This is a genomic window from Acetobacter sicerae, assembly GCF_011516765.1.
In the GTDB taxonomy this organism is placed as follows: domain Bacteria; phylum Pseudomonadota; class Alphaproteobacteria; order Acetobacterales; family Acetobacteraceae; genus Acetobacter; species Acetobacter sicerae.
On sequence record NZ_JAAABN010000006.1, the window covers coordinates 1 to 114,824 of the forward strand.

Annotated in this window: 109 protein-coding genes, 1 tRNA gene, 1 other RNA gene, 1 pseudogene and 1 riboswitch (1 of these 113 running past the window's edge); of the genes and pseudogenes, 62 read left to right on the top strand and 50 right to left on the bottom strand. The window is 57.5% G+C overall.

Annotated elements, in window-relative coordinates; all coding sequences use genetic code 11:
* Positions 1–163 precede the first annotated feature (163 nt).
* From GVI59_RS08095 to hpnK, 4 genes are all read left to right on the top strand, one after another.
* Positions 164–796, top strand: a complete 633-nt coding sequence (locus tag GVI59_RS08095) for an ABC transporter substrate-binding protein (RefSeq protein ID WP_173573785.1) — start codon at positions 164–166, stop codon at positions 794–796.
* A gap of 86 nt (positions 797–882) precedes the next feature.
* The gene (gene hpnI, locus GVI59_RS08100) at positions 883–2,073 is read left to right on the top strand and encodes a bacteriohopanetetrol glucosamine biosynthesis glycosyltransferase HpnI (protein WP_173573786.1); all 1,191 of its coding nucleotides are present in this window, start codon (positions 883–885) and stop codon (positions 2,071–2,073) included.
* A 156-nt stretch (positions 2,074–2,229) separates the two neighbouring features.
* Complete coding sequence (hpnJ, locus tag GVI59_RS08105; RefSeq protein WP_173573787.1) at positions 2,230–3,654, top strand: hopanoid biosynthesis associated radical SAM protein HpnJ; 1,425 nt, start codon at positions 2,230–2,232, stop codon at positions 3,652–3,654.
* 10 nt (positions 3,655–3,664) lie between these two features.
* Positions 3,665–4,513 carry a hopanoid biosynthesis-associated protein HpnK gene (gene hpnK / locus GVI59_RS08110; RefSeq protein WP_173573788.1) on the top strand — a complete coding sequence of 283 codons (849 nt, stop codon included), beginning with the start codon at positions 3,665–3,667 and terminating at the stop codon, positions 4,511–4,513.
* A gap of 23 nt (positions 4,514–4,536) precedes the next feature.
* Here hpnK and GVI59_RS08115 read toward each other — a convergent pair whose 3' ends face one another.
* Positions 4,537–5,634: a cysteine desulfurase family protein gene (locus GVI59_RS08115; RefSeq protein ID WP_173573789.1), complete on the bottom strand. Its 1,098-nt coding sequence runs from the start codon at positions 5,632–5,634 to the stop codon at positions 4,537–4,539.
* Between the two features lie 594 nt (positions 5,635–6,228).
* Between GVI59_RS08115 and GVI59_RS08120 the strand changes: the two genes are divergently transcribed.
* The 3 genes from GVI59_RS08120 (at position 6,229) to GVI59_RS08130 (ending at position 9,035) form a co-directional block, all read left to right on the top strand.
* Positions 6,229–6,894, top strand: coding sequence for an alpha/beta hydrolase (locus tag GVI59_RS08120; protein WP_010666971.1), 666 nt, complete (start codon positions 6,229–6,231; stop codon positions 6,892–6,894).
* 99 nt (positions 6,895–6,993) lie between these two features.
* The gene (tyrS, locus tag GVI59_RS08125) at positions 6,994–8,262 is read left to right on the top strand and encodes a tyrosine--tRNA ligase (protein ID WP_173573790.1); all 1,269 of its coding nucleotides are present in this window, start codon (positions 6,994–6,996) and stop codon (positions 8,260–8,262) included.
* Between the two features lie 452 nt (positions 8,263–8,714).
* Positions 8,715–9,035 carry a helix-turn-helix domain-containing protein gene (locus tag GVI59_RS08130; protein ID WP_173573791.1) on the top strand — a complete coding sequence of 107 codons (321 nt, stop codon included), beginning with the start codon at positions 8,715–8,717 and terminating at the stop codon, positions 9,033–9,035.
* 44 nt (positions 9,036–9,079) lie between these two features.
* On the opposite strand, the gene GVI59_RS08135 is transcribed toward GVI59_RS08130, so the two are convergent.
* From GVI59_RS08135 to ssrA, 4 genes are all read right to left on the bottom strand, one after another.
* Entirely contained in the window at positions 9,080–9,472 is a 393-nt protein-coding gene (locus GVI59_RS08135) for a VOC family protein (protein WP_173573792.1), read from the bottom strand.
* Positions 9,473–9,605: 133 nt separating this feature from the next.
* Positions 9,606–11,297 carry a fumarate hydratase gene (locus GVI59_RS08140; RefSeq protein ID WP_173573793.1) on the bottom strand — a complete coding sequence of 564 codons (1,692 nt, stop codon included), beginning with the start codon at positions 11,295–11,297 and terminating at the stop codon, positions 9,606–9,608.
* Between the two features lie 42 nt (positions 11,298–11,339).
* Positions 11,340–11,876: an SspB family protein gene (locus tag GVI59_RS08145; protein WP_173573794.1), complete on the bottom strand. Its 537-nt coding sequence runs from the start codon at positions 11,874–11,876 to the stop codon at positions 11,340–11,342.
* 175 nt (positions 11,877–12,051) lie between these two features.
* Positions 12,052–12,377: a transfer-messenger RNA gene (ssrA, locus tag GVI59_RS08150) on the bottom strand.
* A 67-nt stretch (positions 12,378–12,444) separates the two neighbouring features.
* Here ssrA and GVI59_RS08155 point away from each other — a divergent pair.
* The 6 genes from GVI59_RS08155 to GVI59_RS08180 all read left to right on the top strand — a co-directional run bounded on the left by GVI59_RS08155 (position 12,445) and on the right by GVI59_RS08180 (position 17,697).
* Entirely contained in the window at positions 12,445–13,374 is a 930-nt protein-coding gene (locus GVI59_RS08155; protein ID WP_173573795.1) for a DUF3592 domain-containing protein, read from the top strand.
* 136 nt (positions 13,375–13,510) lie between these two features.
* Positions 13,511–14,419, top strand: coding sequence for an FAD-dependent thymidylate synthase (thyX, locus tag GVI59_RS08160; protein WP_173573796.1), 909 nt, complete (start codon positions 13,511–13,513; stop codon positions 14,417–14,419).
* Positions 14,412–14,651, top strand: a complete 240-nt coding sequence (locus GVI59_RS08165; protein ID WP_173573797.1) for a hypothetical protein — start codon at positions 14,412–14,414, stop codon at positions 14,649–14,651. Before thyX ends, GVI59_RS08165 begins: the two co-directional genes overlap by 8 nt.
* A 133-nt stretch (positions 14,652–14,784) precedes the next feature.
* Complete coding sequence (locus GVI59_RS08170) at positions 14,785–15,975, top strand: MFS transporter (protein ID WP_173573798.1); 1,191 nt, start codon at positions 14,785–14,787, stop codon at positions 15,973–15,975.
* Positions 15,976–16,148: 173 nt separating this feature from the next.
* Positions 16,149–17,372, top strand: coding sequence for a GTP-binding protein (locus GVI59_RS08175; RefSeq protein WP_173573799.1), 1,224 nt, complete (start codon positions 16,149–16,151; stop codon positions 17,370–17,372).
* The gene (locus GVI59_RS08180; protein WP_173573800.1) at positions 17,365–17,697 is read left to right on the top strand and encodes a DUF6525 family protein; all 333 of its coding nucleotides are present in this window, start codon (positions 17,365–17,367) and stop codon (positions 17,695–17,697) included. Before GVI59_RS08175 ends, GVI59_RS08180 begins: the two co-directional genes overlap by 8 nt.
* A 231-nt stretch (positions 17,698–17,928) precedes the next feature.
* On the opposite strand, the gene GVI59_RS08185 is transcribed toward GVI59_RS08180, so the two are convergent.
* Together GVI59_RS08185 and GVI59_RS08190 are read right to left on the bottom strand one after the other, a co-directional pair.
* The gene (locus tag GVI59_RS08185) at positions 17,929–19,476 is read right to left on the bottom strand and encodes a trypsin-like peptidase domain-containing protein (RefSeq protein ID WP_408736608.1); all 1,548 of its coding nucleotides are present in this window, start codon (positions 19,474–19,476) and stop codon (positions 17,929–17,931) included.
* 292 nt (positions 19,477–19,768) lie between these two features.
* Positions 19,769–20,203: a nucleoside deaminase gene (locus GVI59_RS08190; RefSeq protein WP_173573982.1), complete on the bottom strand. Its 435-nt coding sequence runs from the start codon at positions 20,201–20,203 to the stop codon at positions 19,769–19,771.
* Positions 20,204–20,692: 489 nt separating this feature from the next.
* Here GVI59_RS08190 and GVI59_RS08195 point away from each other — a divergent pair, with 489 nt between their 5' ends.
* Genes GVI59_RS08195 through GVI59_RS08210 form a run of 4 tightly spaced genes read left to right on the top strand, consistent with a single transcriptional unit; the run spans position 20,693 to position 23,369 of the window.
* A complete protein-coding gene (locus GVI59_RS08195) occupies positions 20,693–21,448 on the top strand; it encodes a gamma-glutamyl-gamma-aminobutyrate hydrolase family protein (protein WP_173573802.1) in 756 nt (251 codons plus the stop codon).
* Positions 21,442–22,218, top strand: coding sequence for a pseudouridine synthase (locus GVI59_RS08200; RefSeq protein WP_173573803.1), 777 nt, complete (start codon positions 21,442–21,444; stop codon positions 22,216–22,218). Before GVI59_RS08195 ends, GVI59_RS08200 begins: the two co-directional genes overlap by 7 nt.
* Positions 22,218–22,772, top strand: coding sequence for a 16S rRNA (guanine(966)-N(2))-methyltransferase RsmD (gene rsmD, locus GVI59_RS08205; protein WP_242013021.1), 555 nt, complete (start codon positions 22,218–22,220; stop codon positions 22,770–22,772). Before GVI59_RS08200 ends, rsmD begins: the two co-directional genes overlap by 1 nt.
* 6 nt (positions 22,773–22,778) lie before the next feature.
* Positions 22,779–23,369 carry an IMPACT family protein gene (locus GVI59_RS08210; RefSeq protein ID WP_173573804.1) on the top strand — a complete coding sequence of 197 codons (591 nt, stop codon included), beginning with the start codon at positions 22,779–22,781 and terminating at the stop codon, positions 23,367–23,369.
* Positions 23,370–23,380: 11 nt separating this feature from the next.
* On the opposite strand, the gene GVI59_RS08215 is transcribed toward GVI59_RS08210, so the two are convergent.
* From GVI59_RS08215 to GVI59_RS08225, 3 genes are all read right to left on the bottom strand, one after another.
* Entirely contained in the window at positions 23,381–23,815 is a 435-nt protein-coding gene (locus GVI59_RS08215) for a hypothetical protein (RefSeq protein ID WP_173573805.1), read from the bottom strand.
* 94 nt (positions 23,816–23,909) lie between these two features.
* The gene (locus GVI59_RS08220) at positions 23,910–24,878 is read right to left on the bottom strand and encodes an NAD(P)H-dependent glycerol-3-phosphate dehydrogenase (RefSeq protein ID WP_173573806.1); all 969 of its coding nucleotides are present in this window, start codon (positions 24,876–24,878) and stop codon (positions 23,910–23,912) included.
* Entirely contained in the window at positions 24,875–25,726 is an 852-nt protein-coding gene (locus tag GVI59_RS08225) for a 23S rRNA (adenine(2030)-N(6))-methyltransferase RlmJ (RefSeq protein WP_173573807.1), read from the bottom strand. The genes GVI59_RS08220 and GVI59_RS08225 overlap by 4 nt, the downstream gene beginning before the upstream one ends.
* Positions 25,727–26,157: 431 nt before the next feature.
* Between GVI59_RS08225 and GVI59_RS08230 the strand changes: the two genes are divergently transcribed.
* The gene (locus tag GVI59_RS08230; protein WP_173573808.1) at positions 26,158–28,719 is read left to right on the top strand and encodes a TonB-dependent receptor plug domain-containing protein; all 2,562 of its coding nucleotides are present in this window, start codon (positions 26,158–26,160) and stop codon (positions 28,717–28,719) included.
* Positions 28,720–28,773: 54 nt separating this feature from the next.
* On the opposite strand, the gene GVI59_RS08235 is transcribed toward GVI59_RS08230, so the two are convergent.
* The 12 genes from GVI59_RS08235 to GVI59_RS08290 form a co-directional block, all read right to left on the bottom strand.
* Positions 28,774–30,897 (bottom strand): TonB-dependent receptor plug domain-containing protein, encoded by a 2,124-nt coding sequence (locus tag GVI59_RS08235; protein WP_173573809.1) that lies wholly within the window; start codon positions 30,895–30,897, stop codon positions 28,774–28,776.
* 105 nt (positions 30,898–31,002) lie between these two features.
* Positions 31,003–31,237: riboswitch (cobalamin riboswitch) on the bottom strand.
* A gap of 81 nt (positions 31,238–31,318) precedes the next feature.
* Positions 31,319–32,050, bottom strand: coding sequence for a pyridoxine 5'-phosphate synthase (locus tag GVI59_RS08240; RefSeq protein WP_173573810.1), 732 nt, complete (start codon positions 32,048–32,050; stop codon positions 31,319–31,321).
* On the bottom strand, positions 32,047–33,045 hold the full coding sequence (gene pdxA / locus GVI59_RS08245) for a 4-hydroxythreonine-4-phosphate dehydrogenase PdxA (protein WP_173573811.1): 999 nt from the start codon (positions 33,043–33,045) through the stop codon (positions 32,047–32,049). The genes GVI59_RS08240 and pdxA overlap by 4 nt, the downstream gene beginning before the upstream one ends.
* On the bottom strand, positions 33,042–34,430 hold the full coding sequence (locus GVI59_RS08250) for a dipeptidase (RefSeq protein WP_173573812.1): 1,389 nt from the start codon (positions 34,428–34,430) through the stop codon (positions 33,042–33,044). Before GVI59_RS08250 ends, pdxA begins: the two co-directional genes overlap by 4 nt.
* A gap of 290 nt (positions 34,431–34,720) precedes the next feature.
* Complete coding sequence (locus GVI59_RS08255) at positions 34,721–35,962, bottom strand: tol-pal system YbgF family protein (protein ID WP_173573813.1); 1,242 nt, start codon at positions 35,960–35,962, stop codon at positions 34,721–34,723.
* A 4-nt stretch (positions 35,963–35,966) separates the two neighbouring features.
* The gene (locus tag GVI59_RS08260) at positions 35,967–36,401 is read right to left on the bottom strand and encodes an ExbD/TolR family protein (RefSeq protein ID WP_173573814.1); all 435 of its coding nucleotides are present in this window, start codon (positions 36,399–36,401) and stop codon (positions 35,967–35,969) included.
* Between the two features lie 117 nt (positions 36,402–36,518).
* A complete protein-coding gene (locus GVI59_RS08265) occupies positions 36,519–36,941 on the bottom strand; it encodes an ExbD/TolR family protein (RefSeq protein ID WP_173573815.1) in 423 nt (140 codons plus the stop codon).
* Between the two features lie 2 nt (positions 36,942–36,943).
* Positions 36,944–37,915: a MotA/TolQ/ExbB proton channel family protein gene (locus GVI59_RS08270; protein ID WP_173573816.1), complete on the bottom strand. Its 972-nt coding sequence runs from the start codon at positions 37,913–37,915 to the stop codon at positions 36,944–36,946.
* A 63-nt stretch (positions 37,916–37,978) separates the two neighbouring features.
* Positions 37,979–38,641: an energy transducer TonB gene (locus tag GVI59_RS08275; protein ID WP_173573817.1), complete on the bottom strand. Its 663-nt coding sequence runs from the start codon at positions 38,639–38,641 to the stop codon at positions 37,979–37,981.
* Positions 38,642–39,169: 528 nt separating this feature from the next.
* Positions 39,170–40,301, bottom strand: a protein-coding gene (gene prfB / locus GVI59_RS08280) for a peptide chain release factor 2 (RefSeq protein WP_173573818.1) whose coding sequence is annotated in 2 segments (ribosomal slippage) — positions 39,170–40,231 and positions 40,233–40,301 — 1,131 coding nt in all. Because the reading frame shifts where the segments join, the coding sequence is not laid out codon by codon here.
* Between the two features lie 397 nt (positions 40,302–40,698).
* On the bottom strand, positions 40,699–43,611 hold the full coding sequence (locus GVI59_RS08285; RefSeq protein WP_242013022.1) for a penicillin-binding protein 1A: 2,913 nt from the start codon (positions 43,609–43,611) through the stop codon (positions 40,699–40,701).
* A gap of 137 nt (positions 43,612–43,748) precedes the next feature.
* Complete coding sequence (locus GVI59_RS08290) at positions 43,749–44,231, bottom strand: glutathione peroxidase (protein ID WP_173573820.1); 483 nt, start codon at positions 44,229–44,231, stop codon at positions 43,749–43,751.
* Between the two features lie 404 nt (positions 44,232–44,635).
* Here GVI59_RS08290 and GVI59_RS08295 point away from each other — a divergent pair, with 404 nt between their 5' ends.
* From GVI59_RS08295 to GVI59_RS08305, 3 genes are all read left to right on the top strand, one after another.
* Positions 44,636–45,172: a hypothetical protein gene (locus tag GVI59_RS08295; RefSeq protein WP_173573821.1), complete on the top strand. Its 537-nt coding sequence runs from the start codon at positions 44,636–44,638 to the stop codon at positions 45,170–45,172.
* Positions 45,173–45,195: 23 nt separating this feature from the next.
* Positions 45,196–46,404, top strand: coding sequence for a lipid-A-disaccharide synthase (lpxB, locus tag GVI59_RS08300; RefSeq protein ID WP_173573822.1), 1,209 nt, complete (start codon positions 45,196–45,198; stop codon positions 46,402–46,404).
* A 98-nt stretch (positions 46,405–46,502) separates the two neighbouring features.
* On the top strand, positions 46,503–47,048 hold the full coding sequence (locus GVI59_RS08305; protein WP_173573823.1) for a hypothetical protein: 546 nt from the start codon (positions 46,503–46,505) through the stop codon (positions 47,046–47,048).
* A gap of 41 nt (positions 47,049–47,089) precedes the next feature.
* Here the strand turns inward: GVI59_RS08305 and GVI59_RS08310 are convergent, their stop codons facing one another.
* On the bottom strand, positions 47,090–47,716 hold the full coding sequence (locus tag GVI59_RS08310) for a copper chaperone PCu(A)C (protein ID WP_338422083.1): 627 nt from the start codon (positions 47,714–47,716) through the stop codon (positions 47,090–47,092).
* A gap of 230 nt (positions 47,717–47,946) precedes the next feature.
* Here GVI59_RS08310 and nrdR point away from each other — a divergent pair, with 230 nt between their 5' ends.
* The 3 genes from nrdR to thiL all read left to right on the top strand — a co-directional run bounded on the left by nrdR (position 47,947) and on the right by thiL (position 50,108).
* Complete coding sequence (gene nrdR, locus GVI59_RS08315) at positions 47,947–48,417, top strand: transcriptional regulator NrdR (RefSeq protein ID WP_010665891.1); 471 nt, start codon at positions 47,947–47,949, stop codon at positions 48,415–48,417.
* An 88-nt stretch (positions 48,418–48,505) separates the two neighbouring features.
* Positions 48,506–49,114, top strand: a complete 609-nt coding sequence (gene nusB / locus GVI59_RS08320; RefSeq protein WP_173573824.1) for a transcription antitermination factor NusB — start codon at positions 48,506–48,508, stop codon at positions 49,112–49,114.
* Entirely contained in the window at positions 49,098–50,108 is a 1,011-nt protein-coding gene (gene thiL / locus GVI59_RS08325; protein ID WP_173573825.1) for a thiamine-phosphate kinase, read from the top strand. Before nusB ends, thiL begins: the two co-directional genes overlap by 17 nt.
* A gap of 318 nt (positions 50,109–50,426) precedes the next feature.
* Here thiL and GVI59_RS08330 read toward each other — a convergent pair whose 3' ends face one another.
* On the bottom strand, positions 50,427–50,627 hold the full coding sequence (locus GVI59_RS08330; protein WP_173573826.1) for a hypothetical protein: 201 nt from the start codon (positions 50,625–50,627) through the stop codon (positions 50,427–50,429).
* A 6-nt stretch (positions 50,628–50,633) separates the two neighbouring features.
* Between GVI59_RS08330 and GVI59_RS08335 the strand changes: the two genes are divergently transcribed.
* The 7 genes and pseudogenes from GVI59_RS08335 (at position 50,634) to GVI59_RS08360 (ending at position 55,381) form a co-directional block, all read left to right on the top strand.
* Positions 50,634–51,173: a hypothetical protein gene (locus GVI59_RS08335; protein ID WP_242013023.1), complete on the top strand. Its 540-nt coding sequence runs from the start codon at positions 50,634–50,636 to the stop codon at positions 51,171–51,173.
* A complete protein-coding gene (locus tag GVI59_RS08340) occupies positions 51,173–52,198 on the top strand; it encodes an isopenicillin N synthase family dioxygenase (protein ID WP_173573828.1) in 1,026 nt (341 codons plus the stop codon). The genes GVI59_RS08335 and GVI59_RS08340 overlap by 1 nt, the downstream gene beginning before the upstream one ends.
* Before the next feature lie 58 nt (positions 52,199–52,256).
* A pseudogene (locus GVI59_RS19450) lies at positions 52,257–52,496 on the top strand (LysR family transcriptional regulator); the annotation flags it as partial.
* Positions 52,497–52,547: 51 nt separating this feature from the next.
* Positions 52,548–53,249 (top strand): substrate-binding domain-containing protein, encoded by a 702-nt coding sequence (locus GVI59_RS08345; RefSeq protein WP_242013024.1) that lies wholly within the window; start codon positions 52,548–52,550, stop codon positions 53,247–53,249.
* Between the two features lie 68 nt (positions 53,250–53,317).
* Positions 53,318–54,295, top strand: a complete 978-nt coding sequence (locus GVI59_RS08350) for an ABC transporter substrate-binding protein (RefSeq protein WP_173573830.1) — start codon at positions 53,318–53,320, stop codon at positions 54,293–54,295.
* A gap of 164 nt (positions 54,296–54,459) precedes the next feature.
* Entirely contained in the window at positions 54,460–55,140 is a 681-nt protein-coding gene (locus tag GVI59_RS08355) for a dienelactone hydrolase family protein (protein ID WP_173573831.1), read from the top strand.
* Positions 55,141–55,180: 40 nt separating this feature from the next.
* Positions 55,181–55,381 (top strand): hypothetical protein, encoded by a 201-nt coding sequence (locus tag GVI59_RS08360; RefSeq protein WP_173573832.1) that lies wholly within the window; start codon positions 55,181–55,183, stop codon positions 55,379–55,381.
* 68 nt (positions 55,382–55,449) lie between these two features.
* Here the strand turns inward: GVI59_RS08360 and ppk2 are convergent, their stop codons facing one another.
* The 3 genes from ppk2 to GVI59_RS08375 form a co-directional block, all read right to left on the bottom strand.
* Positions 55,450–56,373: a polyphosphate kinase 2 gene (ppk2, locus tag GVI59_RS08365; protein WP_194299079.1), complete on the bottom strand. Its 924-nt coding sequence runs from the start codon at positions 56,371–56,373 to the stop codon at positions 55,450–55,452.
* A gap of 123 nt (positions 56,374–56,496) precedes the next feature.
* Positions 56,497–57,954 (bottom strand): carbohydrate porin, encoded by a 1,458-nt coding sequence (locus GVI59_RS08370; RefSeq protein ID WP_173573834.1) that lies wholly within the window; start codon positions 57,952–57,954, stop codon positions 56,497–56,499.
* Positions 57,955–57,959: 5 nt separating this feature from the next.
* Positions 57,960–59,573 (bottom strand): inorganic phosphate transporter, encoded by a 1,614-nt coding sequence (locus GVI59_RS08375; RefSeq protein ID WP_173573835.1) that lies wholly within the window; start codon positions 59,571–59,573, stop codon positions 57,960–57,962.
* 120 nt (positions 59,574–59,693) lie between these two features.
* Here GVI59_RS08375 and GVI59_RS08380 point away from each other — a divergent pair, with 120 nt between their 5' ends.
* Positions 59,694–60,530: an MOSC domain-containing protein gene (locus GVI59_RS08380; RefSeq protein ID WP_173573836.1), complete on the top strand. Its 837-nt coding sequence runs from the start codon at positions 59,694–59,696 to the stop codon at positions 60,528–60,530.
* A gap of 157 nt (positions 60,531–60,687) precedes the next feature.
* On the opposite strand, the gene trpE is transcribed toward GVI59_RS08380, so the two are convergent.
* On the bottom strand, positions 60,688–62,211 hold the full coding sequence (gene trpE / locus GVI59_RS08385; RefSeq protein WP_173573985.1) for an anthranilate synthase component I: 1,524 nt from the start codon (positions 62,209–62,211) through the stop codon (positions 60,688–60,690).
* Positions 62,211–64,154, bottom strand: coding sequence for a peptidylprolyl isomerase (locus GVI59_RS08390; RefSeq protein WP_173573837.1), 1,944 nt, complete (start codon positions 64,152–64,154; stop codon positions 62,211–62,213). The genes trpE and GVI59_RS08390 overlap by 1 nt, the downstream gene beginning before the upstream one ends.
* Positions 64,155–64,427: 273 nt before the next feature.
* On the opposite strand from GVI59_RS08390, the gene tpiA reads away from it, so the two are divergent.
* The 4 genes from tpiA to kdsA all read left to right on the top strand — a co-directional run bounded on the left by tpiA (position 64,428) and on the right by kdsA (position 68,345).
* Complete coding sequence (gene tpiA, locus GVI59_RS08395; RefSeq protein ID WP_173573838.1) at positions 64,428–65,177, top strand: triose-phosphate isomerase; 750 nt, start codon at positions 64,428–64,430, stop codon at positions 65,175–65,177.
* 51 nt (positions 65,178–65,228) lie between these two features.
* Entirely contained in the window at positions 65,229–65,594 is a 366-nt protein-coding gene (gene secG, locus GVI59_RS08400; RefSeq protein WP_173573839.1) for a preprotein translocase subunit SecG, read from the top strand.
* A gap of 283 nt (positions 65,595–65,877) precedes the next feature.
* Positions 65,878–67,509 (top strand): CTP synthase, encoded by a 1,632-nt coding sequence (locus GVI59_RS08405; protein WP_173573840.1) that lies wholly within the window; start codon positions 65,878–65,880, stop codon positions 67,507–67,509.
* Positions 67,506–68,345: a 3-deoxy-8-phosphooctulonate synthase gene (gene kdsA, locus GVI59_RS08410; protein ID WP_173573841.1), complete on the top strand. Its 840-nt coding sequence runs from the start codon at positions 67,506–67,508 to the stop codon at positions 68,343–68,345. Before GVI59_RS08405 ends, kdsA begins: the two co-directional genes overlap by 4 nt.
* Before the next feature lie 135 nt (positions 68,346–68,480).
* Here kdsA and GVI59_RS08415 read toward each other — a convergent pair whose 3' ends face one another.
* The 6 genes from GVI59_RS08415 to secA form a co-directional block, all read right to left on the bottom strand.
* Entirely contained in the window at positions 68,481–68,855 is a 375-nt protein-coding gene (locus GVI59_RS08415) for a hypothetical protein (protein WP_173573842.1), read from the bottom strand.
* Between the two features lie 120 nt (positions 68,856–68,975).
* Positions 68,976–70,298 (bottom strand): dihydroorotase, encoded by a 1,323-nt coding sequence (locus GVI59_RS08420; protein ID WP_173573843.1) that lies wholly within the window; start codon positions 70,296–70,298, stop codon positions 68,976–68,978.
* Positions 70,299–70,598: 300 nt separating this feature from the next.
* Entirely contained in the window at positions 70,599–71,354 is a 756-nt protein-coding gene (locus GVI59_RS08425) for a DUF4422 domain-containing protein (protein ID WP_173573844.1), read from the bottom strand.
* Positions 71,355–71,572: 218 nt separating this feature from the next.
* The gene (locus GVI59_RS08430; RefSeq protein WP_173573986.1) at positions 71,573–72,493 is read right to left on the bottom strand and encodes a glycosyltransferase family 9 protein; all 921 of its coding nucleotides are present in this window, start codon (positions 72,491–72,493) and stop codon (positions 71,573–71,575) included.
* A 69-nt stretch (positions 72,494–72,562) separates the two neighbouring features.
* Positions 72,563–73,312, bottom strand: coding sequence for a YebC/PmpR family DNA-binding transcriptional regulator (locus GVI59_RS08435; RefSeq protein ID WP_173573845.1), 750 nt, complete (start codon positions 73,310–73,312; stop codon positions 72,563–72,565).
* Between the two features lie 171 nt (positions 73,313–73,483).
* On the bottom strand, positions 73,484–76,204 hold the full coding sequence (secA, locus tag GVI59_RS08440) for a preprotein translocase subunit SecA (protein WP_173573846.1): 2,721 nt from the start codon (positions 76,202–76,204) through the stop codon (positions 73,484–73,486).
* A 257-nt stretch (positions 76,205–76,461) separates the two neighbouring features.
* Between secA and GVI59_RS08445 the strand changes: the two genes are divergently transcribed.
* From GVI59_RS08445 to GVI59_RS08465, 5 genes are all read left to right on the top strand, one after another.
* Complete coding sequence (locus GVI59_RS08445; protein WP_173573847.1) at positions 76,462–77,439, top strand: peptidylprolyl isomerase; 978 nt, start codon at positions 76,462–76,464, stop codon at positions 77,437–77,439.
* Positions 77,440–77,596: 157 nt separating this feature from the next.
* Positions 77,597–78,832 (top strand): bifunctional glutamate N-acetyltransferase/amino-acid acetyltransferase ArgJ, encoded by a 1,236-nt coding sequence (gene argJ / locus GVI59_RS08450; protein WP_173573848.1) that lies wholly within the window; start codon positions 77,597–77,599, stop codon positions 78,830–78,832.
* Between the two features lie 3 nt (positions 78,833–78,835).
* Entirely contained in the window at positions 78,836–79,444 is a 609-nt protein-coding gene (locus tag GVI59_RS08455; RefSeq protein WP_173573849.1) for an RDD family protein, read from the top strand.
* 90 nt (positions 79,445–79,534) lie between these two features.
* On the top strand, positions 79,535–82,153 hold the full coding sequence (locus GVI59_RS08460; protein WP_173573850.1) for a mechanosensitive ion channel family protein: 2,619 nt from the start codon (positions 79,535–79,537) through the stop codon (positions 82,151–82,153).
* Entirely contained in the window at positions 82,140–82,886 is a 747-nt protein-coding gene (locus GVI59_RS08465) for a 2OG-Fe dioxygenase family protein (RefSeq protein ID WP_173573851.1), read from the top strand. The genes GVI59_RS08460 and GVI59_RS08465 overlap by 14 nt, the downstream gene beginning before the upstream one ends.
* A 99-nt stretch (positions 82,887–82,985) precedes the next feature.
* Here the strand turns inward: GVI59_RS08465 and GVI59_RS08470 are convergent, their stop codons facing one another.
* Complete coding sequence (locus tag GVI59_RS08470) at positions 82,986–83,303, bottom strand: hypothetical protein (RefSeq protein ID WP_173573852.1); 318 nt, start codon at positions 83,301–83,303, stop codon at positions 82,986–82,988.
* A gap of 173 nt (positions 83,304–83,476) precedes the next feature.
* On the opposite strand from GVI59_RS08470, the gene GVI59_RS08475 reads away from it, so the two are divergent.
* Together GVI59_RS08475 and GVI59_RS08480 are read left to right on the top strand one after the other, a co-directional pair.
* Positions 83,477–84,265 (top strand): TonB-dependent receptor plug domain-containing protein, encoded by a 789-nt coding sequence (locus GVI59_RS08475; RefSeq protein ID WP_173573853.1) that lies wholly within the window; start codon positions 83,477–83,479, stop codon positions 84,263–84,265.
* 8 nt (positions 84,266–84,273) lie between these two features.
* Complete coding sequence (locus tag GVI59_RS08480; RefSeq protein WP_338422087.1) at positions 84,274–85,527, top strand: TonB-dependent receptor plug domain-containing protein; 1,254 nt, start codon at positions 84,274–84,276, stop codon at positions 85,525–85,527.
* A 21-nt stretch (positions 85,528–85,548) separates the two neighbouring features.
* Here the strand turns inward: GVI59_RS08480 and GVI59_RS08485 are convergent, their stop codons facing one another.
* On the bottom strand, positions 85,549–86,469 hold the full coding sequence (locus tag GVI59_RS08485) for a LysR family transcriptional regulator (protein ID WP_173573854.1): 921 nt from the start codon (positions 86,467–86,469) through the stop codon (positions 85,549–85,551).
* 127 nt (positions 86,470–86,596) lie between these two features.
* Here GVI59_RS08485 and GVI59_RS08490 point away from each other — a divergent pair, with 127 nt between their 5' ends.
* On the top strand, positions 86,597–88,099 hold the full coding sequence (locus tag GVI59_RS08490) for a purine-cytosine permease family protein (protein ID WP_173573855.1): 1,503 nt from the start codon (positions 86,597–86,599) through the stop codon (positions 88,097–88,099).
* Between the two features lie 30 nt (positions 88,100–88,129).
* On the opposite strand, the gene arfB is transcribed toward GVI59_RS08490, so the two are convergent.
* The 4 genes from arfB to GVI59_RS08505 all read right to left on the bottom strand — a co-directional run bounded on the left by arfB (position 88,130) and on the right by GVI59_RS08505 (position 90,203).
* Positions 88,130–88,552, bottom strand: coding sequence for an alternative ribosome rescue aminoacyl-tRNA hydrolase ArfB (gene arfB, locus GVI59_RS08495; RefSeq protein ID WP_173573856.1), 423 nt, complete (start codon positions 88,550–88,552; stop codon positions 88,130–88,132).
* A 67-nt stretch (positions 88,553–88,619) separates the two neighbouring features.
* The gene (locus tag GVI59_RS08500; protein WP_173573857.1) at positions 88,620–89,006 is read right to left on the bottom strand and encodes a hypothetical protein; all 387 of its coding nucleotides are present in this window, start codon (positions 89,004–89,006) and stop codon (positions 88,620–88,622) included.
* Positions 89,003–89,131, bottom strand: coding sequence for a hypothetical protein (locus GVI59_RS19300; RefSeq protein WP_269150937.1), 129 nt, complete (start codon positions 89,129–89,131; stop codon positions 89,003–89,005). Before GVI59_RS19300 ends, GVI59_RS08500 begins: the two co-directional genes overlap by 4 nt.
* Positions 89,124–90,203: a glycosyltransferase family protein gene (locus GVI59_RS08505; RefSeq protein ID WP_173573858.1), complete on the bottom strand. Its 1,080-nt coding sequence runs from the start codon at positions 90,201–90,203 to the stop codon at positions 89,124–89,126. Before GVI59_RS08505 ends, GVI59_RS19300 begins: the two co-directional genes overlap by 8 nt.
* Before the next feature lie 426 nt (positions 90,204–90,629).
* Between GVI59_RS08505 and GVI59_RS08510 the strand changes: the two genes are divergently transcribed.
* Positions 90,630–90,800, top strand: coding sequence for a hypothetical protein (locus GVI59_RS08510; RefSeq protein ID WP_173573859.1), 171 nt, complete (start codon positions 90,630–90,632; stop codon positions 90,798–90,800).
* Positions 90,801–91,032: 232 nt separating this feature from the next.
* Here GVI59_RS08510 and GVI59_RS08515 read toward each other — a convergent pair whose 3' ends face one another.
* Positions 91,033–91,203: a hypothetical protein gene (locus GVI59_RS08515; RefSeq protein ID WP_173573860.1), complete on the bottom strand. Its 171-nt coding sequence runs from the start codon at positions 91,201–91,203 to the stop codon at positions 91,033–91,035.
* Between the two features lie 136 nt (positions 91,204–91,339).
* Positions 91,340–92,653: a UDP-glucose dehydrogenase family protein gene (locus GVI59_RS08520; RefSeq protein ID WP_173573988.1), complete on the bottom strand. Its 1,314-nt coding sequence runs from the start codon at positions 92,651–92,653 to the stop codon at positions 91,340–91,342.
* A 285-nt stretch (positions 92,654–92,938) separates the two neighbouring features.
* Here GVI59_RS08520 and GVI59_RS08525 point away from each other — a divergent pair, with 285 nt between their 5' ends.
* The 6 genes from GVI59_RS08525 to panC all read left to right on the top strand — a co-directional run bounded on the left by GVI59_RS08525 (position 92,939) and on the right by panC (position 97,690).
* The gene (locus GVI59_RS08525; RefSeq protein ID WP_173573861.1) at positions 92,939–93,724 is read left to right on the top strand and encodes an MlaE family ABC transporter permease; all 786 of its coding nucleotides are present in this window, start codon (positions 92,939–92,941) and stop codon (positions 93,722–93,724) included.
* A complete protein-coding gene (locus GVI59_RS08530; RefSeq protein ID WP_173573862.1) occupies positions 93,721–94,533 on the top strand; it encodes an ABC transporter ATP-binding protein in 813 nt (270 codons plus the stop codon). The genes GVI59_RS08525 and GVI59_RS08530 overlap by 4 nt, the downstream gene beginning before the upstream one ends.
* A 32-nt stretch (positions 94,534–94,565) precedes the next feature.
* Positions 94,566–95,693, top strand: a complete 1,128-nt coding sequence (locus GVI59_RS08535; RefSeq protein WP_173573863.1) for an anhydro-N-acetylmuramic acid kinase — start codon at positions 94,566–94,568, stop codon at positions 95,691–95,693.
* Positions 95,694–95,729: 36 nt separating this feature from the next.
* Positions 95,730–95,804 (top strand) — tRNA-Thr (locus GVI59_RS08540).
* Positions 95,805–96,003: 199 nt separating this feature from the next.
* A complete protein-coding gene (gene panB, locus GVI59_RS08545; RefSeq protein WP_173573864.1) occupies positions 96,004–96,849 on the top strand; it encodes a 3-methyl-2-oxobutanoate hydroxymethyltransferase in 846 nt (281 codons plus the stop codon).
* 1 nt (position 96,850) lies between these two features.
* Positions 96,851–97,690, top strand: coding sequence for a pantoate--beta-alanine ligase (panC, locus tag GVI59_RS08550; protein WP_173573865.1), 840 nt, complete (start codon positions 96,851–96,853; stop codon positions 97,688–97,690).
* Between the two features lie 140 nt (positions 97,691–97,830).
* On the opposite strand, the gene GVI59_RS08555 is transcribed toward panC, so the two are convergent.
* Both GVI59_RS08555 and GVI59_RS08560 read right to left on the bottom strand, forming a co-directional pair.
* Positions 97,831–99,018: an AI-2E family transporter gene (locus GVI59_RS08555; RefSeq protein WP_277876340.1), complete on the bottom strand. Its 1,188-nt coding sequence runs from the start codon at positions 99,016–99,018 to the stop codon at positions 97,831–97,833.
* A gap of 317 nt (positions 99,019–99,335) precedes the next feature.
* The gene (locus GVI59_RS08560) at positions 99,336–100,868 is read right to left on the bottom strand and encodes a 3-demethylubiquinone-9 3-methyltransferase (RefSeq protein ID WP_173573866.1); all 1,533 of its coding nucleotides are present in this window, start codon (positions 100,866–100,868) and stop codon (positions 99,336–99,338) included.
* Between the two features lie 270 nt (positions 100,869–101,138).
* Here GVI59_RS08560 and rplM point away from each other — a divergent pair, with 270 nt between their 5' ends.
* The 5 genes from rplM (at position 101,139) to GVI59_RS08585 (ending at position 104,331) form a co-directional block, all read left to right on the top strand.
* Positions 101,139–101,618, top strand: a complete 480-nt coding sequence (gene rplM, locus GVI59_RS08565; RefSeq protein ID WP_173573867.1) for a 50S ribosomal protein L13 — start codon at positions 101,139–101,141, stop codon at positions 101,616–101,618.
* 5 nt (positions 101,619–101,623) lie between these two features.
* Complete coding sequence (rpsI, locus tag GVI59_RS08570) at positions 101,624–102,115, top strand: 30S ribosomal protein S9 (protein ID WP_010667530.1); 492 nt, start codon at positions 101,624–101,626, stop codon at positions 102,113–102,115.
* A 93-nt stretch (positions 102,116–102,208) separates the two neighbouring features.
* A complete protein-coding gene (locus tag GVI59_RS08575; RefSeq protein WP_173573868.1) occupies positions 102,209–103,405 on the top strand; it encodes an aminoacetone oxidase family FAD-binding enzyme in 1,197 nt (398 codons plus the stop codon).
* A 99-nt stretch (positions 103,406–103,504) separates the two neighbouring features.
* Positions 103,505–103,768, top strand: coding sequence for a hypothetical protein (locus GVI59_RS08580; protein ID WP_173573869.1), 264 nt, complete (start codon positions 103,505–103,507; stop codon positions 103,766–103,768).
* A gap of 155 nt (positions 103,769–103,923) precedes the next feature.
* The gene (locus tag GVI59_RS08585) at positions 103,924–104,331 is read left to right on the top strand and encodes a hypothetical protein (protein ID WP_173573870.1); all 408 of its coding nucleotides are present in this window, start codon (positions 103,924–103,926) and stop codon (positions 104,329–104,331) included.
* A 130-nt stretch (positions 104,332–104,461) separates the two neighbouring features.
* On the opposite strand, the gene GVI59_RS08590 is transcribed toward GVI59_RS08585, so the two are convergent.
* A complete protein-coding gene (locus GVI59_RS08590) occupies positions 104,462–106,399 on the bottom strand; it encodes a zinc ribbon domain-containing protein (RefSeq protein WP_338422084.1) in 1,938 nt (645 codons plus the stop codon).
* A 187-nt stretch (positions 106,400–106,586) separates the two neighbouring features.
* Here GVI59_RS08590 and GVI59_RS08595 point away from each other — a divergent pair, with 187 nt between their 5' ends.
* Genes GVI59_RS08595 through GVI59_RS08605 form a run of 3 tightly spaced genes read left to right on the top strand, consistent with a single transcriptional unit; the run spans position 106,587 to position 108,815 of the window.
* Positions 106,587–107,261: a cell division ATP-binding protein FtsE gene (locus GVI59_RS08595; protein WP_173573871.1), complete on the top strand. Its 675-nt coding sequence runs from the start codon at positions 106,587–106,589 to the stop codon at positions 107,259–107,261.
* Positions 107,254–108,216, top strand: a complete 963-nt coding sequence (locus tag GVI59_RS08600) for a cell division protein FtsX (RefSeq protein ID WP_173573872.1) — start codon at positions 107,254–107,256, stop codon at positions 108,214–108,216. The genes GVI59_RS08595 and GVI59_RS08600 overlap by 8 nt, the downstream gene beginning before the upstream one ends.
* The gene (locus GVI59_RS08605) at positions 108,195–108,815 is read left to right on the top strand and encodes a YdcF family protein (RefSeq protein ID WP_173573873.1); all 621 of its coding nucleotides are present in this window, start codon (positions 108,195–108,197) and stop codon (positions 108,813–108,815) included. Before GVI59_RS08600 ends, GVI59_RS08605 begins: the two co-directional genes overlap by 22 nt.
* A gap of 39 nt (positions 108,816–108,854) precedes the next feature.
* Here GVI59_RS08605 and GVI59_RS08610 read toward each other — a convergent pair whose 3' ends face one another.
* Both GVI59_RS08610 and GVI59_RS08615 read right to left on the bottom strand, forming a co-directional pair.
* A complete protein-coding gene (locus tag GVI59_RS08610) occupies positions 108,855–109,367 on the bottom strand; it encodes a hypothetical protein (RefSeq protein ID WP_173573874.1) in 513 nt (170 codons plus the stop codon).
* On the bottom strand, positions 109,364–110,077 hold the full coding sequence (locus tag GVI59_RS08615) for a methyltransferase domain-containing protein (protein ID WP_242013027.1): 714 nt from the start codon (positions 110,075–110,077) through the stop codon (positions 109,364–109,366). Before GVI59_RS08615 ends, GVI59_RS08610 begins: the two co-directional genes overlap by 4 nt.
* Before the next feature lie 52 nt (positions 110,078–110,129).
* On the opposite strand from GVI59_RS08615, the gene gloB reads away from it, so the two are divergent.
* Positions 110,130–110,855 (top strand): hydroxyacylglutathione hydrolase, encoded by a 726-nt coding sequence (gene gloB / locus GVI59_RS08620; RefSeq protein WP_173573875.1) that lies wholly within the window; start codon positions 110,130–110,132, stop codon positions 110,853–110,855.
* A 386-nt stretch (positions 110,856–111,241) separates the two neighbouring features.
* Positions 111,242–112,360: a lipase gene (locus GVI59_RS08625; RefSeq protein WP_173573876.1), complete on the top strand. Its 1,119-nt coding sequence runs from the start codon at positions 111,242–111,244 to the stop codon at positions 112,358–112,360.
* A 21-nt stretch (positions 112,361–112,381) separates the two neighbouring features.
* On the opposite strand, the gene GVI59_RS08630 is transcribed toward GVI59_RS08625, so the two are convergent.
* Both GVI59_RS08630 and GVI59_RS08635 read right to left on the bottom strand, forming a co-directional pair.
* Positions 112,382–113,437: a DUF2125 domain-containing protein gene (locus tag GVI59_RS08630; protein WP_338422085.1), complete on the bottom strand. Its 1,056-nt coding sequence runs from the start codon at positions 113,435–113,437 to the stop codon at positions 112,382–112,384.
* Between the two features lie 434 nt (positions 113,438–113,871).
* Positions 113,872–114,576, bottom strand: a complete 705-nt coding sequence (locus GVI59_RS08635) for a lysophospholipid acyltransferase family protein (RefSeq protein WP_173573877.1) — start codon at positions 114,574–114,576, stop codon at positions 113,872–113,874.
* Positions 114,577–114,748: 172 nt separating this feature from the next.
* Here GVI59_RS08635 and GVI59_RS08640 point away from each other — a divergent pair, with 172 nt between their 5' ends.
* Positions 114,749–114,824, top strand: partial view of a phosphatidylserine decarboxylase gene (locus GVI59_RS08640; RefSeq protein WP_173573878.1) — the 5' end (the start) only. The gene runs 620 nt beyond the window's last position; 76 of the gene's 696 nt are visible here — the first part of the coding sequence; the start codon lies at positions 114,749–114,751; the stop codon falls past the right edge of the window.

Sequence of the window (114,824 nt, forward strand, 5' to 3'; positions counted from 1 at the left end):
CATGACGCTCCCGGATATGTTCATCGACCATGACAGCCAGTTCGAGCAATACAACGTCGCACACCTCAACGCCCCATACATCGTCCAGACAGCGCTCGCAGCGCTGGGGGTCGTTGAAGAACAGTCCTCATCTGTGAGAATGGCCTCAGGAGTATAAAAGCAAATGACCAGACTACGGTTTCCGGCCCTGTCAGCCCTTGTCCTTGGTGCTTCTCTTTCCTTTCAGTCTTTCGGTGTCCATGCACAGAACGCCACTGCAGTGACGGCGCCGGTTCAGGCTCTCAATCAGGCTCTGGACGCAATCCAGCAGCCGAACTCAGGCAGTTTTGCTGCACGCACCAGTAAACTGGCGCCTGTCGTAGATCAGTCATACGATCTGGAAAGCGTTCTGCGCGCTTCTGTCGGCGCCTCACGCTATGCCCAGCTTTCCGCTGACGACAAACAGAAGCTGATGGTCGCTTTCCGCGAATATACGGTCGCCCGTTATCTTTCGAGCTTCAAGCCGGGTTCCGGTGCGAAATTCAGCCTTTCACCAGAAATCAGCGCCCTGCCGGTCGCGTCCGAACAGAAGGTGACGACACATATCGGGTCGGATGAAAACCCGCAGGGAACAGAAATCGACTATGTCATGCGTCAGGAAAATGGCAGCTGGAAGATTGTCGATGTGTTGCTGCAAGGGCATATCAGTCAGGTCGTTGCTCAGCGCTCCGATTTCGGCTCGACGCTGGCGTCCAGTGATGTGAACGGTCTCATTGCTGTTCTGAACAAAAAAGTGAAGACCTTCTCGGAGGACTGATTCCCTATGCTTCGGAGCCTGCCTGCGACCGGTCCTTCTGCCGTTGCATTTGATACGATGCAGACGACCGTTATCCGGCAGTCCTGATGACCCTTCTGCATGATCTCGCCATTTTCTGCGATGTCCTCGGCGTCGCAGGAGCTGTTCAGGCTGCACTCGGCACATTGCTGGTGATTCGCTTTCGCTCGGACGAGAAGAAAGCGACGCCCGCGCACGATCTCCAGCCACCGGTCACCATCCTGAAGCCTCTTCATGGGGATGAACCGCTGCTAGCAGAGGCTCTGGAGAGTTTCTGCACGCAGGATTACCCCGCTTTCCAGATTGTTTTCGGGGTTCAGCGGGCCAACGATCCAGCCATTGAAATGGTTGAGCATCTCCAGAAACGGCACCCGCACATTGATATGTGCCTTGTCATCAACGGCACGCAGCATGGCGACAACCGCAAGGTCGGCAATCTGATCAACATGCTGCCGAGAGCCCGGCATGATCTGCTGGTCATCTCTGATTCCGACATTCATGTCAGCCCGGACTACCTGCAACAGGTCGTCAAAAAGCTTGTGCTGCCGGACACCGGACTGGTGACCACAATCTATGCCGGACTACCTGCCAGCCGGAATATTCCGCGCCTGTTCGCCGCCTGCCAGATCAACCACAACTTCCTGCCGGGGGTTCTGCTGTCCCGTTATCTGGGACGACAGGACTGTCTCGGCGCGACCATGGCTCTCTCCCGCACGACTCTCGAAGAGGTCGGGGGATTTCAGGCTCTGGTCTCCCATGTCGCCGATGACGCCATTCTCGGACGTCTTGTCCGAGCCAATGGGCAAAATATTGCAATCGCCGAAACCATGACATGGACCACGATTGCTGAAACCACTTTCACGGATCTGCTGATCCACGAGCTACGCTGGGGACGCACCGTGCGCGCCCTTGCTCCGGCGGGTTATATGGCTTCCGCGATCCAGCTGCCGCTGTTCTGGCTTTCATTCGCCGTGCTTCTGCAGCCACATGCAGCGGGTTTTCTGACATTTTTTCTATGGGGATGGGCTTTTCGGGCGCTCTGCGCGTTTGCAATGGACCGGACCGTCGGACAGAGATCCCTGCTTCCTCTCCTCCTGCTGCCTTTCCGTGACTGGCTTTCAGCCGCCGTCATGGTCGGCAGCATGACTGGTTCACGCGTGGACTGGCGGGGGCATACCATGCATGTCACCCCCCATCCTGCCGTCGCCCCTTCCGTTCCGCCTGTCGGCACCCCACTTTCTCCCAATGACGGTCCCTGAAACCCTCGTTGAAACGGAGCAGATGAGAGTGCCACCAGTCGTATTTGACAGTTAGACTACGCTCCTTTCCGCAGCGAACACTTGCCATGCGCTCCCGCTGGCGATACCCGTCTGCAACTTTTTGTTTCGGCGAATGCCAGATTAAGGATTTCGCGCATGTTAAAGACCCTGTTTCTGCAGCCTCCCACTTTCGACGGGTTCGATGGAGGCGCCGGTTCGCGCTATCAGGCCAAGCGCGAGATCAAATCTTTCTGGTATCCGACATGGCTGGCTCAGCCTGCGGCCCTTGTCGAAGGAAGCCGTCTGATTGATGCGCCTCCCGCCGGCATCGGCATGGAGCCGATTCTTGAGGATGTGAAAAACCGCGATCTGGTCATCATCCATACCTCGACGCCTTCCTTCTCGAAGGATGTCGAAGTCGCGCAGATGATCAAGGACGTGAATCCGAACATCAAGATCGGGTTTGTTGGCGCGAAAGTGGCGGTTCAGCCGGAAGAAAGCCTGCTCAAGGCTCCGGTGGTGGACTTCGTCGCCCGCAACGAATTCGACTTCACCATCAAGGAAATCGCCGAAGGTCGCGAATTCAAGGACGTTGACGGCATCAGCTATCGCAACAGCGAAGGCGAGATCATCAACAACCGTGACCGCGCCATGATCGAGAACATGGACAGCCTGCCGTTCGTGACAGAGGTCTACAAGCGCGACCTCAATATCGAAGACTACTTCATCGGCTACCTGATGCACCCGTATATCTCGATCTACACGGGTCGTGGCTGTAAATCCCGCTGCACGTTCTGCCTGTGGCCGCAGACGGTCGGCGGCCATCACTACCGCACGCGCAGCCCGCAGCACGTCGCCGCCGAGATCCGTCTGGCGAAGCAGTATTTCCCGCAGGTGAAGGAGTTCTTCTTCGACGACGACACCTTCACCGACGACCTGCCGCGCGCCGAGGCCATCGCCAGAGAGCTTGGCAAGCTGGGCGTCACATGGTCCTGCAACGCCAAGGCCAATGTTCCCCGCAAGACGCTAGAGATCCTGAAGGACAACGGCCTTCGTCTGCTGCTCGTCGGCTACGAGAGCGGTAACCAGCAGATCCTTCACAACATCAAGAAGGGCATGCGTGTCGAAGTGGCGCGTGAGTTCACCAAGAACTGCCACGAGCTGGGGATCAAGATCCACGGCACCTTCATTCTCGGCCTGCCGGGCGAGACGAAGGAGACCATTCAGGAAACCATCAATTTCGCCAAGGACATCAACCCGCACACGCTGCAGGTGTCCCTCGCCGCGCCATATCCCGGCACGGCCCTGCACAAGCAGGCGATCGAAAACGGCTGGTTCGATGAATCTCATGCCGAGTTGATCGACGAGAACGGCGTGCAGATGGCTCCGCTGCACTACCCTCACCTGTCGCACACGGAAATCTTCAACGGCGTGGAGGAATTCTACAAGAAGTTCTACTTCCGCGCCCCGAAGATCGCCTCCATCGTCAGCGAGATGGTGCGCAGCCCGCAGATGATGAAGCGTCGTCTGCGTGAAGGTGTGGAGTTCTTCCACTTCCTGCGCGACCGTAACGCGGCCTGATCCGACTCTCATGCGACGCGCGATCATTTCCTCCGATGACTTCGGCCTGTCAGTCGAAGTCAACGAAGCCATTGAGATCGCGCACCGCGATGGCGTTCTCTCCACAGCCAGCCTGATGATGGCCGGACCTGCGGTTGAAGACGCCATCGAACGCGCCAGACGCATCCCGACGCTGCATGTCGGGCTGCATCTGGTGGTGATCGAAGGACCATGCGTCCTTCCCCCTTCAGAAATCCCACTGCTGGTTTCACCCGATGGACAGTTTCCGTCCGATCAGCTGAAGCTGGGCATCAACTATTTTTTCCGGCCCGCAGTCCGGAAGCAGCTTGCAGCCGAGATCGAAGCACAGTTCGCGGCCTTTGCGCGGACAGGGCTTACGCTCGATCATGCCAACGCCCACAAGCACATGCATCTGCATCCAACTGTCGGAAAGCTGATGATCGAAAGCGGCAAACGGCGTGGCCTCCGCGCCGTGCGAGTTCCTCTGGAACCGCCAGAGCCATTGATGGCAGCCGGCACCTATGTCGACAGCTTTGGAGCGGCGGCCCTCCGTCACTGGACAAAGCTTTTACGCTGGCAGGCCCGCTCCGCTGGCATGGTGACGAACGACTGGTGTTTCGGCATCGAATGGAGCGGCCACATGACGCCAGACCGTGTTGCTGCTCTGGCTGCTCATCTCCCCGATGGCGTCTCTGAAATCTATTTTCATCCCGCCACGCACAAGAACGCACTGCTTCAGAAGCTTATGCCAACGTATGAGCATGAAGCGGAGCTGGCTGCCCTATGCAGTCCCGGCTTTCGAGCTGGTCTGGCCGACTCACACACAGACCTGATCGGCTGGAGCGACCTTTCCCGCTGACAACTGCGGAAAAATCTCTCTCCTCAACCTGCTTTTCTTCGTGCCGCCATTTTGCCGTAAGCCAGGATGAACTCATCCACATGGCGAGCTTCCACGTTCCATGGCAGTGACACACGCAGAGCATTACTCGCCAGATCGTCCAATCCCATGGCATGCAGCACATGAGACCCACCAACCTTGCCTGAAGAACAGGCTGATCCCGCCGAAACGCAGAATCCCGCGAGATCCAGCGCAATCAACTGCGCCTCACTACGAACACCCGGCAGCAACAGGCAGGATGTGTTCGCCAGTCTGGGAGCGTCCACACCGCAGACCTGCACTCCCTGTTGCAAAGCCGTGGTCTCAAGTCTGTCGCGGAGCGCTCCCGGATCGACAGGGCGCGCCAGAGCAGCGTCCAGAGCCGCCGCCATGGACGCAATGGCGGGAAGCGCCTGTGTTCCCCCGCGCCGCCCCCGTTCCTGTCCGCCTCCCGCCTGCATGGGCGGCACAACAACCGGCCCATTCCCGGCCAGCACCAGAGCTCCAGCCCCCTTCAGTCCACCGAATTTGTGGCCCGAGAGCGCAACGCTGTCCGCTCCCAAATCAGCGAGACTGACCGGCATACGCCCGACAGCCTGAACTGCATCGACATGCAATGTCGCCTGTGCAGCACGACAGAGACGACTGACTTCACGAATGGGATTGATGACGCCGGTCTCGTTATTGGCCAGCATGATGCAGACTAGCGTTTCCTGAGAACGGTCTGCGAGCTTTTGCTCGAGAACAGCGAGGTCTATCCGGCCATCAGACAGAACGGGCAGCACTTCCACCTGATCCGTGTCATCGGACGCCTTGCGGACCGCGTCATGTTCTGTCGCGCCGACAAGGCGACGACGTCCTTTACCAAGCCCCTTCACGGCTAACGTGTTGGCCTCGGTACCCCCTGAAGTGAAAACGCAATTATCCGGGTGCACACCGAGATGGGCCGAGACACTTCGCCGGGCGTGATCCAGCATGGCGCGCGCCTGTCGTCCGGCGCTGTGAGGCGATGAGGGATTGCCGACGATAGCCATGGCGTCCATGGCCGCCTCCCGCGCTTCCGGACGCAACGGCTCTGTCGCGTTGGCATCAAGATAAATCATGGATACCGGACTTTTCATTCAGGATATGATGGCCGGACAGGACTGGTTTTTCAGCCATTTTCAATGACTTTGATCACAAATGTACGATTTATGTGGCAAACTGCGCTCTCAAACCGCTATATGTGGCTCAAGGGACACGATTCGTGGGAAACATTGATCGCGTCCGCCAAGTCCGGCGTATGTTGCAGCAATGCCGCAGCCCGGAGATCATAATGGATGGTCCTACTGCCGAGTCAACCGTGGTTGGCAGGTGTCCGGCCAGACACACCAGAGTGGCTTCTGAACGCCACGAAGGAACAAGGATTGCGGCCGGTGCAAGGCACGGTTTACCCGACTGACGCAGGTTATGCGCACATTTTGACCCGAATAGTGGTAGATTAAGCGTCCCACCATGTCACGCAAGTGAAAACATTATGACGGCTTTCCGGAAGAGGTGAATGTCTCCGGAAGGCTGATTTGCGCCTCTGGTTTCAGGGGCATTTTTGATTTCGAACCCGGCAGGGAATGCGAGGCATCGCTTCTTTCCGGACAGAGTCCTCTAAACAGGTTTCCAGTCATGCCCAGGGACGGAAACCAGAAAATTGCGGAAACATAATGCCTGAGGTTATGTTCGCCGGCCCCGATGGCCGCCTTGAAGGACGTTACCATCACTCGAGCGAGCCGAATGCGCCGCTCGCCCTTGTGCTCCACCCTCACCCGCTGCATGGCGGGACCATGAACAACCGCATTACCTATGCGATGTATCGTTCATTTGAAAAAATGGGCTTTTCCGTCATGCGCTACAACTCGCGTGGCGTTGGTCGCTCACAGGGGCGTTATGACGGTGGTATCGGCGAGATTTCCGATGCCGCAGCAGCCCTCGACTGGATGCAGGCCGTCAACCCGAACGCCGGTGCGCTCTGGATTGCAGGTTATTCCTTCGGCGCATTCGTCGGAATGCAGCTGCTGATGCGCCGTCCGGAAGTAACGGGCTGGATCAGTGTGGCTCCTCCGGCTGCGCACTATGACTTCGGCTTCCTCGCTCCCTGTCCCTGCGGTGGTCTGATGATTGCCGGCGGCAAGGACGATCTCGCGCCGGAACCCGCCATCCACAAGCTGGTGGACAAGCTGAACACGCAGAAGAACGTGCAGGTCGATTACCGCATCTTCCCGGATGCCGACCATATCTTCGCCAAACAGGCCGATCAGGTCGTTGACGCGCTTGAAGACCATGTCAGCACGGTCATGGCCCGTCGCAGTCTGGCTCTCGCCGCAGACTGACAAAACTTTCCGCAGGACAGTCAGTCTCAAGACTGTCCTGCAGTTCCGTCCGCCCGTCCCTCGTGGTAAAGCAACGCCGCGAGACGAACAGGACCGGTGATGACAGAGCAGACCTCTCCCACAGATTTCCGTAGCCCTTTCATGCGCGAAGCTCAGGCTCGCGGCTTCCTCTTCCAGTGTACGGATGCGGAAGCGCTTGATGCGGCCATGCTCGCCGGACCTGTCACGGGCTATATCGGCTTCGATCCGACGGCGGATAGTCTGCATGTCGGCTCCGCCACACAGATCATGCTGCTGCGTCTGCTCCAGAAGCACGGCCATCGTCCCGTCGCGCTTCTCGGCGGCGGCACGGCGAAGATCGGCGATCCGTCTTTCCGCGAGGAAGCACGTTCGTTGATGTCGGACGACACCATCGCAAAAAACATCACGGGTATCGAAGGCAACCTGCGCCAGATGATGACTTTCGGTGACGGTCCGTCTGATGCCGTTCTGGCCAACAACGCCGACTGGCTGGACAAGCTTTCCTACATCGAACTGCTTCGTGAAGTAGGTGTGCATTTCTCCGTCAACCGGATGCTGTCCTTTGACTCTGTCCGCTCCCGCCTTGAACGCGAACAGGGACTGACTTTCCTTGAGTTCAACTACTCGATCCTCCAGTCCTTCGACTTCCGCGAACTGAACCGCCGTTACGGCGTGACGCTTCAGATGGGCGGCTCGGATCAGTGGGGCAACATTGTCTCCGGCATTGACCTCGTCCGACGCACGGACAGCAAGCAGGTGTTCGGTCTTACCGCTCCCCTGCTGACCACTGCTTCCGGCGCCAAAATGGGCAAGAGCGCCAAGGGCGCTGTCTGGCTATCCGCAGAAAAACTGCCAGTGTTCGAATACTGGCAGTTCTGGCGTAATACGGAAGATGCCGACGTCGGTCGCTTTCTCAAGCTGTTCACGGATCTGCCGATTGAAGAGTGCGATCGCCTCGGCTCGCTTGAGGGGGCAAGCATCAACGAGGCGAAGAAGATTCTGGCCACTGAGGCGACCGCTCTGTGTCACGGTCGCGCAGCGGCAGAGGAAGCGGAAGAAACAGCCCGAAAGGTTTTCGAGGCGGGAACCACTGCGACTGCCCTGCCGACCCGCACGTTGCCTCGCGCTGACCTTGAGGCAGGCATGCCGGCATTCCGGATTTTCATGGAAGCCGGTCTCGCCACCAGCAACGGCGAGGCGCGTCGCCTGATCCGTGGCGGTGGAGCGCGCGTGAACGATGTGCAGATCAAGGATGAAGGGCAAACGGTCTCGCTGGCGGACGCCGTAGACGGTTCGATCAAGCTTTCATCGGGCAAGAAACATCATATTCTGGTCTGCCCTGTGTAATTTTTTACACAACACTTGGACTTTAAAATTTTTTCACTCCAGAAATATAAAAAGGCAATATTTCTGGAGTTTTAATTGCAAAAATTACGCAACATCTTGTAATTCCGAAATAACAGAACTGTCAGATAGATAATTTATTACCCGCAGAGCGACATCTGTATTTCCATCATAAGACTGATAAATTGCATTGATACACGCCACTGCAATTTTATGATCGCCTTTTTTGTAGGCCTCATCTGCCAGAATAATCAGGCACCTTGTAAAATAATTCAAGCTAGCAGCCTTCAAAATTCGGTTGAGACAACTAAGCGTCAGCTGCCCGGTAACAGCTCTTTAGCCTCGAAAAGCTATATAACATTTCACACGATTCGACACATAAATCGTTAAAAACCCGTTAATATTCTTGTTTTATTTTAAAGACGAAGTGAAAATGTTTCCAAATACATAGATTTATGAAAGCGATGTTTTTATATATCCATATCAAAAAACATGAGATTTACTTACTTCTTTACGCGCTTCCGAGAGATATCAAACGCATTGGAAAAAATGGGATGCAAAACCAATTAACAATAATTATCGGCACCAACATGAAAAAAAGGCGCCAGGATCGCAGCCTGACGCTTGAGCAGCTCTCCGCGATTTCTGGTATAGATAAAGAGCGCCTGAAACTTTTCGAAGACTGCAAGGCCAGACCTGATGCGGAAGAGCTGCTGGATATTTGCAAGGCTCTGGAAATAAGCATTTCAGACCTGCTGGATGTAAAATCCAACTAGCCCCCCCCCCTTGCAAACAGAACCAGAAACGCAAACGGTCTGACCTATCCCTGATAGGAGGCGATTTCGATCAGGTTCTGGTCGGGGTCATGGCAATAAACTGAGGTCACCGGGCCAAGCGCTCCGAGGCGGGCCACAGGACCTTCAACAACCTCCACACCGCAGCCTTTGAGATGGTCGATCACATCTGCACTGGCGACAGCCGCGATGAAACATAGATCATTGGTGCCGCAGGAAGCGAACTGAGCCGTCTCCCAGCCTTCCATGCCTTCCGGCCGCAGATTGATCTTCTGACCACCGAACTTCAGAGCCGTGCGATTGTGACGGCCATATTCCTCACGTTCCATGCCCAGAACACGCTGATACCAGGACGCCGAGACCTCAATATCACGGACAGTGAGAACAACGTGGTCCAGTCGATCAACGGTGAAGCGCATGAGACAATGCCTTACTCTGAAGCGTATCCGCCTTGCGACGCCGAGGACATGGCGTCGCTTTCGTAATGTCTATTGAACGGCGTTGCCGGAGGAAAGCAAGCCCTCCTCCGGCACAGAGCAGATTATCGGCAGATCAGGTCAGACCGGCGTAGAAGTCGTTGCCCTTGTCATCAATGACGATGAATGCAGGGAAATTCTCGACTTCGATCTTCCAAACCGCTTCCATGCCCAGTTCCGGATATTCCAGCACCTCGACCTTGCGGATGCAGTCCTTGGCCAGACGAGCCGCCGGACCACCGACCGAGCCGAGGTAGAACCCGCCATAGGTCTGGCAGGCGTCCTTCACGGCCTTGGAGCGGTTGCCCTTGGCCAGCATCACATAGGAACCGCCAGCCTTCTGGAGTTCGGCGACATACGAATCCATGCGGCCTGCTGTCGTCGGACCGAAGGAACCGGTCGGCATACCCGCCGGGGTCTTGGCCGGACCGGCGTAATAGACCGGATGGTCCTTGAGATACTGCGGCAGCCCCTCGCCCTTCTCCAGACGCTCCTTGAACTTGGCGTGGGCGATATCACGCGCCACGACCATCGTGCCGGTCAGGGACAGACGCGTCTTGACGGGATATTTCGACAGTTCCTTGCGGATCTCGTCCATCGGACGGTTGAGGTCGATGTTGACCGCCTCGCCTTCGAGATGTTCATCGGTCGTCTCGGGCAGGAAACGGGCAGGATCGTGCTCAAGCTGTTCGAGGAACACGCCTTCCGCCGTGATCTTCGCCTTCGCCTGACGGTCCGCCGAGCAGGACACACCGATGCCCACCGGGAAGGATGCGCCGTGACGCGGCAGACGCACGACCCGCACGTCATGGCAGAAATACTTGCCACCGAACTGCGCGCCGATGCCTAGTTTCTGGGTCAGCTTCAGAACTTCCGCTTCCATTTCCCTGTCACGGAACGCCTGCCCGTTTTCGTTCCCCTTGTCGGGCAGCGAATCGTAATAGTGCGTGGAGGCCATCTTGACGGTCTTGAGCGTCTGCTCGGCGGACATGCCGCCCAGCACGATGGCGAGATGATAAGGCGGACAGGCCGACGTGCCGAGGGTGCGGAGTTTGGTCTCCAGCCACTTGAGCAGCGTCTCCTTATTGAAGATCAGCGCCCGCGTTTCCTGAAACAGGAACGTCTTGTTGGCTGAACCGCCGCCCTTGGCGACGAACAGGAGGTCGTATTCCTCAGGGTGATAATCGCCCGGATTAGCGGCGATATCGACCTGCACGGGTAGGTTGGTGCCGGTGTTCTTCTCGTCGAAGATCGTCAGCGGCGCCATCTGTGAATAGCGCAGAGCCGTGGTCGTGTAGGTCTTGTAAACACCGCGGGCGAAGGCTTCGTCGTCATTGCCTTCGACCCAGATGCGCTGGCCTTTCTTGCCGACGACAATGGCTGTGCCGGTATCCTGACACATCGGCAGCGCGCCACCAGCTGCGATGCAGGCGTTCTTCAGCAGGTCGAGCGCGACAAACCGGTCATTGTCGGACGCTTCCGGGTCCTTGAGGATGTTGGCGAGCGACTGGAGATGCGAGGGCCGCAGCAGATGGGCGATATCGTTGAACGCCTCCGCCGCCAGCGCGGACAGGGTTTCCGGCTCGACATGCAGGATGGTTTTGTCACCGACCTTCGATGTGCTGACCCCACCGAGATCGAGCTTGCGGTAGGGAGTTTCATCCTTGCCCAACTGAAACAGCGGGGCATAGGAAAAATCCTTGATCGCTGGCGTCTTGAACGCAGCCTTCTGCGCCGGAGCTTTTGGCGCGGTGGTGTCAGCAGTCATCGTCTCAGTCTCCGATCGGGCGTCCGGCTGGGCCTTGCGGCGTCAGTTCGGTTTCGGGCCCTTTTTACGAAAAGCATCGAGACTCACGACAGCGGCGTCCCCTTTCGGAGCCAGATCTTCCGGCTCTGTTTCAGGAACAGTCTCCGCCTCCACCACTTCCGCTTCGTGCTGGGCTTTTTCCGTCGGGTTGAAGCGCATTGAAAGCTGGATGTGGGGGTCCGCGAAGCCGGTGATGGCCGCCACCGGGATCGTGAGTATCGAACCGACTCCTCCGAAGGACAGGCCGACCGAAACGCAGCGCTGTTCACGGTCCACTTTCAGATCCCAGAACTGATGCTGCAACACGATCGTCATCTCATGCGGATACTGGGCGCGCAGACGCGATGGAATATCCACGCCCGGCCAGTCGGTCCGGAAAGACAGATAGAAATGATGCTCGCCTGCAAGCCCTTCGCGGCTCACATGTTCGAGCGCACGCAGCATGACTTCGCGATAGGCGTCTTCCATCCAGACGTCATACGGCAGCATGCTCTCCGGCAGATCGCCGCCCGGTCCGCTGCCATCCTGATTGTCGGTCATGGAAAAATCCCCTGTCTTCTGCCCGCTCTATAGTGTGGCGCCTGTATACCACACCTGTCCCGTGAAAGGTTATCTCGGCGGCATGGATGAGGCAAAGACAGAAGGAAGGCAACCCACCTGCAGCACTGTATGGTCACAGAGAGGTGAAGCTGATCGAGTGGATTATTCTCTGAGGTGGGAGGGCTTCTGTTGCCCGGTGCCCTCCCGAACCGCGCTTATCGCTTATGCAGCGACAGCGAGCACCTCTGAGTTATCGTTGGCACTTGTAAGTTAGCCCGATGACGGCGGTACAATGCCGGGCAAAAGGAAAGTCTTTACCACGCGTGTCGAGCCTGTTTCGTCCCCACAATCCCGAACTGGCCGGGAGTTTTCTTGGTGGAGACGCCGGGTACCGCCCCCGGGTCCACAACGCTTATTCCAAATTCCGTTTATCGCCATAGCCAAGGGTCGAACCCTCCTGCACTCATGAAGATAGGGATATGACTTCTTTTCCGCAAGGTCTTTGTAAAAATCCTCAGACCCATAACACTCCCCTGCTCAATATCTCTTTCAAAAATATCAGTGCATCATGCAGACCATCGACCATAGAGAGCGACGTGAAAAGACAGAGCGAGCAGCCGATATGACGTCTAAGTGGGCTATTCCTTCCGCGCTTGACTGCCCGCTTCCGCGCAACGTCATCAGACAGACCCCCATAGACCCCGTCATGCGCTGGGCGCTGTATCTCCTGTTGCTGATGAGTTTCCTCTTGATGGGAGTGCTTTTTCTCGGCGAATATCTAGCGCTTCATCGCTGGGAAACACATGGTCAAGTTACGACTGCCATTATCGAAGACGCCCATACTGTCGTGGAACACCGACGAAACCGGAGCGACTGGCGGTGCGTGATAAACTATTCATACGCTACAACGGACAGAACATATATTCGAGGAAAAGACAGCGGTCCGCTTGAGGATGGTTGTCAGAGCGAAATTGGTAAAACCATCAGCGTTCGCTATCTGCGCGAGCAACCCGAGGAAAGCATTCCGACGTCCACTATTGCCACTTTGAAACGACAAGGAGTCATTCTGATCATCTCTGCAGTCGGCTGTATTGGTTTTCTCATTATTTGCGTCCGATGCGCCCTCTTTCTGTTTTCCCAAAAAGAAAAACGACTTCTCGCATGGGGCACACCAGTAGCTGGCACGATTTACAAATCCTGTATTTTCCGACGTAAAGGCGTACTTTATCTGAGAATCTGGTGCCGATATTCTAGTCAGGATGGGCGTGCCCACACAGTCCGACGCACATTTTCACTATTTGACCAGATTTTACTGTTTAATCAGAGAGATAAGAGTTGCAGTATCCTGAAAAAATTTCAGGACAACACAACAGTTCTTTATGATCCTACGCACCCTTGGCTCGCAGCGCTTTATCCTTTGGAAATTTTCAAAATTAACGAGTCTGCTCCACGACATCAGACACCAATCCCTGCGAAAGAGGATGCTCCCATTTCCTGATCAAAAAAATAAATCAAAACCATTTTCCTGTCCTCACACCTATAATTCAATTCCCGCCGTGTGCTAGGGCCACTCAACCACGACTGCGGGCCACGCAGCCACCCGATTCAGACCCAAGATACAAGGCCGGATGACCATGCCCCTGACCGACGCACAGCGCACAGAAATCGAAGAGCATGGCCAGACAACCGCCACGACCAAACGCCCGACCGTGTCCGCGCTGGAAGACATTCTCTTCAAGGCGCATCCGGTTCTGGACCACGGCTTCGTCCGTGTGATCGACTATATGGGCGACGATGCCGCCATCGTGCAGGCCGCCCGCGTGTCCTATGGACGCGGCACCCGCAAGGTCTCGGAAGATACCGGTCTGATCCGCTATCTGATGCGGCATCGCCACTCGACCCCGTTCGAGATGTGCGAGATCAAATTCCACATCAAACTGCCGATCTTTATCGCCCGTCAGTGGATTCGTCATCGCACGGCCAACGTGAACGAATATTCCGCGCGCTACTCGATCCTCGACCGGGAGTTCTATCTCCCCTCCCCCGAGCATATGGCCGCCCAGAGCGCCAGCAACCGTCAGGGTCGCGGCGATGTGCTGGACGCCGAGACCGCCGCAAAAGTCATGGACCTGCTGCGCGAAGACGCCATCCGTTGCTACGACACTTACGAAAATCTGCTCGACACCGACAACGGACCGGGTCTGGCGCGTGAACTGGCGCGGATGAACCTGACGCTGAACACCTACACCCAGTGGTACTGGAAGGTGGATCTGCACAATCTGATGCACTTCCTGTCCCTGCGCATCGATCCGCACGCTCAGTATGAAATTCGCGTCTACGCTGAAGTCATGCTGTCCATGCTCGAAGCATGGGTGCCCATCGCCGCCTCGGCGTTCAAGGAATATCGTGTCGGCGCGGTAACGTTCTCGGCCACCATGGTCGCTCTTCTTCGCAAGATGCTGGCGGGCGAGACCGTGACGCAGGAAAATTCCGGCCTGTCACGCCGCGAATGGGACGAGTTCCAGAAGGTGCTGCATGGCTGAGGAGGATACGCTTTTCCAGCCTTCTTCCGGGAAGACGCCGGAAAAGCGTCCAGTCCGCAAGTTACCCACCTTTACGCCATTCGTCGTTGCGGCCGCCTTGCTTGTGATTGTCTGGGGCGTCCTGACATTCGCCTTTCCGTCCAGCCCCGACAGTCTTCCCGCGTCGACGATATTAAAGAACACCCTGCACTCTCTGACGCACGACGACGCGAAGTCCGATCAACATCAGTAAAGATACAGTGAAGGCGGTTCTGTAAAAACTGCCCGGCTATCAACATAAAATATAAACATTGTCCCTGATTCTGCGTTATGGCTGAAAGTGGTCCTGTGCCTGCAGGCATGTACGTATTCATTTCAAGGACAACATGCTCTTCAAAACGCTTTCCGGCTCGACAATAGTCGGCCTGTGCGCGCTCTTCGCGTGCACCTTCACTGCCCTGACAAGTGAAGTCGCCCCTGTCGGCCTTCTCGTCGACATGGCGCAGGCCTTTCATATTCAGGAAGGTCAGGCAGGACTGGCGGTCAGCGCCTTCGCCCTCATGGTGGCTTTCGGCGCTGTGCCGCTGACCATCGCCACGGGCAAAATGGACCGCAAGATGCTGGTGCTGGTCTCTCTCGGCGGCTACATCGTCTCCAATCTGGTTGTCGCGCTGGCGCCCAGCTTTCTTGTCCTCTGCATGGGGCGCATGATCGGGGGGCTCGCCCATGCGGTGCTGATGTCCGTCGTCGCGGCCTACGCCGCGCGTCTCGTTCCACCGGAGATGACAGGACGCGCCATTTCCTTTGTCTACGGCGGCACGTCTCTCGGCGCGATCCTTGGAGTGCCAGGGTCAGCCGCGATCGGACATTTCGCCAGTTGGCGCATCGCCATGTTCATCATGACAGGGCTGGCAGTCATCCTTCTGGTCTTCATCGCCATCAAACTGCCGCCCGTCGCGGCCCCATCCTCCTCCGTGCCCGGCGGTGTTCCGACCATCCGTTCCCGCGAGGCCTTTCGGAACTTCGGTCTTGTCGTGCTTGTGAACGTTGTCTTCTTCTTTGCGCACAACCTGCTCTACACCTATGTGACGCCCCTTCTCCTGCAACATGGTGTCGCTGAAAACGATCTCAGCGTTGTTCTGCTCATCACCGGCAGCCTCAGTATCGTCGGACTATGGATGGCGAGTCTGATGGTGGATCGTTGCCCGGCTCTGGGGCTGCTATGTGCTGGCGGCCTGATGCTGGTCGGCATGGGGCTGATGGCCGGACATATTCTGACAGGCTGGGAGTGCGTCGTCGCCATCGCCATCTGGTGTATCGGCTTCTCCGCCATCGTGCCGTTCGTGATGTCGGGCGCCATTCGCGCCAACGCAACACAGGCTGACGTTGCGGGAGCAGCCGTCAACAGCGCCAGCAATGTGGGTATTCTGCTGGGATCAGCAACAGGCGGTCAGATCCTGTCCCTCGCCGGGTTCAGTGTGCTGACGCCTGTATCGCTCTCGATCGTGGTCCTGGGCATCGCAATCGGCCTCGCCAGCACGAAAGCTTTCCCCTGGAAGCTGGCGAACAGTCACTGATCGGGCCAGCCATTTCGCCGGGAACACAAGCGGATGCTGGTTTGTGTTCCCATATTTCTTTCCGAAAAATTGCTCGTTCCTCATTCATCTCAATTCGATATTCGCTACGTATTGTTATGTTATAACATAACATATAATGATCATCAGATCATAAGCGAAGAGATGAGGCCGTCATGGGTGAAAGACTTCCGGTAACCGTGCTTTCCGGCTTTCTGGGAGCGGGCAAAACCACGCTTCTCAACCATGTTCTGAACAACCGGGAAGGCCGGAAGGTCGCCGTGATCGTCAACGACATGAGCGACGTGAACATCGACGCCGATCTGGTGCGCGGCGGCAGCGATCTGTCCCGCACGAACGAAACGCTGGTCGAAATGAGCAATGGCTGCATCTGCTGCACACTGCGTGACGATCTGCTTCAGGAAGTCCGGCGGCTCGCAGAGAAAGGTCGCTTCGACTACCTCCTGATTGAATCGACCGGCATTGCGGAGCCTCTTCCCGTCGCAGCCACCTTCGAATTTCGTGATGAAGCCGGAGAGAGCCTGTCCGACATCGCGCGGCTCGACACAATGGTGACGGTCGTGGACGCCGCGAACCTCCTGAAAGACTACAGTTCTACAGATTTCCTGCACGACCGGGGCGAGACTGCCGGCGACGGCGACGAGCGGGCACTGGTCGATCTGCTGGTCGAACAGATCGAGTTCGCGGATGTCGTGGTGCTGAACAAGGTTTCAAGCGCCACGCCGGAACAATGCGATGCGGCCAGAAAGATCATTCAGGCGCTCAACGCCGATGCGGACATCATCGAAGCGGATCACGGCATCGTCTCCTGCGCTCAGATTCTGGACACCCACCGTTTCGACTATGATAAGGCCCATAAACACCCACTTTGGTACAAGGAACTGTTCGAATTTCAGAGCCACGTTCCAGAAACCGAAGAATATGGCATCCACACCTTTGTCTGGCGGGCGCGACGTCCTTTGGTGCCGGAGCGATTCAAAGCCTTCATCGACAGCATGTGGCCGGGTGTCATCCGGGCAAAAGGCCATTTCTGGCTGGCGACACGCCCCGAATGGGTGGGCGAACTGGGTCAGGCGGGCGCACTGGTCCGCACACAGGCGCTGGGGCGCTGGTGGGTCACCATTCCCAGGGATCACTGGCCGGACAGTGATGAATGGCGCGATCATGTTTTCTCGAAATGGGACCCGGTTTACGGGGATCGACGACAGGAAATCGTCTTTATCGGCACATCAGAGATGGATGAGGTCGCCATCGCAGCAGCGCTGAACGCCTGCCTTGTGCCTGACCTGAAGGCAGACCGGTTCGATCCGCTGCTTTTTGCGCACCTGCCAGATCCTTTCCCTGTCTGGGGGCAGCAGGAGGCGCTGGAAGATGCCTGACATCGCTGCCAACAACGAACGGACATTCCGCCACGAGATGTGGCGTCGTTACGACGGGGATGACTGGGCGGCCTTTGACGCCCTGCCCGCGAGCATCCGCAGGCGCGTGACGGAACATGCTTACGATGCCTGGTCGGTCAACGTGATGATCCTGTGGCGACACTACAAGGGAATTTACGGACGCACGGCAAGGGCCGAGCGCGCGCTGCTACGCTATCTTGATTATTGCGAGCGGCTGGAACGGGAAGCTTTCGCCGCACGCTACGGCGAGACATATGGCATGACCCTGCCTCATGACGCGGCGGATGTAACGGTTCTGCGGTAAAGGTAAAATGACCATAGTCTGAAGATGGTCAGGGCACATTCTTATCCGCGCCGTTCCGCAGCGCGCAGGCGGAAGCGAAGGCTCGGTGCCTGCTCATGTCAATGCAGGGTGACAGTTTTTCAGGGTTTTATCCCTGTTTGTTAAAATAAACGGGCGCACAGAAATGTCCGTGCGCCCGCCAGAACGAAATCGGTCTTCCCACCCTGAACAGGAAGGAAGGCCTGTTACGCCTTACTGCCCGTCGTCGTCTGAAGACGGAGCGTTATTGTCTGAACTTCCATCCAGAGAAATCGCCACAAAGAGCGACTGCCCCTCACGCAGGATACGCAGCATCACCGCATGACGCGCTTTCAGAGCCGCCGTGACAGCCGAAACGGTAGCGGACGGCGTTTCCACGGACTGTTCCCCGACAGCCTGAATCAGATCCCCCGGCCGCAGACCGGCCTGATCCGCCGGAGAACCGGGCTGAACATCAGACACGACCACACCATGCACGGAGTGATCGAGGCCAAGCTGCTGGCGGATGTCCCCAGTCAGCGGCGCCAGCGTGACGCCAATCTTCTCGCCATGCGCGCCGGCTCCGGCGGTGGAGGCGCTGCTGGCGGCGGACTGGTTCACGATGTGCACGGTCAGGTCTTTTGGCGCACCGTTCCGCAGGACCGTGATGGTGGCGTCCGTGCCCGGTGTCACAGCCGCAACCTTCACGGCGAGGGCGTGCGGCGTTTCAACCGTCTTCCCGTTCAGCTTGACGATCACATCACCCGGCTTGATCCCGGCCTTGGCCGCCGGGCTGTCAGGTGTGATGTTGGCGACCAGCGCACCGGCTGGCGGAGCGCCCGGACTGGCAGGCTTCAGGTTCAGCGCACTGGCCATGGACTGCGAAATGACCTGCGCTTCCACGCCCAGATAGCCGCGTGTCACATGACCGGTCTTCTGAAGCTGCGACACCACCGTCTTCACAATATCGGACGGAATGGCGAAGCCGATGCCGATTGATCCACCGGACGGCGAGAAGATGGCGGTGTTCACACCAATCACCTTGCCATCCTGGGTGATGAGCGGACCGCCCGAGTTGCCGCGGTTGATCGGCGCGTCGACCTGGAAGAAGTTGTCGTAAGGACCGTCGCCGATGTCACGCCCCAGCGCGGAGATGATGCCCGCCGTAACGGTGCCGCCCAGCCCGTAGGGATTGCCCACGGCGATGACCCATTCACCGGGCTGCACATCGTCGGATTCACCGAGTTCGATGAACGGCAGTTTTCTGGTGCTGTTCAGCTTGAGCAGGGCGATATCGGTTTTCGGATCACGACCAATGACGCGGGCCTGAAGGGTCGTGCCGTCATCGAGTGTCGCCGTGACCTTGGTTGCGCCCTTGACGACGTGATTGTTGGTCACGACAAAACCGTCAGCCGAGAGAATGAACCCCGATCCGCGCGCTTCCACCGTCTGACGCTGCTGCGGCATCATCTGGAACGGGAACGGAAAGGGGAAAGGCGACTGCTGCATGCCCTGTTCTTCGCCCTCGCCTGCATCCGGACGAATCATGGCGGTGATGGACACAACAGCAGGCTTCACCTGCTTCACCAGAGTCACGAAATCGGGAATGGTCCTGTTCGGACTGGTCGGCTGGATGGGGCCGGGCGCGTCGGCCAGGGCGGATGACATCAGACCGGGGGCGAGAGGTGATGCAAGCGCGATGGTTCCGAGACCCGCCATGACGGCGGCTGTCGTCATGAAACGCTTGCGGGTCTGGCGGATCGACGAATTCTTTACTGGCATGTCTTTTCCGATAAATCCCTTGAACCGGGTCGTCTTGCGACCCGGACCGATGATGGTCGGAGATCGGCGCAAGAGCAATCCGTCTCCCTGATTACAAAAGGGAAATTGCCTGAGCCATCCGAACGCCAGCCCTACGATCGGATGAAACGTCCGTTATTTCTTACCGGACCGCGCCTCCCGAAAAGCGTTACAGAAGCACGGAAACCCCCGCCTGCCGGCCCGGATGGTCTGTTACGAAGCGGTATTAATTTTTGGTCATGCCCGCAGGCGCATACGGGAATTCACACTCGTTTCAGCCACGCAACTGTCTGAAAAAATCTTTCAGGAGCAGGCTGTTCTCTCTCTCCCTCACACCACCGATAATCTCCGGATGACGCAGACACGCCGGGTGGTCGATGACACGCGGCCCGTGATCGACCCCTCCGCCTTTTGGGTCGTACGCGCCAAAGATGACTCGCTTCACACGAAAATGCACCGCCGCCGCCGCGCACATCGGACAGGGTTCCAGCGTAACGACAAGCGTGCAGTCATCCAGCCGCGTCGAACCTGTGATCTGAGTCGCCTTTCGCATGGCGAGCATTTCAGCATGTGCCGACGGATCGCGCCGCGCCTCGACTTCATTTCCGGCAGTGGACAGGGGAGCACCACTCGCTGACAGAACGACAGCACCGACAGGCACCTCGCCACGACCGGCGGCGGAACGCGCTTCAGCCAGCGCCAGATCCATGGCGGAACAGGGCTGAATCCCGCCGGAATATCTGAGGTGAAGGCTGTTCATCACGTTCTGTTTCAATATCAGAGACCCAACCGGGAATTTTTTGTGGCGAAAAAATGTCAGAGGCTGCGTTTTTAGCTTGATTCCTTAACTTTTTCTCTGTCACAGTGTGTATCACGGCCTGTAACAATTCTCCATCGTGATCGCGACGGGATCTGGAGAGGCCGTATTGAATTAATCACTGGCTACCGACGTCTGAGCGACATCGGCAAGCGTGGAAGGGGGAAAGGTCATGCAGAGTCTGACACTGGTTCTTGCCGCCGCCACCATCGGCCTGGCTTTCGCAGCATCAGATCATATTCATTCAAAACAGGAACCTGTGCACGTCAAGGTTGATCGTGTTCATCAACACAGCGGCAAGTCACAATTCTGATTTCAACGACCTGAATATCAGGCCGGTCGCCATATACGTCAGTGGGTGTTTCCTTTAATGGGAGCGATATGGATTCATTCGCTCCCATGCCCCTTATCGGGGTGACACTCGATCAGGAACCGGGCGGCCAAGGGCAGTATTCCGCATTTCCGTGGTACGCCCTCCGTGCAAACTATATGGGCGCCGTTATCAAGGCAGGCGGCCTGCCCGTAGCGCTGCCCTACGCGCCGTGTTTGACCAGCAAAATTCTTGATCGTCTGGATGGACTGATCGTCACGGGCGGCGCATTTGATATCGACCCTGCGCTTTACGGCGCAGAACGAAATGAAGCCACGACCACGCTGAAACCAGGTCGTACCGCAGCGGAAATGGCTCTTTTGGAAGCCGCCATGGAACGAGGCATGCCTGTGCTCGGTATCTGTGGCGGGATGCAGCTTCTCGCCGCCGCGCTGGATGGCTCGCTGATTCAGGACATTGCGAGCGAACAGCCCGACGCCCTCCCACATGAACAGCCGAATCCACGCGATCAGGCAGGACATATCGTCAGCATCGAACCTTATTCGCTGCTCGGGAAAATCGTCGGGCGCGGCACTATGGCGGTGAACTCCTCCCACCATCAGGCGGTCCGTGATCCGGGGCGCGGTCGGGTTTCCGCTCGGGCGGAAGATGGCGTCATCGAAGCAATAGAAGACCCATCGGCACGGTTCTGTGTCGGGGTGCAATGGCATCCGGAATTTCTTATAGATCCGGGAGATCTCGCGTTATTCACGGCCTTTGTCGAGGCTGCGCAGAACGCAACAGTGTCGGGAGACGGTGTATGGTAAACGACAGCAACGAAAACACTACAGACGCACGCGGCGATCGTATCGCAAAATGGCTCGCCCGCAGTGGTGTCGCCAGTCGGCGCGATATCGAGCGCATGATCACGGAACGTCGTATCAAGCTGAACGGCGCTGTGGTGGAACATCCGGCGACGTTTGTGACAGCCACCGATGCCGTCTCCGTTGACGGGAAGCTCGTGCAGGGACCGGAGCACACAAGACTGTGGCGCTATCATAAACCGGACGGGCTGGTGACCACGCATCGCGACCCGGAAGGCCGCAAGACAGTCTTTGAGACTCTGCCTGAAGGCATGCCGCGTGTCGTCAGTGTGGGCCGGCTGGATCTGAACAGTGAAGGTCTGCTGCTTCTGACCAATGACGGCGCCCTGGCCCGTCGTCTGGAACTGCCTTCCAACGGCTGGCTGCGACGCTATCGCGTACGTGTCTTTGGTGTGGTGAACGAGCGCGAACTGGCAGGTCTGTCAAAAGGCTGCGTCATCGAAGGCGTGAAATACGGTCCCATCGAAGCCTCGCTCGACTCCCGCAAAGGCGACAATGCCTGGCTGACGGTCTCCCTGCGTGAAGGCAAGAACCGTGAAATCCGTCGCGTCATGACGGCTCTCAACCTGCATGTCAGCCGTCTGCTTCGCACGTCCTATGGCCCGTTCCCTCTTGGCGAACTCAAGCCGGGCGAACTGGAAGAAGTGCCATCCCGTGTCATGAAGGCGCAGATTCCACGCGATGTGGAGATCGACACCAAGCGGCGCGGCTGATGCGGATTATCGCCGGGATACGGCGTGGACGAACGCTGACAGCTCCAGAAGGCAAGACGACACGCCCCACCGCTGACCGCGTGAGACAGGCCCTGTTCGACATGCTGCTTCACGCCCCTTGGGGGGGGCGGGACTGTGTTGAAGGCGTTCACGTGCTGGATGGTTTCGCCGGAACAGGAGCGCTCGGTCTGGAGGCGCTGTCACGCGGAGCCGCTTTCTGCACATTCTTTGAAGTGGACCGGCCCGCTCTGGCGGCCCTGCGGGCGAACGTGCGAGATTGTCAGATGCAGGACGTCAGTCGTATTCAGGCCTCGTCCGTTCTGAAACCACCGCGCGCCTCGACACCGTGCGGTCTCGTGTTTCTCGATCCACCTTATGGCCAGTCCCTGCCGGCTCAGGCGCACACCGCCCTCACGGCCGCCGGCTGGATCGCACCCGACGCCCTGATTGTCACGGAAACCGGACGTGATGAACCGGCTCCTGTTGAGGGCGCAGAGATTCTGGCCGAACGGGCGCATGGCGCTGCACGCCTGTGGGTGTGGCGACAGGGCTGATCGAGGATGGTTGAGACGCTGGTCGGACGGGCGGATTTCGAGAAGGAAATCAAGAAAAGCCGTTTTCTGGCAATGGCGCTTCCCGTCGAGACCGAAGAGGCCGCGATGGCCTTCATCCGGGAGGTTTCCTATCCCGACGCCACCCATAACTGCTGGGCATGGAAAATCGGTTCCCGTTATCGCAGCGATGACGCAGGCGAACCGGGCGGCACGGCGGGCCGTCCAATTTTACAGGTGATCGAGGCGCAGGGGCTGGACAGGGTTGCCGTGGTCGTTACGCGCTGGTTTGGCGGTGTCAAACTCGGCGCGGGCGGTCTGGTGCGGGCCTATGGCGGGACAGCAGCGGAATGTCTGCGACTGGCGGAACGTGTCGAAGTCATCGAACGCACCCGGCTAACATTTCACTGCCCGTTCAGCGATCTGGCGCTGGTCGGCTCACGCCTTCCCGCTCTGGATGCGGTCGTTGAAAGCGAAGAGTTCGACGCGACAGGGGCCGCCTATGTCGTGGCCGTTCCGGTTCAGCAGGTGGAGGATGTCACGCTCCGACTGGCCGACATGACCAGCGGGCGGATCATGGCGACCGAGAAAGAGGACTGAGCGGCAGGCCGTTACCAGCCCATTCCCGGTCCCCACCAACCCGGACCATACCCATAGCCCGGACCGCCTCCCCAAGGGCCCCACATTCCCCAATCCCACGCGGAATCTTCGTAGGCTTCAGCAGTCATACGATTTTCATCAGCCATATACTGCGCCTGCTGATTGGCGCGGTAAGTCGCATAGGCCTGCTGCGAGCCTACATAGAGGCAGTCGCATACGTTCGGGTCAGCATAGACATAAGTGACAAGGTCGCCCTTGTCCCGCCGCAGAAAACGATGTGGAGGCAGACGGGTCAGCATCGCCGCCCGTTCAGGCGTGTTGGCCGGTTTCAGGATAAACCCTGCTGCAGCCAGATGGTCTTCCTTCTGCGCGATTTCCTGCTGGGCCGACATACAGCCCGAAACAGCGAGGACCGGCAGAAGCAGCCAATAACACGATCGTTTCAAGGGTTCCTCCTTTGCAGGATCAGATTCCTTATGGTGCTAACATCAGGAAGATCAGAAAGCGTTTGTAAAAAATTTTAATGCCGTCACAGAATTGTCAGAAATGCGCCTCCGGCCCCGCCGGCCGCGTCAGCAGACAGTTCATGACCGTTTCCAGATCGGCCCTTCCCTCCACCAGATCGGTCACGGCATCAATGACCGGCACCGAGACACCCTTCCGGCGAGCCAGAGCAGCGAGCGCTCCGGCGGTCGCAATCCCTTCGGCCACACCACCACCGAGCGTCTCGGAGGTCTGTTGCAGAGTGCTTCCCTGCCCCAGCGCCAGCCCGACGCGATAGTTACGGGATGATCCACCAGTGCAGGTCAGCAGCAGGTCACCCACTCCAGCCAACCCCGCCATCGTGACAGCCTGCCCTCCCAGCGCTTCGGCCAGACGGCTGATTTCGGCCAGTCCACGCGTCACGAGCGCCGCACGGGCATTTTCGCCAAGTCCGGCGCCGATGGTGGCTCCCGCCGCAATGGCGATGACATTTTTCGCAGCGCCGCCAAGCTGCACACCGGCGATATCAACGCTGTCATAAAGCCGAAAACGGGGCGTTCCGAGCAGATCGGCCAGAGAGCGGGCCAGCCCCGCCTGTGCGGCGGCGATCACAGCGGCAGCAGGCAGCCCATCCGCCACTTCATGTGCGAAGTTCGGCCCGGAGAGGATCGCACCGTTCAGGTCGGGGCGTGTGTCATGCAGAATATCGAGCGGGAAACGCAGACTGTCCGGCTCCACGCCCTTGCAGCACAGAACGACCGGCGCTGATGTCCGCACATCCTTCAGCACGGAAGCGAAATACTTCATCGGGACAACAGACAGAATCATATCCGCGTCCATCAACAGACTGTCTGTCACGGTAATGGTTTCAGGGAGCGGATGATCCGCAAGACGCGGCATCGCGCCATTTGGCAGCCTTGCCGCCGGATTACGCGCCCACAGTTGCACCATGGCCCCGGCGCGCGCCGCCTGAAGCGCCAGCGCGATGCCCCATGACCCTGCCCCGATGACCGCAATCCGCTTCATTCCGGCACAATCCACTCCACCAGTGATTCCGTGTTTCCGTCGCCGAGATATTTGCACAGCGTGGAGAGAATGGCAGCGCCTTCCTCATCAAATCTGAACGGAGGATTGGCGATCAGCAGACCGCAGCCGTTCAACAGTCCGGGATCGAGCGGTGGGCGGATGGTCAGTTCAAGATTCAGCAGGTTTCTCTGCCCGGCATCCTGCAACGCGTTGAAAAATGCTCTCGGAGGAGACCGGTGCTTGATTGGATACCACACCGCCACAATGCCTGTCGGGAAACGCTGACGCGCTGTCGTTACGGCCTTGACGAGATCAGAGAACTCGGACCGCTCTTCGAAAGGTGGGTCAATCAGCACCAGCCCGCGCCTGGCGGTCCTGGGCGGCAGCAACGCGGTCATGGCCTCATATGCATCGCGGTGATGAACCGACACGAGAGGATTATTGTGGAACAGACGTCTCAGCGCACGCTGGTCCTCAGGGTGCAATTCACAACAGACCAGAGCGTCACCGGGACGCAGTGTACGGGCCACAATTTCCGGTGAACCGGGATAGACCGTCTTCCCGGCATATTCCTTCATCACCTGCCGCACGAGAGCGAGCCATTCTTGCAGCGGCTCGAAATCTGGCGTGTCGGGCGGAAGATCCAGCAGACGACCGATCCCTTCCCGCCACTCACCTGTCGCCTCCGCCTGTGGAGAAGACAGGTCATACAGACCGATCCCCGCATGGGTATCGAGAACGGAAAACGGCGTATTCTTGCGACTGAGAGCACGCAGCAGGGCTGTCAGCAGCGCGTGCTTCATGCAATCGGCAAAGTTGCCTGCGTGGTAGACGTGGCGATAGTTCATCCCGACGCTATAGCAGTCGATGACCTGCGCTCAAACACGCCCGACACAGGCGGTCAAAGCGTCCGGACTCCACTCAAAATCAGCGCGTGAAGCAGTCTGTCGCCCTGAATTTCACAAGACAGATTCCTTGTGAAAGGAATTTTTATAGGTCGTTTTAATAAAAGACATTTTCTGACTGTCATATCCCATCCCATGACAAGTCCGCTTCTCGCAGGATTTCTATGGTTTTTTAGAAATATGCTGTCTTCATAATCATCTATCACACTCAGCAGACAAACGGGCGATGCCCCCTCAGAAGGTTATCACCAGGCATCAGAGTGTTGCAATTACGCAACATTATATTATACATTTTACTGTCGTTAAACGTAGTTCTATTGTTTTTTGATCTATATGCATATCGAATGGAGTAAATTACCTGCGGAATATCTGTCATGATTTTTTATCAGAGCCGGTCCTACGGATTTTTGCGTTTCAATTTCAAGACCGTGGGACTGCTTGCCAGCACGTTCATCCTGACAGACGCAGCCTCAAGCCAGGCAAACGCAACGTCATCGACCCCGACAGTCACAACCAGAACGACCAAACGGAAACCCGCAACCGTTCATCCTGCGGAAACCGGCAGACAGTCCCCTGCCGCCCTCACGGCGACATCGCGGAAAGCGCCTGTCACCGCCATAAGGGCCGCTGACAGCGGAGAAACGGTCATCGTGACCGGCACACGCGAGACGGGCAAAAAAGCCCGCGACAGCGTCTCGCCCATCGATATTGTCTCCGCCCGACAGCTTGCCGAAACCGGCATGCCCGATCTGAGAGACGCTCTCACCCAGCTTCTGCCTTCCCTGACCATGCCGACAGGCGGCTTCGACACAGGCGCTCTGACGGACTCCTTCAGTCTGCGCGGCCTGAGTCCCAATGAAACACTCGTGCTCGTGGATGGAAAACGCCGTCACACCACAGCCAACATCTATGCCGACCCCGGTCCCCAGCAGGGCGCGACACCTGTCGATATCGACATGATTCCGATGGCCGCCATCGATCACGTTGAAATCCTGCGCGATGGCGCATCGGCCCAGTATGGCTCGGATGCCGTCGCGGGCGTGGTCAACATCATCCTGAAGAAAACGGATCACGGTTTTCATGCCCGCTCCATATCAGGCATCACAGCGTCCGGTGACGGGTTTGAGCAGGGCATCTATCTCGATGGCGGCGCGAAGCTCGGCTCACGCGGCTACGTGCATGTCAGTGGCGACTTCATGCATCAGGATCACACCTATCGAGGCGCTGACGATCTGCGCACCCAGTCCAAGATCAACAAACTTCTCGGCCAGCCCGAGCAGACCCGCGAGAGCGTTTCCATCACCGCCGGCTATCACCTGACTGACTCCGTCGAAGCCTATGCCGTCGCCACATACGCGCATCGCCACGCCGAGAGTTATCAGAACTACCGGACAGCTTCTTCCCTCGCCGCATACCCGGCCTATGCAGCCATTTATCCCAACGGATATTCACCGCTCGAAACACTTGATGAAAATGACTGGGAAGTCACAGCGGGACTGAAAGGCGATCTGGACCACTGGCACTGGGATCTCTCGTCCGTCTATGGCCGCGACTACAACAATATCGGTCTGAAAAACTCCGCCAATTATTCTCTTGCCGCCGCCACAGGACAGACACCCACCGCCTTTGCGGTGCAGGGCTTCAACAACGAGATGTGGAGCAACACGTTTGATCTGAGCAAGTCTTTTCATATCGACGGCTGGCCGCACGCCATCAATGTCGCAGGCGGCGCAACCTATCGCTATGAAAGTTACGCCATCGGCACCGGTTCGCTGGCCTCAACCTACGGTTCCGGGTCGGACGCGCTCGCTGGCACCACCTATCAGAACGCAGGCCATTTCAACCGCGATGTCGTCGGCGGCTATATCGACATCGCCACCCATCTGGCAAAAAATCTCCAACTCGATCTGGCCGGGCGTTATGAGCATTATACGGATGTCTCCGACACCGAGACCGGCAAGGCGGCGCTCCGTTACGACCCTCTCCCCTGGCTCGGTTTCAGAGGCACCATTTCGAACGGCTTCCACGCCCCGACGCTTGCTCAGGAATATTACAGCTCCGTCGCGCTCTCCCCGACAGCCGCACGCGGCATCATCGGCGCCAACTCTCCGGGCGCGCTGGCAAATGGAGCCACATCCCTCAAGCCGGAGCGTTCCACCAGCGCCACCGGCGGCATCATCATCGAGCCTGTCAGGAAACTGCACATCACAGCCGACGTCTATCAGATCAACCTGCGCGATCAGATCCTGCCGGGCGGCAATGTCTATGGCGATCAGGCCATTTCCGCGCTCAACGCCAACGGTTTCCAGCTTCCTTCCGAAGCTGCAAGCTGGAGTTCCGCCTCGCTGTCCACCCACTGGTTCGCCAACGTCGCCAGCACGCGCACGCAGGGGCTCGACATCACGGCCACCTACCCCACCAGTCTTGGCGTTTATGGGCATATCGACTGGGATGTCGGCATCAACCTCAACCGCACACGTCTGACCCATCAGGGCACGGATGCTCAGGGCAACAACCTGCTCACGGCACAATCCATCGCCTACATCACGACTGGCTATCCGCGCAGCAAGATGATCTGGGGTGGCCGCTATACCAGCGACGACGGCAAGCTGACTGTCGGGCTTCACGAAATCCGCTGGGGCCAGACGACGTCCGAACTGACCTATTATACAGGCGCCACAAACTCCAGCGCGCTTTCGAGCACGGACTTTCTGCCATTTCGCAATTCACCGAAATTCGTGACGAATCTTGAAGTCACCTACCGCGTCATGCCGAAACTGTCGTTCACGATCGGCGGCAACAATCTCTTTGATAAACGCCCCAGCCGCGTGCCGGATGGCAATCGCTATCTCGGTGTGCCGCAATATTACATGAGCACATCACAACTTGGCATGAATGGGGGTTTTTATTATCTGCGCGCCGATCTGTCGCTCTGAGGATGCGCGCCACACAGGAAAACAGTCCGTGTGGCGTGCCTTTACGAAAACGCCTCAGTAACTCAGCATAAATCCGCCGTAACCGGCGCGTCCCTGCTGGAGATAGCCGACCGGATTTTCAAACTGGCGGTTCAGCAGATTATCGGCCCGCGCAAAGACGCTCAGGAAGCGGTTGATCTGGTAGTTCGCCGCCACATCGATGGTGAAATAGCCATGGCCCTTGGCGCATATTTCGCAATAGCTGCCATTCGCCGCATAAACCGGATAATCGCGCCAGCCGCTGACATAGAGGATATTACCTGACAGGGTCAGATCCTTGACCGGCCTCCAAGTCGTGTTGAAGTTGAACTTGTGCTGCGGACGACGCTGAAGCGGCTGGTTGTCGGTTGCGTCGCGCGCGTGGGTCCAGGTGTAGTTGAGATTGAATTCGAGATTATCCAGAGCTTTCCAGTTCAGGAACGCCTCGACACCGAACATGCGGGCACGATCAACATTGGCGTAGGAATAGATCGTGCTGTTAGCGGAATAGGTCATTGTAGACTGGATCAGGTTGCGCACATGGTTTTCATACCATGTCGCACCGAAATGCACCCGGTCATGCGCCAGCTTCTGCTCGACGGTCACATCGTAGCCGATCAGACGTTCTGCCCGGAGCTTCTGGTTTCCCTGATAGTTGTAGTAACTGCCGTTCAGTGTCCCGAAAAGCTGGTAGAGCGAGGGACCGTGGAAACCGCTGCCCGCGCTGGCCTTGATGATCGTTCCTGTGCCGGGAATATGAATGGCGGGCGCGACACGCCATGTCACATAATGCCCGTAACGGGAGTTTGAATCGTAACGTACGTTGGCTGCACCATAAAGAATCTGATTCCAGTTTCCCTGATACTGACCATAGCCGGCCGTTGTATCCATGCTGGCGCGCGTGCTGTACGGCGCGTCATTCGTGCCGGTGCTGTCACTCTGGTTGCCATAATAGGTATCGTGAAAATGTTCCGCACCCACCAGAAACGAACCGTATTTCTTGAGATCCAGCGTGCCGTGCCAGTCAACTTTCAGACGTGAGGACCGATAGTAGGTCGGATCATACAGGCGCGCCCCTCCGTCCTCACCTGTGCCGGTGTAAGTAAAGTTACGCCAGTTGGTCATGTAACCAAGCCCGACCACCTGATCGAACAATCCTCCCCATGAGCGCAGATGCGCTGTCCCGCGCACGACGGCTTCATTCTGGATCGTTCGCTCTCGTTCCTTCTGGGCGTCGCCATAGCCCTCATCCATCATGTCGTAAGAACCATACGAACGATAATTGCTCTGCATCAGACGCGAGGTGAGACCGAGATCAAAGTTATCCGTCACGTCGTAATCCATGCGGACATTGGCGCTGCGGTTGTCGTAAGTGTTCCCGCGCTCACGCTGCTCTTTCGTCACGTTTGAAAAGGTGCCGATATAGCGCTCTATATAGCGCGGAATAGCGTGAAAACCGACCTGTCTGTAATGGGATAGTTCGAAATTATAGTGGAACCGGTCAAGGCTGCCACGTGCGCCGAACGCCTGATTGAACGTGCCGTAGGAGCCGCCTTCCACGCGGACGAAAGGCTTGATGCGTCCCTGCCCTTTCGCCGTGGTCATGTCGATCACGCCCGCCATGGCGTCCGCGCCGTAAAGGCCGCTTTGCGGACCACGCAGGATCTCGATCCGCCCCAGCCCGTCCGTCATGAACTGCGCCGGATCAAAAGCGCCGGACGAGCTACTGCCATCATTCACATCCATCCCGTCGAGACGAACCTTCACCTCGTTGGAATTGGTGCCGCGCATATAAATGGCCGTCGTGCCGCCCATGCCTCCGGTACGGACCACATTCAGGCCCGGCTGCCTTTCCAGAGCATCTGACAGGGAACGCCGCTGCTGGGTCTGGATCTGCTGCTCAGTGATGATCGTCATGGCTGTGCCGATCTCATCAGCCCTGATCGGCCGACGGGCGGCGCTCACCGTGATGGATTCAGGCCAGGTATCGGTATGCTCGGACAGAATTGCGCGAACTGTCGGGACGTCGGCGTTCCGGACGACCGGACGGACAGTGGTTTTCTTCGTGTCCACAACGGTATCAGCAGCTTGCGCTGTAGCTGTAACCAGAAGAGTGGAAAGAAACGAGGCACCGGTTAACAGGAGGGCGCGAAAGGGCATTGTGGCTGGCTCGTGGTTGTCTGCGTTGCCACGAGCAAAAGGTCGTCCGCGCTTTCACGCAGCCTTACCAACCTGTCAGATCACCCCGTCCGACACGCCTCGTCCGCAACATCCGGTATGATGGCAGGTCTCCTGACTTGCGGCTGTGACAAGAATGCCACTCCCTTCCCGGAGACAAACGCTCCAGTGGGCCGGCATGACGCCGGATGGACATCCTGACCGCTTACAGTTGCGGGGGCAGTCCGGGCATAGGTGGATGAACCACCGCACCCGGTTCCCTTTTCATCCCTTGGACGCAACCTGCACGCACCATATGGGAACCATCATGGAAACGTGGTTTACAGGCCGGTCACAGCGAGTCAATCAGGTCTGTGAGATCAGGACACAGACTGTGGCGCACACGTCACAGTCGCGAACGGCGTCAGGCGCTCAGGTTGGCGCGGGCCGCATCCATGAGCCGACGCATTTCCTGCACCACGGCTGGCAGTCCATCAAAAATTGCCTGTCCGATCAGGAAATGTCCGATATTCAGCTCGACGATTTCCGGAATGGCCGCCACCGGCGCGACATTGCCGAAGCTGAGACCATGTCCTGCATGCACTTCCAGCCCCAGACCCGCCGCCTGCTTCGCCGCTGTTTTCAACCGGGCGAGTTCTCCGTCCTTCCCGTGTGCATAAGCCCCTGTATGCAACTCAACCACAGCAGCGCCCACGGCGGCGGAAGCAGCAATCTGCTCGGGATCAGGATCGACAAACAGGGAAACCCTGATGCCGCTTTCACGAAGTTTCCTGATCATCGGAGCCAGACTTTCCATCTGACCAGCCACATCCAGACCGCCTTCGGTGGTCACTTCTTCACGCCGTTCCGGCACGATGCAGCACGCATGCGGCTTCAGTTTGCAGGCAAGCGTCACCATCTCTTCCGTCGCGGCCATTTCCATGTTCAGCGGCGCACGCAGGGTGGTGCTGAGGCGGATCAGGTCCTCATCACGAATATGCCGTCTGTCCTCCCGCAGATGCGCGGTGATCCCGTCCGCACCCGCCCTGATGGCGAGCAGGGCCGCTTCGACCGGGTCGGGATGCGTTCCTCCGCGCGCATTGCGGATGGTGGCGACGTGATCAATATTCACACCGAGGCGCTGACGCTGGATCATGAGGGCAATCCTTCTTTATAGTTCAGACGATTTTCTGACAGCACACTGGCGAGACGCAGCGCTGCGACAAGACTGGTCGCTTCGGCAATTCCTTTTCCCGCAATATCGAACGCCGTTCCATGATCCGGCGACGTGCGGACAACGGGAAGTCCAAGCGTGACATTCACACCATGCGCCATGTCGAGCGTCTTGATGGGGATCAGCGCCTGATCGTGATACATGCAGAGCGCCGCATCATATTTCTGGCGGGCGCTTTCAGTGAACATGGTGTCGGGAGGCATCGGCCCCATGACATCAACGCCTTTTGCACGCAGACGTTCGATCGCCGGGATAATCATGTCGATCTCTTCCCGACCCATCATCCCGTCTTCCCCCGCATGAGGATTCAGCCCTGCGACTGCAAGACGCGGACGGACAATGCCAAAATCCTGTTTCAGGGCAAGGGCTGTCGTCAGGCCGGTCTCGACAATCATGTCTTCGTTCAGAGTGTCGAGCGCCTCCCGCAGAGAGACATGGATCGTCACCGGCACCACGCGCAACATTGGACTGGCGAGCATCATGACCTCGCGTCCGGGAACATGGCAGAGTTCGGCAAGAAATTCCGTATGGCCGGGATGAGGAAAGCCGGCACGCCGCAGCACAGCCTTGCTGATCGGATTGGTGACAACGCCACCCGCAACACCCGCTTTCGCCAATCCAACAGCACAGGCGATGCTGTCGATCACCGCCTGACCGTTGGTGGAATCAGGCTCACCGGCTCGGACCGGCACCGACAGGCAGAGCGGAAGAACCGGAAGCGCATCGCTGAAAACAGATGCCGCTTCTTCAATGGTTTCGATTTCTTTCACTGGCAGTGAAGATGGCAGACACGTCGGATCACCAAGCCACGCGAAAACTGTCCCTCCTTCCCGTAAAGCGCGCCATGCGCCAGCGGTGATTTCGGGACCGATACCGGCGGGATCACCCATTGTCAGAGCGAGCGGCAGACGTGTCATTGTGCGAGCGCCATCAGAACGCGCACCCACGAGCGGGTGCCCTTGTGAAAGGATGTCAGACTGTATTTCTCATTCGGGGAATGGATGCGGTCATCGTCCAGACCAAAGCCGATCAATAGCGTGTCCAGACCAAGCGCCTCTTTCACCTCACCAACAACGGGGATGGAACCGCCACAGCCGATGACGGTCGCCTGTGTTTCCCACTCTGCGGTGAGCGCAGCCAATGCACTGGCAAGCTGCGGCATGTCGGCAGGCACCACACTGGCGCGGGAACCTCCATGCGGTTTGAACTCGACCTTACAGTCAGACGGCACCCGCGCTCTGACATGCTCACGGAAACTGGCGCGTATGGCTTCAGGGTCCTGTTCGCCCACAAGACGAAAGGAAATCTTGGCCATCGCACGGGCAGGCAGAACGGTCTTGAAACCGTCTTCCTCGTAGCCGCCGGAAATCCCGTTGATTTCACAGCTTGGCCGGCACCATGTCTGTTCCAGCGCGGAATATCCCTGCTCTCCCGCGGGCCAGCGAAGCCCGACTGAACCAAGACTGTCCCCGTCCGTCGGCCCGATCTCGCGCCACTGCTCCCGCACGCTGTCCGGAATCTGCGGCACACCATCATAAAACCCGGCCAGCGTGACACGACCTGTCGCGCCGTCCCGCAAGTCGGAAATGATGTCGCAAAGCACCTGAATCGGGTTGCGGGCGGCATTGCCGAACATACCGGAGTGAAGATCACGATCAGCGCCGATGATAGTGACTTCCTCTCCGACCATACCGCGCAACATCGTGGTGATAGCGGGCGTTTTTGCGTCGAGCATACCCGTATCACAGATCAGGGCCAGATCGGCCTTCAGTTCCTCGCTGTGCGCTTTGAGGAAAGGCAGGAGATTTTCTCCACCTGATTCTTCCTCGCCTTCGATTACAATCGTCACCCCGACGGGCAATGCGCCATTGCTTTCAATCAGGGCACGGCAGGCCTCGACAAAGGTCATTACCTGCCCTTTGTCGTCCGCCGCTCCACGGGCGCGAATTTCTTTTGTGCCGTCGGGATTGGTCACAAGCTGCGGATCGAAAGGATCACTCTTCCAAAGCGAGAGTGGATCGACCGGCTGCACATCATAATGTCCGTAAAACAGAACATGCGGCGCACCTGCCGGCCCCTCGCGTCGCGCCACGACAATCGGATGACCGGGCGTCTCATGGATGGTGGCTGTAAAGCCTAGTGAAGACAGTTCCGTTTTCAGCCACTCGGCTGCGGTACGGCAGTCTTTCGTATGAGATGTCTGTGTGGAGATACTGGGGATACGCAGGAACGCAAAAAGACGTGCAAGCCCTGCCTCCAGATTATCATCGACCTTCTGCAGAGCGTCCATCTGTCCGGGCATTGAGTGCTTCCTGTCTTGATGCGCCCCTTATCGCTGAGGCGGAGACATCATGACACCTGAAACTGCCTTATGGAATGTCTGCGTGGCTATTCCACATGCCGGACGATGTTTTGCTCTGCTGACGCCGCTGCAACATCAACGAGATTGCAACCACATATGATCGGCCAGAGTTTCTGCTCTCGTTACGAGACGGCATGACTTCCGAATGCTTTATCGAAGGCGTCCACGAGACAGCGGCACATCGTATTCACCACATGAGCGGATAAATACGATGTGCCGCTGTGCCGAGTTTATTTACTGGAGACGCTTTTCAGCTTCAGTATCCAGAGCTGGGCGATATCATGCGCCGCGTTGTCGCCTTCAACCGTCTGGAAAGTCGCGATGGCGTTCGCCGTCTGACCGGCGTCCATCTGGGCTTCTCCCAGTCTCAGCCGTGCCATGCCAACGTCAGTCACGCCTTTTTCGATCGCCTGTTTCATAAGGGATAGTCCCTTATCAGCCTGACCGAACGAAACGTAATTATAACCCACGAACAGAAGCTGATCGCCCGTCTTCGCCTTGGCAGCGGAAGCTTCGTCGGTTGCAAGCGATGCCTGCTTCTTGTCCGCTGCCGCACTGATGAAGTTACGCAGCTTCACCTGACGGTCCGCGCCTGCTCCCTGCCCCAGAACGCCAAGCGTGTAGCCCTGCGACATGATGTCCAGCCCCACGCGCGGCAGCCCCATCTGGGTGGCAATTTCAGCAGCATCGATAAAATCAGCGGGCTGTTTCAGGTTACCGGCAGCCAGACGGATACGATACACGTCAAGCTGAAGCGCCGAAGGCAGTTTGTTGTTGGTGACGAGGCTGTGCAGCAGCTGTTCCCAGTAATCCGGCTTCGGATAATACGTGGCCAGCAACGTATAGGTGTGCATCTGCCCGGCCGTATCCTTGAGCTGCGTCTGGCAGGACGCCAGCATGAGCAACTCGTTTTCGGACGGCAGTTTTTTCGCCTTCAGCGTCTCGTCGACCAGCCTTTTCTGCACACGGGCCGCGTTGGCGTAATCCTTCTGGAGGTAATAGGCCTGAATGAGATATTTCTCGATATCCGCATTCGGGCCGATCTCTTTCAGGTACCGCTCGAACCCGGCGGCGGCCGCCGGATAATCCTTGGCTGTATAGGCCACAGTCGCTTCGGCCTGAAGCAGCTGCGCCTTGGTGTCACGGGGTGTCCGCGGAGAGGCGATCAGCTTGTCATAGGATGACTGCATCACCGCCCGGTCACCCGACTGCGCCGCGATGGCGTCCCGCATCTGCTCGATCACATAAGAATCATAGGCACTTTTGCCCGACACGCCGTCAGCAGTGGTCACGTTCTGCATGGCCTGCGTGTAATTATGGGCGGAAAGCGCATTTCCCGCTGCCTCAAGGGATTTTGCGACAGCCGGATTCAGATTGTCCTCGGCGTGACCGGCGGAAACAGCCGTAAGACAGAGAGGCACAAGACAGAGGGCACGAATTGCGAACGGCAGACGAATGAACCGCAATGTCATGACCTTACTGTCCTCCCATGAACTGGTCCTGCCCGACGATGCCGAGCTTCCTGATGCCCAGGCGCTGCGCATCGGCAAGAACATGGGCTACCGTCTTATAATCCGCAAGACGGTTCGGGCTAATATGCATTTCCGGCTGTTCGGGTTCAGCAGCAGCGGACTGGAACAATGAAACGAGATCATTTTCATTGGCGACGGGGATACCGTTCCAGCTGACCGAATTGTCAAAGTCGATGGCGACAGTGACGACCTTGTCATTCTGCTCTGTCGGCGGTGGTGGATCTCCCTGCGGCAGATTCATCGAAACCGACTGTGTCTGAAGCGGAATCGTGATGATCAGCATGATCAGGAGAACCAACATCACGTCAATCAGCGGTGTGGTGTTGATATCGACGATACCCTCGTCTTCGTCGCCTCCGGAACCCAGATTCATACCCATGGAAGAATCACTCTCTCAGCTGAACCCTGCATCGCCCACAATCATACAATGCGATGCAGTTCATTGGTAATAAACGATACTCACACCTGATACGCGCAGATCATCTCAAGGGACGCCTCAGTTATGAGGCGCCTCGATAATGAAATCGACCCGCATCACACCCGCTTCCTGACAGGCGGCGACCAGTTTGCCGACTGCCTCGTAGCGGGCGCTGGCGTCGCCACGGATCATGATCTGCGGCTGCGGCTTCTTTGCCGCAACCTTTTCCAGCCTCGCCATCAGGTCCGCATGATCACGGATGGGAGTCTGGTCCCACCAGGCCTGACCATCCGGCGTGACCGCCAGAGTGATGTTGTCAGGCATGATCTTGCTTGGCTGATTGACGTCTTTAGGCAGGTCAACCTTCACCGAGTGTGTCGCCACAGGAATGGTGATAAGGAAGATGATGAGGAGAACAAGCATGACATCCACAAGAGGTGTCGTGTTGATATCCGAGAGGACGGTGTCCTCTTCATCTCCTCCGCCTACGGACATCCCCATGATCAGGCGCCCTGAGCAGGAGTGGAAGTGCTCTTGCCCGGACGGACAGAGCCATGACGGAAACCACCGATCATGATGGACTGGAGATCGGCTGCGAAGTTGCGGATGCGCTCCATGGCTGTCTTGTTGCGACGGACAAGCAGGTTGTAGCCGAGCACGGCAGGAACAGCTGTGCCAAGACCGATCGCCGTCATGATCAGGGATTCACCCACCGGACCTGCGACCTTGTCGATGGAAGCCTGACCGGCGATGCCGATGGCGGTCAGCGCGTGATAGATACCCCACACCGTTCCGAACAGACCCACGAACGGGGAGGTTGAACCGACCGTTCCAAGGAAAGCCAGACCACTCTGAAGATCGCTCTGCACGGAATCAACCGCACGATGGATCTGGGAAGATGTCCAGTCGGTCAGGTCGATGGACTCCTGCATCGTGCCTTCGTGATGTTCAGCGGCAACAATACCGGTGTCTGCAATGTAGCGGAACGGTGACGTCGCTTTCAGAGCGGACGCGCCATCCTGAAGCGAGGGCTTGGTCCAGAAATGCTTTACCGCATCACGATCAGCCGCAAAAAGCTTCGCCTGCTCCAGGAACTTGGTGATCATGATGTACCATGTGCCAAGCGACATCACCACAAGGATGAGCAGCACGGTGCGCGCCACGATATCCCCGTTCCCCCACAGGGCGCCCAGGCCATATGGATTTTCAACAGCCGTCGTGGCGGCGGCATGCGCGGCGGGCGCCTCGGAAGGAGCAGCAGGCGCTGGCGCATCTGCCGGGGCCGGGGCCGGGGCTGGTGCAGGAGCCTCTGCCGCAGGAGCGGCCGGGGGCGCAGCGTCCGGAGCGGGAGCTGATGCTGCAGGAGCCTCCGCATCCTGAGCAAGCGCCACCACCGGAGCCGCGGTGCTCAGAAGAACAGCCAGCGACGGAATGGCCAGCGCGGAATAAGGCAGACGGCGTAGCAGTCGGATCATCGAGTCAGTGTCCTCATCTGGTAGAACCATAGCATTATTGAAGAGCCACGGTTTCAAATACAGTCAGTTATCACTCAGGCTGAAAGTAATCGTATAGGTGTGATGGAATTCCTTGACCGGAACACCATTGGCTGTAGCTGGCTGGTAACGGGACCTGCGGACATACTGAAGCGCCGCAGCAGCGAAGTCCTGACCGCCTTTCACGCTCGTAACCGTACAGTTGTCGGTCGTGCCCGATGGCTCCACGTCACAGACAAGTGTGACATGCCCTTCCCGCCCTTCATCCTGCGCTTCCTCAGGATAATGCAGTTCGACGCGGTTCAATGGCGTGGAACCAGCCAGATGATCCGGCACCGGCGGTCCGACAGGAGCCTGCACCGGCGTTGTCGGCGTGACCTTTGCCGGCGGCATAGGCTTGGGCGGCGGCGTATGCGTCACATGATGCACCACCGGACGCGGTGGCGGCTGCACCTTGATCTTCGGAGGCGGCACATACGGCGGAGGCGGCGAAGTCATCTGCGGTGGTGGTGGCGGTGGCGGCGGTGGCGGTGGCGGCTTTACCTCCGGAATAACAGTCGCCTTGAGCGGGGGCTGTATGACAGGCACCGACACCTTATCTTTCCAGGTAAAATAGACCACGCCCAGAATCCCACACACCAAAGCAACACCTGAGACGCCAGCAATCTTTAATGTCGGGTCACGTCGCTGTTGCGCGTAGTCCAGCATACTCGAAACTCTCCCTGGTCTGATGTCAGACGGCTCGACCTTGATGCATTCCTGCGACAACAGACAACGACCCGACCTGCCTTCGCCTTTCGGCGAAGATCAACGGGACGCATCTGCGAGGCATCTGCATTACCGTGATTGGGCTATCGACGCGAGCAGATGTCAAGATGCCAAACCTCTCCTTACACAAATCATTTCCCATGCATTTATCCTGCACAATACAGAATCCTAAATGTTTCGATTTCGATATGTTAATCGAAAGAGTTTTCTGGCGGCAATAGGCAACCTTGCCCAAGCCGCCCAAAAATATAACGTCATACATTATATCTATATCGCTTCAGAAAAGCTGGGGCGACAGCCTCTCTACGACGGAAAATTTCTCCGGAAGCAAACGCCTGATCGCCCGATAAAAATTCCGGCATACGACAGAAAACCTTTGTCTCAATCGAGACAAAGGTCGATGTAAATTTAATTTTAAGGTGAAAAAGGCAGGTTTCCGACAGACAGGTCGGAAACCTGCAAGACTTTTTACTGAGCGGAGGCGCTGGCCTCGGAGCGGGTCGCTCCGACACGGGCAGCCAGAGAGGCCGCCATGAAGTCATCCAGATCACCGTCAAGCACAGCGTCCGGATTGCCCTTTTCAACGTTCGTACGCAGATCTTTCACCATCTGATATGGCGCAAGAACATAGGAACGGATCTGGTGACCCCACCCGATATCCGTCTTGGCCGCTTCCGTCTGGGCAGCGGCGGCTTCCCGCCTCTGAAGTTCAGCCTCATACATACGGGCCTTCAGCATCCCCATGGCTGTCGCACGGTTACGATGCTGGGAGCGGTCCGTCTGACACGCCACGATGATACCCGTCGGAACGTGAGTGATACGAATGGCGGACTCTGTCTTGTTAACGTGCTGTCCACCCGCGCCGGACGCACGGAACGTATCGACCTTCAGGTCGGCTTCATTGATCTCGATCTCGATGGTGTCATCGACCACCGGGAACACCCAGACCGAGGCAAAGGACGTCTGACGACGTGCCGCCGCATCGAACGGAGAAATACGCACCAGACGGTGCACGCCCGCTTCCGTCTTCAGCCAGCCATAGGCGTTTGGACCGGAGACCTGAATCGTCGCCGACTTCAGTCCCGCCTGCTCGCCTTCTGAACTTTCGATCATGGTCAGCTTGTAACCATGCGCCTCAGCCCAGCGGCTGTACATCCGCAGCAGCATCTCGGCCCAGTCCTGAGCCTCTGTGCCACCAGCACCTGCGTTCACTTCAAGATAGCAATCATTCGAATCCGCTTCACCCGACAGAAGACTTTCCGTCTCCCTGCGCTTGGCCTCCTCCGCCAGACGATTGAGCGTCTTCATGCCGTCGGCGACCATATCGGCGTCGCCCTCTTCCTCGGCCATACCGATGAGTTCGAGTGTGTCCTCGACCTCATTTTCGAGGTTCTGAACGCCCTCGATCTGGTTGGCCAGAAGCGTACGCTCGCGCATCATCTTCTGCGCGGCCTCGGCATCATTCCAGAGGTCCGGGTCTTCGGCCCGGTTATTCAGTTCGGCAAGTCTGCCCTGTGCGACATCCCAGTCAAAGATGCCTCCTCAGCAGCGCAACCGACTGCTTGATCTGCTCGTTGAGCGCTTCTGTCTCGGCGGACATGCGACCGTGACTCCGTCTTTCGGGGTTAATCTGAATGGGGCTGAATACAGGCAGGCGACGCGGCTGTCATCCCTCGGAAAGAAAACGGAGCCCGTTAAATCCGCTTCAACTCAAGAGACAAAGAATAGCGGCAATTTCATCCGTTCGGCAGAAAAAGGCTGCCTGCAGGAGCCTCTGGGACGAAACCCGCGTAAAAAACCTTAGCCGCCGCACCCTGCTGACCGACCTACCCCACGAAAGGCTCACGGGAAGGAAGCACTGACAATCTTCCTCCGAATATGCGACTGCTTTATCCCGCCGAAGCGGGAGAGTACCGACTACGACAGACAGGAAAAATCGTCAAAGATCCTGACTACATCGCTACGTGGCTACTGAGCGCGACATCTCCCTCTGCGCCTCAGTAAAGACCACCCATACCAATATCTCCGCCGGACGGCTGCTGGGCAGGCGCTTGCGCCGGAGCCGGGCCTGCACCCTCCCCACTACTGACAGCACCTCCACCGGATGGACCGCCCGCAGCTCCCCCAGACGACATATCGCTCTCGGAATCAGGCAGATTTTCCGCACCCGTATCCGCAGCGGTCAGCTCTCCCGTTCCGGGGCTGCCTGCGGCAAAGCTGGAACTGCCGCCGGGCACCTGATCGTTCTTGAACGCATCCACCGTCACCCCACGCCCGGTGTCATAACGCACAAGCGTCACACCTTCCGGCACGGGGAAATCAAGTTTGGGCCGGCCTTCCAGCGCCACCTTCATGATCCGGTTCCAGATTGGCCCTGCAATAGTGCCGCCGGTCTCGTTCTTGCCGAGTGACTGCGGCTGATCGAACCCGATCCAGACGACCGTAACCAGATCGGCAGAATAACCGGCGAACCAGGCGTCATTGAAGTCCTGACTGGTGCCGGTCTTGCCCGCGATCGGATTGTCTATCCCCTTGCCCGCCTGCACACCGGTGCCGCGCTTGATGACGTCCTGCATCATCGTGGTGATCTGGAAGGCGCTGGCCTCGCTGCTCACAGCCGGACGGGTGTCCGTCAGCGCTGGCACATCCGCCTCGCCCACCCCCTGCACAGCCGTCCCTGCTGGTGGCTGTGAGGAATGTGCAGCATCACCGTCCTGTCCTGCATCAGGGAAAACGGCGTTCGGTTCATTTCCGGCCGGAGCCGCGCCCTGCGGCTGAGCGGCAGGGGACAGGGCCAGACCTTCTGGCCGCCACAGAATATGACCGTTGCGATCCTGCACATCGTCAATAAGTGTCGGCGTCACCTTGCGTCCGCCATTGGCGATGGAGGCGTAGGCTCCCGCTTCCCGCAGCACCGTTGTTTCCACAGCGCCCAGAGCCGCTGGCAGCACATGCGGCATGTTCTGCACCAGACCGATATCCTCGGCGATTTTGGCGACGCTCTTGATGCCGATATGCGCGGCGAGACGAATGGTGACGAGGTTGCGGGACTCTCTCAGAGCGTCGTGCAGTGTCGTCGCGCCCCAGAAATCCTTTTCGTAATTGTTCGGATGCCAGCTTCCGTAGGAAACGGCGGAATCATCGAACTTCTGGGATGGGGAAATCCCCTGCTCCATCGCCGTCAGATAGACGAACGGCTTGAAGGACGAACCCGGCTGACGCATCGCCTGCGAGGCCCGGTTGAACTGGGAAGATTCGAACGACCAGCCGCCCGACATCGCCAGCACGCGTCCCGTGTGGACATCCATCGTCACGACCGCACCTTCAACGCGCGGGATCTGTCGGATTGCGACGCGGCCGCCTTCGGCCTGCGGCTCGACCATCAGCAGATCGCCGGGACGCAAAGCCCGATAAACGTGCATCCATCCCAGATCCTTCGCCAGCAACGAAGCGCGATGAGGTGCGCCGCTCTCAAGCCAGCCGACGCTGCCATTCCCTGAATCCAGCACAACCGCCAGACGCCAGCGATCCAGCATGCCACTCGGATGCGGCGCGGCAGCCAGTGCGGCGCTCCATGTCGCTTCATCCTGCGCGGTGCTGCGCGTGACGGCGTCAAGATGCCCCACAGCGCCACGCCAGCCACCGTGGGAGCGGTCATAGGTCATCAGCCCATCCCGCAGCGCCGCCGTGACAGCAGTCTGCAACGCGGGATCGAAACTTGTATGCACATCCAGACCACCCTGCATGGTCTGCTGCACACCATATTTCTCGATCAGCTCACGACGGACTTCTTCACTGAACCACTCCGAGCCGGGAGCCGGGCCGGGCCGCCGGAAGCTTTTCGTAGCGAGCGTCTCCTGTCGGGCCGCCTCGGCTGACTGGGCGTCAAGCCAGCCGAGTTCCTGCATACGATCAAGAATCCAGTTGCGCCGGTTACGCGCCGCGTCGGGGAAACGGTAGGGATTATAGTTTGTCGGAGATTTCGGGAGCACCGCCAGAAATGCGGCTTCGGAATCATCAAGCTGATCGAGCGGCTTGTTGAAATAGGCCTGCGACGCCGCGCCGATACCGTAAGCGCCGTCACCCAGATAAATCTCATTAAGATAGATTTCGAGAATCTTTTCCTTGGGCAGAACCTGCTCCACACGCAGGGCCAGCAGGGCCTCCTTGGCCTTCCGCTCCATGGACAGGGCGTTCGAGCCCAGCAGCATGATTCGGGCGACCTGCTGGGTAATGGTCGAGGCCCCGAGCGGTCGCCGTCCCTTGCCACGAGAAAGATCCGTCAAGCCCGCACGCAGAATGGCGACCGGATCAATACCTTTATGGGACCAGAACTTCTGGTCTTCAGCAGCGAGGAAGGCGTTCTTCACGCGATCCGGGATGGCCGAATACGGCACAAACACCCGTCGTTCCGCCGCAAGCTCGGCGATAAGGCGGTCGTCACCGGAATAAAGGCGGCTCATCACCGGCGGCTGATAGGATCGCAGCCCCTCGACGGTGGGCAAATCTGACACCAGACCGGCATATTTGTACCAGACGACTACACCTGCCGTCGCCGTCCCAAGCAGCAGCACGGCGACGGTCGTTCCCAGCAGATTCCGCCACATGCGAAAACGCGGACGACGCGGCGGACCGCCCCAGAATGGTGGCTTGCCGCCCCCATCGCCGCCGGAACCACCGCCATCAGAGCCGCCACCACCATGGCCGCCTTCCAGTCGGTCATCGGAAGACACACGCAGATCACCGCCATTCCGATCACCGGAAAGACCTGTAGCCTGCACCACCAGAGCGCCCCACGGCCGTGCGATGGAGCCGCCAAGCACACGGCTCCATCCCTCAGAATACTGCGGGAAACCGGCAAGGGCCTGATTTCGGAAGATCGACTGCGAAAAAAGCGGGCGGGATATCATATACGGGTCTCTATCACCGTCACGGGATGCCGTCGCCCCCGGCATAGCTGGAAAACGGCAGGAATTCTGGTTCGAACTTATGGCGGTTTTATGGACAGACTTGACGGAGACGAATGTCTCCCCGTCAGCGCGCGGGATCAGCTTCCCAGCACGACACGATTGACGGCGTCATGCACACGGCCGGAGGTGGGAGGGGTTATACTGGAGAACCAGTTTACAAGCTGCCCTTCCCGGTTGATCAGATACTTGAAGAAATTCCAGCGCGGACGGGCGAAAAAGCCGCCCTTGTCCGCCAGCCAGTGGAACAGCGGAGTGGCTTCCGCTCCCTTGACGTGACAGCGCGTCGTCATTGGAAAGCTCACGCCATAATTGCGGGCGCAGAAGGTGGCGATCTCGGCGGCGCTTCCCGGTTCCTGCTGGCCGAAGTCATTGGATGGGACGCCAACGACGATGAGTTCGTGAGCCATTTCCGACCAGAGCGACTGAAGACCTTCATATTGCGGCGTAAACCCGCATTTCGACGCCGTGTTGACAATCAGGAGTGGTTTTCCACGCCAGGCCCCGAGATCAACGACACCTCCCTCAAGACCGGGAAGGCTGAAATCATAGGCGCAGGACATTTTTCCGGTCTCCGTTGGCTGAGGTGTCTCATTTTCCTGCCCTTGTCTCCGCCACTTGTCGAGAGGAGCACACAACAGAGAGTGCAGAATTTGTGCCTGAGCCCTCCCCGGAAGCCGGGATGCCTGCCGACACTTCCGTCAGAGCAGATTGACGGCAACGCCTGTTCCGGGAGTGGCTTTCAGGGCACGGCAGAGACGCAACACTGCGGAAGGAAATGAACCGGTCAGATGAAATGCTTTCTTCTGGCAACCTCCGGGCTTCACAAACATTCTTGCAGGAGATGAAAAGAGATGAAACAAAGGTATCTCCTGCAAGCGACAGCAGCCTTAACGGCCTGCCCTCTCTGCCAGTCGGTCTGAAAATGCCCGTTGTCTGTGGGAAACGCCGAATAAGGAGTGCGACCTTGACCCGACATTTTCTGGCCGCGACCATGATAATCACCGTGACCGGCTTTGGCATCGTCCCGGCAAAGGCGGCGCAGGCCACGTCGACGCCCGCAGAAAGTGCGGACAAGGTCGCCACGGATACGGTCGCCCCGAACGCCGACAGCACTGACCAGATTGTCTTTCGTATCACGCAGGCCAATCTCGGGCCCGGCTATACGTGGGGCAACGGCGTTCTGCATTTCAAAAACACTGACTACGCCATCCGCGTGGCAGGCGGCGGCGCTCCAGCCATCGGCTACTCCAATGCCTGCGTACAGGGCTCCGTCACCGGACTGGCCAATGTCGAGGATTTCGACAGCACTTTCTGGGCCATCAATACCGAAGCATCTGCCGGCAGTGGAACCGGCAGCATGGCGCTTCAGAACCACCGCGGGACCGAACTGCACCTCAACGTCAAAAGCCACGGCGTGCGTCTGTCCGCCGCAGCTGAGCGTCTTCGGTTTCATGTTCTCGGCCCTGCCCAAAAGAGCTTCGACAGCCAGCGTTGCTCCTGATCAGGTCCGGATAGCCTTCCTCCATGACTGACGCCCCCCTGATCTGGCTTCTCGCAGGAGAAGCCAGTGGAGACGTGCTGGGTACACGTCTGATGGCCGCTCTGCGGAAACAGCGGCCTGATGTCCGCTTTGCGGGAGTGGGCGGCCCGCGCATGACCGAGGCCGGTTTGATCAGTCTTTTTCCCATGAAGGATCTTGCCGTCATGGGGCTGGTGGAGATTCTGCCCCGCATACGGTCGCTTTCCCGCCGCCTTGACGAGGCCGTGGCGCATATCGAGGCATTGCAGCCCGATCTGGTTGTGACCATCGACAGCCCCGGCTTTTCACTCCGGCTGCTACGCCGGATCGCCCCGCTGCGTATTCCGCGCATCCAGTATGTCGCGCCGCAGGTCTGGGCGTGGCGGGAACACCGTGTGAGAAAATTTCCCGGTCTGTGGGAAAAGCTTCTTGTTCTGCTTCCATTTGAGGAAACCTTCTTCCAGAAGCATGGTCTTGATGCGCATTTCGTCGGCCATCCCGTACTTCAGTCGGAAGCCGATAGAGGTGACGCACAGCGGTTCCGAAAACAGCATGGCCTTCAGGACACGGCTCCCGTCCTGATCCTGATGCCCGGCAGCCGACGCTCGGAGGCGCCGCGTCTGCTACCGGTTTTCGGCGCGATGCTGGTTCTGCTTAAAAAGCGGATGCCAGACATTGTGCCGGTCATTCCCGTTTCTTCGGTCGTGGCGGATACTGTCAGAAAAGCGACGGCCCTTTGGCCTGTGCCACCGCTGATCGTGACGGAAACCACCGAAAAGCATGATGCTTTCGCAGCGGCCAGCGCGGCTCTGACAAAGTCCGGTACATCGACGCTGGAGCTGGCTCTTGCGGGCGTGCCCATGGCTGTGACCTATCGCGTCAATCCGCTCACCGCGGCCATCGCCCGTCGCCTCATCCGTGTTCCGTATGTCGCCATGGTCAATCTTCTGGCGAAAAAGGCGCTGGTCCCTGAACTGCTTCAGGAAGACTGCCGGGCGGACAAGCTGGCGCGAACGGTCATTCAACTCATGACCGACCCGCTCCTTCAGGCCCGACAGAAAGAAGGGTTTGCAACCCTGCTCACCGGCCTGCACGCACCGGGGGCCGCAACGCCTGCAGATGCAGCCGCCACTGAAATTCTGACGCTCCTTCAGGAAGACGCCGCCAGCCCGACTTCACTCCATTCTGATGGCTGCCCCCCGGAGCGGGCATAGTGCTTCGCCTCACCTCTTGTTACAGTATGTAATATTCCTGCCTCATTCAGAGAACAGGAAAACTATAAGACCATGACAAGAAACAGTATCAGGGATTTATGATGAAGCGCGTAGCTTTCGCAGGTTTTGCCGTTCTGTCTCTCGCCATTGCGGCGAAAGATGTACACGCCCAGAGCGCTGTCCCGGCGGACCAGCAGTCATTTGGTTCTTCCCTGCTTTCCGGCGTACGCCAGGCAGGTCAGGACGCTGTCAATCAGAGCGTTACAAACACGCGGTCCAATCTGGAAAACCGCGCCAATTCCTACAATCAGAACATTTCCAATCGTGAAAAAGCTCTGAGTGACAAGGTTAACGGCTACCGTGACAGTGTCAGCAACCGTGAGAAAGCGCTGAGTGATCGGGTCGACAATGCCCAGAACAGCGTGAACAACAAGGTTAATGGTTACCGAGACGGTATAACAGAGCGCGAAAAGGCCCTCACCGATCGAGCCACCAATGCCCGAAACAATGTGAACAATAACATCAAAAGCTATCGGGACGATGTAAACAACCGCAGAGAAGACATCGACAACTCCTACAAGGCCAAGAAGTCACAGCTCAAGGCCACCAGAGACGCTGGCAAGTCACTTCTCGGCAACTGGTAAAGCAGCAGGCTGACAGGTCTCCCCTGTCAGCCTCAGCCCATTTACTTCAATTTGCTGTCGGATGATCCAGCTGGTCGGTGCGTTTTAGGAGCACGGACCTCGAAGCTGACGGTTTTTTCAGATCCACCCAGAAAGTGAAACTGAACGGGAACGCTCATTCCCTGATTTATCATCTTTCCTTCAGCCACCTTGCAGACAAGGTGATATCCCCCCGGCGGAAAGACCACCATCTGCTTTGCCGGCAGGGTCAGATGCGTGAATAGCTGCCGCGTCAGCGTGCCAACTTCCAGATCGGAATGATAGCCGAACATCGCCGAACAGGACGATGACGAAATCCGGTCGACCAGATAGGACGTGTCCGAGTCATTTTCCAACTCAAAATAGGCGGCAACATATTGCTGTCCTACCCCGACATGCTGCATCCACGCGCTTTTTATGGACACATCATCAGCAGCATGCTCTTGCCCGGGCACATCTGCGGCGACGAAACGAGGCTTGCCGGTTTCAGTTTCCAGTTCGTCCTCGTGAGGAAGCTGCGTTGAGTCCGCATGCACCGCGGAAGCGAACAAAAGCACGGAAACACCAAGGGCGCTCGCCAGATAACGTCCCAACACCGCACCTTTTCCCGTTGCTCTGATGTTTTTCCACGAAACATACAGATTTCTCACACCCCACTCCTTTCCGCATGCCCGCGTCACTTTTATCCGGTTCGCGTCAGCGCATGTGCGACTCTGCGAAAACTGCCCGGGTTGCGGGTGGGACTCCCGGGTGATTTGGCGGTATACCACTGAATTATGAAAAACAGTTCCTGCGTCCCGGTCGCAGGAGCCATGAAAGCGCCGGACAAGGTCGCCATTATCGCGACGCCCGGTCAGCATGAGGTCAGGAACAGTAGATAATGCGGTGCCCTTTCTGCAGCGAAGCCGAGACTCAGGTGAAGGACAGTCGTCCGGCGGAAGATGGAACGTCCATCCGCCGTCGTCGCGCCTGTGCGACCTGCGGCCAGCGCTTCACAACCGTTGAACGTGTCCAGCTTCGTGAACTGACCGTGGTGAAGGCCGATGGACGCCGGGCCCTGTTCGATCGGGAAAAACTCTCCCGCTCCATCCGGATCGCGCTCCGCAAGCGCCCGGTCTCGGAGGAACAGATCGAACAGATGGTCAGCGGTATCGTCAGACGGCTGGAAGCTTCCGGAGAAAGTGAGATTTCGACCACACGGGTGGGAGAACTGGCCATGGAATCGCTCCACGCGATTGACGCAGTCGGTTATGTCCGTTTTGCCAGCGTGTACCGGGACTTCCGTGAGACAAAAGACTTCTCGGAAATTCTCACCAGCATCGATGACCGACGCAAGCAGACAACTAAATAAGACATCAATGCTCCGAAGGGCTGGACCTTGCGCCTCAAAGGCGTCATTTAGCGCCCCCTTGGATAACCATTTGGCAGGAGGCACGATCATGGCCCATTCAGACGACCGACTGAGTCCGGCCATGCGTCCGCGCACCGCCGCCCGTGTCGCCGCCGTTCAGGCTGTCTTTCAGATCGAACAGGGTAATGACACCGCAGACAGTGTCATCATCCAGTTTGTCCAGCACCGTCTGGGCACGACGCTCGCTGGCGAGACCTTCGACGATGGTTTCATTCCAGAAGCCGATGTGACGCTCTTCACCCGCCTCACCCGTCAGGCGGAAGCCGGTACGGAGCATGTTCATGAGTTGCTGGCGGAAGTGCTGCCGCCGACCTGGCCGGTCAAGCGCCTTGATCCGGTGCTCCGTTCCCTGTTTGCTGTCGCGATTACCGAGATGGAAGAAAAAGGCGCACCGCCGGTCAACGTCATCATCAATGAATATCTTGATGTTGCGCACGGCTTTTTCTCTGGCGATGAACCCAAGCTGGTGAACGGCGTTCTGGATGCAGTCGCCAAGCGCCGGGCAGCCGCGGCACAAGGCGTAGCATCCAGCGAAGAGCCGAAAGTGGAGGCAGAACTGTCGGAGGATGGTCCTGCGGATCATGCCCTGACGGAAGCCGCCGCAGAAACGGACCATTCCCATGACGGACAGGCCTGACCTCACTTTCTCCACGGACAGCCTTCCACAAACGCTTCCGGACGAATTCTCCTTTATCCGCCGTCATTTCCGTCGCCTCGCCGGAAAGGACGCGCTGGATCTCACCGACGACGCTGCGGTGTTCACGCCGCCGTCCGGAAAGGAACTGGTGATCGCCGCCGACGCCATGGTCGAAGGCGTGCATTTTCTTCCCGATGATCCGCCGGACACCATTGGCCGCAAGCTGCTGCGCACCAATCTTTCCGACATAGCGGCGATGGGCGCCAATCCTTTTGCATGGCTGCTGACGCTTGCCTGCCCCAAGACGGACAGTCGATATAACGACGCCTGGTTCGAGGCTTTCTCGGACGGACTTGCCGAAGATCAGGCGCTGTTCGGCGTCTCTCTGCTCGGCGGCGACACGACGTCTACACGCGGCCCTCTGGTTCTCTCTCTTACCATCCTTGGCGACGTCTCACCGGGGCAGGCCCTTCGACGCAATGGCGCGCAGGAAGGTGATGGGCTCTGGGTCACGGGCACGATCGGAGACGGAGCGCTTGGGCTTCTGGCGCTTCAGGACAAGGTTGCTGACCCCACAGGCTGGCTTACGGAGCGTTATCGCCTGCCTCGCCCCCGCCTTGGGCTGGCCCTATCGGGCATCGCTCATGCCGCCATGGATGTGTCAGATGGGCTGGTGCAGGACACCGGGCATCTCGCACGGGAAAGCGGGCTGGGAGCGCGGCTCAATGTCGATAGCGTGCCATTGTCAGACGCCGCACGGAGTGTTGTCACCGATGATGATGGCCTCGCTCTCTGCCTGACCGGTGGCGATGATTACGAACTGCTGCTGGCTGTTCCGGATGATCAGACGTCTGCTCTGCTGGCCCGCTGTCGGGCGCAGAAGATTGCTGTCACCCGGATTGGAGAGTTTGTGAGTGATCAGGCTGGCGTTCAGGTTCTGCGTCATGACGGTTCACTTTTCCCGCTACGTCATCAGGGCTGGAGCCACTTCTGATTTGGCAACAGTTGCTTGAAACCGAGAAATATCCGTCAATACATTACTTAAAAGAAGAAGAAATATATTTAACAATATAGTTTTATACTACAAATACACCTGTTTTTTCATCAGAAAAACCATTTCCAAACCAGAAACTTCAATTTTAAAGAGTTGTCCTCATAGATCATATCTATGAAATCTATTGACCATTTATACGTTACGATTCCATTATGATATATGAGAAAAAGATGACCACAGGCGGTGTTCAGGTAAGAGACCCCAATGGATTGTCGAGAAATCACCAGATCAAAAATCGCTATCCCTAGTCTCGTTGGATTATGGACGCGAAGCCTTATTGAATGGACCGACGGCAGGCGTGACGAGAGCACGAAAGTCTTCTGGCTGCAGGGGAAAAACCATTTTATTGACCTGCGCCAGCCAGCTGCCCTGCCTCGTTTTCCAGACAGAAAATGTCGTGACGATCTGACACGCCAAGACTGCCTCGCCTTGTCCCGACAGGAAGGGTTCGCGGGTCATCTTCAAATGACCGGCGATGCTTATGAATGGGTTCGTGTGATCGACTATCAACCCGCCCAAAGTCTGGCTGACGCAGGGTTTCTTCATTGGCAGAACACGACCCTGATAGAGACTGGTAGGGATTTGCCTTACACCGAACACTGGAACCGTGAAAAAGGCTTCACCTCGTCAATCCCATTACATCTTCAGCTTGAGGATCGGACAAACGGTTGCCGGGCTGCTTTTCTCATGGTCGGACGTGATTTCATGTTCGCCAGAGAGCGAACTGTTTCCATTCCTCCGGGCATGACGCTCCACGAAGCGGTCAGTCAGGCGTCAAATGAAGAGCACGCCCGCCAGTTGGTCGATTGTGAAATCTCTTTTGGCAGCATTGCTGAAGCTGGCGGACCGCTCCTCATCCACAACTCAACGCTCCCCTGGAAAACAGGCACGCTCTTCCAGTTCGACCTGTCAGGCGAAACCATCGTCACAATTCCCGATATCGCGCCCAATGGAAAAAATCTGACACGCAGGTGGCATCGGGTACACACAGAAGGAAACTGCTGATGACCAGTACTTTCACGACGATACCTGTCATCGATATTTCCGGGCTGTCCGGCACTTCTGAACAGAAGCAGACTGTCGTTGAAAATCTCGGTGATGCTGCACGCCATGTCGGTTTCATGTACATCACCGGTCACGGGATGGAACCTTCCCTGTTCTCCAACATGCTGCGTGAGACGAAAGCCTTCTTCGACCTCCCCATCGAAGAAAAAATGGCTCTTTATATTGGAAAATCCTCCAACCATCGTGGATACGTCCCGCAGGGAGAGGAAGTTTTCCCAAGCGGCAGCAAAGATCTCAAGGAAGCCTTCGATCTGTCGCTGGACCTGCCTTCCGACGATCCTGATTATCTTGCAGGCAATCCCCTTCTCGGCCCCAACCAGTGGCCACCCATTCCGCAGTTCCGTGAAATTATAACAGCTTACTACAACAGCGTTTTCAATGTCGGTCGTCGTCTTATATCAGCATTCGCCCTGGCGTTAGGGCTGGATGCTGATGCGTTTGAGAAGAGCCTGACCAGACCTCCCAGTCAGTTACGGCTGATCCATTACCCTTATGATCCGACAGCGCATGATGTCGCTGGCATCGGGGCGCATACCGACTTCGAATGTTTTACATTGCTACGGGCAACCGCTCCCGGACTGGAAGTCATGAATGGTCAGGGAGAATGGATTGATGCGCCTCCGGTCGAAAATGCCTTTATCGTCAATATTGGTGACATGCTGGAACTGCTCAGTGGTGGAGAGTTTATCGCAACGTCACATCGCGTTCGGAAAGTAAAAGAAGAACGCTATTCCTTTCCTCTATTTTTCTCTCTGGACTATGATGTACGGGTGCAGCCGCTTCCCGGGCGGGAAAATCCTGCACTCCCGGCGCAAAGTCTTGTGGCTGGCGAGCATCTTTTTGCCCAGACAGCACAGATATTCACCTATCTGAAGCAGCGCCTTGCGGATGGATCGCTGGTCTTGCCAGACTCATCGCTAGCGCTCTCCTCTTTCGGACAGGAAGCACGCCATCCGAATGCGTAATATCATGATGGTCTTTTCACTGTTTCTGTAGGTGACACTCTTTTCAAATCGGAACGGGATGAAAGTGAAAACACAAAATGTGGTCTCTCCCACAGAACAGACGCTCAAGGCTTTCATCCGTAAAGTTGACTGGAATCTCTGCCGGGATTTTCTGTCTATTGTTGAATATGGAGGTATAGGCGCCGCTGCACGGGCAACTTCACGACAGCAGCCAAGCCTTAGCGCCGCACTCAAGCGATTTGAAAATCACATCGGTTTTACGCTCTGCTCCCGGTCAAGCCGGGGAATAGAACTTACACCATCAGGAAAGGTTGTTTTCGAACTCTGCCGGGAAATGGCTGGTTGCGTCATGGCGATCCCTCAGCATGCGGCGGCGGCTGCAGGGTGCATCGACGGCACTCTGCGGCTCAGCATGGTTGCCGATCTTGGAATTCGCGCTGTCGATGACGCCATCATCATGTTTCATGAAATCTATCCAGCGGTTTCCCTTCACATTGATGTCGCACCATGGCGGGACACCATCGAAGCTGTCGTAAGAGGAGATGCTGATATCGGCATAAGTTGCGACAATGCGCCCCGCGACAGCCTTCGCTATGTTCCCATCGGGCGAGAAGAGCAGCAGCTTTACTGTCATGCCTCTTCCCGCATTTTTCAGGAACTCACATCCTGCTCATCTGATCTCAGGCAGTATAAGCCGCAGGTTTTCTCAAAATATAATTTTGTTCTGACCGGCAATGATGAACCGCAGGAACTGTTCTCCTTCCGAAAACGCCATGGGCTGGGCCGCCATATCGGTGGACAGGCTGACACGCTGAGCGAGGCGCGGCGACTGATCCGTCTGGGAGTGGGGATCGGTTTTCTGCCAACAGATTTTGCGGCGGGAGATGTCCTGAGCGGACAACTGATCCCGCTTCTACCCGAGGATATTCTGCCACGTTACCCGATCTACATGATCACCCGCGCAGAGACTCCCGACGGCACTGCGGCATCCCTGATCGTGAACGTCATCATTTCAAGAACGGCAGGAAAGGAGATGCAGAAAAGCGCCTGAATCACATTCGTCTCTTCTTATCAAAAATTCGTCACGTGCCGTCCTCACCTCCGACAAAAGGAACTCTCATGAAGTTACGATCAGGACTTAAACGTCTCGCTCTGGTCCTCGGCCTGTCCCTTGCCACACTGGGTTCCGCGCAGGCCGCTCCCCTACAGATCGGCTTCAGTGACTGGCCCGGTTTTGTGGCCTGGCAGATTGCCATCGAGAAAAACTGGTTCAAGGAAGCCGGCGTCGATGTCAATTTCCAGTGGTTCGACTATAGCGCCTCACTGGACGCTTACACCGCTGGAAAGCTCGATGCCGTCGGCACAACCAATGGTGATACGCTGGTGACAGGTGCGTCAGGTCGAAAAAGCGTTATCATTCTGGTCAATGATTATTCCGACGGCAATGACATGATTGTCGCTGTTCCCGGCATCACATCCCTCACCGAACTGAAGGGAAAGAAGATTGCCGTGGAAACAGGTCTTGTCGATCACCTCATGCTTCTGACGGCCCTCAAACAGGTCGGGCTTTCAGAAAAAGACGTGACGTTGGTGAATACCAAAACCAATGAAACCCCGCAGGTTCTTGCCTCGGGCTCGGTCGCGGCCATTGCCGCCTGGCAACCCAGTTCGGGACAGGCTCTTCGGGAAGTGCCGGGTTCCAAACCACTCTTCACGTCGCGGGAAGCGCCGGGACTTATCTATGATGTTATGGCTGTCAGCCCGGAAAGTCTGAAAGAACACCGGGAGGAATGGAAACGACTCATCTCGGTGTGGGAACGCGTCGTAGCCTACATCAAAGACCCGAAAACACGTGATGACGCCGTCGCCATCATGTCTGCCCGCGTGGGTCTTCCTCCTGCAAGCTACACAAAGCTTCTCAAGGGCACTCATCTGCTGACCATTGAAGACGATCGCGAGATTTACAAAAGAACCGAAGGTCTTTCCTCTCTTCTGGGATCTACCCGTAACGCCGATGCGTTCAACGTCCGTTACGATGTTTACAAAACCCCGCAGAACGTTCCGTCTTACCTCAATGCAAGCCTGATCCAGCCATAAGACGCCCACTTCAGGTCCGGCCTGCGCCTCAGATGCCTGAGGTCAGCCGGACTGTTTTGTTCAGAGTGCAGATCTCGTGACGTCTCTCTGACGTTGACAGCAGCCCTCATCGGTTCAGGATCAGCCGCAGACGGCAACGCTTTTCTGTCGAGAGGATATACGTCATGAGTTCGACCATTACCCTGACCGCCGCTGATGGCCATGAATTTTCAGCCTGGCAAACCGGAGCGCAGGACGCGCCATATGCCCTGATTGTCGTGCAGGAAATTTTCGGCGTGAACCATAATATCCGGCATGTGGCGGACGAATTCGCCGCAGCCGGTTTCTCGGTGCTCGCTCCAGCTGTTTTCGACCGTGCGCAACGGAACGTCGAGCTGGGCTACAGCCCTGAAGACGTTCAGAAAGGCCTCCGCCTGCGGAGTGAAATCCCGCTCACCGATACGCTCGCCGATCTTGAAGCCTGCGTGAAGCACTTCAGGCATCACGCCCCCCACCGCAAGGTCGGCATCATCGGCTACTGCTGGGGCGGCACACTGGCGTGGGACGCCGCAACCCACACGCATGATCTGGGGGCGGCTGTGAGCTGGTATGGTGGCGGCATCGCAGCCCACAAGGACGCCACGCCTCACTGCCCGGTGCAGCTACATTTCGGCGTCGAAGACACGTCCATTCCACATCAGGACGTAAAAACCATCCGGGAGACGCATCCGGAGGTCGAGCTATACGTTTACGATGACGCAGGACATGGTTTTGGAAACAGGGACCGCTCCAGCTTCAATGCCGAGGCCAATCGTCTGGCGTGGGAACGCAGCGTCGAATTCCTGAAAGCCAACCTGCACACATGAGCGGCCAAAAGGCCGCACAATCCGCATGGAGGACAAGCTCATGCAAGGAATGACACCGGATTTTCAAAAACGACAGATGCCTGCCGCCAGCCTGATCATAGCGGCGAGTGTCGCTGCGACAGGTCTGCTGGTCACACTCGTCAGCAAGGCGATGGGAAACAGGAAGGCCGCTTCCACACCTCCTGCCAACGCGCCTGTGCCTGAAGCGCCTCCGGCTGCAACACCGAAACCGGCAGCCTGATCAGAGGTTGGGAAAAGACCCGTCCTGAGAATGGGGAGAGGTGATACTCGCCTCTCCCCTGCTCATATTCAGTAAACTTCTGGTACGATCAGTGATTCAGGCGTCGGCTGACGCTCATAATCGGGGTGATATGTGCGTGGCGGCAGTTCAACCAGTGGACGTTCCACCGTTTCATACGGAACCTGTGACAGCAGGTGATTGATGCAGTTCAGGCGGGCTTTTTTCTTGTCCACGGCCTGCACCACCCACCAGGGAGCCTCTTCAATGCTTGACCGCTCAAGCATCTCTTCCTTCGCACGAGTATAATTTTCCCACCGGATGCGGCTCTGCAGATCCATCGGGCTGAGTTTCCACTGCTTCAGCGGGTCCTCGATGCGGGCGCGGAAACGGCGTTCCTGCTCATCATCCGTGATGGAGAACCAGTATTTCACAAGCTTGATGCCGCTTCTGACCAGCATGCGCTCAAACTCTGGGACAGAGCGGTAGAACTCTTCATACTGGTCGTCAGTGCAGAAGCCCATGACACGCTCGACGCCCGCCCGGTTATACCAGCTTCGGTCGAACAGAACGATTTCACCGGCGGACGGCAGATGGCTGACATAGCGCTGGAAATACCACTGCGTGCGCTCACGCTCCGTCGGCGCTGACAGGGCGGCCACACGGCAGATGCGAGGATTCAGGCGCTGGGTGATGCGCTTGATGGCTCCACCTTTGCCTGCGGAGTCACGTCCTTCAAACAGCACCACAAGACGGTAGCCGGTTTCCTGCACCCAATCCTGCAATTTGACGAGTTCACCCTGCATACGCAGAAGTTCACGGAAATAGGTCCGACGGAAAGAACCGCCTTCTACAGCCTCTCCCTCAAAACGCCGGTCGTCGAGTTCAAGCTCGAATTCTTCATCAATATCGTCGAGAATTTCCTCGCGTGTGCGAAGCCGTTCTTCCATCGCAGACAAGTCTGTCCGTTCTTCGCTCACCACATTCTCTCCCATCCTGCCATCGGATATCACGACCGTTATCCGAAAAATTTCTTGAGTCCGATGTGGCAGAAATTCTCTTTCCGGTCATGATACATCGAGCGGATATCAGGAGATTTCATATAAAATACATAAAGATCAGAAACTCGTCGTCACGTTGAGACCAAACACCGCCGCATCGCCCACACGCCGACCGGTCGATGTATTGAGTATTCCTCCGCCAACATGGTGGATATATTGAAAATCTGGCTGCACAACGACGCCATTCCAGACAGGCGCCTGCCAGGTCAGTTCGATATGATGCTCCGTACGAAGCGGAAGAACGTCATCCGCGCCGCTCTCCAGACTGTCGCGATTGAAGTTCCAGGCCCGGCTGCCCGCACTGCTCATCCCCCATCCCAGCCCCAGCACGTCATCGGGACGCCAGGGCACGATGCCATGGAATGTAAAACCGACCTGTACGCCGAAAGACAGACTGTTCTGTTTTCCCCCCGTTCCCATGATGCGCGCAAAGACACTGGCGGCCTTCGGATCGTCACCGTCAGGATTCCAGAACGTCTGATCGACAATGCCGTAAATCATCCAGTTGCCGTGATGCATCAGAGGCTGGCCGTTTGAATCGCTCGCCGCCAGAAGATGACCCTGCGTATCATAACGACGATCGGGAAAGGCTCCACTGTCATAGAATCCACCCAGTTTCCACACGCCCGGCAGTGCACCGGACGGCGCATCACTCAACACAGCGGCATCGACAGAAACATCCACCTCCGCCATCGCAAGAACACCGGTCGAGAGACTGAATCGTGTGCCGGTGGGATTCATATCCAACACGGAACGCTCACTGAAGAATGCTCCCCCTGTCGGATTGTCATCCATGACACCGACAAGAATACTGACCGGATAGGTCGGAATGATTCTGGCCCGGACACCCGGAACCGAGAGCGGCCAGGATGGTCCTCCGCCATACAGATTGGCCGACGGCACGCCCGGCCAGCCAAAATCCGCGTTCAGGAAGAGTGACGCGTTATCACTGACAAGGAATTCCGTATCCGGGTCGATGGCCCCCAAACGGATGTCGAGCCTGTTGTTCCAGAAGCCCTGACCATACCAGAGCTCGAACAGACGGGTATTCCGGCCACCGGCGTCATAGCCGCTCAGTGTATTGATTGCCCCGACGCGATCTTCTGTCGCCGAACGTCCTCGCAACTGGATGGCGCTGATATTGAAGAGCCCGTCATGCCAGCCGAACAAGGGCGCTGTATCGATATTGAGGGTGACGATCGTCGCACCGTCGTACGTCGCGCCGCGTGACATCCCACCAGACGCCACGCCCCACAATTCCTCAACGTCCTGAAGATGCAGACGGATGCCATGCGCCTTAAGGCGTGAGCGAAAACCGGCAGGATCCCCCAGCAGAGTGGTGTCCCATCCCTGCGGTGTGCTGTCCGGAGCTGTGCTTGGAAAGGGAAGCGGCACACCGGACGGAAGAACGTCGGTAACCGGAGGATTGTCCGCTGCCTGTGCCGGAGCCGCCATGGGGAGAAAACCTCCCAGCAAGACGGCTCCGATGAGACGGGACAGAATGTCCCGTTTCATACCAATCAGAAAACCTGACGCAGCAGGATGTAGAGCACGCCACTGATCATCATGGCTGCCGGCAGGGTGATGACCCATGCAAGAGCCATTGTTCTGAGAGTGGACCACTGAAGACCTGAACCATTGGCTGCCATTGTTCCGGCAACACCACCGGAAAGAATGTGAGTTGTGGACACCGGCATACCATACCCCTCGGCAAGCCCAATCGTGCCCATGGCCACGATTTCGGCAGCAGCGCCCTGAGCATAGGTCAGATGCGTCTTGCCGATTTTCTCACCAACCGTGATGACAATACGCTTCCAGCCGACCATGGTTCCGAGACCGAGAGCCACGGCGACAGCGATCTTCACCCAGATCGGGATGAAGCGTGTGCCGTCATTCAGCGCCTGCATGAACTTCTTGAGGCGGCCATTCTCATCCGTGGTGAACGTATCGCCGCCCTTCATGGTGCGGATGGCGTCAGAGGTCAGATACATGTCCGTACGGACGTTGGAGACGGAAGCTGATGGCATGCTGCGCAGCGAGCCGTAGCTTTTGACTGCGTTGGAAACGGAGTCGGACAGAACGGCAAGCGCTGACCAGACCTGGGGGCCTGTAACATTGCGGCTGCTCAGAGCGTCACTCACGATATGGCGGGCTTCTTCAACACCCGGAGCCGACGAGCCCGGAGCAGCATGTGCACGGAAGGCCTCGGCGGCATAATCGGCGGACTGCACGAAGCCCGGCGTCATGCTGTCAGGCATCGCACGGTTGAGCGCATAGGCCGTAGGAGCCGCACCGATGAGGATCAGCATGATCAGGCCCATGCCTTTCTGACCATCGTTGCCACCATGGAAGAAGGACACACCTGTGCAGGTGCCGATCAGCAGGCCACGGATCCACCACGGCGGCGGCTGGTCGCCCTTGGGAGCTTCATAAAGCTTGCGGTTGCGGATGACGACTTTCATCAGGATCAGCAGGGCGGCCGACAGTGCGAAGCCGCAGATCGGGCTGAACAGCAGGGACTTGAACACCTTGGTGACCTGCACCCAGTCCACACCCTGCGTGGCGATGCCGTGCGGGGCCATGAGCTGGTTGGCGATGCCGACGCCCATGATGGAACCAATCAGGGCATGGGAGGAGGAATTGGGGATGCCCATCGCCCATGTCGCCAGATTCCAGATGATCGCAGCGAGCAGAAGAGCGAAGATCATGGCGTGACCTGCGCCACTTCCGACCTGAAGGATCAGTTCGACAGGAAGCAGGGAGACGATGCTGTAGGCGACTGCGCCGGAAGAGACGAGAACACCGAGCAGGTTCCACATGCCTGACCAGACAACGGCGACCAGAGGCGGCAGACTGTTGGTGTAAATGACCGTGGCCACGGCGTTGGCCGTATCATGGAATCCGTTGACGAATTCAAACCCGAGCGCGATGAGAAGAGCAAGGCCCAGAAGAACGAAGGCGCCTATGGCCACGCCTTGGCCATCTGCGGCATGAAGGTCTGATAGAACGCTGTATCCCACGAACCCCAAGGCAACGAAAACAATACCCAGAAAGAACATCCGGAAAGCGGGATGTTCTCCTCCCCGCATATCCGGCCGCCCTGTGGGCATGGCATCGGCTGTTGTGTCTGACATGTATTTACCACTCAGTAAGGAAGACTGGAGCCCTTCTAACCAACCCGTCCCCGAAAGCCTGAGTGATAGTTTTGTGACATGCCCGATCGTTGCGCTTCTGAAATCTGCTGAAAGTGTCTCATGCGACTGATTTTGCACACTCTTCACATCTACCCCGTGAAAAGCCTGCACGGTCTTTCAATGAGGGAACTTTTGCTCTGTCCGTGGGGTCCGGAAAACGACCGACGCTGGATGATCGTTGATCATGCTGGACAATTCATCACCCAGCGCAAATATCCGGTAATGGCGACACTGCACGTCTCGGTCACGACGGAGGGGCTGCGCCTTGCCCAAAACGACAGACCTGATCTGGTGGTGAAACGCCCGACTGACCTGACACACTCTGTCATGGTCACGGTATGGAAAGATACAGTTCAGGCGCTTGATGCGGGCGATGAAGCCGCACAATGGACGTCAGATGCAATCGGCCAGCCCTGTCGTCTGGTTTACATGCCCCGGCCAGAAAGCGACCGTCCCCGCCAGCTGGATGAACGCGCCTTTACAAACTCGTTCTCCGACGGTTTCCCGCTTCTGATCACGACGCTTGCTTCGCTGGATGATCTGAACAACCGTCTGGCTGCACCTGTTCCGATGGATCGTTTTCGTCCCAATCTTGTCGTGTCCGGCGCTGAAGCGTGGGAAGAAGACAGTTGGGCGCGGATACGGATTGGCGGCACGGAACTCAGTCTGGTGAAACCCTGCTCACGCTGCGTCATGACAACCGTGGATCAGGACACGGGCATCATTCCTGACCGAAAAGAGCCTTTGGCCACTCTGGCACGTTTCAGAAAACAGGAAGGTGGCGTGATGTTCGGCCAGAATGCGCTGGTCGAACAATCGGGTAGGGTTACGGCGGGTGATGAGGTAGAGATTCTGGAATTTCAGCCATCGGGCGCCGAGTTTTCAGGCTCTTTGTAATGGCGTGCTGAATCGCAGACTGCGACGCTCTTTCACACGACTTCGCCCCGATCCGTCAAAGGGACACGGTCCCTTTGACCCCGGTTAGTTTTATTTCATCTGAATCAAAAAAGAAGCTTTTGGTGAAGCTGTTTTCAAAAAGCTTCAAAAATGCCCCTCAGTTACGTGTCGCCATCCGGACAGCATCTTCCGCCGCACGGAACAGCGCCCTCGCCTTGTGCTTTGTTTCCGCACATTCCAGCGATGGCACGCTGTCAGCCACGACACCACATCCCGCCTGCACGTACATCATGCCATCTTTCACAACCGCCATGCGCAGACCGATGCAGGTGTCCATGTCGCCACCCGCACCAAAGTACCCGATGCATCCGGCATAGGTCGCACGTCGGGTCCGCTCCACCTCGTCGATGATCTCCATGGCGCGTATCTTGGGCGCACCTGTCAGCGTGCCAGCCGGGAAAGCGGCGACAAGAGCGTCGAGCGCATCAAGTTCCGGCTTGAGCATTCCCTCGACGTTCGAGGAAATATGCATGACATGGCTGAAACGTTCGATGATGAACTTCTCCGTCACCTTCACCGAGCCGGTGATGCTGACACGACCGACATCGTTACGACCGAGATCAATCAGCATCAGATGCTCGGCGCGCTCCTTCTCGTCAGCCAGAAGTTCTTCCTCAAGACGCTTGTCCTCTTCCGCATCCGCGCCACGCGGACGGGTTCCGGCCAGCGGACGCACCGTCATCTTGCCGTCACGCAGACGCACAAGGATTTCCGGAGACGACCCGACGAGAGAGAAACCGCCGAGGTTCAGATGGAACAGGAACGGCGCGGGATTGATCCGACGCAGCGAGCGATAGAGCGCAAGTGAGGACAGACCGAATGGCGTCGAGAAACGCTGGCTCGGGACGACCTGAAATGCATCTCCTGCGGCGATATAGTCCTGAATACGCCGGACCACATCTTCGAATTCCGTCTCCGTGTAGGTAGAACGCGGCGGCTCAAGCGCCTCAACCATCGGCTCCTGCGGTACGGTCAGCGGTGCGGCAAGACAGGCCTGCGCCTCGTGGATCAGTTTGCGGGCGCGATCAAAGGCCGCATCCGGATGATCGTCGGCGCGAGGCCGGATGGGCGCAGCAAGGATCAGTTCATCCGTGACCGTATCAAAAATCGCGAACAGGCCCGGACGCATGAGGATGGCTTCGGGCAGGCCGAGATCATCCACCGGCGCATTGGGCAGATGCTCCATCTGGCGCACCATGTCATAGCCGAGATAGCCGAAAACCCCTGCCGTCATCGGAGGCAGACTGTCATCGAGTTGCAGGCGGCTTTCGTTGATCAGCTTGCGCAGACTGTCCAGAGGCGCTTCGGCAACCGGCTCATACGCGTCGGCATCGGTCATCGCATTCCGGTTGATCGACGCCTTGCCATCATGACAGCGCCACAACAGATCCGGCTTCAGGGCGATGACGGAATAACGGCCCCGGCTTGCGCCGCCTTCGACGGATTCCAGCAGCAGCGTATTGCGTCCGTCCGCGCCATACATGGCCGCAAGGCGCATATAAGCGGCGACCGGTGTCAGCAGGTCGGCCGCATCGACAGCGAAAACGACGCTGCTTTCACCACGCGCCCAGGCTGTTTCACAGGCCGAGCGGGAGGGAGAATCAAGAGTGGCGAGCCGCATCACGAACCATCTCCAAAGCCGGCCTCGCTCATCGCGGCGCGTGCACCGGCGGCAATGATCTTCGGCTTGTAACGCTCACCGAGGCTCTGAATGAACGCCGCCGTCATGTCGGACGACAGCGACTCAGTCATACCGTCCCGTACACGACCGATACCGATTGCATCCGACTTCGGATCAGGATGCCTTATGGCTGTCACGGTAGCGACAACGAAGCCCTTGTCGTCCCCGACCATGACACTCCGTCCGGCAGGCATCCGCAGGGCGATGCCCATCAGATCACGCGGCAGGGTTTCGACAGGACGGGCGCGCGAAACCATCACATCCTTCTGCAGATCGCTGCCCGCGGGAGCGACCGCCGACACACCGCCCTGCTTTCCTGCCGCGACATAAAGCGCCGTCGCCGCTTCATTGGCTTCGTGACGACGCGCTTCCTCTTTCCACGCGGCCAGAACCTTGTCCTTCACCGCGTCAAAAGGCTGCGGCTGGCTTGGCGTGATTTCATCAACGGAAACAGCATACCAGCCGAGGGATGCAGGCGGCTGGCCCTGTCGCGGCTGCGCCTTCGCTTCGATCAGTTGGGGCACAGCCCCTTTGGCCTGCTCGAAAACCCGCGCGACAATGGCGTCACGCAGCTCGCCGGACGCTGGCAGCGGCGCGGGCGTTCCGTCTCTGGTCATGCCCTTCGCATCGAGAAAGCCTGCCACGGGAGCTGCGCCGAGGTCGGCTGGAATGGAGTCCATTCCTCCTCCAGCAAGCGCATCCTGAAGTTTCGGCACGCTGGCGCTGACCATCGCCGGCCCCTTCACTTTCGCGATTTCATCACGCAGCGTCGGCTTCGCAACGTCAAAGCTTTCTGCATGCGGCGGCGTCACTTTGGTCACGCGGAAGACGACCCAGCCAGTGTCGGTTTTTTCCGGACCCTGAACGCTACCCTGCTCTGCCCCGAAGACCAGTTTCTGGAGCGTGGCGGAAGGCAGCACACTCGGACGGGCATCATTGAACTCAACGGCGGCGCTGTTTTTGGCGGACGCCTGAAGCTGGTTCCAGTCGGCCCCACCTTTCCACAGTGTCGCCACGGCCTGTGCGGCGGCCTGATCCGACGACGTCACAAGCTGCACACTCCGCAGTTCAGGCTGATTGAAACGCTCCTTCTGCGCATCATAGAGCTGGTGCAATTCTTCATCCGTCGCGGGTGACTGGGTTGCGACGGTCTCCGGTGACAGCACCACGATGCGGGCATGACGGTATTCCGGGCTGCGGAACATCCACGGATGGTTGTCGTAGAAACGCTTCAGGCCCGCCTCGTCTGGCGCGGCGGGCGTGGCCTGGGACGCGAAAGGAACACGCAACACGTCCAGCACATGCGTCTCGGTCTCGAACCCGTAAGTGCGGTTCACCACCAGATCGGACACATGCGCACCGGTCGACAGCGGCTCCATCACGGCGCGGGCGGTCAGATCATCACGCACCAGCCCGATCAGGCGCTGTTCGGTCATGCCGGCATTGGCGAGCATCGCGTTGAATTTCTGGCGATCGAACTGACCGTTCTTGCCCTGAAAATAGGGCATGGCGAAAATCTCGTCCCGCACGGCGACGTCCGGCACCTGAATGCCGTAATCACGCGCCGCTTCCAGAATCTGCGCCTGACCAACCAGCCGTTGAAGAATCTCGTTGGCCATCGGCTGACGGACATTGGCGGGAATGTGCGCCACATCCGCCATTCCCATCTGCTGGGCGATGCGGGGCATTTCCGCCTGCAGGGCCGCCGCGAAGTCGCGGGTGGTGATCTTCTGGGAACCGACTTTGGCGACGATGGCGGGATCGTCGGCCATGTTGGTCAGCACATCGCCCACTCCCCAGCCGACGAAGGCCAGAAAAATGACGATGGCGAGGATACGACCAAGCCAGGATTCAACGACAAAGCGGCGGAGGAAGGAAATCATGCAGTCACTGGTCCGCGAATAAGGCAGATACGGAAATACGGCCGCGTGCCGTATCCGGGCTGGGCACCATATTCATCCCATCCCGTCTTGACCAGAAGCGGGACAGTCTCTCAGGCAGAATGGTCTCCTTCTTGCATGGCCGGACCCCGATGGGGTAGCCATGCTTCCCAACAGGTGGGACCAGTCCCACAATCACCCGGAGAGGCCGGAGCAGCACCGCAAGGCGCCCTGACTGAACCGCACAGGCCAAAGTTTCACAGGAGAGACGTTCCGATGAGCACGCCCATCATTGTCGGCAACTGGAAGATGAACGGCCTGAGCGCCGACTCCGTCGATCGCGTGAAGCAGATCACCGCAGGTCTGGCGGCAGAGCCGGTTTCAGGTGTGGAAGTGGTGGTGTGCCCGCCCTTCACGCATCTGTCCCTCGTCCATCAGACGCTGAACGGCTCGACCGTCGCTCTGGGTGCGCAGGACTGCCACAAGGACGACAAGGGCGCTCATACGGGCGACATCGCGCCGTCCATGCTGAAGGATGTCGGAGCCTCACACGTCATTCTCGGACATTCCGAGCGCCGTCGTGATCATGGCGAAGTCGATGAGACAGTGCGAGAGAAAGCCGTTTCCGCCGCACAGGCTGGTCTGACACCGATCGTCTGCATCGGTGAGACCGAGGACCAGCGTCAGTCGGGCGAAGCGGAAGATACGCTCGGCTGGCAGATCAAGGGCTCTCTCCCGGACGGCTTCACCGGCATTGTCGCCTATGAGCCGGTCTGGGCCATCGGCACCGGCCTTGCTGCGACACCGGAAGACATCAAATCGACTGTCGCCTTCATCCGTGCGGAGCTGGTGCGCCAGTTCGGCGATGCTGGCAAATCCCTGCGGATTCTGTATGGTGGTTCCGTGGATGCGGGGAACGCCGCCTCGATCCTCTCCATCCCGGACGTGGCCGGTGCTCTGGTCGGAGGCGCCAGCCTGAAGCCGGACGCTTTCCTGTCCATCATTCGCGCAGTCCCCACGGCCTGAGACATCCTCGTTTCAGGCTACGGTTTTTCTGACCTCTCGACCGGATAGTCCATGATCACCGCTCTGCTGATCCTTCATCTTCTTGTCACCGTCTCCCTGATTGCTGTTGTGCTGATCCAGCGCAGCGAGGGAGGTGGTCTCGGCATCGGCTCATCGCAGGGCATGGGCTCCTTCATGTCCGGTCGCGGCACGGCGAATCTGCTGACCCGCACCACGGCAGGGCTGGCCACAGCCTTCATGCTGCTGTCCCTCATGCTGGCGGTGCTCAATCGCGGCGCGGTTTCCGGTGGCAGCGGCCACGATATTCTCGCTGCTCCGCCGCCAGCGGCATCGACTGCGCCAGCCACTCCGACAACGACCGCTCCGGTTCAGCAGAACCAGCCTGCGGATGCGTCGGGGACCGCCCAGCACCCGTAAATCCGGCCTTCACGGTTCGGCTCAAGACGAAGCGCAGGAGTTCTCACTTCTGCGCTTTTGTTTTGGCATCTGTTTCGATCCTCGCGCGCCTTCCGGGCATTGCCCGCAACTCCACAAGGAGGCGTTTCCCTTTGATCCCGTTCTGCTCCCGGAAAACTGAATATCCGCCGACAGTCATCGCCAGACTCAAAGAGGGTCTGTTCCGGAGAAAATCATCTTCCGGGGACACGAAGGTAATTCAGCCCTTCCCTCCCCCCACCTGCTCAGTGTAGGGAGACCTTCCATGACGCGGTTCGTATTTATCACCGGTGGTGTGGTCTCTTCTCTCGGCAAGGGAATCGCTTCTGCGGCTCTTGCTGCCCTCCTTCAAGCTCGTGGATACAAGGTCCGGCTGCGCAAGCTTGATCCGTATCTGAACGTCGATCCGGGCACGATGAGCCCGTATCAGCACGGCGAGGTCTTCGTCACCGACGACGGCGCCGAAACTGATCTTGATCTCGGCCATTATGAGCGGTTCACCGGCGTGAACGCCACGCGCGCCGACAACACCACGACAGGCCGTGTGTATTCCGAGGTCATCGCGCGCGAACGGCGTGGCGATTATCTTGGTGGGACCGTGCAGGTCATTCCGCACATCACCGACGCCATCAAGGAGCGCGTGGTCGCGGATACCGAAGGGCTGGATTTCTGCCTTGTGGAAATCGGCGGCACGGTCGGTGATATCGAAAGCCTGCCATTCCTCGAATCCATCCGTCAGCTTCGCAATGACCTCGGTGTCGAGAACACCATGGTCGTGCATCTCACGCTGCTGCCCTGGATTCCGACAGCAGGCGAACTTAAGACCAAGCCGACCCAGCATTCCGTGAAGGAACTCCAGAACGTCGGTCTTCAGCCGCAGATTCTTCTCTGCCGCTGCGACCGTCCGATTCCGGAGAACGAGCGTCGCAAGATCGCGAACTTCTGCAATGTCCGTCCGCAGGCCGTCATCGCCGCACGGGACGTGGATACGATCTACGAATGCCCGCTGTCCTACCACGCAGAAGGTCTGGACACGGAAGTCCTGCACTATTTCGGTCTGCCTCATGATCAGGAACCAGATCTTTCCGGCTGGAAGAAGATTGTCGAGACCATTCGTGAACCCGCTGGCGAAGTGCATATCGCCGTCGTCGGCAAATACACGGCCATGCTCGACAGCTACAAATCGCTGAACGAAGCTCTGCTCCATGGCGGCATCGCCAACAACGTCCGGGTAAAGCTGGACTGGGTGGAAGCCGAAACGTTCGAGAAAGACCCGTCCAGGCTGAGCTGTCTCGACGGAGTGGATGGCATTCTGGTTCCGGGTGGCTTCGGCGAGCGTGGCGCGGGCGGCAAGATCGAAGCCGTGCGTTATGCCCGTGAGAAGAACATCCCGTTCCTTGGTATCTGCTTCGGCATGCAGATGGCCGTCATTGAATGCGCCCGTAATCTGGCGGGCATTCCCGACGCCACCTCCACCGAGTTCGGTCCGGCCAAGGAACCTCTGGTCGGTCTGATGACCGAGTGGGCGCGTGGCAACGAGATGCTGCGCCGTCGTGAAGGCGGTGAACTTGGCGGGACGATGCGTCTCGGCGGCTATCCGGCGAAGCTGACGGAAGGCTCCCGTGCGGCAGCAATTTACGGCACGACGACCATCCGGGAGCGCCATCGCCACCGTTACGAGGTGAATGTGCATTACCGCGACCGGATCGAAGCGGCTGGTCTGAAATTCTCCGGTCTGTCACCGGACGGCATTCTGCCAGAGGTGGTGGAATATCCGGATCATCGCTGGTTTGTCGCCGTGCAGTATCATCCGGAACTGATCTCCCGCCCCTTCGCCCCTCACCCGCTCTTTTCCGGGTTCATCGGCGCGGCGGCTGAAAAGGCGAAAGAAGCGTGAGCCTCCAGCAGACAGTCGTCCTTGGCGATCTGGAAATCGGCAACAGCCTGCCGCTGGTGCTGATTGCCGGTCCCTGCCAGATCGAATCCGCCGCCCACGCCATGGACACGGCGGCGGCGCTGGCGGAAATCTGTGGTGAGGCCGGGATCGGACTGATCTACAAAAGCTCCTACGACAAGGCGAACCGCAGCAGCATCGGTTCGCAACGCGGCATTGGCATGAACAAGGGATTGCAGATCCTGTCCGACATCCGTGAGCAGTTCCGCATACCGGTTCTGACGGACGTCCACAGCCCCGAACAGTGCGCACCGGCGGCTCAGGCCGTGGACGTGCTTCAGATCCCCGCGTTTCTCTGCCGTCAGACGGACCTGCTGTTGGCAGCCGGCAAAACCGGTGCTGCGATCAATGTGAAAAAAGGGCAGTTTCTTGCACCATGGGACATGACCCATGTAGCCAAGAAAATCGCTTCGACCGGCAATGAGCGGATCATGCTCTGCGAGCGTGGCACCAGCTTCGGCTACAATACGCTCGTCAATGACATGCGCTCCCTGACCATCATGGCGGGCACCGGTTATCCGGTGGTGTATGACGCCACGCATTCGGTGCAGCAGCCCGGTGGGCTTGGCACAGCGTCAGGGGGGCAGCGTGAGTTCGCTCCCATTCTGGCGCGCGCGGCGGTGGCGATTGGCGTTGCGGCTGTTTTTCTTGAAACACACGAAAACCCTGACACAGCGCCGAGCGACGGGCCGAACATGATCCCGCTACGGGAAATGCCTGCCGTTATCCGCAGGCTTCAGGCTTTTGACGCGCTGGCCAAGACATCTGCGGGCGAGTGATTTCCGGCTCTGTTGAGTGCGGGACGGTTTCAGTCTGGCTGATCAGAGAAAAATTTTCTGGATGTCGCCTTTTTAAAAAGGCGACATTCTCCAAAGCTTTTTTGAAACAGATTTCACCAAAAAACTTTGTCTGACTCAGTGCGCCTTGCCGAGTTTCGCGCCTGCCGTCTTCAACTGCGTCGTATACTTGGAAAAGTTAGCGGCAATCCGCTTCTGAACGGCGGAACTGCCTTCCTGAATATGCTCCATCTTCGCCTTGGCTTCATTGCTGATGACCGTCTGCTGACGCGTCGCTTCCTTGGCTACACACGCGTTGTAAACACGAGCAGCTTTTTCATAGCTGGCCGCCTTGTCCACGCTGGCATTGTAGCGATCAACACTGGACACATCGAGCGTCGGGGCCGAGGGCTCTGCGCCACAACCGGCAGCCGTCCAAAGACCTTCCGCGTGCGCCGGAGCACCGAGCCATAGCAAGGAAGCAGCAGCACAAATTGCAAACGTCGTTTTCATACGTGTTCCTTCCGGTCTGAGCCGGATTCTGTGGGCATGATCGGCAGGAGACTGGCCTTCTTTTCAGATTCGGACCAGCCCTGCCCAATCATCAGCCTATGCGGCGAAGTCGCGGCTTTTTCAGGGCAGAAAACGCACAAGCTTTCCAAGTGGCTCGCCAAGGATTTCGTCTTCTCGCATCACGATCTTTCCGCGAACGATTGTCGCCATCGGCCAGCCCTTGACCTCCTTGCCGTCGAATGGCGACCAGCCCGCAGGCGTAGCGATCCAGTCATTGGTGATGCGACGCTCGGCTTTCATGTCCACGAGTGTGAAGTCGGCATCATAACCAACTGACAGGCGGCCTTTCGCCATCATGCCATACACCCGGGCCGGACCGGCGGCCATCACGTCCACCAGACGCGCAAGCGACAGACGGCCTGCATTCACATGATCCAGCATCAGCGGCACGAGTGTCTGCACACCGGTCATGCCGGACGGACATTCAGGCCACGGTTTTGCTTTGGCTTCGAGAGAATGCGGTGCGTGATCCGAGGAGACAACGTCCACCATACCATTCTGCAGAGCACGCCATGCGGCCTCGAAGTGTCGCTGCTCACGGATGGGCGGATTCATCACTGCAAAATTGCCGAGTTGATCGTAACATTCCGGCGCGATCTGCGTCAGGTGGTTGGCCAGCACTTCTGTTGTGACGAGATGGCGGTAGTTCTCAAGAAACTTGAATTCCTCCTCAGTGGAGGTGTGCAGGATATGCACCGGACGTCCCGTCTTGACGGAAAGCGCCGTGATGCGACGCGTGCCGAGGAAGGCGCATTCCGGATCGCGCCAGATGCTGTGATTGCAGCACGGCATGCCAGTCTGACCGAACTGGGTTTTCCGTGCACGCAGACGATATTCGTCCTCAGAGTGGAAAGAGACCCGACGATGACCGTGGCGCAACACGGCCTCGATCCCCTCGTCATCCTCGATCATCAGATTGCCGGTGGACGAACCGGCAAACACCTTGATTCCACAGACGCCGTCAAACGTCTCGAACTCGCCGAGATCTTCGGTGTTTTCACGTGTTGCACCGACATAGAATGCAAAATCGGTGTAGGATTCACGCGAAGCATATTCCTGTTTCCACCGCAGCATTTCAGCGTCCGTCACGGCCGGATTGGTGTTCGGCATATCGAACACGGTGGCGATACCACCAAGAGCCGCAGCCTTCGTGCCTGTCGGAATGCTCTCAACAGCCGGATTGCCGGGATCGCGCAGATGCACATGCGCGTCGATCAGACCGGGCAGCACATGCAGTCCCTGTGCATCAATGACTTCGTGCGCTTCGGCGGTCGAAGCCACGTCGATGCTCGCGATCCGTCCTGCCACGACGCCGACATCCGTTTTCACCTCACCCCACGGCAGGATGCAGATGCCATTCCGGATAATCAGGTCATAGTGCATGGACGTCTCTTTCAGTAACACTCTCTACAAGGATAACAGACAGATCTCCTGCGTGTATCCCCACATTCTGGTTGAGAGCGTTCTACCCTGAAATACGAAAAACCGGGAACACAAAAGCAAATCATTTGGCCGGGGAATCAACAATCGAGTTTGCTGAGGCAGAAAAACGTGACTTTCATGAATCTGCCCTCGAACGCCCCAATCCCCTTCACCATTTGTAATAATTAAACAAAAAAAAATCCGGAGAGCCCATCAAGGTGGCCCTCCGGATTTCCCTCTTCGTCAGAGTTCTATTTTCTCTTACAGTTCTCTAACTTGTAAAAATTCTCTTTCTACAATAGCGAAATCGCGTCTGTTTTTAAGAATCCAGACCGACAAGAGACGCTCAGACAGAAATCCCATCACTCTTTTCTGATATTTATCATAATTCGAAAAGAATTTTTTGTCAGCAAGAGGCATAAGAATACTGAACAGCCACTCAGAATAGGCGTCAAATATTTCTTTCTTGGCGATTATCATGTTTGTATGATGGAAATAATCGCAATTATTGAAATAGAAATCGCAGGCATTCACATAAGCAGGCTGAATATCCCGAATTTGCTCACTGACCAGAAGCATGTCTTCCAAAACATGATGTCTGGCATACTGACGCAAAACCGGCTCGCCGTGATGCCTGTGAGGTGCAATCATATCTACATTGGAAAAATTGAAATCATCTCCAGCGGCGATCTCATCACCCTCACAAACGACTTTCATGTCATTCATGTATTTATAATACAGATTGGTTCCGTGATCTTTTTTCGAAAAATATCTTCTGTAATGATTCAAGCCAACGAAGTCTGAGCTGTGGTCATTCTTCCAGATCCAGTACTGAACCGTTAATTCGCAAAAAATATTGTTCAGGTCAGAGATATTGTCTCCGGTATCATCACCGATAAAATCGGCAAGCTCATCTTTGTTTTCACGCGTGCTCATACCGCCTATGATAGGCACATAAGTCGCATCAAAAGGAGGACAGAACTTCTTGTGGCCGGCTACATATATCTTCAAACTCATTACTGAATCCGCCTTTATCTTTTTTCAGACATGTATTTACGCTGCCAGCTTCTGTTTTACAATTGAAATACTGATGAAAATTAAACAGAAACAAGTCGGGAATATTTCCCTCGTCAAGGACAAAAAACATCAATCAGACATTATATGACATAAAAAGAAACGCGTTTTTATCGCTCAAACACTCACTTGGTCTGCCCCTACGTCAGAACAGATCCTGATTACGAAAACGGTAACAGGACGCGCTTTCCATAACGTTGATTCATGGAAACGATACGGTCAACCACCCTGTCGGGCGTGAGACCGCTGATTGGCGCAGCACCTTCCGGCCCCGGAGCCGCAATCCAGTCGGCACAGGGACCAGACGGTGCGTATTCGCTACTGCGAGACGGCCCAAAGAGACCCAAAGTTGGCGTACCGGCTGCTGCGGCCAGATGCATCAGACCGGAATCATTGCCGACAAAGTACGAACAGCGCTGTAACATCGCGGCAGTTTCAGCGAGAGAGAACCGACCACCCGCGTCGATCGCACCGGGAATAGCCAGAACCGGGGCCGCCAGGGCGCGTTCCGTTTCACCGGGACCGTAAAACACCGCCAGCTTTCTCTCGGGAAAAATCTTTTCAAGACGGGACCAGAGTTCCACGAAATACCGCGCAGGCCAGACCTTCCCCTCCCAGTTGGCGGTCGGACCAAATGCGATCACATCCGCGTCGCCCAGGATCGCCTGCGCAACATTCCGGTCTTCCTCACCTGTCCAGACAACAGGCATCGGCGGCGGAGACAGCGACAGCACCTCACCAACATGGGCAATACGCGGTCCGGACCGACGTCCTCCCCGCATGATCCGCCGGGCGCGTGTCCGCAGCAACAGACTGATGGCTGACCCTCGCAGATCGACAATCAGATCCCACCGCGTTCCGACACACTGTTTCCACAGATCGAACCAATGCAGATCGTAAGACCGCTTGCTCACCACGATGACACGGTCCAGCTGCGGCATGCGCTGAAACAGTCCGGCCGCAACAGGACCGCAGGCGATCGTAAATCTTGCGTCAGGATGCGCGTGAATCAGATAGTTGAGCAGCCCCGTTGAAATGACGGCATCCCCGAGGCGTGTCGCGGTGATGAAGAGGATGCGCATCATGGACTGGCTCCCAATTCAGCGGTTCAATCTTCCCAAAGGAAACGACGGAACCGCTGTGCGAGGGGATTACGCAGAGAGAGCTTCCGCCACGTCTTCGGGCAGATCGAAGTTGGCGTAAACATTCTGAACGTCATCGTTATCTTCAAGAACGTCCAGAAGCTTCAGAACCGTGCGGGCCTTTTCCTCATCAAGAGAAACCGAGTTCTCTGGACGCCAGTCCAGTTTCGCCGACAGCGGCTCGCCGAATTTCGGCTCCAGAACGTCACGCACCGCAAAGAAGGATTCAACTTCGCAGGTGATCTCGTGCGTTTCCTCGGTCGAAACCACGTTATCCGCTCCAGCTTCAATCGCAGCTTCCAGCATTTCGTCTTCACTGGCGACGCTGGCCGGATAGGTGATGACACCCAGACGTTTGAACATGAAGGAGACGGAGTTCATTTCTCCAAGCGAACCGCCATATTTGGAAAACGCAGCGCGAACCTCGCTGGCCGTGCGATTACGGTTATCGGTCAGCGCCTCGACGATTACAGCAACACCAGCCGGACCGTAGCCTTCATAACGGATTTCGGCGTAATCATCGCCGCCGCCTGCGCCCGTCGCCTTCTTGATGGCCCGCTCGACAGTGTCCTTCGGCATGTTGACTTCACGCGCTGCGGAAATCGCCGCACGCAGGCGAGGATTGGCGGCGGGGTCCGGCAGACCTGAACGGGCAGCCACGGTGATCTCACGGATCACCTTGGCAAACTGCTTGGCGCGCTTGGCGTCCTGAGCGCCCTTGCGGTGCATGATGTTCTTGAATTGCGAATGGCCTGCCATCTCGCTGTCCTCGTTCTGACTAATGTATCTTGATGAGTATCGGCTTATACGCGGCCGGACCGATGGGGACTGGCGTCCACCAGAAAGCTCCCCGAGCCACTTTCAGTGGTCAGGGAAAAATTCCTGCTATTCCGGCAATATCAGCGTCCCGGAGGATGTCCTGAACGCGCCTCAGACATGGCGTCCGTGACAGTGCTTGTATTTCAGCCCCGAACCGCACGGGCAGAGTGAGTTGCGCGGCGTCTCACCCCATGTGGACGGATCGTCCGGCAGAATGGCGCCGCTTGTCGGTGGTTCCGCAGTCACGGCTGCAGGTGCGCCCGCATACTGCGCTGGCTCCGAGGAATAACCTTCGACGTGAGGATCGGGATGAAATTCCCCAATTCCCTCAAGAGGATGCGGCTCCGGCGGTGGCGCCATCTCCACACGGGCCAGAAGCGTGATCACGCGCTCACGCATCTCATCAAGCATGAAGGTGAAGAGCTGGAAGGCTTCGTGCTTGTATTCGTTCAACGGGTCTTTCTGACCATAGGCCCGCAGACCGATACCCTGACGAAGCTGGTCCAGTGCATGCAGATGCTCTTTCCAGACGGAATCGAATGTCGTCAGCAGAATCTGCTTTTCCAGATATCGCATGATATCCGGACCAAAATTCGTGGTCCGGACAGCCTGCGCCTGCGCCGCTGCATCTTCGATCCGTGCGGCGACCTGCTCCTTGTCCATCCCGTCTTCCGTCGCCCATTCGGCAATCGGAAGATCGAGATTGAAGATGCGCTTCACCTCTTCCGTCAGTTCGGCTGTCTGCCACTGCTCGGCAAAAGCCTTTTCAGGAATGTAGCGGTCAACAAGAGAGAGGATCAGTTCCTCACGCATTTCCACGATGAGCGAGGCGACATCTTCCTGCATCATGAATTCACGGCGCTGGGCGTAAACTTCCTTGCGCTGATCGTTCATGACGTCGTCATACTTGAGCGTGTTTTTGCGCATGTCGAAGTTGCGGGCTTCGACCTTCTTCTGCGCGCGCTCAAGGGCCTTGTTCAGCCACGGATGTACGATCGCCTCGCCGTCCTGCATGCCCATCTTCTGGAGCATGCCGGTCATGCGATCAGATCCGAAGATCCGCATCAGGTCATCCTGAAGCGAGACGAAGAACCGTGAGTTTCCGGGGTCACCCTGACGACCCGCACGACCACGAAGCTGGTTGTCGATACGCCGGCTCTCGTGACGTTCGGTGCCGATCACATACAGACCGCCCGCAGCTTTCACGATGGCCTGATTCTTCGCCACTTCATCACGGATGGCCTGCTCGGCAGCCTCACGCTCGGCGGGGTCGGTGATGTGGTTCAGTTCCTGCTGAATCCGCATCTCGACATTGCCGCCGAGTTTGATGTCCGTACCACGACCCGCCATGTTCGTGGCGATGGTGATCGCACCCGGCGCACCCGCCTGCGCCACGATCGCGGCTTCCATCTCATGGAAACGCGCATTGAGCACATTGTGCGGAATGTTGTTCCGCTTCAGCAGCGCGGAAAGCGCTTCACTTTTCTCGACCGAGGTGGTGCCGACAAGGATGGGCTGTCCGCCTTTATGGACTTCCTCAACCAGCTTGACGACGGCGGCGAACTTCTGCGGCTCATCAAGATAGATCTCGTCGTCGGTGTCCTTGCGGGCGACCGGGAGATTGGTCGGAATCTCCACCACGTCGAGCTTGTAGATTTCAGCGAACTCGTCCGCTTCCGTCATCGCCGTGCCGGTCATGCCGGACAGTTTGGGGTAGAGACGGAAATAGTTCTGGAAGGTGATGGAGGCCAGCGTCTGGTTTTCCTGCTGGACCTCGACATGCTCCTTCGCCTCAAGCGCCTGATGCAGGCCGTCCGAATAACGACGGCCATCCATCATGCGCCCCGTGAACTCATCAATGATGGTCACTTTGCCGTCGCGGACGATGTAATCGACATCCCGCGAGAACAGCGTGTGGGCACGAAGGGACTGCAGCACATGGTGGACAACCGCCACGTTCTGCACGTCATAAAGGCCTCCGTCGCTGAGCACACCGGCTGTGCGCAACAGCTCTTCCACCTTGTCTGAGCCTGCTTCTGTCAGGATTGCCGTACGAAGCTTCTCGTCCTTGTCGAAGGTCGCAGGATCACGGACCAGTTCGGCCATGACCGTATCCACGGCACGGTAAAGCTCGGAACTATCTTCCGCCGGACCGGAGATGATCAGCGGCGTCCGGGCCTCATCAATAAGGATGGAATCGACTTCATCGACGATGGCATGATTGAAAGGCCGCTGGACCATCTCTTCCAGCCGGTATTTCATGTTATCGCGGAGATAGTCGAAGCCGAATTCGTTGTTCGTGCCGTAGGTGATGTCGCAGGCATAGGCTGCGCGACGCGCCTCATCCGGCAGGTTCGGCACAATCGTGCCGGTCGTCAGACCAAGGAAGCTGTACAGCCGGCTCATTTCTTCAGCGTCGCGGCGGGCCAGATAGTCGTTGACCGTGACGACGTGCACGCCCTTGCCGCTCAGCGCATTAAGATAGACAGCGAGCGTTGCGACGAGCGTCTTACCCTCACCGGTCCGCATTTCAGCGATTTTGCCAGCATGAAGCACCATGCCGCCAATAAGCTGCACGTCAAAATGACGCATGCCGAGCACGCGCTTCGAGGCTTCGCGGCACACGGCGAACGCTTCGGGCAGCAGACCGTCCAGCGTTTCACCCTGAGCCAGACGCTCCCGGAACTCTACCGTTTTATGGGCAAGAGCGGCGTCATCCAGCGCAGCGACATCTGGCTCGAGCGCATTGATTTCAGGTACACGGCGCTGGAACGCTTTGAGCGAACGGTCATTGGCAGTGCCGAAGAGGGCGCGAGCAAGCGAGGCGAACATGAAGACCTTTCCGGAACAGCACACCCGGAGCCGACCCCGCGTTCCTGCCCTGCATCTGAAGCACAGACAGGGACCGAAAAGCCGACGGTGTGCGCTCCCTCAGATAAAGCCGCCACTGCTCAGGGTCAACCGATGCCCCCGATACGCCCTCCGGAAAGTGGCTATTTCTTAACAAAACAGACTTACGTCATGCCCTTGCGGGTGTCTTCCGGGTCGGCCATGATGCGCCCATTCTGTTCACACTGGGTTTCTTACTGATGCGTTTTTCCAGCTCGGGCACGTTTTTTGCAGCGACAGCCCTGTTTGCTTCCACCCTCCTTTCCTCCGTCTGTGTTCACGGCGCGCATGCAGCTGATGCTGCCGCCCCCACAGCACCCGCAGCCGGTGGCGCTGCTACCCAGTCTGCTCCGGCCCAGACGCCGATGGATCCGAACAGCGTGATCGCCACGGTCAATGGCGAGAAGATTACGCTCGATGATATTCGCAAGTCGGCAGCCAACATGCCGCCGCAGCTTCGCCAGCTGCCGCAGAACATGATTTTCCCGATGCTGGTCAATCAGGCTGTGGATCAGAAAGCGATCCAGATGGCCGCCCGCAAGGACGGCCTGCAGAACGACGCTGAAGTGAAAACTGCAATGGAGACCGCCGCAAATACGGCTCTCCAGAATGCGTGGCTGTCCCGGCAGGTCGTGCCGCAGCTTACGGATGCGGCGATCCATGACTATTACCTGAAGAACTACGCCAACAAGACTCCCGAGAAAGAGGTGCATGCCCGCCATATTCTCGTGAAGACCGAGGCTGAAGCTCAGGACGTCATCAAGAAGCTCAAGGGCGGCGCCAACTTCGGCACGCTGGCCGAGAGCCTCTCGACCGACAAGGGTAGCGCCAAGAACAATGGCGGCGACCTCGGCTGGTTCAAGAAGGGCGACATGGTTCCGGCGTTCTCTGACGCCGCCTTCAACATGAAGCCGGGAACCTACAGCCAGACACCGGTGAAGAGCCAGTTCGGCTATCACGTGATTCAGGTTCTGGCCGATCGCACGGTGCCTGTGCCGAAGGAAGACGAAGTCAAGGACAAGATCCGTCAGCAGCTGATCCAGCAGGATGTCCGCGCTGCGGTTGAGAAGGCGACTTCCGCTGTGAAGATCCTCCGTTTCGGCCCGGATGGAAAGCCGGTCCCTGAGGGTGCGCAGCCCGCTATCGCTGGCAACCCGACAGCTTCTCCCGCGAAATAATCAGTCGGGAGCCTTATGGCCTCCCCTGACGGCTTGCGGTAAAGACAAAGGAAGAACGTCTCCTCGGCGTTCTTCCTTTTTTGTTTACATATTCTCTTCCCGATTTCAGGAATCCCGTTTCCTGCCGTTCCCATCCCTGCACCAAGGTTCGTCACCGATGGCCAAGCCTCTGCCCGTCTCTCCCCTCGCCTCGCCTTTGCCTGCCCTCGGCACTGTTCCGGGCGTGCGCCTTGGCGCTGTGGCCGCAGGCATCCGATACAAGGGACGTACGGATCTGGTCGTCGCAGAATTCGATGCTGGAACGACAGTCGGTGGTGTGTTCACCAAGTCAAAATGCCCCGGCGCGCCGGTGGACTGGTCACGCACGGCGCTCAAGGGCGGTCTGGCGCGAGCGCTGGTGGTCAATGCCGGTAACGCCAATGTCTTTACCGGCAGGGCTGGCGTTGAAACCTGCCGCGCCACGGCGGAAGCGGAAGCCGGGCTCGCGGGTTGCCCGGCCACGGAAGTCTTCCTTGCCTCCACCGGCGTCATTGGTGAAGTGCTCCCGGCCGAACGGATCACGGCAGCTCTCCCCGCCCTTCACGCTTCCCTGACCGAAGACGGCTGGGAAGCCGCAGCCCGCGGCATCATGACGACCGACACCTTTCCCAAGGCGGCTGTTCGGAAAACCGAGATCGACGGGGTAGCAGTCACCATTCAGGGCATCGCCAAGGGAAGCGGCATGATCGCTCCCGACATGGCGACGATGCTCTCTTTCGTCGCCACAGATGCAGCATTACCCGCTGCTGTCGTGCAGGCCATGCTGTCCTCCGGCACAGCCCACAGCTTCAATGCCATCACGGTCGACTCGGACACCTCGACCTCCGACATGGTGCTGCTTTTCGCAACGGGAAAAGCCGGCAATCAGGCCGTGACCAACGCTGATGACGCCCGCCTTGCCGCCTTCCGCGAAGCCCTCAACGACCTGCTTCTCGAACTGGCGCTGATGGTGGTCCGCGACGGTGAAGGCGCCACGAAGCAGATCCGTGTCCGCGTGACAGGCGCTGTATCCGATCAGTCAGCCCGCGCCGTTGCGAAGGCCATTGCAGACTCCCCGCTGGTCAAGACGGCCATCGCCGGGGAAGACGCCAACTGGGGACGCGTCGTCATGGCTGTCGGTAAATGCGGCGAACCGGCAGACCGTGATCTGCTGGCTGTTGCGATCGGTGGTGTCACCATCGCCAGCAAGGGCACGGTTGTCGAAGGTTATGATGAAACACCGGTCGTTGCCCACATGAAGGGGCAGGATATCGATATCGACGTGGATCTGGGTCTCGGCGATGGCAGATCCACCGTCTGGACCTGCGATCTGACGCATGGCTACATCGATATCAACGGCTCTTACAGGAGCTGAACCATGTCTGACTCTCTTCCTCCCGGCTGGGGTGCGCCTCCTGTCCAAACAGGGATTATCGGGGGTGACGGCAGTCTGACACCTGATGGCCGGATGCTGGCTTATGCCGGTTTCTGGGTTCGCACAGCCGCCGCCGTGCTGGATTACTTTCTGCTGAGTGTCGTCAGTCTTGTCGTCGGCATCTTCACGCTGCCGACCGTTCGACTGGAAGAGTGGCAGGGTGACACCCCGTCCTATCAGGTGGCCTTCCGTGACACTGATTTCTATTCCAGTTTTCACATGCCGTGGCCGCATGTGGAGGTGCATGACACGGGCACGCATTTTCTGCTGTTCCAGCTGATCTACTTTGTCGTGCTCGAAGCCTCACCGCTCCGCGGCACGCTTGGGAAGCTGGTTCTAGGGCTGCGCGTCAGCGATCTGACAGGAAACCGCATCTCGCTGCTGCGATCCCTTGTCCGTAATCTGGTCAAAATGTTCGTGTCTTTTCCCGTCCTGTTCATTGGCGTGATCATGGTCGCCTTTACGCCGCGTAAACAGGGTCTGCACGATATGGTCGCACGCACATTGGTATTGCGTCGGGAACGTGTCGTGCGCTTTGACGGCGCTGGCTGACTCCATTCCTGATCCGGGCTTCTCTTGATCCGGCTCGGGAAGACTCGTACCAAAAAACAAACAATAAAACCCAGATGAGGTGAATACAGGATGCAGGTGAATAACGCGGATCATCGTTCCATCACCCCGGTCATTGAGCGATCATCATCGCGACGAAACCTCTCCCTGAGCACTCTGATCTGCTGGCTCTTTGCCGCTACTCTGCTGATATTTCCCGTCGCGCACAGCGCACTGGCGGCTGACAGCAAGGCTGCCGCTGCACCGGCATCCTCGGGCAATACGGCTGCACTTTCTCCCAAGGAAGCGCAGCAGTTGCTGAATGTGCTGAACGACCCGAAGCAGAGAGACAACTTTACCCAGACGCTTTCGCTCATGGCGAAAGGGGTTTCCGCGACACCGGGGGCTGCGAAAGCGCCGGCTCCGGCAGCGACAGGCGATGATGCCGTGTTATCCCAGAACGCCGTGGTTCTCCACAGCGATCTGATGTCCAGCGTTTCCTCTCTGAAAGGAAGCCTGCGGGGCTATCTTGGCAATTTTCTGGGACTGTTCTCTGACCTGAAAACGGTCGGAAAATGGTTCGACGCGGAAATTTCCAACCCACAGACCCGCGCACTGCTTCTCGGTACATTCTGGCGGGCCGGACTGGTGATTGCTGTCGCCATGCTTGTCGAATGGGGAACATCACTGGCCCTTCGCAAACCCTTGCGGACAGTGACTCTCCGTGCGGAAGAGCGTGAGAAACGGGAAAACGGATCCGTATCGTCGGAGGACAAGCCTGATGCCGACATTGCGAAAGATGAGGCCGATCAGAACGCCGACATAAAAGCAGCGGCTCTGGCCAAGGCGAACGGTGACCAGAAGGAAGAAATCAACACACTCAAAACCCGTGCGGATGATCAGCGTCGCCAGATTGAAACACTGAAATTCCTGTCCCGCGTACCCTATGCGCTAGGACATTTCGGTCTCAAACTGCTGCCCGTCCTTCTGTTTCTGGGTGTGGCCATGGCGGGCTCGGCTCTCGCCACCGACACAGCGCAGGCGGAAACCGTCACGGAAACCGTGGCAGAAGCCTACGCGGTCGCCCGCTTCCTGTTCGTGCTTCTGGAATCGGCACTGGCTCCACGCTCACCGATGATCCGTCTGGCGCCGGTTTCCGACAGCACGGCGCGCATGCTGACCCGCTGGTGGAACTTCCTTGTGGCCGCGCCATCCATCGTCGTCTGCCTTTCCGTGCTGGGGGGAGAGTTCGATCTCTCCAATCGGGGCACGGAAGCGATGATCCGCGCCGTCATTCTGATCGAGCATATTCTGATCGCCGTCTTCATCTGGCGGCTTCGTCCCATCGTGGCGAAAACCATTGCTCCCAAACAGGCCAAGATCAAGAACGGCTTCTGGTCCTTCATGCTCACGCTGGCGCATTTCTGGTGGATTCCGGCGCTCTTTCTGGATGCGGCGCTATGGCTTGTCTGGGCCGCCCACCTCCGCGGTGGTTACGACTGGATCCTGCGCACGACGTTCCTGACGGTTCTCATTGTCGCCGTGACCCGGCTTCTCGCCGTGCTGGCCTATGGCTGGCAGGACCGCCTGTTCCGCATCGATTCGAGCCTCGCCCAGAAGCATCCTGAAATTCAGGAACGTGCGGACAGATATTATCCCTTCGTGCGTGGCGCACTGACGGCAGTGATCGTGTTCATCGGTTTCATTGGTCTCACTGAATCATGGGGCCTTAACAGCGTTCACTTCTTCTTCTCCAGTCCCCTCGGTTCCCGCCTGCTTGGTGCCGTCGTCACGCTTGCAGTCGCCCTTTCGGTAGCGGCAACGATCTGGGAAGTGGTCAACGCCCTCCTTAATCGTCAGCTGGAAAAGTTCAGCAAGACCGGTCAGGGCATGCGTGCGACCCGTCTGAAGACGGTGCTGCCGATCATCCGCACTGTCATGCTGGCGCTCATCATCATCATCGTGCTGGTCACCAGCCTCTCGCAGATCGGCATCAATGTCGCGCCGCTGCTGACCGGTGCGGGCATCATGGGTGCGGCCATCGCTTTCGGTTCACAGAGCCTGGTGAAGGACTTCATCACCGGCTTCTTCATGCTGGTTGAAGACGCCATTCAGGTGGGCGACTGGGTGACCACGGGTGGCGTTTCCGGCACCGTCGAGCATCTCTCCATCCGGACCGTGCGCGTGCGTGCGATCAACGGAGACCTGCACATCATCCCGTTCTCCTCCGTCACATCCATCGCCAACACCGGACGTGACTTCAACCAGATCATCGTCAATCAGACGGTCGATCTGTCCGAGGATATTCCGCGCGTGGTGAAGGTCATGGCCGACACCCTGAAAGAGATGCGCAAGGAAGACGAGTTCAAGACGATCATCTACTCCGATTACAATGATCTCGGTGTGGACAAGTCTGATTCCAACGGCGCGGTAATTGTCGGCTCCATCAGAACCGCCGCCATGATGAAGTGGAAGGTCCAGCGGGAATTCTACAAGCGGATCGCGAACCGTATGGCGGCCGCGAGCATCAAGTTCTACACTCCGACCTCCTACACGGCGTCCGCACCGGGCACATCTCTCGAAATTTCGGGAGAACTTCATGCTCCGGCTGACGAGCATGAAGTGACCGTCAACACACCTTCCTCGCCTGCGGCCGAACCAGAAAAGCCGGCCGAGAACCCTGCGGAAAAACCCTACCATGACAAAACCTGACGAAGACCTGACCAGAGCCGCGCTCAACAGGATCGAGACGACAACGCGGGACAGGTTCTTCGCACATATTCCGGCAGGGCAGATGGAGGCCCTGCTGGTCTCTTACGGCATGACTGACTGGGAGAACTTTGCCGCAAGCTGGCAGCGGCTCGGCATGGATGTCTATATGGCTGACGGGGGGCGCTATCGCAGACGACGCCATGCCACATTCGCTCTGGCGGACAACAGCATCGTCCGGAAAAAGCACCAGCCCCACTACCAGAGCCGCGATTACAACACGCTGAATGGCGGCATCGAGCGCTGGTTTGATCCGATCGAAAAGCGGATCGGCGAGCATCCGGTCATGAAAGCGGTGCTGTCACTGGTCAATCGGCTGGCGACGGACCTGACGCCTGAGGCTGAGCAGCCGGAAACATGGCATGCGGAAGTGCATCAGTTCAGAATCGAGGCCGGACGGGAGATGAACGGCCAGCCCACTCCCGAGGGTCTTCATCGTGACGGCGTCGACTGGGTGCTTGTCATGATGGTGCAGCGCGAGAATGTAGGGAACGGAACGACCAGCATCCATGACCTGCAAGGCAATGAAGTCGGTAGCTTCACTCTCACCGGCCCGATGGATGCTGCTTTTGTGAACGATCACATGGTCTATCACGGCGTGACGCCGATTCAGCCGATAGATCCGGACCAGCCCGCTTTTCGTGATGTGCTGGTGGTCACGCTGCGTCACCAGTGAGCGACTTCAGAATCTTTTCATAGCGGGGCGGGCACATATCCTGCCCCTGTTTCCGGCCCATCGACAAACGGTCGAGGTCTATCAATTCAATAGGGCAATTCAGTAGGGCCACGCCCCGGAATAATGGGCGGCATGCCACCCTGCTGCGGTCAGAAGCCCGACAAACACCATCGCGCCGACCATCTGGGCCAGTTCCTTGAATGCAGGAGCGTCCATCCTGTCCGTATTCGCAGCATCATTCGTTGCAGGCGGGGTCGCTGCGGCAGGAGGCCCCGGCTTTACGACCAGAATAGGATCGTTCTGCGGGGCCGCCGATGGCGCGGTGGTGTCAGTCGTTGAAATACCTGCTGCATCGCGAGCCGCCTCACTCTGTCCAGCTTCTGCGTCCGACGGGGTTTCTGGCGGCTGCGTTTCCATATGATTACCTCTCTGGTGTCTTCATCGCGTCATGACCTGAAACGTAACTGTATTGCATCCGGTTTTCCATTCACATCCCGCAGTCCGTCTTTCCTCTGTTTTTCCGAAAACCATTTTAACCAAGCCGTAATCAGGTGCCTGCATAGTCAGACGATTGTCTGAATGTAGGTTAAATGTTGCTGCCTGCCATCAAGCGTCATACCCGTCCGTGTCTGCGTTTTTCTTCCATCCTGTCTCTCAGCACGACACTGGCTGTCAGTCTCCTGATATTTCCGGGACCCTCTGCACATGCCCAGAACCTCGATTACAGTACGTTCGAGAAACTATTTAATGAACCCATAACCAGTTCCGCCACAGGCAAGCCGCAACGGGCCAGTGAACTCCCGACAGACATCCAGGTCGTCACCGCGGAACAGATCAGAACATCCGGCGCACAATCTCTTCCAGAAGTCCTGCGGATGGTGCCGGGGGTGGATGTCAGGCGCTACTCCATTCTGGGAGCCAATGTCTCGATCCGTGGAAATGACGCGGCCGGCGGTTCCCGCACGCTGGTGCTCATCGACGGACGACAGGTCTATCTCGATGGTTATAACTACACGGACTGGGGCGCTCTTCCCGTTTCAATTCGCGATATCCGGCAGATCGAAGTCATCAGAGGTCCGAACTCGGCTGTTTACGGCTTTAATGCTTCAGGCGGTGTGATCAACATCGTCACACGCGACCCGCAACACGAGAACAAAAGTTACGTGCATGTTGAGGGAGGCAGCCTCAACGGGTTCGGTGGCGAACTGGTCGCGTCTCATAAGTTCTCAGACGCTTTCGCGGCGAAACTGTCACTCAACGGCCTGAGATCAGACGAATATGAGCGTGGCAGTCGCCGGGACGTTCCGCCCCAGACCAGCAACATCAATGCAGCTCTGGAACTGCGTGGACAGATCTCCCCCGCGTCGAATGGGGTCTGACCGGCACGATTGATCAGGAACGCAGTCCTTTCTGGCTTGATATAGGCTCCTATTTTACATCCCGCCCTCTCTCAAAAAGTCTTGAAGGGCGTCTTGCCGCCGATACCGATTGGGGATTGATTGAGTTCAGGGCTTATCAGAACTCATTCACAAACAAGACGACAGACAATATCCCTGCTATGGGAAGCGTTTTTCCAATCGATTTCGGATATGATCTGGAAACAACGGTCGCGCAGCTTTCCGATACAATTTCGATCAACAATCAGAATGATCTGCGTCTTGGCGTAGAATATCGTTATTCCTCTCTTTCTGGTGCTGAGGCTGGCACAAAAGTTGGTAATGAATACGACATGCTGGCAGCAGGGTCCGCCGTGTGGGATTATCGTATCTTACCGAAACTGACTTTGACGAATGCCTTTCGCATGGATTCCCTTCTGGTTCCATCCGTCAAGAGTCCCAGTCTGGCGGAAGCTCCAGCTTCCGCCGCGCGGCACTACATAGAACCAAGCTTTAACAGCCGCATTCGCTATGACGCAGGTGATCTGGGTACATTCGGACTGAATGCAGCCCGAGGGATTCAGCTTCCCGCGCTCTTTGATTTTGCTCCAACGACAATGCTCGGTCCGGTAGCGGTCATCAACAATCCATCCCTTGCTCCATCGACGACCATCAATGTGGGACTCAATTATTCTCACAGCATCAAGCCATTGAACGGCACTTTATCCGTTGCACTTTTCGCCCAGCGCACCAGCGACATGCTTGGAACACCGTTTGCGTCAAACTACAGCTTCACTCCCCCTGCGTCCCTCACAATGTTTCCGAAAAACTATAATCGGGTCGACGATGCAGGCGGTGAAATTCGTCTGGAAGGCAAAACCGATTTCAATCTTCACTGGGATCTGAGTTACGCCATGGCAGCCGTGCGTGATCCTGATAAATCTTCAATGATCAATTTCCAGCGACAGACACCCGTCAACACTGTCATTGGTGGTTTCGAATATATGCTGGGACCGGTGGAATTCAGCGCCCACGCCAGATGGCAGTCGCACTATCAGGATATTGCTGCCGACTTTTCCACGTTCCAGCTCAGGAATGTTAAAATCAAGGATTTCGTGACTCTGAACGCACGTGTCGGCTGGAAAATTGACAAACATTTTGCGCTGTCACTCAGCGGGCAGCAGCTTGGCGATTCCCGGCTCAGAGAAACATCCGGTTTAAGGATTGATCGCCGTATTATTGCCGGCCTGACCGCCGGATTCTGATCAGTTCCATTCTGTCTGACGCTACGACAGTATCTCCGGAACCGCCGAGAGATGAACACTGGCGAGATCCTCCAGAAAAGCTTTCGGTATATCACCCAGATTCTGCCTTTGCCGGGTAACTGCATGGAACGTCACATCGTATCGCAGGGCCTGCATATTCAGAGGGGCCATCAGCCCCTGTTCTTCATACGATTTTGAAAAATGTTGCGGCAGAAAGGCCAGATGATGTCCCGACAGGACAAGCATCGCCAAAGCTTCCATGTTGTCTGCTGTTGCCGTGATGGACTTAGGGCTGGTCGGGAAAATCGACTGTGGAAGCGGGTACGTTCTCCAGCCCCAGTCATACTCCCAGGCTTCGGCCTGAGTGACCTGCCCGGCCCGGGGAAAGAGCGGATGGTCTCTTCCGCAGTAAGCAACCTGCCTTTCGATGAAAAGCGGCGTGAACTGGAGGCTTGGAATCCTGTGCCAGAAATATCCCATCGCTATATCCAGCGTTCTGCTCAGCAGACGCTCTTCCTGTTCGCCGGGTGAACAGACGCGGATATCCAGTCTGACCGCTTCGTCACGCTGCCTGAAGCGTGCAATGGCCTGACTGATGCGGATATTCTCGCTAAACGGCGTATGTCCGATAACACCAATCCGCAGACTGCCGACAAGACGACGATCCATATTACGGGCCTGAACGCTGAAATCTTCAACGGCCCCCACCAGATGACGCGCCAGTTCCGTAAAACGCTCACCTTTTGCAGTCAGCCTAAATCCGCTCCGTCCCCGCTCACACAACCGAAAGCCCAGACGTGTCTCCAGTGTCGCCAACTGGGTGCTGATCGTGGACTGCCCGACATTCAGGATGCTTTGCGCCGTGGAAATCCCTCCCGCATCCACGATCGCCAGAAAAACGCGGATCAGACGCAGGTCCAGATCACTGAGACTACCAAGCATGACACCCAAACATCGATTTTAATCAATGTTTGAATCTTAGATTTGGAATTGGCCCTGTCAATATGCGCGCCATATCATTACGGATACAAATCGTTCTACCCCCAGACATCTCTCAGAGGGGCACTCGATGTCAGCCACAACCACACCTACCCAGGACACGTCCTCCCGTCAGGGAGGGATCGAAACCCGTTCCATCGACTATGTGCCCGAGAACGAGCGCCACGGTCGCGTTGCGGATCAGGGACCATTCTGGTTCCTGGGTAATTTCCAGTTCTTTACAATCGCCATCGGATTTGTCGGCCCCAGCATGGGCCTCTCGCTGGGCTACACGGCGCTGGCCGGAGTCATCGGAATCCTGTTCGGCACGCTGTTCATGGCGTTTCACGCCTCACAAGGCGCGGAACTCGGTCTGCCGCAGATGATCCAGTCCCGGGCGCAGTTCGGCTACCGGGGCGTCTCTCTCGTCCTGATTGGCACGCTGGTCACGTTCATAGGCTTCAATGTTGTTGACACGGTGCTGCTGTCCGCAGGTCTGAACGGGATCTTCGGCTGGAACATCACCGCAGTCACGATCGGCATGGCCATTATCGCCGCCCTGTTCGCCATTTACGGGCATGACTGCCTGCACACGATCTTCAAGCTCTGCTTCTACGTCTCCCTGCCCCTCTATATCATTCTGACGGGAGCCATCCTGACCGGACATGCAGGAGGCAGTGCGCCCACAATCGTCGGGTTCAGCTGGGTCGCCTTCATCGGGCAGATCGCAGCCAGCGCCAGCTACAACATTACTTACGCGCCGTATGTTTCCGACTATTCCCGCTATCTACCTCGCAACACCCGTCCGGCTTCCATCATCATGGCCGTGATGTTCGGCGCATCCTCCTCGGCTATCTGGCTCATTACGCTCGGAGCATGGCTCGCAACCCGCCTCGGCGCTTCAGACGGACTGGTCGCCCTGCATCAGGCCGGCGACTCTGTCTTTCCGGGATTTGGATCGATTGTGTCTCTTGCGTCCGTCGTCGCCCTGATCGCCACGATGGGTCTCAACGCCTATAGCTGCATGCTGACCATCCTGACCGGGATAGACTCCTTTCGTCCGCTCAATCCGACACGCAGCGCCCGTATTCTGACCGTGATTGCAGTCGCGGCAATCTGGACCGGACTGTCGCTGAAATGTCCTTCCGACGCCATCGGGCTGCTTTTCGCGACCCTGACAGTCATGCTGTATCTGCTGGTGCCGTGGACTGCGGTCAATCTGGTCGATTATTTTCTGGTTCGCAAAGGCCGTTACGCCATCACGAACCTCTTCATGCCCGGTGGCGGAATCTACGGCATGTGGCAGTCCCGTGGCCTGCTGGCCTATGCAATCGGGTTCATCGTCACCATCCCGTTTGCCGTGCTGCCTGACATCTATACGGGTCCTATCGCCGAGATGCTGGGCGGTGTGGATATCGGATGGCTCGTTGGACTTATCGTCTCCGGCAGCGTCTACGCGTTGCTGAGCAGATCTCTTGATCTCAAGGCGGAAGAAACAGCCATTGCGAAAAGCGAGGCTGAACTCAAATCCATGCAGGTCGCTATTCCGACAGAAGCCTCGGCTGTCCCCGTCATGGATGACGTGTGGAAATAAGCCCTCCAAGGCTGACGACTGACGTTACGATCAGTCGTCAGCCCTGACCCTCCGGTTCTGCTTGATTCCAGACCGATGGGCCTTGCCATCCAGACGCCGCTGTCGGGCGGCGCGTCCCGGTCTCGTCGCGACACGAAATGCGGGACGATGGGCCGCCTGTCTGATCAACTCGATCAGGCGCTGGATGACATCTTCACGGTTTCTCTGCTGGCTGCGAAAGCGTCTTCCCGTGATGACGATTGCCCCATCACGTGTCGCCCGTGTTCCCGCCAGTTCCAGCGCTTTAAGGCGGATACGTTCCGGTATGCCCTGCGCACTGATCAGATTGAAGCGCAGCTGGGCAGCCGTCGCCACCTTGTTCACGTTCTGACCACCGGGACCCGAAGCCAGAATATAGGTGATTTCAAGATCGTCCTCATCGAGGACCACCCCAGGCAGAATAGTCTGTTTCATATTGCAAACATTTCCAGTTCCACCTGACGGGCCAGTCTCCTGAAACTCACCCGGACGAGATTGCCATCTATTTTACAGCAGAGGCGACGCAGGCCCGTAATACGGGAGCACAGGCCGCGTCTTTCCCCTGCCAGGTTGAAGAAGGGCCGGTATAAGCTACTCGTGCGACTTTGCCATCCCTTACGCTTGCGATGACGTGGCAGGCGCCGTTGGTGTTGATGGTCATGGAAATATCAAGAGGTGCGGAAATGGAAAATGTTCCACTGCCGGACTTCTCAATTTTCCAGACAAGGACTTCCTGATCATCCCTTGTTTCATCCTGGTCCGGCACACCTGCGCACGCCACAAGATCTGAACGGGAGACCCCGATCAGATCATGCTGCGCTTCTGAGGGAATTGTTGTGCATCCCCCACAACCAAGACACAGCACACAGAGTAAAAGGGATGTCTTCACTTCCTTTTATCCCAGTAGGTCTCGTCCTGTTTCTTCTTCATCCAGATAAAACAGGTCACCAGTCCGGCGTTGATGAGTGTTGCACTGATCGCCCCCAGACCACAGAACACGGCCCAGTCAGGCATTCGCCATATCCTGCGTTTCCATGCCGGCCAATCGGGATCCCCCACTGAAACGTCTCCGCCACGTTGCAGAAGAACGGGCGCAATAGACTTCCATGTCCCGCCGTTGTTTCAGAAGTCGCTTCAGACGCTCATGTTCATTTTCATTCCAGATCGAATACAGACCCTGCGCCATATCGGCGGCGTCAGTCGGATTTCGGTGCGCGTAATGACCGATCCAAGGGAGTTCAGACGACACCAGCACCGGAACACTCATGGCCATCGCATCGGCGGCAACAATGTTGAATGTTTCCGTAAAAGAGACCTGCATGAGGATATCGATCTCAGATAGCACCGACAGAAACTCTGCATGAGGCATCCAGCCATGCTCGACCAGTTCGTGATCTGATCGTGCGAAGAGTTCACGCAGGTTTTTCAGGACGGGACTTCCCTGCCCTTCCACACGGGTTGCATTGATGTGGAAGCGCAGAACCGAACCAATGGACTCAGCAAACGCAATGGCGGCGATCGCCTGTGTCATATGATTTTTTAGGGGACGCACAGCCCCGAAACAGCCGATATTGGCGACACCCTGCTGGCGGGCATGAGGAGCGATGTCACATAAACGCGGGACCGGGTAAACATTCGGTCCATAGGTAATGCCGGACGGGTCCAGTCCACACCCCATCGCCACGACCGCCATATCCGACACGGCGCGGGGCGCATTGCACATGACCTCCACGCCACGCTGCAGATAATCGACGGTCCAGCCAAAGGCGATGCCTTCATTGGCAAGAAATGGCGTTTCCGAGTGATCCCTGACGATCCACTGAACCTGCGGATGCAGCTTTTTCAGAATATCGAATTTGTCCGGCACAACCCAGAACGCTTCGATGATCACATGAGTGGGCCGGTAGGCTGTGACTTCACGATCAATCGCGTTGTTATCTGCGACTTCAACGGACTGTGCTTCAATGCCATTGGAATTGAGCATATCCACAACGAACCGGACAGAATTTGAAAGACCTGATTCACGCGAACCGTAGCCCCAGTGACCTTCACGGGACTTCAAAATAAACAGAAGACGATTTTTCATGTATATTATGACTTATTAAAAATTAAACTTACAAAAACACCAACAAAACCACCTATCCAGAGACCGAAAATAAAACTGACCATCAACACTATTCTTTGCATTAAGAAATGAAATAAATTTATCAGGAATGACTTCCAGGCATATAACTGGCGGCTCAATTACCCGTTTTCTATAACTGTCCCTTACGCAGAGACCGAGTCATTCCGGTTTCAAAAACTGACTGAATAATGGCCAGAAGAAACGGATCATCCTTAACGATCAGGATGACGCTTTCCGGCATGGATTGCTTTCTGAGTGTTCCCAAAATTGACGGGGCATCACGGCGCCAGCCAAGGCGGATGCTGCTGCATTTTCAGAAAAAACACATGATAAAATGCAACTTTATGCATCCTGATACGCTCTGCAAAAATCTACAGGAGACTTTCCATGCGTTCTACTCTCTTTGCTCTTCTTGCTCTCTCAGTCGCCTGCGCCGGACTGACAGCCTGCAAGCCGCACGAACGGACTTTTGGTGAAAAAGTGCGCGACACCGTCGATCCACCAAAAGGCCCGCTTGAGAAGGCTGGCCGCGCAGTGGACCGTGCGACTGACAAATAAACAGGAACTCAGGAGGCAGCGATCAAATTCTGCCTCCTGAACAAACATTAGAACGCTGACAGAAAATAATGTCTTATATATTTAAATTGTATTTTTGACGTATCTATAAAATTGAACAGCAATAGATTTAATATTTTACAGGAAATATTTTACTTATATTTCTAATGAGAGACCGCATACCACTCTCATAGACAATTTTATAAATCCGCAGCAAACGACGAAAACGTCTACCTCATCGGGAAACCGTAACTTCTTTCGTCACGATACGCCGAGGCTTAGGACAGCAGGATTGCTCAGCCTGCCAGCGCGCATCCCTGATCACAATGACAAAGCCCAGGATCAGCGGCAGAACGAAAAACATGAAAACAGCGATGAGCATGGAAACCAGACCCTGCCATTCCATCCCGTTCCTCCTCGCGCCTATGCTAGAAACGCTGGAAGATACCGGAGTTTCTCTCTTCTGTCATATCAAGTTTATTTGCCCTCTCCGAAAGAGGCGTCAGGGGAGCGCATGCAGCGTCTCCCCTGACGGTTTCACCTCACGGACGGCCGACTGACTGGTAGTCCAGACCGGCGGCGCGCATCGCCGCCGGATCAAAGATGTTACGCAGGTCGACGATAACCTTGCCGTTCATGGCTTCCGCAAGAGCTTTCGGCGCAAGCGCACGGAAGACATTCCACTCCGTCAGCACGACCAGCGCATCCGCACCCTTGGCGGCGTCAAGAGCATCGGTGCAATACGTCGTGGTCGGCGGCAACATCGGGGCAGCCACCTCCATGCCAACCGGATCAAACGCCCGCAGCTTTGCGCCCGCTTCAGCCAGACGATGCAGGATGGGAATCGACGGAGCTTCACGCATATCGTCGGTCTCCGGCTTGAAGGTCAGACCGAGAACAGCGATCGTCTTGCCTTCCGCCGAGCCACCACAGGCCGCAATGATGCGACCAGCCATGCCGATCTTGCGGGCGTCGTTGACCTGCACGGTCGTCTCGACCAGACGACAGGGGCTTCCTGCTTCCTGACCAATACGCGACAGGGCCAGAGTGTCCTTCGGGAAGCAGGAACCACCGTAACCCGGACCCGGATGCAGGAACTTGCGGCCGATACGGCCATCAAGACCCATGCCCTTGGCCAGATCGTGCACATCCGCGCCCAGCTTCTCACACAGGCTCGCCATCTCGTTGATGAAGGAGATCTTCATCGCAAGGAACGAGTTGGAAGCGTATTTCGTGAGCTCCGATGTCTCCAGCGTCGTGAAGAGCAGCGGCGCTTCAATCAGGGACAGCGGACGATAGACCTTGCGCATGACCGCTTCAGCCCGGGCGCCGCCATCAGGCGCAGCCTTGTCGAGACCGATGATCACACGATCCGGACGCATGAAATCGCCGATTGCGCTGCCTTCACGCAGGAACTCGGGATTGGATGCGACGTCGAAATCGGCGTCAGGACGCGTCGCCCGGATGATTTCGGCGATACGGCGGCTGGTGCCAGCCGGAACCGTCGATTTTGTCACGACAACCGCATAGTTGGTCAGCGAACGAGCGATCTGCTGTGCGGCCGCGTGGACATACTGCATGTCCGCCGCGCCATCGCCATTCCGTGGCGGCGTGCCGACAGCAATAAATACCGCTTCAGCGTCTTTTACCGCAGCCGCAATGTCATCACCGAAAGACAGGCGTCCCGCCTGCATGTTCGATTCGACCAGCTTGTCGAGACCTGGCTCATAAATGGGAATCTGGCCTTTCCGCAGAGCGGCCAGTCGAGCCGGGCTGTTTTCAACCACAGCCACTTCTATTCCGAATTCCGCGAAACACGCAGCCGAAACAAGGCCGACGTAGCCTCCCCCGATCATTGCAATACGCACCGAAGTCTCCTCCCGATTTTCCGGGCCTGTCATCAGACGAACAGGGCGCCCGCCCGAAATCGTTCAGACTTGAACCTGTCCGGTCCCTCGCGGTCAAGGCCGGAACGAAAGAGTTTCATGAAGAAACCTCAGGGCACACACGCAGTCAGGACACACCCGGAATAAAAGCGAATTTTGACGCCATCCGGCTGGCGGGCTACGGCTGTATGGCTCTAAATGGTTTCCCCCAGTGCAAAACCTGCACATTCCAGAACCAAGGACCGACCGCACCGGATGAACACCCTGCTTGATCTTGTCGCCCTGCTGGGCCGAACGGTGTTTGTCGTGACACGAGGGGCCGGTTCCATTGGCCTGTTTGCGCTGGAAGGAATTTCCTGTTTTTTCCGGCCACCTTTTTACTGGCGGGTCTTTCTTCGGTCACTGCTGGATACCGGCTTTCTGTCCCTGCCGGTCGTCGCACTGACCGCCCTGTTCTCAGGCGGCGTGATCGCACTCCAGTCCTACACCGGTTTCGCGCAGTATCACGCACAGAGCGCCATCGCGAATATCGTGGTGCTGGCGGTGACACGTGAACTTGGCCCCGTCATGGCGGGCCTCATGGTAGCCGGTCGCGTGGGCGCGGCCATGGCGGCGCAGATCGGCACCATGCGGGTGACGGACCAGATCGACGCCCTGACGACTCTCCGCACCCATCCGATGAAATATCTCGTGGCGCCACGCCTCGCAGCCGGTGTGATCGCTCTGCCCCTGCTGGTGGTGGTGGCCGATATTCTCGGTGTCGCAGGCGGTTTTACAGTGGCGACAGTCAAGCTCGGTTTCGCGCCGGATAATTATATCGCCGCCACCATGAACGCCCTGAAAACCGAAGATGTCATGGTCGGACTGGTGAAAGCCACCGTGTTCGGCTTTCTCATCACCCTGATGGGCTGTTATTACGGCTACACAAGCCGCGGCGGCGCAGAAGGCGTCGGTAGCGCCACAACCGCCGCCGTGGTCTCCGCGTCGATCCTTGTGCTCGCCTTCGATTACCTCCTGACAGATCTGTTCTTCGCGCAATGACAGAAAATCCTTCATCCGCACCGAAAATCCGTATTCGCGGGCTCCGCAAGGCCTTCGGCTCGAAAGTCGTGCTCGATGGCGTTGACCTCGACGTGCCGACAGGAACCTCTTTCGTGATTATCGGCGGTTCCGGGTCGGGAAAATCCGTTCTGCTCCGCTGCATTCTGGGGCTCATCCAGCCGGATGAAGGGCTGATCGAGATTGACGGCGTGGACGTACTGCGTGCGCCCCGTCGTGAGCGCGAAGAACGGATCGGCGAAATCGGCATGCTGTTCCAGAACGCCGCCCTGTTCGACAGCCTGTCGGTCTGGGAAAACGTTGCCTTCGGCCTGCTGGCTCCCGAAGCCACCAGACATTCGGAAAAGCATCCCCGCCTCTCGCGCACCGAGGCGCGGGCACGGGCAAACGCGGTGCTGGAACAGGTCGGGCTTGATTCTTCTGTCGGCGATCTTTCTCCCTCCGAACTGTCTGGCGGCATGCAGAAGCGCGTCGGACTGGCCCGCGCCATCGCTGATCGGCCTGAGATCCTGTTCTTCGACGAACCAACAACCGGCCTCGACCCCATCATGGGCGCGGTCATTGACGGGTTGATTGTCGATTGCGTGAAAACGATGGGATCGACCGCCATCGCCATCACGCACGACATGGCTTCCGCGCAACGGATCGGCGACGAGGCCGCCATGCTGTATCAGGGCAAGCTGGTGTGGCAGGGGCCGGCCACCTCGCTCATGCATTCAGGCAACGCCATGGTGGATCAGTTCACGCACGGTCGTCGTGAGGGTCCGATCTCCATGGAACTCCGCCGCTAGAACGTGTTCCTTTTCAGCCGAAGTTTGTCGTCATGAGTCGTCCGCTCAACGTGATCGGCCTGATGAGCGGCACCTCGCTGGACGGCGTGGATGCCGCTGTCATCCGCACGGACGGCGTCACGGTTTTTGAGCATCGTCCTTCCCTGTCGCTGTCCTATGACGCCGATCTCCGTCAGTGCGCCCGCGCGCTTCTGGATCGTGCAGCGCATCTCGCTCCAGACGCTCTTGAAGTTCTGGACGTCGAACGACGCCTGACAGAACGTCATGTCGAAGCCGTCGAAGCATTGCGGCTCCAGACGGGACCTGTCGATCTGATCGGCTTTCACGGCCAGACGATCTACCATGCGCCGGCTCTGCGCCAGACCTGGCAGATTGGTGACGCGGCGTTACTGTCACGCAAGACGCAACTGCCGGTGGCGCATGATTTCCGAAGCGCTGACGTTGCTGCCGGTGGTGAAGGTGCGCCTCTTGCGCCCTGGTATCACGCAGCGCTGTTGCAGAACGCTTCCCGGCCGATCGCGATCCTCAACATCGGTGGTGTGGCCAATGTCACTTTCCTCGGACGGAATGGCGAGATCATTGCCTGCGATACCGGACCGGGCAACGCGCTGATGGATGACTGGGCTCTCCGGCATACAGGCGTGGCCTGTGACACGGACGGCGCGCTGGCCCGGAAAGGACAGATCGATCAGGCCATTCTCGACACGCTGCTGGCCGATCCTTATTTCAGCCGTCCCGCGCCGAAATCCCTTGATCGACAGAGCTTCATCGCGGCTCTCGATGCGGTTTCGGGCTGCTCGCCCGCGGATGGCGCTGCCACTCTTTCCGCTTTCACCATCGCTGCCATAGCACGGACAAGATTTCCTGAAGACCCCGCCGTCTGGTACGTCTGCGGCGGTGGACGCCATAACCCTATCCTGATGGAAGGGCTGCAAAAGGCTCTGAACGCCCCCGTCAGATCGGGGGACAGTCTTGGGTGGAATGGAGACGCTCTGGAAGCCGAGTGTTTCGGCTTTCTCGCCGTGCGGGTTTTACGCCAGCTTCCCCTCTCCGCTCCCGGCATCACCGGAGCCCCTGATTTTCTGTCCGGCGGACGACTTACCTGCGCCGGTCTGACCACACTTCCCCGGTGGATTTCCCTGCCTGATGAAGACTCTTGACGCTGTGAGTGGAGACGCTATATACCCCGCCACGTTGCCGGCGTAGCACAGTGGTAGTGCAGCGGTTTTGTAAACCGAAGGCCGGGAGTTCGAATCTCTCCGCCGGCACCATTTTCCCCGAAAATTAGTTAATCAGATTAGCGTTATGTAGCCGGTTTGTGTGCTTTTGCCACACGTAAACCAAGCTATAAATCCTGACGACGGCTTCTGGTTTTACGCCACGTCCAATGCTCCCTCACCGCCCAGACTTGGTCTTCCCGCCGGAGTAAGGCACAACAGCGCCCCAACGTGCCGAACAACGGAGACGGATATGCGGGTTACAGTCGCTGATGTGCAGAAGATGAAGCAGAATGGCGAACGCATCGCCATGATAACGGCTTATGACTGCTCCTCCGCCCTTATTGCCGAACGTGCCGGTGTTCCTGTCCTTCTGGTTGGCGATTCACTGGGCATGGTCATGCTGGGTCACAGCACGACCCTGCCCGTCACGCTTGACGATATGGAACGGCATGCCGCCGCCGTCATGCGAGTCAGTCAGAAGGCGCTTGTCGTCGCTGACCTACCCTTTCTGAGCTATGCCACCATTGAGGATGCGGTCTCTTCCGCCCGCCGCCTCATGCAATCGTCAGGCGTGCAGGCCGTCAAGCTGGAAGGCGGCAGAAGCATCACACCGCAGATCCGCCGTCTCGTTGACTGTGGCGTGCCGGTCATGGGGCATCTGGGTCTTACGCCTCAGTCACAGCATCAGATCGGCCTGCGCGTGCAGGCCAGGCGTGCGGAAGAAGCGCGCCAGCTGATTGAAGACGCCCTCGCTGTTGAAGCCGCGGGGGCTTTTGCGCTTGTGCTGGAAGTCGTTCCTGCCCCACTGGCCGCCGCCGTGTCTGAAAGAGTCAGTATTCCTGTCATCGGCATTGGAGCGGGAGCCGGTTGCGACGGACAGGTTCAGGTCTGGCACGATCTGCTTGGTCTGTTCGAAGGCCGTCCGCCCCGTCATGCCAAGCGTTTCGCCGATATCGGGGCCGCCATGGAGCAGGCCGTTCGCGCCTATGCCGACGATGTGCGTTCAGGTTCTTTTCCGACGGATGCACAAAGTTCCACGATGAACCCTGATGAACTGGCCGCCGCCCTCGCCTCTCTCGACCATAAAGATCACTGACATGCAGATTGTTTCCACCATTGCCGACGCCCGCAAGATCCGGGCCAGCCTGAATGGAACACTGGGTTTTGTTCCGACAATGGGTTTTCTGCATGAAGGCCATCTCAGTCTTGTCCGGCGCGCGCGGGAAGAATGCGATGCTGTCGCCGTCAGCATCTTTGTAAACCCGACGCAGTTTTCTCCTGACGAAGACCTCAACCGTTATCCACGAGCCCTCGAAAGAGACCTGTCCCTTCTCAAAGAGGCTGGCGTTTCTTTCGTTTTTACGCCTGATGCAGATGAGATTTACCCACCCGGCTTCGCGACAGGCATAGATGTGGGAGAGGTCGCGAAGCCGCTGGAAGGTGCTGTCCGGCCGGGCCATTTTTCTGGCGTCGCCACTGTTGTCACCAAGCTTTTCAATATCATCCAGCCGACAAAAGCTTTTTTTGGTCAGAAGGACGCCCAGCAATGCGCCGTGATCAGGAGGCTGGTCACTGACCTGAATATTCCCGTCGATGTCGTTGTCTGTGATATTGTCCGGAACGAAAGAGGTCTCGCGCTCTCCAGCCGCAATTCTTATCTGACAGGCAGTGAACAGGAACGTGCGCTCCTGCTGCATGACAGTCTCAGAAAAGCTCAGGAGCATATTGCTGCGGGCAAGCGCAATGCCTCGGCAATCAAGACGCTGATTGCCGACATCCTGTCAAAAGATCCGGATTTCTCGGTGGATTATATCAGCGTTGCTGATCCGTCCTCTCTGATGGAACTGGACAGCATTGACGAGGAAGCGCTGATTTCCTTAGCCGTCCGGGTTGGCCATACCCGACTGCTCGACAACATTCTTGTCAGAAAAGAGTGATTGCAGAAATCATTCCAAGGCGGGAAATATTTTTTAGTGCCTCGCTTTTATAAAGGCGGCACTTTTTGAAGCTTTACCAAAAACTTCACCGGGATCTGGAAGGTCGTTTGACAAAACGACCTTCCAGAAAGACCCGAACCTCATTGCTCAGACTGGCAACCAATCATCTCCCCGGCGCCATTGGCCCGCATGGAGCCGAAACGCCAGATCAGATGAGCAAGCGCCATCAGGACCGGTCCGATAAACAGGCCGCTCAGACCCCACGTTTCGATCCCTCCCAGAATGCCAAGCAGCACCCAGACAAATGGCAGACGAATTGATCCACCGATCAGAACGGGCCGGATAAAATGGTCCGCGAGGAACAGAATAACAAAACCAAACACCCCGACGGCAATACCGGCTCCCAGGGAGCCCTTGACGGCAATCAGCAACGCGCTGATGGCGACGGCAACTCCTCCGACCATCGGGATCATTGAGGCCAGAGCAGTAAAGAGACCAAGCAGCAAAGGCTGAGGTGCGCCGGCGATGACGTAAGACACGCCGATGATGACTCCTTCGCCGAGCCCCACAAGCACCAGCCCCGCCATTGCTCCCCGCACGGCGCCAACAAGCTGTTTCTGAGCCATCTGCCCGCGAGCGCCCAGCAGACGCAGAATGAACAGATTGAGATGATCAATCAGCTTTTGACCGCCCCGCAGCAGGAAGAACAGAATAAGCAGAGCAAAGCAGAGGATCACAACAGTATTGGCGACACCGTGACCGACATGTTCAAGTGTGGCCAGAGCCTGTTCCGGATTCAGCTTGTGCACCAGAGCACGCACTCCTTCCGGGTTGGAAAGATTGGTTTGCCACCAATGCTCAATCTGCGCTCTGCCCCACGGCAGTTTTGACAGCCATACAGGCTCGGGAACGCCAGTCTCTCCTGCCTGCCTGATCCACTTTCCTCCCTCCTGCGCTTCTCCTGCGGCAGAGCCGATCAGAAAAGATACAGGGATGACAAACACCAGCGCTATGGCGGAGACAACAGCAAGCGGCAGAACCGTTTCAGCGTGCTTGGGAGACCATTTACGACCAAGCCACTGCATGATCGGCCAGCATACAATGGCGAGGACGCCTCCCCAGACCAGCGCAAGCCGAAACCTGCCCAGAGTGAAAAGCGCCAATCCTGCGATGGAAACCGCAAAGACACCTTGCGCCCAATATTGAAAAGGAGGCCGCGCTGAAGGCTGCTGTTTAACGGACGATAATGCCGCACCATCCTCTTCATCCCGAGACAAAGAAGGAACAGTGCTTTCCGACTTGCACCATGACGATATTCTAGAAAACATTTTCACCAGAGACCTGTTTCTCAAATATAAAAATAGTGGTCAGTTTCTCTTCAATATACATTCAGGCGCTTTATCCTGACCGCATGACTTCGGAAACAGATCACTCCTTATTTCCCGTACCTTTCACTTAGCCATTCACTCCGGGAACTGCTGCTACATGAACATATTCTGAAGAAAAAAGTTCATACCAAGGCAGGCTGCACGCTGGATTTACAGCCTGACAGCATCCTCAGTCTTCAGCAGAAACCTTGTTACAGAGTTATCTCGGGCCGTGTGACCCGTCAGAAGCACCGGGAATTGACCCCAACCAGCCCGGATCAGTGCTTCCGTGCGGGCGAGGTCGGTGCGCCCGCCTTGGGTGCAACGGATGCGCCGGGGGCCAGAACTTCTGGATCAACCGGTTCATCGGTTGTCATGTTTGGATCAGGCGTATGCGTGTCGTCACCCGATGCAGACGCCGGAGCCTGCACAGTCAGACCAAGTGGCCCCGCAAGACGCGGGTGAGTCACAGCTTCGGGGATTGCCGCGAGAGCCTGCAGTGGCACAGGCTTTTCCGGAGCCAACATAGCTGTCAGAGGACCTGCCGCCGGGTTGGCGATATAACCGGCCAGTTGCGAACCGATACTGTCGGACGGGCTTCCCGCGGGAGACCATGTGCGCCGCAACAGGGTAACATAAGCGTCCGGGTCCATCCCCTGATTGACTGCGGCGTTATTGAGAAGTCGGGGAACAAGCCCTGCATCCCGCCAGGAAAAGTCCAGATGCACAATCTGAGGCTGAGGCAATGCCCCCTGTTGCGCGACCAGTTGGGTAAAGTCACCTGCAATGTTCAGATGCCCGAATTCAGGAGCATTCACGTCAAATTCCGTGACATGCGCAATATCCGCTTCCCGATCGACAATCGCATTCAGCACAATCGCTGCATCAAACTTCTCATATCCCAGTGTCTTGATGACCATGGTGCGCGGACCGGTCGGCCAGAGTCTGAAATGGGTGAGACTCTCCGTCACACGGCTTTTCTGACCATCCGTATCGATGTGCAGATGGGCCTTTTCAAACCCGGCGAGACGGTCTTCGGCGCTCCCCGGACCATCCACCTCCCCCTTGAGGAGAAAATCTTCCACGGCAATGGACTGATTGCCGTCGTGAAACAGCAGACCATCGCCTTTCAGATAGGACTGCAACAGACCCGCCAGATCAGAACCATCTGACACCAGTTGTCCCATACTGGCGTCTCTCACGGGGTGATCGCCGTAATGAAGCTGGAGTTTGTTGACGGTCAGCCGGGAAACGCGGCCGGTACCATACTGGTCAAGAATGACATGAGCGGCCCTGAGGCTTTCCAGACCATCGGCCGAGGTCATGACGGCCTGCGTCGCCTCGCCGTGATCCATCATCAGGCTGCTGACCTGATCTTCTGTCGGAGGCGGCAGCATGAGGCCATCCAACGACAGCCGTTTCGCCTGCATGGTGCCGCCTGCGCCCGTAATCTGGAGCGTATAGGCGATGACGTGGTCAAAATGCAGGGAACTGTGATCAGGCGTGCTTTTTGCCTCTGTCGGAGAGCCCACAACAGCCCCGATCAGTTCGATCGTGGCTGCGGAAATGGTCCCGCTGGGGTCTTTCAGGACAACGTCTGTCAGTCGCGCCCCGTGGCTGGTGGGCAGGGCGATCGCCTTACCCCATGTAAAGTCCACGCCTGCCGGCAGATGGGCTTTCGCGTCCTCAAGCGCTTCGATCAGTTCATGATTGGCTTCCCTGTGAACCCAGATCCACCCCGCAGAGCCGAGTCCGATGACCGCCAGAGCGGAAAGGGTGAAGATGGCGCGGCGTGTGGTTTCTCGGTTCATGAAAGACGGCACCCTGTGATCAGCCTTGGTTCCTTTTACATATCAGGGCCTTGCCCCAAGAGCATCAGGAAAAACCATACTCCGGGTTTCTGCGATTTTTCGGGCATCGCACATTGCGGTATCATGTTACCTCATAAAAATAACATTGATGAATAAACAAACAAATCAAAATGGCTATTTTTATACCCGCTTTTCCCTTGACGCCCCTTCCCAGCTTACGCATAAGGCGGCACCCGAACCGCTCAAGATTCCTGGACGGACATATAAACAATGAAAACCACCCGCTCGCTTAAGCCCGCGGAAGTGACGAAGAACTGGATCCTGATCGACGCCGAAGGGCTCGTTCTTGGTCGTCTCGCCACTCTTGTTGCTGCGCGTCTGCGCGGCAAGCACAAGCCGCAGTTCACACCGCACGTTGATTGCGGCGACCACGTCGTCATCATCAACGCTGAGAAGGTGAAGCTCACCGGCAACAAGGTTGACCAGAAGCTTTTCCATTACCACACCGGTTATCCGGGTGGCATCAAGCAGCGCACGATCACGCAGCGCCTGAACGGCAAGCACCCCGGCGAAGTCGTCGAGAAAGCTGTCGAGCGTATGATCACGCGTGGCCCGCTGCAGCGCGCCCAGATGCGCAACCTGCATGTCTATGCCGGCGCCGAGCATCCGCATGACGGCCAGCAGCCAGTGAAACTGGATGTCGCCGCGATGAACCGCAAGAACACCGCCATTGCGAAGAGTGGGGTCTGATCGCCATGTCTGAAACGATTGAACGCACAGGCACGCTCGCCGACCTCAAGGACGTTGCTCCTCAGGTTGTGGCTTCAGAAGCTCCTGTCTACGAAGTAAAGCGCGACGCTCAGGGCCGTTCCTACGCCACGGGCCGTCGTAAAGAGTCCGTCGCCCGCGTCTGGATCAAGCCCGGCAAGGGTGATGTCACGGTGAACGGTCGCCCGATCGGCACCTACTTCGCCCGTCCGGTCCTGCGCATGCTGCTCACACAGCCGTTCCTCGTGACCGACCGTTACAACCAGTTCGACGTTGTCTGCACCGTCGTTGGTGGTGGTCTGTCCGGTCAGGCTGGCGCTGTCCGTCACGGCATCAGCCGTGCGCTGACGCACTACGAGCCGGAACTGCGCGGCGTTCTGAAGGCAGCCGGGTTCCTGACCCGTGACTCCCGTCAGGTCGAGCGTAAGAAATATGGTAAGGCCAAGGCCCGTCGTTCCTTCCAGTTCAGCAAGCGCTGATCCGGAACACGCCTTCCGCCCTGTGCGGAAGGGGGTTTTTGGAAGCCGCCGGCCTTCGGGCTGGCGGCTTTTTCTTTGTCTGGAGAATACAACGTGAGCGGCAAACGGCAGGAAACATTCGACGCGGTCGTCATCGGTGCGGGAGCCGCGGGACTGATGACGGCTCTCACGGCCGGGCAGCGCGGCAAGCGGGTGCTGGTTCTGGACCACAATGACGAACCGGGCCGAAAAATCCTGATTTCCGGCGGTGGTCGGTGTAACTTCACCAACCTGCGTACCGCGCCGGACCGCTTCCTTTCCCAGAACCGACATTTCGCCCGTTCAGCATTAGCGCGCTACAGACCTGCCGATTTTCTGGCGCTGGTCGAAAAGCATGGCATTGCGTGGCACGAAAAGACACTCGGGCAACTTTTCTGCGACGGCTCCGCCCGACAGATCCTCGCCATGCTGCTGGATGAATGCGCCAGAGGTGGTGTCACCATCCGGCTCGGTGAGACGATCAGAGATGTGCGGTTCTCGGACCGCTTTACGGTGGAAACCGATACTCTCGCCATAGAAGCCCATTCGCTCGTGCTCGCAACAGGGGGCCTTTCCATTCCCAAGCTGGGAGCAACGGGACTGGCGCATCGTCTGGCCCGACAGTTTGACATTCCGCTGGTAGCGCCTGCCCCCGGTCTTGTGCCTCTGCAGGCCAATATCGACGATCTGGGCTGGATGCCTGCCCTCTCCGGTGTTTCTCTCCCTGTCCGCGTGCAGAGTGGTAAAACCACCTTCGAAGAAGCCATGCTGTTCACGCATAAAGGACTGTCTGGCCCGGCCATTCTCCAGATTTCGTCTTTCTGGAAACCCGGTCAGGCCATCAGGATTGACCTGCTGCCAGACAAAAATGCCTTCGAAACCCTGAAGAATGCCCGCACAGGCCGATCACGCGCCCATGCCGTGGCCGTCCTGTCCGAACACATGCCGCGGCGGCTCGCTGAAGTGCTTGGTCCGCGTCAGCTAGGCGAGAAAGCCGCTGCGGAATGGCCCGACAAACTACTTCGTGCAGCGGCTGAAACCCTGAAAAACTGGCAATTCACTCCTTCGGGCACTGAAGGATATGCCAAGGCCGAAGTGACCACGGGCGGCGTGGACACCAGGGCGCTTTCCTCCCGGACCATGGCCAGCACCACCATGCCGCAGCTTTATTTCGTGGGTGAAGCTGTGGACGTTACAGGATGGCTGGGTGGCTATAATTTCCAATGGGCATGGGCGAGCGGCCATGCAGCGGGAACCGCTCTTTCGGAGTGATGTTATGTCTCCCGGACGAGCAGTGTTTTGCTTTTACTGACTTCCCTGCGAAACCGGGCTAATCTGATCTAACCATTTCATCCTTGAGGAGAATTTCCGATGGATATGTCTGTTTTCCAGTCTGTAAAGCGCCGTGGCTCACGGGCTCTGTTGCTCGGTCTCGCCGCCGCCGGACTGGCTGCCTGCACAGGTCAGGCAGGGACGCCGATCGCACCGGGCACCTACCCACCGGGCACGCCACTCGGCGGCACATGCAAGGCTGGTCTTTACACATGCCAGCTTCCGCTTGCTTCACCCGTTGGCGCGCCGTGCAGTTGTCCCGGACTGGGCGCAGCCTCCTATGGACAAGTCTATCTCAAATAATAAATTGCAGAGGAACCGCTGGCGTGGCATGGCCTGAGGGCTTTTGCCACGCCGGAGGACCATCCCTCAGCATGTTCTGCGGGCAGCCGGTCTGGTATAGAGACGCGAAGATCGTTACCGGTCTTCTGCCGGACAACAGAGAGAGACCGTAACGCATGAGCTTCAGTGACGACCGTTATTCCCCTTCCCGCGCCTCGGCGGGACGTCAGAACGGAAGCGCGAACGGCTTGTCTTCCATCCTCAGACTAGGAATCTGGTCTGTGCTGTATTTCCTGTTCTATATGGCGCAACAGGTCGCTGAACTGCTGGCTCCGCTGCTGTTGATCGCAGGCGTAGGCTGGGCTGCGTTACCGCATGTCGTCAACGCAGTGTCATCCAGCGCAAGCCATGTCGATGCGCAGGCTCATGACGTGATGTCTCATGTCTCAGAAGCCATTCCGCATGAAATCATGCTTGGCTCGCATCTGCTGACACCATCAGGACTAATTTTTGATGGCCTTCTGCTGATGGCCGTTGCCGCTTTTGGTGCGACCCTTTCCGCGATTGCTGGCCGGTCCATGTAAAAGCCGACAATAAGCTTTTCAGAAACCCGCATACCGCAACGTTACAAAGCAAAAACAGCCTGTCACACTCGATGGCAGACTCAGAAACCAGAAAAGGCTCTCCACTGTGGAGAGCCTTTTCTCATTCATATCAGAGCAGATTGAGCGCGGGCCAGAGGTGACGCAATGCACCGAACCAGTGCGTGCATGCGGCCAGCACAACAATGGCTCCCACACCACTGGCAATCCATGCTTTCCGCCAGAAAGCCGGACTTTCAAGGAAAGAGCTGCGATTTTCGTCAGCATGTTCGACACGCTTGAGAACATCGCTTCTCAGGCGACTGGATATATCAATTGCTGGCGTGACATGTCGGGGCGCAGCAACCGCCTCTTCTTCTGCAGCCGGTTCTTCGACAACCGCAGCAGGCTCAGCGGGGACAGACTGTTCCGGCACATCAACATGCTCGCCGACAGTCTCGTGATGTTCCTCAACAGGAGTTGCCGTCTCTTCATCCTGATCTGCAACGCGATCCCACACTGGCACCCAGGGAGCGCTCGACGAATGCTCCGCCCCTTCCGGCGCATGGGAGTGAGTATTTTCCGCCCCGGTGTGGCTTTCCTGACCACCGGGATTGTTTCTGGCAGCCCGCAGACGCGTAATGACGTCATCGAACGCCCCATCCTGTGAAGCAGGCTCGCCATGAACCGATAGTCCGTCATTATCATCCGCGTGAGGCTGGGAATCCCCAAAGTCATGCCCGGAGTCCGGATGCGCCAGATCGTTTTTCTGATGCTCAGAATGTTCCGAGTTTTCAACAAGATTTTCATCCTGATAACCCGCGCCGGAAAAACTCTCTCTCCCTACACTGAAATGTTCGTCGAGATCCTTTTCCCGCCATTCATGAGGATGTTCTTCCTGCTTTGTCCCAAAACCGGCTGATGGCGTCGCCGACGTATCAGGCTCATCGTCCCAGATGCTGCGATAGACAACCTTGTTCTCTGGTGAGGCCGATTCAGAAATCGGCGGCGGAGCCGGCGGAGGCTCAACGGGCAGATCGAGAAAACTGAAAGGTTTTTCGTAACCGTTATCGGAGGTCTGATCGTTCTCGGACGATGGGAGCGTATCATCCTGACGCGGCGTGATATGCGTGGAGAAATGCTGGTCAGCCGGCATTTCGGAAAGCGTGGAAAATGTCTCCTGCGTCGGTTCAGCAGGTGTCGGCGATGCAACGGGTTCCTCAACTTCGGCAGAGGAGGCTTCGACGGACGGAGCTTCGCTGTGCGGTGCATCCTGTCGCGTCTGCTCTTCCTTCAGATCAGGCTGATCTGAATTTTCTTCAGCCGTGACATCCTTAACCTCAGTGACAGGAGGGGGCACGTCTTCATGCTCGACAGACTGTTCCTGCTGGATTTCCTGCTTTTCATCCTGAGCAGGAGACTCAAACTGAGGTGTCTGTTCGTGGATATCTGGTACCGGTTTTTTCACAGGAACCGGTTGCGGCAGACTGTTTACCAGACCCGATTCCGGCGTGACAGGCGAATGTGCAGCCTCTACCGGCTCGTCAGAAGGAACTGGCGGCGCGGCGGGCTGTGGCTCGGAAACAGGTGGAACCGCAGCGGCATCCGGAGGCGTGTGGGAAGAGGAAGCTCCGGTTTCAGGCTGAGCCTGTTCTGCTGACGTCGGCGCTGACGGCTCGTTCGACTGCGGAACTGCCGGTTCTGGCTCTTCTGGATGTGGTGCGGCGACGTCAGGTGTCGAAGGAGCTTCAGGAGCAGCATTCGCAAGAGGCGCTTCTTCCTGAGATTCCGAGGTCTCGGCAGCAGGCAGATCGCCCGACTGAGGCGCAACAGGCTTTGCTTCCGATGACTGCTCAGTGACGACATGTGGAGGAGCCGGAGGCGCTACTGTCTCATCAGCGGAAGGAGGAACAGCTTTGACAACCCAACTGGTGCCACACCCTGCGCATTTCAGTGTCCTGTCCTTCGTCAGGTAAGACGCAGGCACGTTATATTTGATGCCACAGGACGGGCAGACAATCAGCATCCGGGTTCCTCTCTCGCGCCGCGTAATCGCTCTGGCCGCAGACACGCACAATCCTCGTTAAACAGTATGCCTTGTAATCGGTTCCCAATTTCTAAACACGATCCGAGAACGGTGAAAGAGGGTGAAAGAACAGAAGAGCCTCTCAGGTGAAGATCGACAGTTTCTCCGGCAACGCGTTATGCTATCGCGTGTTTCCCATGACTGACCTCATCCCTCAGGGAGTATGCCTCGCATGATCCGGCTCCGTGACGTCACCTGGCATCACGGCGCGCTGCCGAATGAGGGTCAGGCCACGCTCAGAAACATCAGCCTTGCGATCCCGCAGGGCGGCTTCCGCTGGCTGCTCGGCCCCTCGGGCGCGGGAAAATCCACCCTGTTGCGCCTCCTCCACATGGAAGCTCTGCCCCGATCAGGCGATATGGAAATTCTCGGCACCGAAATCGGATCGCGCAGCAAACGGTCCACCCTCGCCCGTCTGAGACAGCGAATCGGAATGATCCATCAGGATTTCCGACTGATGCCGACTCTTTCCGTCGCCGATAACATCGCCCTGCCCCTGCGGCTTCAGAAGCGCATGGAGGGCGAAATCTCACAGGAAGTGGACGCCCTTCTGGACTGGCTGGGACTTGTCGAACGTAAAAAGGCCCGCCCCGTCGAACTCTCGGGCGGTGAGCAGCAGCGAACGGCCATCGCCCGCGCCGTGATCATGCGTCCCAGTCTTCTGCTGGCGGATGAACCGACGAATGCTCTGGAAGACAGCCAGGCGGCACGCGTCATCGGCATGCTGAGAGAACTGTCGGATCTCGGAACGACCGTCATCGTCGCCACGCACAACGACACGCTTGTCCAGCGCTTTCCCGCACCAGCCCTGCAACTCCGACAGGGACGGTTGTTCGCCGATGAATAAGCACAAACGGGTCCGCGACGGCCTCGCACTGTCCCGGGCGCTTCCCGACCGCAGTCTGCTCACCATGGTCGCCGCCATGAGTCTGCTGATCGCGCTGACCTTTACAGCGGCCGTTGGCGCCCAGAGTCTGTCCGAAAGATGGGCCAGAGGGGCCGCCAACCTCATCACCGTGCAGGTTCCTGATCCGGACAAGACGCCGGTGACAGACAGCCACACCACAGGCGGCACCCGCATTGAAGCGGTGCTCGGCACGCTGAAAACAGCGCCGGATATCGTGCAACTGCACCGACTGGATGAACAGGAACTCGATGCCCTCCTGAAACCATGGCTCGGCAATACCGGGACGGCGGCGCTTCCATTACCAGCCGTGATCGAAGTCGATCTCACCCCCGGCGGCGTCCTGTCAGACGACCTTGTCTCGACCCTCACCACCATCGCGCCCGGCACGCTTGTTGAGAAGAACGATGACTGGCGCTCCCAACTCCATACCGTCGCCCGCAGCCTGCTGTTCTGCGCCGGGCTGGCGATAGCGCTTGTCGGCACGATCGGTGCAGCGGTCATTGGAATGGCGACACGCCTCGGGCTGGGTTCGCGACGTGAAAGCGTGACCATTCTCCACGAACTGGGCGCATCCGATGGCTACGTCGCCAGACGCTTCGCCTCCCGCGTGGCTTTCCTGTCCTTTCTGGGCGGATTAGCCGGAACACTGGTCTCCCTCCCCCCGATCGCCATTCTCACCCATCTCATGGCGCCTTTTTCGGGAAACATTCCGTCCACAATGCAAAATGGCGAGAGCTGGCTTTCCATCCTGAAAGCCTCTCTCATTGCCTTCTGGCAGGGAGCCGCCCCGCAGTCCCTTCTGATCGGACTGGGCTGCATTCCCTTTGTCGTCACACTAATCGGATGGTTCACGGCGCAGGTCATCGTTCGAGTATGGCTGCGACGGCTACCATGAAAAAAGCGGGGTCCAGACGGGGCTGGTGGCGTGCAGCGGGTCTGTGTCTCACGGCCTGCATCTCGCTGTTTGTCATCGGTTTTGGACTATTCCTCCGCAGCGCCCTGCGAAGCCCCGACCTTCCGCCGGTTTCCGATGGAATCGTCGCGCTCACCGGCGGCAACGGGCGCGTGGAAACGTCTCTTTCCCTGCTGGAACAAGGCCGGGGCCGCCTGCTTCTCGTTTCAGGTGTCGATCCCAAGGTCACGCTGCAGGAACTGGCTCCCGATCTTCCCTCAGGGCTGAGCGGGCGCATCACCCTTGGTCGGGAAGCCACATCCACAGCCGGCAACGCCACGGAAACAAAGCACTGGGTGAAGGCGAACAGGCTGCACAGCCTGATCATTGTCACAGCTGGCTATCATATGTGGCGGGCAGAAGTGGAGATTGGGCGCATGCTGCCCGGCGTTCACCTCAACCCCTATCCTGTGCAGCCGCCTGCCATGAAGCGCCCTTTCACACGCGGCACATGGAACTTGCTGGTGCGGGAATATGGCAAGTTCCTGCTGGCCTGCATCGGGCCGGTCAAGGCGTTCCGCCATACGGTTGACGCGACCTGACCAGGCCATCAGACCAGCATCAGAGATCCGTCAGCGAATTCAGAAGTTCAGCAACACACCAGTGAATATCTCTTCCACCACGCTCACCGGCGTGCAGTCCGCCCGTTTTACAATGGCGGTGTTGCGGATCACGGAAGCGGATGGCGGCGGCAGGATATTCTCATTCCACAGGCGAACGTTTTCGAGCGTCTCGCGGCTGATGGAAAAAGGCCCCACGACACGCCCGAACGGCACTGTCGTCGTATCCAGTTTCCGGGTCATCTCTGGCGTCAGTCTTTCCGGGGAATACCAGTTGCCCGCGTGCGCCACAGCCAGATCCCCACAGAACATGGTGACATGCCGATAGCGTAGAGGTTCGCTCGCCTCAAAAATACCCTTGGCGATGGCAGGAAGTGGCGCATCATCTTTTTGCTCAACCTGCACCCTCAACCGGACAGGCGGTGCGCCCAGACCGTTCTGTTCACACCATGTCTCCAGAGCAATCGTTGCGCTGGAAGCCTTGAGCAGCACCGTATCCAGCCTGCTGATCCGGTCCAGAACAGTTTCCGTCATTCAGCTTCCACCAGACGACGTCTCAGACTGAATGTTCGTTTTCCTACAGTCAGCGGAACGCCTCCCCACAGATTTTTGACGGCCTCCAGAATGACGACGCCACCGCAGGCAGGCAAGACCGTCCCTCCGGCCCGTTCAATCGCCGTGCTGAGACGGGGACTACGCAGAAGAGGAAACAGCGGCGGATAAAGAGCCGTTTCGCATGTCTCGACATGAAACATGCTCTCCTGCAACAGACGACGCACCTGACGTTGGGAGTAAGGCGTTCCCTGCCCATAGGGCGTCGTATCGCTCAGCGCCCAGAGCCCCCGCCGGTTGGGCACTATGAGAATGAGCTTTCCATTGTCGCGCAGTACTTTCCACACTGAGCGCAGAAGCTCGCGGCCTGATGGAGCGGTTTCAAGAGCATGCACCATGAGGATCCGGTCGAATGACAGTTCGGGAAACGGGAAGTGGCCGCCACTGACAACGCAGTCCATCTTATGACGGTGCAGCGCCTCGTCAGGAAGCATTTCGAGATGAGCAGCCACCGTCAGTGCCGCCTGATCGCGCCATTCCGAAAGAAAAGGTGTTGTGTAGCCCAGCCCAAGGAGATTGAGACCCCGAAGATCAGGCCAGCGAGTTGTCAGACGCCGGGCAAGAAGTCGCACCACTCCGGCACCCGCCGATGTGTCATAGAATACGTCAGCAGAACGAACTTCATCCAACATGATGCGTACAGTATCATAACTCGCTCAGATGCAGCACCACCGGAGTCCCGCCATGCCAATTACTGTTCTGCCCATTCCGGCTTTTTCAGATAATTACGTCTGGATGCTGACGGATGTGGAAACCGGCATGGTCGGCGTAGTTGATCCCGGCGAATCTGCGCCGGTCCGGGCTGCGATTGAAGCCCATGGCGGACGGCTGGACACCATTTTTCTGACTCACCACCACGCGGACCATACAGGTGGCGCTGAAACACTGCGTGACCGGTATGACGCCCGTATTATCGGCGCGGCAGCGGACGCAGCCCGCCTTCCTGGCCTTGATCAGGCCGTCCACGCCGGAGATCGGGTTGCATTCGGCGACAGTCAGGCTCTGGTGCTGGAAACGCCCGGACATACGCTGGGACATATTGCCTATTACTTCGACGATCCTGCCTCGCTTTTTTGCGGCGACACCCTGTTCAGTCTGGGATGTGGACGCCTGTTCGAAGGCACGCCGGAGCAGATGTACGCCAGCCTGCATGAGTTTGACGCGCTGCCGGACGAGACACTGGTCTATTGCGGTCATGAATATACCGCTTCCAATGCACGCTTCGCCCTTTCCGTGTCTCCTGACAACAAGACGCTTCAGCATCGCGCAGAGGAAGTCTCCCGATTAAGAGCGGCAGGTCAGCCAACTGTTCCCTCCACCCTTGAGTCGGAACGGGCCTGCAATCCATTTCTCCGCGCCACAACTCCGGAAGAATTGGGAAAACTGCGCAGACAAAAAGATCTGCTCTGACAAGGTTATTTTCACTAAATATTCTAAAAATATTCTTCATTTAAATCCCAACAAATATAAAACAGTAAAATATATACATAATAAACTCGCAAGTATATTACATGTATTTATAATACAAAATTATTATATGAAATTATTTACTGACACAAAATTAAAATATGATACAATTAGAGACGTTCACCACTCCCAAAGCCGCCCCTGAGGAAATCACGGGCCTTTGAGGAAACTACACTTCATTCCGCGTTAATCGGCACGTCAGGGGAATATTCCTCTTCTAAAATCCTGCGTAAAACAGATGATTTTTTGTGAAAAATCCTGACTGGATCGAAGAGAAAGAGAGCCGATTGACCATTCCAAAATCTGTTTAAATAAGCTACGAGGATACTATGAGTGATCTGGTTGCCGACATCTGGAAAATCGGTCGCAATATCGAAACTAATCTCATTCAGTCAGCCAATGACTTCCTGAATGCAACAGGTGTCAATCAGATCTGGAGCAGTCTGGCGGCGCTGCCCAGCAACATCATCGACAATACGACCCCCAACGACCTGATGACCTTTCTCAACGACAAGACGGCGATACCGGTCCCCACCAATCAGAATCTGAACCAGACTCCCACAGTGTCTCAGTTCATGAATGCTGCAAATGCCGAATATGCCCTGGCAGGCACACCGGATGGCATGTCCCCTTTTCTTATCAATGGAAAACAGCTCTCTGTCATTGATGAAGCCAGCGGAATGTCAGCAAAGGTCTGGATGACCGACAACGATCAGGTCATCATCGCATTTCAGGGCACGACGGGCGGGATCAACCTGCTCACCAATCCGGCAGCCGTGGCGACAGGCGTTCTTTCAGACGTCCAGATTTGGAATCAGACTGTCTCGCAGGCGCAGAAAGATGCGTTGTCCTTCACTCATTATGTTGTCGACATGGCCCAGCAGCAGGGCATCAACACCAATAATATCTTTGTGACAGGGCACTCGCTTGGCGGCATTGAAGCATCGTACGTCGCACAGCAGACCGGCCTTGGGGGTATCGCCTTCGAACCGACCGGGGTTCCTTCCTCATCCACAGCAAAAGGTGATGGCTCCAACTTCGTCAGTACCGTAACTTATGGTGATCCAGTCGGCGAGTATGCCAACGACACCATGCCCGGCATGTCTTTCGTCACGTCGATGCCCGCAGGTGCGAGCGGTGAATTCAATCATTACGGACATGTTGTCATGCTGGGAAATCCGGCGGACGACGCCCCTATGAAAGCAGCCATAAGTGACTGGAATTCCAGCACTGTCGGTAACATTAGCGAATTGCTGAGCGCTGCAAGCTTCGTCGGCAATCACTTGCCCGGCACTCAGGCTGCAGACATGGGAATCAAGCTTTCACCCTATGTTCCCGTTGGTGACACATCGATTTATAAAAGTGGACAGGTCTTTGCTGTAGGCAATGACAGTATCGCACAGCTTCTGACCGATAACGCCAACCGCACGACCAGCCTGACAAGCTGATCCCGCTTTCATGCCACGCGTTCAGGGAGGATTTATCTTTTCTTTCCCTGAACGCCAGAGTTCCAGCACTGCGCCAACAGGCATAGCGCCAATTGTCCACTCCCCTTTTCTCAATCTGAGAGGCACTTCAATAAGAGTGTCGGCAGCGGAAGTATTTCCATCCCCGCCTCCTTCTGGAAGCTTCTGCAGGTTTCCCTGAATGCGAAAACGCTCGATCAATGACGTGACACGACGGACATTGGGCGCGACCGCATGGGCTTCAGCCATGGCGTCCACTGTTTTTTCCAGTCCCCGTATCGTCAGATCGAAATCACCAGTCGCATCGTGCTGACAGATAAGTTTTCCTGTGATGGCCACAGAAGACGGTCCAAACCGCGCCTCGCCAATATGAAGCATCACGCCTTGGTCGCCATCTTCCGTCTCATTGGAAGAGAACGCTACATGCACTTTCTCTGCCCTATCGCCGATACCGGGCCATGCAACGGGCAATGTGACAGCCGAAGCTGTCACATCTGTCGCTACACCTTCCAGATGGTTCTGCTTCAGATACCATTCTGTTCTACCCAGAAGCTTTCTCAATTCGACACTGAACGGGAGCGCAGGCTGTTCAAGCGGAAAAGGCAGCGCATGCACTTCAAGCCGGTCATCTTCCGCCGCAAAGGAAGCATGAATTTCCCTTCCATCATTGGCAGAAGCAGCAGTCGCACGAAGCCCGCTTCCCGTCAGCCTGAATGCAAAATCCGGATGATCAGAATCGTGTCCCAGCAAAAAAGCCTGCTGCCCCCTGAACTTCATTCGGACTGAGGACGAAAATGGTCCGGCAGGAGACAGGGTCACAGCATTCCCGCCATAAATCAGCTGAGAATCTTTCAAACGTCCGCTCAGCCGGACATCCCGCAGCGTCACCTGCCATGGAAACGAGAACAGACTGAAGCCCGATATTCGCCAGGAGACATCCCATCCCTGTTTCAGAAGAACGCCTCGTTCCACATCAATCGTTCTGATCAGTCTCTGTCTGGCGACCATCATTCCGGCACAGGCCGTGACGACCAGCACCAGACCGAGACCAATGGCCACAGAGAAGCGGTTGCGATGTTTCAGCTGACACTCCCCTGTTTTCCTCACCGGTCATCGGATTTGTACCCCACGTCAGTGTCAGGAGCCAGATGACGGAACTCGTTCAATAAAATCCCCCGAAACAGTGAGGGTCAGCATGGATCAACAAAACTTATCCACAATTCATCAGTCAAAGCATCCACGTTTTCAGAAAAACTGTTTTCCTTACAACATCCGAAAAGAGACATCCCATCTGATTGCCGATTTTCATAGAAATCCGCAGTCTTCTGCGAAAAATCGTAATATCGCATTTTTATGTAATAAACCGGCTTGACTTCATTGAAGCATGGAAAAAGCAGGAGATTTTACGGATTAGCCCCTGAGCGTCATAAACCGCCATTTTATCCCACAGAGTTATCCACAGGGAAGTTCTTCCGGAGGTTAAAGACAGTCTGTCAAGATCCCAGACGCGGCTGCGCCTCCTGCCATGCCCGCTCAATGGCCTGAAGCATCTCTCCACGCCCCTTGGCCTGCACCGGATCGCCGATGACGACCGAGATGGTTCCCGCCCGCTTGAGGAAGCCCCGGTTCGGCCAGCAGAGCCCGGAATTGGTGGCGACAGGATAGACCGGCAGGCCAGTATGCCGCGCCATGGCGACGATACCCGGCTTGAGAGGAACCGTCTCCCCGTAGGCCATGCGGGTTCCCTCGGGGAAAATGATCATCTGCCTGCCATCGGCAGCCGCCCGCTCCGTTTCCTTCAGCAGGCCGCGCATCGCCTTGCTGCCGCCTGCCCGCTGGACGGGAATCATGCCCGTGAGTTTCAGCATCGGCCCCACGAAAGGCACCTTCAGCAACTCTTCCTTCATGACGTAAGTCGGCTTGGAGACCAGATTCATCCAGACCAGCGTGTCGAAGGCTGACTGATGCTGCGAGGCGATGATGAACGGCCTGTCCTTTGGGAGTTTTTCCAGCCCCTCCACACGCGTCCGGATACCACACCAGAAACGTCCACCCGCCAGATAGAATCGCGCCCAGAGTTTGGCGTAAGGCATCGCATAGCGCGGTACGAAAAGCCGGACAGGCATGGCCGCCCATCCCATCAGAACAGAAATGACGACGATATAGATCCGGAACAGGGCAGAGCGGATCACGCGCATGACAGGGCTCCCGGCTGGGCCTCGCGGCTGGATGAACAGGCTTTTACGACCCGCTTTCTGCGGGCCGGGCAGGTGCGGATGGAGACCAGAAAAGCCGGAATGACGCAAGGCGAAGCCCGAATGTCACGAGTTTCTCTTGATTCCGCAGCGATGAACGGCCAAGAACGGTAACATGTCACTCTTAGGCTCTCTCAAGTTCGTCCTTTCCCGCCCGCATCGCGAGGCCTACCCGTTCCTCGGCGTCTCCG

Bases quoted from the DNA above. Each gene is read 5' to 3' on its own strand.
- GVI59_RS08095 (WP_173573785.1), top strand. From the start codon at position 164: ATGACCAGACTACGGTTTCCGGCCCTGTCAGCCCTTGTCCTTGGTGCT.
- hpnI (WP_173573786.1), top strand. From the start codon at position 883: ATGACCCTTCTGCATGATCTCGCCATTTTCTGCGATGTCCTCGGCGTC.
- hpnJ (WP_173573787.1), top strand. From the start codon at position 2,230: ATGTTAAAGACCCTGTTTCTGCAGCCTCCCACTTTCGACGGGTTCGAT.
- hpnK (WP_173573788.1), top strand. From the start codon at position 3,665: ATGCGACGCGCGATCATTTCCTCCGATGACTTCGGCCTGTCAGTCGAA.
- GVI59_RS08115 (WP_173573789.1), bottom strand. From the start codon at position 5,634: ATGATTTATCTTGATGCCAACGCGACAGAGCCGTTGCGTCCGGAAGCG.
- GVI59_RS08120 (WP_010666971.1), top strand. From the start codon at position 6,229: ATGCCTGAGGTTATGTTCGCCGGCCCCGATGGCCGCCTTGAAGGACGT.
- tyrS (WP_173573790.1), top strand. From the start codon at position 6,994: ATGACAGAGCAGACCTCTCCCACAGATTTCCGTAGCCCTTTCATGCGC.
- GVI59_RS08130 (WP_173573791.1), top strand. From the start codon at position 8,715: ATGAAAGCGATGTTTTTATATATCCATATCAAAAAACATGAGATTTAC.
- GVI59_RS08135 (WP_173573792.1), bottom strand. From the start codon at position 9,472: ATGCGCTTCACCGTTGATCGACTGGACCACGTTGTTCTCACTGTCCGT.
- GVI59_RS08140 (WP_173573793.1), bottom strand. From the start codon at position 11,297: ATGACTGCTGACACCACCGCGCCAAAAGCTCCGGCGCAGAAGGCTGCG.
- GVI59_RS08145 (WP_173573794.1), bottom strand. From the start codon at position 11,876: ATGACCGACAATCAGGATGGCAGCGGACCGGGCGGCGATCTGCCGGAG.
- GVI59_RS08155 (WP_173573795.1), top strand. From the start codon at position 12,445: ATGCAGACCATCGACCATAGAGAGCGACGTGAAAAGACAGAGCGAGCA.
- thyX (WP_173573796.1), top strand. From the start codon at position 13,511: ATGCCCCTGACCGACGCACAGCGCACAGAAATCGAAGAGCATGGCCAG.
- GVI59_RS08165 (WP_173573797.1), top strand. From the start codon at position 14,412: ATGGCTGAGGAGGATACGCTTTTCCAGCCTTCTTCCGGGAAGACGCCG.
- GVI59_RS08170 (WP_173573798.1), top strand. From the start codon at position 14,785: ATGCTCTTCAAAACGCTTTCCGGCTCGACAATAGTCGGCCTGTGCGCG.
- GVI59_RS08175 (WP_173573799.1), top strand. From the start codon at position 16,149: ATGGGTGAAAGACTTCCGGTAACCGTGCTTTCCGGCTTTCTGGGAGCG.
- GVI59_RS08180 (WP_173573800.1), top strand. From the start codon at position 17,365: ATGCCTGACATCGCTGCCAACAACGAACGGACATTCCGCCACGAGATG.
- GVI59_RS08185 (WP_408736608.1), bottom strand. From the start codon at position 19,476: ATGCCAGTAAAGAATTCGTCGATCCGCCAGACCCGCAAGCGTTTCATG.
- GVI59_RS08190 (WP_173573982.1), bottom strand. From the start codon at position 20,203: ATGGATCTGGCGCTGGCTGAAGCGCGTTCCGCCGCCGGTCGTGGCGAG.
- GVI59_RS08195 (WP_173573802.1), top strand. From the start codon at position 20,693: ATGGATTCATTCGCTCCCATGCCCCTTATCGGGGTGACACTCGATCAG.
- GVI59_RS08200 (WP_173573803.1), top strand. From the start codon at position 21,442: ATGGTAAACGACAGCAACGAAAACACTACAGACGCACGCGGCGATCGT.
- rsmD (WP_242013021.1), top strand. From the start codon at position 22,218: ATGCGGATTATCGCCGGGATACGGCGTGGACGAACGCTGACAGCTCCA.
- GVI59_RS08210 (WP_173573804.1), top strand. From the start codon at position 22,779: ATGGTTGAGACGCTGGTCGGACGGGCGGATTTCGAGAAGGAAATCAAG.
- GVI59_RS08220 (WP_173573806.1), bottom strand. From the start codon at position 24,878: ATGAAGCGGATTGCGGTCATCGGGGCAGGGTCATGGGGCATCGCGCTG.
- GVI59_RS08225 (WP_173573807.1), bottom strand. From the start codon at position 25,726: ATGAACTATCGCCACGTCTACCACGCAGGCAACTTTGCCGATTGCATG.
- GVI59_RS08230 (WP_173573808.1), top strand. From the start codon at position 26,158: ATGATTTTTTATCAGAGCCGGTCCTACGGATTTTTGCGTTTCAATTTC.
- GVI59_RS08235 (WP_173573809.1), bottom strand. From the start codon at position 30,897: ATGCCCTTTCGCGCCCTCCTGTTAACCGGTGCCTCGTTTCTTTCCACT.
- GVI59_RS08240 (WP_173573810.1), bottom strand. From the start codon at position 32,050: ATGATCCAGCGTCAGCGCCTCGGTGTGAATATTGATCACGTCGCCACC.
- pdxA (WP_173573811.1), bottom strand. From the start codon at position 33,045: ATGACACGTCTGCCGCTCGCTCTGACAATGGGTGATCCCGCCGGTATC.
- GVI59_RS08250 (WP_173573812.1), bottom strand. From the start codon at position 34,430: ATGCCCGGACAGATGGACGCTCTGCAGAAGGTCGATGATAATCTGGAG.
- GVI59_RS08255 (WP_173573813.1), bottom strand. From the start codon at position 35,962: ATGACATTGCGGTTCATTCGTCTGCCGTTCGCAATTCGTGCCCTCTGT.
- GVI59_RS08260 (WP_173573814.1), bottom strand. From the start codon at position 36,401: ATGGGTATGAATCTGGGTTCCGGAGGCGACGAAGACGAGGGTATCGTC.
- GVI59_RS08265 (WP_173573815.1), bottom strand. From the start codon at position 36,941: ATGGGGATGTCCGTAGGCGGAGGAGATGAAGAGGACACCGTCCTCTCG.
- GVI59_RS08270 (WP_173573816.1), bottom strand. From the start codon at position 37,915: ATGATCCGACTGCTACGCCGTCTGCCTTATTCCGCGCTGGCCATTCCG.
- GVI59_RS08275 (WP_173573817.1), bottom strand. From the start codon at position 38,641: ATGCTGGACTACGCGCAACAGCGACGTGACCCGACATTAAAGATTGCT.
- GVI59_RS08285 (WP_242013022.1), bottom strand. From the start codon at position 43,611: ATGATATCCCGCCCGCTTTTTTCGCAGTCGATCTTCCGAAATCAGGCC.
- GVI59_RS08290 (WP_173573820.1), bottom strand. From the start codon at position 44,231: ATGTCCTGCGCCTATGATTTCAGCCTTCCCGGTCTTGAGGGAGGTGTC.
- lpxB (WP_173573822.1), top strand. From the start codon at position 45,196: ATGACTGACGCCCCCCTGATCTGGCTTCTCGCAGGAGAAGCCAGTGGA.
- GVI59_RS08305 (WP_173573823.1), top strand. From the start codon at position 46,503: ATGATGAAGCGCGTAGCTTTCGCAGGTTTTGCCGTTCTGTCTCTCGCC.
- nrdR (WP_010665891.1), top strand. From the start codon at position 47,947: ATGCGGTGCCCTTTCTGCAGCGAAGCCGAGACTCAGGTGAAGGACAGT.
- nusB (WP_173573824.1), top strand. From the start codon at position 48,506: ATGGCCCATTCAGACGACCGACTGAGTCCGGCCATGCGTCCGCGCACC.
- thiL (WP_173573825.1), top strand. From the start codon at position 49,098: ATGACGGACAGGCCTGACCTCACTTTCTCCACGGACAGCCTTCCACAA.
- GVI59_RS08330 (WP_173573826.1), bottom strand. From the start codon at position 50,627: ATGACCCGCGAACCCTTCCTGTCGGGACAAGGCGAGGCAGTCTTGGCG.
- GVI59_RS08335 (WP_242013023.1), top strand. From the start codon at position 50,634: ATGACCGGCGATGCTTATGAATGGGTTCGTGTGATCGACTATCAACCC.
- GVI59_RS08340 (WP_173573828.1), top strand. From the start codon at position 51,173: ATGACCAGTACTTTCACGACGATACCTGTCATCGATATTTCCGGGCTG.
- GVI59_RS08345 (WP_242013024.1), top strand. From the start codon at position 52,548: ATGGCGATCCCTCAGCATGCGGCGGCGGCTGCAGGGTGCATCGACGGC.
- GVI59_RS08350 (WP_173573830.1), top strand. From the start codon at position 53,318: ATGAAGTTACGATCAGGACTTAAACGTCTCGCTCTGGTCCTCGGCCTG.
- GVI59_RS08355 (WP_173573831.1), top strand. From the start codon at position 54,460: ATGAGTTCGACCATTACCCTGACCGCCGCTGATGGCCATGAATTTTCA.
- GVI59_RS08360 (WP_173573832.1), top strand. From the start codon at position 55,181: ATGCAAGGAATGACACCGGATTTTCAAAAACGACAGATGCCTGCCGCC.
- ppk2 (WP_194299079.1), bottom strand. From the start codon at position 56,373: ATGGGAGAGAATGTGGTGAGCGAAGAACGGACAGACTTGTCTGCGATG.
- GVI59_RS08370 (WP_173573834.1), bottom strand. From the start codon at position 57,954: ATGAAACGGGACATTCTGTCCCGTCTCATCGGAGCCGTCTTGCTGGGA.
- GVI59_RS08375 (WP_173573835.1), bottom strand. From the start codon at position 59,573: ATGTCAGACACAACAGCCGATGCCATGCCCACAGGGCGGCCGGATATG.
- GVI59_RS08380 (WP_173573836.1), top strand. From the start codon at position 59,694: ATGCGACTGATTTTGCACACTCTTCACATCTACCCCGTGAAAAGCCTG.
- trpE (WP_173573985.1), bottom strand. From the start codon at position 62,211: ATGCGGCTCGCCACTCTTGATTCTCCCTCCCGCTCGGCCTGTGAAACA.
- GVI59_RS08390 (WP_173573837.1), bottom strand. From the start codon at position 64,154: ATGATTTCCTTCCTCCGCCGCTTTGTCGTTGAATCCTGGCTTGGTCGT.
- tpiA (WP_173573838.1), top strand. From the start codon at position 64,428: ATGAGCACGCCCATCATTGTCGGCAACTGGAAGATGAACGGCCTGAGC.
- secG (WP_173573839.1), top strand. From the start codon at position 65,229: ATGATCACCGCTCTGCTGATCCTTCATCTTCTTGTCACCGTCTCCCTG.
- GVI59_RS08405 (WP_173573840.1), top strand. From the start codon at position 65,878: ATGACGCGGTTCGTATTTATCACCGGTGGTGTGGTCTCTTCTCTCGGC.
- GVI59_RS08415 (WP_173573842.1), bottom strand. From the start codon at position 68,855: ATGAAAACGACGTTTGCAATTTGTGCTGCTGCTTCCTTGCTATGGCTC.
- GVI59_RS08420 (WP_173573843.1), bottom strand. From the start codon at position 70,298: ATGCACTATGACCTGATTATCCGGAATGGCATCTGCATCCTGCCGTGG.
- GVI59_RS08425 (WP_173573844.1), bottom strand. From the start codon at position 71,354: ATGAGTTTGAAGATATATGTAGCCGGCCACAAGAAGTTCTGTCCTCCT.
- GVI59_RS08430 (WP_173573986.1), bottom strand. From the start codon at position 72,493: ATGCGCATCCTCTTCATCACCGCGACACGCCTCGGGGATGCCGTCATT.
- GVI59_RS08435 (WP_173573845.1), bottom strand. From the start codon at position 73,312: ATGGCAGGCCATTCGCAATTCAAGAACATCATGCACCGCAAGGGCGCT.
- secA (WP_173573846.1), bottom strand. From the start codon at position 76,204: ATGTTCGCCTCGCTTGCTCGCGCCCTCTTCGGCACTGCCAATGACCGT.
- GVI59_RS08445 (WP_173573847.1), top strand. From the start codon at position 76,462: ATGCGTTTTTCCAGCTCGGGCACGTTTTTTGCAGCGACAGCCCTGTTT.
- argJ (WP_173573848.1), top strand. From the start codon at position 77,597: ATGGCCAAGCCTCTGCCCGTCTCTCCCCTCGCCTCGCCTTTGCCTGCC.
- GVI59_RS08455 (WP_173573849.1), top strand. From the start codon at position 78,836: ATGTCTGACTCTCTTCCTCCCGGCTGGGGTGCGCCTCCTGTCCAAACA.
- GVI59_RS08460 (WP_173573850.1), top strand. From the start codon at position 79,535: ATGCAGGTGAATAACGCGGATCATCGTTCCATCACCCCGGTCATTGAG.
- GVI59_RS08465 (WP_173573851.1), top strand. From the start codon at position 82,140: ATGACAAAACCTGACGAAGACCTGACCAGAGCCGCGCTCAACAGGATC.
- GVI59_RS08470 (WP_173573852.1), bottom strand. From the start codon at position 83,303: ATGGAAACGCAGCCGCCAGAAACCCCGTCGGACGCAGAAGCTGGACAG.
- GVI59_RS08475 (WP_173573853.1), top strand. From the start codon at position 83,477: ATGTTGCTGCCTGCCATCAAGCGTCATACCCGTCCGTGTCTGCGTTTT.
- GVI59_RS08485 (WP_173573854.1), bottom strand. From the start codon at position 86,469: ATGCTTGGTAGTCTCAGTGATCTGGACCTGCGTCTGATCCGCGTTTTT.
- GVI59_RS08490 (WP_173573855.1), top strand. From the start codon at position 86,597: ATGTCAGCCACAACCACACCTACCCAGGACACGTCCTCCCGTCAGGGA.
- arfB (WP_173573856.1), bottom strand. From the start codon at position 88,552: ATGAAACAGACTATTCTGCCTGGGGTGGTCCTCGATGAGGACGATCTT.
- GVI59_RS19300 (WP_269150937.1), bottom strand. From the start codon at position 89,131: ATGCCTGACTGGGCCGTGTTCTGTGGTCTGGGGGCGATCAGTGCAACA.
- GVI59_RS08505 (WP_173573858.1), bottom strand. From the start codon at position 90,203: ATGAAAAATCGTCTTCTGTTTATTTTGAAGTCCCGTGAAGGTCACTGG.
- GVI59_RS08510 (WP_173573859.1), top strand. From the start codon at position 90,630: ATGCGTTCTACTCTCTTTGCTCTTCTTGCTCTCTCAGTCGCCTGCGCC.
- GVI59_RS08515 (WP_173573860.1), bottom strand. From the start codon at position 91,203: ATGGAATGGCAGGGTCTGGTTTCCATGCTCATCGCTGTTTTCATGTTT.
- GVI59_RS08520 (WP_173573988.1), bottom strand. From the start codon at position 92,653: ATGATCGGGGGAGGCTACGTCGGCCTTGTTTCGGCTGCGTGTTTCGCG.
- GVI59_RS08525 (WP_173573861.1), top strand. From the start codon at position 92,939: ATGAACACCCTGCTTGATCTTGTCGCCCTGCTGGGCCGAACGGTGTTT.
- GVI59_RS08530 (WP_173573862.1), top strand. From the start codon at position 93,721: ATGACAGAAAATCCTTCATCCGCACCGAAAATCCGTATTCGCGGGCTC.
- GVI59_RS08535 (WP_173573863.1), top strand. From the start codon at position 94,566: ATGAGTCGTCCGCTCAACGTGATCGGCCTGATGAGCGGCACCTCGCTG.
- panB (WP_173573864.1), top strand. From the start codon at position 96,004: ATGCGGGTTACAGTCGCTGATGTGCAGAAGATGAAGCAGAATGGCGAA.
- panC (WP_173573865.1), top strand. From the start codon at position 96,851: ATGCAGATTGTTTCCACCATTGCCGACGCCCGCAAGATCCGGGCCAGC.
- GVI59_RS08555 (WP_277876340.1), bottom strand. From the start codon at position 99,018: ATGTTTTCTAGAATATCGTCATGGTGCAAGTCGGAAAGCACTGTTCCT.
- GVI59_RS08560 (WP_173573866.1), bottom strand. From the start codon at position 100,868: ATGAACCGAGAAACCACACGCCGCGCCATCTTCACCCTTTCCGCTCTG.
- rplM (WP_173573867.1), top strand. From the start codon at position 101,139: ATGAAAACCACCCGCTCGCTTAAGCCCGCGGAAGTGACGAAGAACTGG.
- rpsI (WP_010667530.1), top strand. From the start codon at position 101,624: ATGTCTGAAACGATTGAACGCACAGGCACGCTCGCCGACCTCAAGGAC.
- GVI59_RS08580 (WP_173573869.1), top strand. From the start codon at position 103,505: ATGGATATGTCTGTTTTCCAGTCTGTAAAGCGCCGTGGCTCACGGGCT.
- GVI59_RS08585 (WP_173573870.1), top strand. From the start codon at position 103,924: ATGAGCTTCAGTGACGACCGTTATTCCCCTTCCCGCGCCTCGGCGGGA.
- GVI59_RS08595 (WP_173573871.1), top strand. From the start codon at position 106,587: ATGATCCGGCTCCGTGACGTCACCTGGCATCACGGCGCGCTGCCGAAT.
- GVI59_RS08600 (WP_173573872.1), top strand. From the start codon at position 107,254: ATGAATAAGCACAAACGGGTCCGCGACGGCCTCGCACTGTCCCGGGCG.
- GVI59_RS08605 (WP_173573873.1), top strand. From the start codon at position 108,195: ATGGCTGCGACGGCTACCATGAAAAAAGCGGGGTCCAGACGGGGCTGG.
- GVI59_RS08610 (WP_173573874.1), bottom strand. From the start codon at position 109,367: ATGACGGAAACTGTTCTGGACCGGATCAGCAGGCTGGATACGGTGCTG.
- GVI59_RS08615 (WP_242013027.1), bottom strand. From the start codon at position 110,077: ATGTTGGATGAAGTTCGTTCTGCTGACGTATTCTATGACACATCGGCG.
- gloB (WP_173573875.1), top strand. From the start codon at position 110,130: ATGCCAATTACTGTTCTGCCCATTCCGGCTTTTTCAGATAATTACGTC.
- GVI59_RS08625 (WP_173573876.1), top strand. From the start codon at position 111,242: ATGAGTGATCTGGTTGCCGACATCTGGAAAATCGGTCGCAATATCGAA.
- GVI59_RS08635 (WP_173573877.1), bottom strand. From the start codon at position 114,576: ATGCGCGTGATCCGCTCTGCCCTGTTCCGGATCTATATCGTCGTCATT.